At 69.0% G+C, this 113,304-nt stretch carries 103 protein-coding genes and 2 tRNA genes (2 of these 105 only partly in view); 55 read left to right on the top strand and 50 right to left on the bottom strand.

The annotated features are described in order from the left end of the window. A protein-coding gene (locus Q7W82_RS04975) for an XVIPCD domain-containing protein (RefSeq protein WP_242159521.1) crosses the window boundary here: on the top strand, positions 1-1,468 show its 3' portion. 716 nt of this gene lie to the left of the window's left edge; 1,468 of the gene's 2,184 nt are visible here — the last part of the coding sequence; its start codon lies beyond the left edge, outside the window; the stop codon is at positions 1,466-1,468. Between the two features lie 28 nt (positions 1,469-1,496). On the opposite strand, the gene Q7W82_RS04970 is transcribed toward Q7W82_RS04975, so the two are convergent. Further along, positions 1,497-2,096 (bottom strand): hypothetical protein, encoded by a 600-nt coding sequence (locus Q7W82_RS04970; protein WP_242159520.1) that lies wholly within the window; start codon positions 2,094-2,096, stop codon positions 1,497-1,499. Between the two features lie 372 nt (positions 2,097-2,468). Between Q7W82_RS04970 and Q7W82_RS04965 the strand changes: the two genes are divergently transcribed. Together Q7W82_RS04965 and Q7W82_RS04960 are read left to right on the top strand one after the other, a co-directional pair. Next, on the top strand, positions 2,469-2,843 hold the full coding sequence (locus tag Q7W82_RS04965; RefSeq protein WP_242159519.1) for a hypothetical protein: 375 nt from the start codon (positions 2,469-2,471) through the stop codon (positions 2,841-2,843). Between the two features lie 195 nt (positions 2,844-3,038). Beyond that, positions 3,039-3,194, top strand: coding sequence for a hypothetical protein (locus tag Q7W82_RS04960; RefSeq protein ID WP_242159518.1), 156 nt, complete (start codon positions 3,039-3,041; stop codon positions 3,192-3,194). A 7-nt stretch (positions 3,195-3,201) separates the two neighbouring features. On the opposite strand, the gene Q7W82_RS04955 is transcribed toward Q7W82_RS04960, so the two are convergent. The 5 genes from Q7W82_RS04955 to aceE form a co-directional block, all read right to left on the bottom strand. After that, positions 3,202-3,711, bottom strand: coding sequence for a hypothetical protein (locus Q7W82_RS04955; protein WP_242159517.1), 510 nt, complete (start codon positions 3,709-3,711; stop codon positions 3,202-3,204). A 394-nt stretch (positions 3,712-4,105) separates the two neighbouring features. Then, on the bottom strand, positions 4,106-4,618 hold the full coding sequence (locus tag Q7W82_RS04950; RefSeq protein ID WP_353949519.1) for an alpha-ketoglutarate-dependent dioxygenase AlkB: 513 nt from the start codon (positions 4,616-4,618) through the stop codon (positions 4,106-4,108). Between the two features lie 98 nt (positions 4,619-4,716). After that, positions 4,717-5,577 carry a hypothetical protein gene (locus Q7W82_RS04945; RefSeq protein WP_242159516.1) on the bottom strand — a complete coding sequence of 287 codons (861 nt, stop codon included), beginning with the start codon at positions 5,575-5,577 and terminating at the stop codon, positions 4,717-4,719. Positions 5,578-5,716: 139 nt separating this feature from the next. Then, the gene (locus tag Q7W82_RS04940; protein WP_242159515.1) at positions 5,717-7,150 is read right to left on the bottom strand and encodes a PIN-like domain-containing protein; all 1,434 of its coding nucleotides are present in this window, start codon (positions 7,148-7,150) and stop codon (positions 5,717-5,719) included. 630 nt (positions 7,151-7,780) lie between these two features. Continuing rightward, complete coding sequence (aceE, locus tag Q7W82_RS04935) at positions 7,781-10,471, bottom strand: pyruvate dehydrogenase (acetyl-transferring), homodimeric type (RefSeq protein WP_242159511.1); 2,691 nt, start codon at positions 10,469-10,471, stop codon at positions 7,781-7,783. Positions 10,472-10,687: 216 nt separating this feature from the next. Between aceE and Q7W82_RS04930 the strand changes: the two genes are divergently transcribed. Genes Q7W82_RS04930 through Q7W82_RS04920 form a run of 3 tightly spaced genes read left to right on the top strand, consistent with a single transcriptional unit; the run spans position 10,688 to position 13,484 of the window. Further along, positions 10,688-12,664 (top strand): SpoIIE family protein phosphatase, encoded by a 1,977-nt coding sequence (locus Q7W82_RS04930; RefSeq protein ID WP_242159751.1) that lies wholly within the window; start codon positions 10,688-10,690, stop codon positions 12,662-12,664. Next, positions 12,661-13,101: an ATP-binding protein gene (locus Q7W82_RS04925; RefSeq protein WP_242159510.1), complete on the top strand. Its 441-nt coding sequence runs from the start codon at positions 12,661-12,663 to the stop codon at positions 13,099-13,101. Before Q7W82_RS04930 ends, Q7W82_RS04925 begins: the two co-directional genes overlap by 4 nt. After that, complete coding sequence (locus Q7W82_RS04920; protein ID WP_242159509.1) at positions 13,098-13,484, top strand: STAS domain-containing protein; 387 nt, start codon at positions 13,098-13,100, stop codon at positions 13,482-13,484. Before Q7W82_RS04925 ends, Q7W82_RS04920 begins: the two co-directional genes overlap by 4 nt. A 66-nt stretch (positions 13,485-13,550) precedes the next feature. Here Q7W82_RS04920 and Q7W82_RS04915 read toward each other — a convergent pair whose 3' ends face one another. After that, a complete protein-coding gene (locus Q7W82_RS04915; protein ID WP_242161605.1) occupies positions 13,551-14,474 on the bottom strand; it encodes an IS110 family transposase in 924 nt (307 codons plus the stop codon). 556 nt (positions 14,475-15,030) lie between these two features. On the opposite strand from Q7W82_RS04915, the gene Q7W82_RS04910 reads away from it, so the two are divergent. The 6 genes from Q7W82_RS04910 to Q7W82_RS04885 all read left to right on the top strand — a co-directional run bounded on the left by Q7W82_RS04910 (position 15,031) and on the right by Q7W82_RS04885 (position 18,635). After that, on the top strand, positions 15,031-15,576 hold the full coding sequence (locus Q7W82_RS04910; protein WP_242160254.1) for a PadR family transcriptional regulator: 546 nt from the start codon (positions 15,031-15,033) through the stop codon (positions 15,574-15,576). A gap of 85 nt (positions 15,577-15,661) precedes the next feature. Further along, entirely contained in the window at positions 15,662-16,453 is a 792-nt protein-coding gene (locus Q7W82_RS04905; protein WP_242160253.1) for a siderophore-interacting protein, read from the top strand. Positions 16,454-16,620: 167 nt separating this feature from the next. After that, a complete protein-coding gene (locus tag Q7W82_RS04900) occupies positions 16,621-16,890 on the top strand; it encodes a hypothetical protein (protein ID WP_242160252.1) in 270 nt (89 codons plus the stop codon). A gap of 9 nt (positions 16,891-16,899) precedes the next feature. Beyond that, complete coding sequence (locus tag Q7W82_RS04895) at positions 16,900-17,883, top strand: radical SAM protein (protein ID WP_242160251.1); 984 nt, start codon at positions 16,900-16,902, stop codon at positions 17,881-17,883. A gap of 11 nt (positions 17,884-17,894) precedes the next feature. Next, a complete protein-coding gene (locus tag Q7W82_RS04890; protein WP_242160250.1) occupies positions 17,895-18,164 on the top strand; it encodes a hypothetical protein in 270 nt (89 codons plus the stop codon). A 24-nt stretch (positions 18,165-18,188) separates the two neighbouring features. Further along, positions 18,189-18,635 (top strand): hypothetical protein, encoded by a 447-nt coding sequence (locus Q7W82_RS04885; protein WP_242160249.1) that lies wholly within the window; start codon positions 18,189-18,191, stop codon positions 18,633-18,635. A 119-nt stretch (positions 18,636-18,754) separates the two neighbouring features. On the opposite strand, the gene Q7W82_RS04880 is transcribed toward Q7W82_RS04885, so the two are convergent. Next, positions 18,755-19,393: a YceI family protein gene (locus Q7W82_RS04880; protein ID WP_160946182.1), complete on the bottom strand. Its 639-nt coding sequence runs from the start codon at positions 19,391-19,393 to the stop codon at positions 18,755-18,757. A gap of 83 nt (positions 19,394-19,476) precedes the next feature. Continuing rightward, positions 19,477-20,067, bottom strand: coding sequence for a malonic semialdehyde reductase (locus Q7W82_RS04875; protein WP_242160248.1), 591 nt, complete (start codon positions 20,065-20,067; stop codon positions 19,477-19,479). Between the two features lie 127 nt (positions 20,068-20,194). Here Q7W82_RS04875 and Q7W82_RS04870 point away from each other — a divergent pair, with 127 nt between their 5' ends. Next, positions 20,195-21,166, top strand: a complete 972-nt coding sequence (locus tag Q7W82_RS04870) for an ELM1/GtrOC1 family putative glycosyltransferase (RefSeq protein ID WP_242160247.1) — start codon at positions 20,195-20,197, stop codon at positions 21,164-21,166. A gap of 73 nt (positions 21,167-21,239) precedes the next feature. On the opposite strand, the gene Q7W82_RS04865 is transcribed toward Q7W82_RS04870, so the two are convergent. Further along, complete coding sequence (locus tag Q7W82_RS04865; protein ID WP_242160246.1) at positions 21,240-23,114, bottom strand: S53 family peptidase; 1,875 nt, start codon at positions 23,112-23,114, stop codon at positions 21,240-21,242. 879 nt (positions 23,115-23,993) lie between these two features. Here Q7W82_RS04865 and Q7W82_RS04860 point away from each other — a divergent pair. From Q7W82_RS04860 to Q7W82_RS04850, 3 genes are all read left to right on the top strand, one after another. Then, entirely contained in the window at positions 23,994-26,294 is a 2,301-nt protein-coding gene (locus tag Q7W82_RS04860) for a TonB-dependent receptor (RefSeq protein WP_242160245.1), read from the top strand. Positions 26,295-26,374: 80 nt separating this feature from the next. Further along, positions 26,375-27,448 (top strand): glycerophosphodiester phosphodiesterase, encoded by a 1,074-nt coding sequence (locus Q7W82_RS04855; protein WP_242160263.1) that lies wholly within the window; start codon positions 26,375-26,377, stop codon positions 27,446-27,448. 426 nt (positions 27,449-27,874) lie between these two features. Beyond that, complete coding sequence (locus Q7W82_RS04850; protein WP_242160244.1) at positions 27,875-28,432, top strand: queuosine precursor transporter; 558 nt, start codon at positions 27,875-27,877, stop codon at positions 28,430-28,432. A gap of 408 nt (positions 28,433-28,840) precedes the next feature. On the opposite strand, the gene glnE is transcribed toward Q7W82_RS04850, so the two are convergent. Continuing rightward, on the bottom strand, positions 28,841-31,681 hold the full coding sequence (gene glnE, locus Q7W82_RS04845) for a bifunctional [glutamate--ammonia ligase]-adenylyl-L-tyrosine phosphorylase/[glutamate--ammonia-ligase] adenylyltransferase (protein ID WP_242160243.1): 2,841 nt from the start codon (positions 31,679-31,681) through the stop codon (positions 28,841-28,843). Positions 31,682-32,315: 634 nt separating this feature from the next. On the opposite strand from glnE, the gene proP reads away from it, so the two are divergent. Further along, complete coding sequence (gene proP, locus Q7W82_RS04840; protein ID WP_242160242.1) at positions 32,316-33,797, top strand: glycine betaine/L-proline transporter ProP; 1,482 nt, start codon at positions 32,316-32,318, stop codon at positions 33,795-33,797. A 432-nt stretch (positions 33,798-34,229) separates the two neighbouring features. Here proP and Q7W82_RS04835 read toward each other — a convergent pair whose 3' ends face one another. Next, positions 34,230-36,422, bottom strand: coding sequence for an AsmA-like C-terminal region-containing protein (locus Q7W82_RS04835; RefSeq protein WP_242160262.1), 2,193 nt, complete (start codon positions 36,420-36,422; stop codon positions 34,230-34,232). Positions 36,423-36,809: 387 nt separating this feature from the next. Here Q7W82_RS04835 and Q7W82_RS04830 point away from each other — a divergent pair, with 387 nt between their 5' ends. Then, a complete protein-coding gene (locus Q7W82_RS04830; protein ID WP_242160241.1) occupies positions 36,810-38,330 on the top strand; it encodes an acetyl-CoA hydrolase/transferase family protein in 1,521 nt (506 codons plus the stop codon). 746 nt (positions 38,331-39,076) lie between these two features. Here Q7W82_RS04830 and Q7W82_RS04825 read toward each other — a convergent pair. From Q7W82_RS04825 to Q7W82_RS04805, 5 genes are all read right to left on the bottom strand, one after another. Beyond that, the gene (locus Q7W82_RS04825; protein WP_242160240.1) at positions 39,077-39,376 is read right to left on the bottom strand and encodes a GIY-YIG nuclease family protein; all 300 of its coding nucleotides are present in this window, start codon (positions 39,374-39,376) and stop codon (positions 39,077-39,079) included. A 535-nt stretch (positions 39,377-39,911) separates the two neighbouring features. Then, positions 39,912-40,985, bottom strand: coding sequence for a 3-deoxy-7-phosphoheptulonate synthase (locus Q7W82_RS04820; RefSeq protein WP_017911936.1), 1,074 nt, complete (start codon positions 40,983-40,985; stop codon positions 39,912-39,914). A 337-nt stretch (positions 40,986-41,322) separates the two neighbouring features. Beyond that, positions 41,323-44,232, bottom strand: a complete 2,910-nt coding sequence (locus Q7W82_RS04815; protein ID WP_242160261.1) for a TonB-dependent receptor — start codon at positions 44,230-44,232, stop codon at positions 41,323-41,325. 896 nt (positions 44,233-45,128) lie between these two features. After that, complete coding sequence (gene groL / locus Q7W82_RS04810; RefSeq protein ID WP_010340980.1) at positions 45,129-46,775, bottom strand: chaperonin GroEL; 1,647 nt, start codon at positions 46,773-46,775, stop codon at positions 45,129-45,131. 147 nt (positions 46,776-46,922) lie between these two features. Then, positions 46,923-47,210 carry a co-chaperone GroES gene (locus Q7W82_RS04805; RefSeq protein ID WP_010340979.1) on the bottom strand — a complete coding sequence of 96 codons (288 nt, stop codon included), beginning with the start codon at positions 47,208-47,210 and terminating at the stop codon, positions 46,923-46,925. A 280-nt stretch (positions 47,211-47,490) separates the two neighbouring features. On the opposite strand from Q7W82_RS04805, the gene Q7W82_RS04800 reads away from it, so the two are divergent. The 4 genes from Q7W82_RS04800 (at position 47,491) to Q7W82_RS04785 (ending at position 52,642) form a co-directional block, all read left to right on the top strand. Further along, positions 47,491-49,266, top strand: a complete 1,776-nt coding sequence (locus tag Q7W82_RS04800) for an endonuclease (RefSeq protein ID WP_242160239.1) — start codon at positions 47,491-47,493, stop codon at positions 49,264-49,266. 157 nt (positions 49,267-49,423) lie between these two features. Then, entirely contained in the window at positions 49,424-49,756 is a 333-nt protein-coding gene (gene cutA / locus Q7W82_RS04795) for a divalent-cation tolerance protein CutA (RefSeq protein ID WP_242160238.1), read from the top strand. A 4-nt stretch (positions 49,757-49,760) separates the two neighbouring features. Beyond that, on the top strand, positions 49,761-52,055 hold the full coding sequence (locus Q7W82_RS04790) for a protein-disulfide reductase DsbD (RefSeq protein ID WP_242160237.1): 2,295 nt from the start codon (positions 49,761-49,763) through the stop codon (positions 52,053-52,055). Beyond that, positions 52,052-52,642 (top strand): TlpA disulfide reductase family protein, encoded by a 591-nt coding sequence (locus Q7W82_RS04785; RefSeq protein WP_242160236.1) that lies wholly within the window; start codon positions 52,052-52,054, stop codon positions 52,640-52,642. The genes Q7W82_RS04790 and Q7W82_RS04785 overlap by 4 nt, the downstream gene beginning before the upstream one ends. 132 nt (positions 52,643-52,774) lie before the next feature. Here the strand turns inward: Q7W82_RS04785 and Q7W82_RS04780 are convergent, their stop codons facing one another. Both Q7W82_RS04780 and Q7W82_RS04775 read right to left on the bottom strand, forming a co-directional pair. Then, positions 52,775-54,175 (bottom strand): FAD/NAD(P)-binding protein, encoded by a 1,401-nt coding sequence (locus Q7W82_RS04780; RefSeq protein ID WP_242160235.1) that lies wholly within the window; start codon positions 54,173-54,175, stop codon positions 52,775-52,777. A 159-nt stretch (positions 54,176-54,334) separates the two neighbouring features. Continuing rightward, complete coding sequence (locus tag Q7W82_RS04775) at positions 54,335-56,293, bottom strand: beta-N-acetylglucosaminidase domain-containing protein (protein ID WP_242160234.1); 1,959 nt, start codon at positions 56,291-56,293, stop codon at positions 54,335-54,337. A gap of 325 nt (positions 56,294-56,618) precedes the next feature. Between Q7W82_RS04775 and aroQ the strand changes: the two genes are divergently transcribed. From aroQ to accC, 4 genes are all read left to right on the top strand, one after another. Then, positions 56,619-57,065, top strand: a complete 447-nt coding sequence (gene aroQ / locus Q7W82_RS04770; protein WP_242160233.1) for a type II 3-dehydroquinate dehydratase — start codon at positions 56,619-56,621, stop codon at positions 57,063-57,065. A gap of 87 nt (positions 57,066-57,152) precedes the next feature. Continuing rightward, entirely contained in the window at positions 57,153-57,635 is a 483-nt protein-coding gene (gene accB / locus Q7W82_RS04765) for an acetyl-CoA carboxylase biotin carboxyl carrier protein (protein WP_148827977.1), read from the top strand. Positions 57,636-57,652: 17 nt separating this feature from the next. Further along, positions 57,653-58,030, top strand: a complete 378-nt coding sequence (locus Q7W82_RS04760) for a four helix bundle protein (RefSeq protein ID WP_242160232.1) — start codon at positions 57,653-57,655, stop codon at positions 58,028-58,030. Positions 58,031-58,084: 54 nt separating this feature from the next. Next, the gene (gene accC, locus Q7W82_RS04755; RefSeq protein WP_010343850.1) at positions 58,085-59,449 is read left to right on the top strand and encodes an acetyl-CoA carboxylase biotin carboxylase subunit; all 1,365 of its coding nucleotides are present in this window, start codon (positions 58,085-58,087) and stop codon (positions 59,447-59,449) included. Positions 59,450-59,649: 200 nt separating this feature from the next. On the opposite strand, the gene Q7W82_RS04750 is transcribed toward accC, so the two are convergent. Beyond that, positions 59,650-60,543, bottom strand: coding sequence for an AraC family transcriptional regulator (locus tag Q7W82_RS04750; RefSeq protein WP_242160231.1), 894 nt, complete (start codon positions 60,541-60,543; stop codon positions 59,650-59,652). Between the two features lie 95 nt (positions 60,544-60,638). On the opposite strand from Q7W82_RS04750, the gene Q7W82_RS04745 reads away from it, so the two are divergent. Continuing rightward, complete coding sequence (locus tag Q7W82_RS04745) at positions 60,639-61,412, top strand: SDR family oxidoreductase (protein ID WP_242160230.1); 774 nt, start codon at positions 60,639-60,641, stop codon at positions 61,410-61,412. Between the two features lie 76 nt (positions 61,413-61,488). Here the strand turns inward: Q7W82_RS04745 and Q7W82_RS04740 are convergent, their stop codons facing one another. Beyond that, complete coding sequence (locus tag Q7W82_RS04740) at positions 61,489-61,845, bottom strand: hypothetical protein (RefSeq protein ID WP_242084645.1); 357 nt, start codon at positions 61,843-61,845, stop codon at positions 61,489-61,491. Next, positions 61,842-62,768, bottom strand: coding sequence for a hypothetical protein (locus tag Q7W82_RS04735; RefSeq protein WP_242160229.1), 927 nt, complete (start codon positions 62,766-62,768; stop codon positions 61,842-61,844). The genes Q7W82_RS04740 and Q7W82_RS04735 overlap by 4 nt, the downstream gene beginning before the upstream one ends. Before the next feature lie 222 nt (positions 62,769-62,990). Here Q7W82_RS04735 and prmA point away from each other — a divergent pair, with 222 nt between their 5' ends. The 4 genes from prmA to fis all read left to right on the top strand — a co-directional run bounded on the left by prmA (position 62,991) and on the right by fis (position 66,039). Next, complete coding sequence (gene prmA / locus Q7W82_RS04730; RefSeq protein WP_242160228.1) at positions 62,991-63,911, top strand: 50S ribosomal protein L11 methyltransferase; 921 nt, start codon at positions 62,991-62,993, stop codon at positions 63,909-63,911. 188 nt (positions 63,912-64,099) lie between these two features. Further along, positions 64,100-64,480 carry a helix-turn-helix domain-containing protein gene (locus tag Q7W82_RS04725; RefSeq protein ID WP_242160227.1) on the top strand — a complete coding sequence of 127 codons (381 nt, stop codon included), beginning with the start codon at positions 64,100-64,102 and terminating at the stop codon, positions 64,478-64,480. 297 nt (positions 64,481-64,777) lie between these two features. Further along, positions 64,778-65,650, top strand: a complete 873-nt coding sequence (locus Q7W82_RS04720) for a DUF3426 domain-containing protein (RefSeq protein ID WP_311195506.1) — start codon at positions 64,778-64,780, stop codon at positions 65,648-65,650. 116 nt (positions 65,651-65,766) lie between these two features. Continuing rightward, positions 65,767-66,039, top strand: coding sequence for a DNA-binding transcriptional regulator Fis (fis, locus tag Q7W82_RS04715; RefSeq protein ID WP_010343856.1), 273 nt, complete (start codon positions 65,767-65,769; stop codon positions 66,037-66,039). Positions 66,040-66,508: 469 nt separating this feature from the next. Here fis and Q7W82_RS04710 read toward each other — a convergent pair whose 3' ends face one another. The 8 genes from Q7W82_RS04710 to Q7W82_RS04675 form a co-directional block, all read right to left on the bottom strand. After that, positions 66,509-67,483, bottom strand: coding sequence for a phosphatidate cytidylyltransferase (locus Q7W82_RS04710; RefSeq protein WP_242160225.1), 975 nt, complete (start codon positions 67,481-67,483; stop codon positions 66,509-66,511). After that, positions 67,480-68,112, bottom strand: coding sequence for a lysophospholipid acyltransferase family protein (locus Q7W82_RS04705; protein WP_160946160.1), 633 nt, complete (start codon positions 68,110-68,112; stop codon positions 67,480-67,482). The genes Q7W82_RS04710 and Q7W82_RS04705 overlap by 4 nt, the downstream gene beginning before the upstream one ends. Then, positions 68,109-68,762 (bottom strand): CDP-alcohol phosphatidyltransferase family protein, encoded by a 654-nt coding sequence (locus tag Q7W82_RS04700; RefSeq protein WP_242160224.1) that lies wholly within the window; start codon positions 68,760-68,762, stop codon positions 68,109-68,111. Before Q7W82_RS04700 ends, Q7W82_RS04705 begins: the two co-directional genes overlap by 4 nt. Beyond that, on the bottom strand, positions 68,762-70,237 hold the full coding sequence (locus Q7W82_RS04695; RefSeq protein WP_242160223.1) for a TIGR04222 domain-containing membrane protein: 1,476 nt from the start codon (positions 70,235-70,237) through the stop codon (positions 68,762-68,764). The genes Q7W82_RS04700 and Q7W82_RS04695 overlap by 1 nt, the downstream gene beginning before the upstream one ends. Continuing rightward, a complete protein-coding gene (locus Q7W82_RS04690; protein WP_242160222.1) occupies positions 70,234-70,683 on the bottom strand; it encodes a hypothetical protein in 450 nt (149 codons plus the stop codon). Before Q7W82_RS04690 ends, Q7W82_RS04695 begins: the two co-directional genes overlap by 4 nt. After that, positions 70,680-72,017 carry a phosphatase PAP2/dual specificity phosphatase family protein gene (locus tag Q7W82_RS04685; protein WP_242160221.1) on the bottom strand — a complete coding sequence of 446 codons (1,338 nt, stop codon included), beginning with the start codon at positions 72,015-72,017 and terminating at the stop codon, positions 70,680-70,682. The genes Q7W82_RS04690 and Q7W82_RS04685 overlap by 4 nt, the downstream gene beginning before the upstream one ends. Continuing rightward, a complete protein-coding gene (locus tag Q7W82_RS04680) occupies positions 72,014-73,768 on the bottom strand; it encodes a bifunctional alpha/beta hydrolase/class I SAM-dependent methyltransferase (protein WP_242160220.1) in 1,755 nt (584 codons plus the stop codon). Before Q7W82_RS04680 ends, Q7W82_RS04685 begins: the two co-directional genes overlap by 4 nt. Before the next feature lie 64 nt (positions 73,769-73,832). Further along, positions 73,833-74,447 (bottom strand): CDP-alcohol phosphatidyltransferase family protein, encoded by a 615-nt coding sequence (locus Q7W82_RS04675; protein WP_242160219.1) that lies wholly within the window; start codon positions 74,445-74,447, stop codon positions 73,833-73,835. A 337-nt stretch (positions 74,448-74,784) separates the two neighbouring features. Here Q7W82_RS04675 and purH point away from each other — a divergent pair, with 337 nt between their 5' ends. The 6 genes from purH (at position 74,785) to yccS (ending at position 82,066) form a co-directional block, all read left to right on the top strand. Then, positions 74,785-76,368 carry a bifunctional phosphoribosylaminoimidazolecarboxamide formyltransferase/IMP cyclohydrolase gene (purH, locus tag Q7W82_RS04670; protein ID WP_242160218.1) on the top strand — a complete coding sequence of 528 codons (1,584 nt, stop codon included), beginning with the start codon at positions 74,785-74,787 and terminating at the stop codon, positions 76,366-76,368. 17 nt (positions 76,369-76,385) lie between these two features. After that, entirely contained in the window at positions 76,386-77,237 is an 852-nt protein-coding gene (locus tag Q7W82_RS04665) for a hypothetical protein (RefSeq protein ID WP_242160217.1), read from the top strand. A 55-nt stretch (positions 77,238-77,292) separates the two neighbouring features. Next, positions 77,293-78,582, top strand: a complete 1,290-nt coding sequence (gene purD, locus Q7W82_RS04660) for a phosphoribosylamine--glycine ligase (protein ID WP_242160216.1) — start codon at positions 77,293-77,295, stop codon at positions 78,580-78,582. Positions 78,583-78,832: 250 nt separating this feature from the next. After that, positions 78,833-79,363 (top strand): uracil-DNA glycosylase family protein, encoded by a 531-nt coding sequence (locus tag Q7W82_RS04655; protein ID WP_242160215.1) that lies wholly within the window; start codon positions 78,833-78,835, stop codon positions 79,361-79,363. A gap of 212 nt (positions 79,364-79,575) precedes the next feature. Next, positions 79,576-79,776: a hypothetical protein gene (locus tag Q7W82_RS04650; RefSeq protein WP_242160214.1), complete on the top strand. Its 201-nt coding sequence runs from the start codon at positions 79,576-79,578 to the stop codon at positions 79,774-79,776. A gap of 67 nt (positions 79,777-79,843) precedes the next feature. Then, positions 79,844-82,066: a YccS family putative transporter gene (gene yccS / locus Q7W82_RS04645; protein ID WP_242160260.1), complete on the top strand. Its 2,223-nt coding sequence runs from the start codon at positions 79,844-79,846 to the stop codon at positions 82,064-82,066. Here yccS and Q7W82_RS04640 read toward each other — a convergent pair. Next, complete coding sequence (locus Q7W82_RS04640) at positions 82,011-83,222, bottom strand: MFS transporter (RefSeq protein WP_242160213.1); 1,212 nt, start codon at positions 83,220-83,222, stop codon at positions 82,011-82,013. The genes yccS and Q7W82_RS04640 overlap by 56 nt on opposite strands. Before the next feature lie 214 nt (positions 83,223-83,436). Between Q7W82_RS04640 and Q7W82_RS04635 the strand changes: the two genes are divergently transcribed. The 8 genes from Q7W82_RS04635 to Q7W82_RS04600 all read left to right on the top strand — a co-directional run bounded on the left by Q7W82_RS04635 (position 83,437) and on the right by Q7W82_RS04600 (position 89,406). Next, positions 83,437-84,363, top strand: a complete 927-nt coding sequence (locus Q7W82_RS04635; RefSeq protein ID WP_242160212.1) for a hypothetical protein — start codon at positions 83,437-83,439, stop codon at positions 84,361-84,363. Between the two features lie 103 nt (positions 84,364-84,466). After that, positions 84,467-85,411 (top strand): LysR family transcriptional regulator, encoded by a 945-nt coding sequence (locus Q7W82_RS04630; protein ID WP_242160211.1) that lies wholly within the window; start codon positions 84,467-84,469, stop codon positions 85,409-85,411. Between the two features lie 27 nt (positions 85,412-85,438). After that, positions 85,439-87,361, top strand: coding sequence for an MFS transporter (locus Q7W82_RS04625; protein ID WP_242160210.1), 1,923 nt, complete (start codon positions 85,439-85,441; stop codon positions 87,359-87,361). 94 nt (positions 87,362-87,455) lie between these two features. Then, positions 87,456-87,755, top strand: a complete 300-nt coding sequence (locus tag Q7W82_RS04620; protein WP_048489319.1) for a CD225/dispanin family protein — start codon at positions 87,456-87,458, stop codon at positions 87,753-87,755. Positions 87,756-87,801: 46 nt separating this feature from the next. Further along, positions 87,802-88,083 carry a CD225/dispanin family protein gene (locus Q7W82_RS04615; protein WP_242160209.1) on the top strand — a complete coding sequence of 94 codons (282 nt, stop codon included), beginning with the start codon at positions 87,802-87,804 and terminating at the stop codon, positions 88,081-88,083. Between the two features lie 58 nt (positions 88,084-88,141). Then, complete coding sequence (locus tag Q7W82_RS04610) at positions 88,142-88,564, top strand: DUF2752 domain-containing protein (RefSeq protein ID WP_242160208.1); 423 nt, start codon at positions 88,142-88,144, stop codon at positions 88,562-88,564. A 78-nt stretch (positions 88,565-88,642) separates the two neighbouring features. Next, positions 88,643-88,993 carry a CD225/dispanin family protein gene (locus Q7W82_RS04605; protein ID WP_242160207.1) on the top strand — a complete coding sequence of 117 codons (351 nt, stop codon included), beginning with the start codon at positions 88,643-88,645 and terminating at the stop codon, positions 88,991-88,993. 5 nt (positions 88,994-88,998) lie between these two features. Continuing rightward, a complete protein-coding gene (locus Q7W82_RS04600) occupies positions 88,999-89,406 on the top strand; it encodes a DUF2752 domain-containing protein (RefSeq protein WP_019797682.1) in 408 nt (135 codons plus the stop codon). A 277-nt stretch (positions 89,407-89,683) separates the two neighbouring features. Here the strand turns inward: Q7W82_RS04600 and Q7W82_RS04595 are convergent, their stop codons facing one another. The 5 genes from Q7W82_RS04595 to Q7W82_RS04575 are packed head-to-tail and all read right to left on the bottom strand — an operon-like array spanning position 89,684 to position 93,217. After that, complete coding sequence (locus tag Q7W82_RS04595; RefSeq protein WP_242160206.1) at positions 89,684-90,580, bottom strand: hypothetical protein; 897 nt, start codon at positions 90,578-90,580, stop codon at positions 89,684-89,686. 52 nt (positions 90,581-90,632) lie between these two features. Continuing rightward, the gene (gene nudC / locus Q7W82_RS04590; protein ID WP_242160205.1) at positions 90,633-91,559 is read right to left on the bottom strand and encodes an NAD(+) diphosphatase; all 927 of its coding nucleotides are present in this window, start codon (positions 91,557-91,559) and stop codon (positions 90,633-90,635) included. A gap of 48 nt (positions 91,560-91,607) precedes the next feature. Continuing rightward, the gene (gene erpA, locus Q7W82_RS04585) at positions 91,608-91,994 is read right to left on the bottom strand and encodes an iron-sulfur cluster insertion protein ErpA (RefSeq protein ID WP_017908990.1); all 387 of its coding nucleotides are present in this window, start codon (positions 91,992-91,994) and stop codon (positions 91,608-91,610) included. Positions 91,995-92,025: 31 nt separating this feature from the next. After that, positions 92,026-92,475, bottom strand: a complete 450-nt coding sequence (locus tag Q7W82_RS04580) for a polymer-forming cytoskeletal protein (RefSeq protein WP_160946138.1) — start codon at positions 92,473-92,475, stop codon at positions 92,026-92,028. A gap of 7 nt (positions 92,476-92,482) precedes the next feature. Further along, positions 92,483-93,217, bottom strand: coding sequence for a DUF6776 family protein (locus Q7W82_RS04575; protein WP_160946137.1), 735 nt, complete (start codon positions 93,215-93,217; stop codon positions 92,483-92,485). Positions 93,218-93,403: 186 nt separating this feature from the next. Between Q7W82_RS04575 and Q7W82_RS04570 the strand changes: the two genes are divergently transcribed. Genes Q7W82_RS04570 through Q7W82_RS04560 form a run of 3 tightly spaced genes read left to right on the top strand, consistent with a single transcriptional unit; the run spans position 93,404 to position 98,642 of the window. After that, positions 93,404-94,030 (top strand): DUF4126 domain-containing protein, encoded by a 627-nt coding sequence (locus Q7W82_RS04570; protein WP_242084692.1) that lies wholly within the window; start codon positions 93,404-93,406, stop codon positions 94,028-94,030. A gap of 35 nt (positions 94,031-94,065) precedes the next feature. Further along, complete coding sequence (locus tag Q7W82_RS04565) at positions 94,066-95,982, top strand: EAL domain-containing response regulator (protein WP_242160204.1); 1,917 nt, start codon at positions 94,066-94,068, stop codon at positions 95,980-95,982. Between the two features lie 2 nt (positions 95,983-95,984). Beyond that, positions 95,985-98,642: an ATP-binding protein gene (locus Q7W82_RS04560; RefSeq protein ID WP_242160203.1), complete on the top strand. Its 2,658-nt coding sequence runs from the start codon at positions 95,985-95,987 to the stop codon at positions 98,640-98,642. A 788-nt stretch (positions 98,643-99,430) separates the two neighbouring features. Here the strand turns inward: Q7W82_RS04560 and bfr are convergent. The 3 genes from bfr to Q7W82_RS04545 form a co-directional block, all read right to left on the bottom strand. Next, complete coding sequence (gene bfr, locus Q7W82_RS04555; RefSeq protein ID WP_242160202.1) at positions 99,431-99,901, bottom strand: bacterioferritin; 471 nt, start codon at positions 99,899-99,901, stop codon at positions 99,431-99,433. Positions 99,902-100,006: 105 nt separating this feature from the next. Continuing rightward, positions 100,007-100,216 carry a (2Fe-2S)-binding protein gene (locus Q7W82_RS04550; RefSeq protein WP_160946132.1) on the bottom strand — a complete coding sequence of 70 codons (210 nt, stop codon included), beginning with the start codon at positions 100,214-100,216 and terminating at the stop codon, positions 100,007-100,009. A 79-nt stretch (positions 100,217-100,295) separates the two neighbouring features. Then, positions 100,296-100,907 (bottom strand): RNA pyrophosphohydrolase, encoded by a 612-nt coding sequence (locus tag Q7W82_RS04545; RefSeq protein ID WP_010341422.1) that lies wholly within the window; start codon positions 100,905-100,907, stop codon positions 100,296-100,298. Positions 100,908-101,027: 120 nt separating this feature from the next. On the opposite strand from Q7W82_RS04545, the gene Q7W82_RS04540 reads away from it, so the two are divergent. Together Q7W82_RS04540 and Q7W82_RS04535 are read left to right on the top strand one after the other, a co-directional pair. Beyond that, positions 101,028-101,104 (top strand) — tRNA-Met (locus Q7W82_RS04540). A gap of 41 nt (positions 101,105-101,145) precedes the next feature. Continuing rightward, positions 101,146-101,220, top strand: a tRNA-Gln gene (locus Q7W82_RS04535). 497 nt (positions 101,221-101,717) lie between these two features. On the opposite strand, the gene rpsI is transcribed toward Q7W82_RS04535, so the two are convergent. Next, positions 101,718-102,110 (bottom strand): 30S ribosomal protein S9, encoded by a 393-nt coding sequence (gene rpsI / locus Q7W82_RS04530; protein ID WP_019797755.1) that lies wholly within the window; start codon positions 102,108-102,110, stop codon positions 101,718-101,720. 2 nt (positions 102,111-102,112) lie between these two features. Beyond that, positions 102,113-102,541, bottom strand: coding sequence for a 50S ribosomal protein L13 (gene rplM, locus Q7W82_RS04525; RefSeq protein ID WP_010341420.1), 429 nt, complete (start codon positions 102,539-102,541; stop codon positions 102,113-102,115). 247 nt (positions 102,542-102,788) lie between these two features. Between rplM and coq7 the strand changes: the two genes are divergently transcribed. After that, positions 102,789-103,433 carry a 2-polyprenyl-3-methyl-6-methoxy-1,4-benzoquinone monooxygenase gene (gene coq7 / locus Q7W82_RS04520; RefSeq protein ID WP_242160201.1) on the top strand — a complete coding sequence of 215 codons (645 nt, stop codon included), beginning with the start codon at positions 102,789-102,791 and terminating at the stop codon, positions 103,431-103,433. Positions 103,434-103,619: 186 nt separating this feature from the next. Further along, complete coding sequence (locus Q7W82_RS04515) at positions 103,620-104,126, top strand: hypothetical protein (protein ID WP_242160200.1); 507 nt, start codon at positions 103,620-103,622, stop codon at positions 104,124-104,126. Between the two features lie 22 nt (positions 104,127-104,148). Here Q7W82_RS04515 and Q7W82_RS04510 read toward each other — a convergent pair whose 3' ends face one another. Together Q7W82_RS04510 and speD are read right to left on the bottom strand one after the other, a co-directional pair. Then, positions 104,149-104,466: a multidrug efflux SMR transporter gene (locus Q7W82_RS04510; protein ID WP_160946129.1), complete on the bottom strand. Its 318-nt coding sequence runs from the start codon at positions 104,464-104,466 to the stop codon at positions 104,149-104,151. Between the two features lie 115 nt (positions 104,467-104,581). Then, positions 104,582-105,376, bottom strand: coding sequence for an adenosylmethionine decarboxylase (gene speD / locus Q7W82_RS04505; protein ID WP_017910332.1), 795 nt, complete (start codon positions 105,374-105,376; stop codon positions 104,582-104,584). A 142-nt stretch (positions 105,377-105,518) separates the two neighbouring features. Between speD and crp the strand changes: the two genes are divergently transcribed. The 3 genes from crp to Q7W82_RS04490 all read left to right on the top strand — a co-directional run bounded on the left by crp (position 105,519) and on the right by Q7W82_RS04490 (position 108,192). After that, positions 105,519-106,208, top strand: a complete 690-nt coding sequence (crp, locus tag Q7W82_RS04500) for a cAMP-activated global transcriptional regulator CRP (RefSeq protein WP_010341415.1) — start codon at positions 105,519-105,521, stop codon at positions 106,206-106,208. 27 nt (positions 106,209-106,235) lie between these two features. Continuing rightward, positions 106,236-106,994: a sulfite exporter TauE/SafE family protein gene (locus Q7W82_RS04495; RefSeq protein WP_160946128.1), complete on the top strand. Its 759-nt coding sequence runs from the start codon at positions 106,236-106,238 to the stop codon at positions 106,992-106,994. 184 nt (positions 106,995-107,178) lie between these two features. Continuing rightward, complete coding sequence (locus tag Q7W82_RS04490; protein ID WP_242160199.1) at positions 107,179-108,192, top strand: glycoside hydrolase family 5 protein; 1,014 nt, start codon at positions 107,179-107,181, stop codon at positions 108,190-108,192. 87 nt (positions 108,193-108,279) lie between these two features. On the opposite strand, the gene Q7W82_RS04485 is transcribed toward Q7W82_RS04490, so the two are convergent. From Q7W82_RS04485 to Q7W82_RS04455, 7 genes are all read right to left on the bottom strand, one after another. Next, a complete protein-coding gene (locus Q7W82_RS04485) occupies positions 108,280-109,014 on the bottom strand; it encodes a haloacid dehalogenase-like hydrolase (RefSeq protein ID WP_160946126.1) in 735 nt (244 codons plus the stop codon). Next, the gene (gene trpC / locus Q7W82_RS04480) at positions 109,011-109,808 is read right to left on the bottom strand and encodes an indole-3-glycerol phosphate synthase TrpC (protein ID WP_242160198.1); all 798 of its coding nucleotides are present in this window, start codon (positions 109,806-109,808) and stop codon (positions 109,011-109,013) included. Before trpC ends, Q7W82_RS04485 begins: the two co-directional genes overlap by 4 nt. 86 nt (positions 109,809-109,894) lie before the next feature. Beyond that, positions 109,895-110,932 (bottom strand): anthranilate phosphoribosyltransferase, encoded by a 1,038-nt coding sequence (trpD, locus tag Q7W82_RS04475; protein WP_242160197.1) that lies wholly within the window; start codon positions 110,930-110,932, stop codon positions 109,895-109,897. 45 nt (positions 110,933-110,977) lie between these two features. Then, complete coding sequence (locus Q7W82_RS04470) at positions 110,978-111,616, bottom strand: flavin reductase family protein (RefSeq protein WP_242160196.1); 639 nt, start codon at positions 111,614-111,616, stop codon at positions 110,978-110,980. A 49-nt stretch (positions 111,617-111,665) separates the two neighbouring features. Next, positions 111,666-112,244 (bottom strand): aminodeoxychorismate/anthranilate synthase component II, encoded by a 579-nt coding sequence (locus Q7W82_RS04465; RefSeq protein ID WP_017913955.1) that lies wholly within the window; start codon positions 112,242-112,244, stop codon positions 111,666-111,668. Positions 112,245-112,254: 10 nt separating this feature from the next. Next, positions 112,255-113,034, bottom strand: a complete 780-nt coding sequence (locus Q7W82_RS04460; protein ID WP_242160195.1) for an SIMPL domain-containing protein — start codon at positions 113,032-113,034, stop codon at positions 112,255-112,257. 21 nt (positions 113,035-113,055) lie between these two features. Next, positions 113,056-113,304, bottom strand: partial view of an aminotransferase class I/II-fold pyridoxal phosphate-dependent enzyme gene (locus Q7W82_RS04455; protein WP_242160194.1) — the 3' end only. It continues 822 nt past the right edge of the window; only the last 249 of its 1,071 coding nucleotides appear in the window; the start codon falls outside the window, past its right edge; the stop codon is at positions 113,056-113,058.

The following is a 113,304-nucleotide window of genomic DNA, read 5'->3' as shown; positions in this document are numbered from 1 at the left end:
CAGAGCCGCCGTTGGCGCCTGGAACGAGTGGGAAGCCGGATTAGAGAAAGCAACCCGAGAGGGCAAGGAACAGGAGTATCTGGGCGAAGCCAAAGGCGCAGCGGCCGTCGAGATCATCGCCACGTTTGTTCCTGCCACCAAGCTCACGAAGCTGGCCAAGGTCGCCGAGGCCGCCGACATCGCAGACGATTTAGCGCCAGCCGCGGGACGCGTGGCTGGCCGCGTCGAGCGGCACGCAGCAGGAGAGTTGGCGGAGGAACTGATCGAGCTTGCCCGGGACGCCCGTCGCGTCCAGGGGCGCTCGCCACTGGAACAAGGCGGCGCCGATCTGATGTTCAGCGGCCTGGCTGGCATGAAGCGCAGCCAGGGCGAACTACGAGAACTCGTCGAAGGGCTACGCAAGTCCGGCGATCTCAATGGCTTACTGCAAAGCGGCGCACTGGCACCAAAAGAATTGGGATATCTGGCCAGACACGATGTCACCATGTTCGATGGCGGCGTGTCTTTTCATCAAGCCCTTACCAAATCGATCGGCTCACGAGAGCTTTCTTCGCTTGGCACGAAAGAGATAGGTGATATCGGCGAAGCAATCGTGTCCCACGATCTGGCGCGTGGCGGCTACCGTGACCTGGTTCCAATTCAGAACAACTCCGGGCATGGCAACGACATCGCCGCGTTCAACCCAACCAGCGAGCGTTGGGAAATCTTCGAGATCAAAGCCTCGGTCAAAGGCATCGCCAGAGAGCAATTCGGCAATCCAGAACCCTTGATCACCTCTCGTCTCCAGCTAGCCGTCAACGAGCGTGGCCACTGGGCGCCGCAGAACATGTGGGAAGAGCAGGCCAAGGCTACCGCCGAGAGAATCCTGGATGAGCACTTTGACGTCGCTACACAGCGACTCAATGTCGACACCAAGTGGGCGCGCGTCAACATCGAGCGGGACCCCATTTCGGGTGAGTTGAAAGGGACTCCCCAGATCGAGAAGTGGATGACGCCAGCCGAGCGGGCGCAAGAACGCTTGCCAAGCGTGCCCGGCGACCGCGGCGCTCTTTCTCCTGCAATGCCGGTCCATGCGGACTATGCCCTACATGAGCAGATCAAGACCAAGGTTGCAGAGATCGACCAGCGAAACGGCCGAAGCTTCGACGCAACCAGCGAGCGCATGACAGCGAGCCTTCTCACGCTAGCCAAGGACAATGGACTGACCCGCGTTGATCACGTCTTGCTGAGTGAAAAGACTCCCAAACTGCCAGATGCACAGAACCTCATCGTCGTCCAGGGCGACTTGAAAGACCCTGCGAAGTTGTATGCGCACATGCCGACTGTGGAAGCAGCGCAACGGCCTGTGCAAGAGAGCTTCGCTCAACTTGAAGTGGTCAATCAACGTCTGGCACAAGAACACGCGCAGGCGCAGGTTCAAGAGCAGCAACGCGGCCAAGAGCAACATGCTACGGTGCGCCACGCGTAGCGGCCAGCATGACCCCGACCGCGCCGGATCAATGCAGCCGCCCGCCTCCCGCAGGCGGCGCGTTCGGCTCCACCGCATAGACCGCCCGCTCCTCGCGCACACCATTGGGCGTTGGTGCGTGCAGCGGCTGGCGCTCGATCTGCAGCAACAGGGCCTGCATCGCGCTTACTGCATCGCTGAGGGTTTTACCCGCCTCCGGTAATGTCTGGCCGGCGTGCGCGGACGTATCGCCGACCGCCGCCATCCGGGCATTGGCCGAGACGGTCTCAGCCAGTTGCGTGAGCCTGTCGATCTGCTGCTGCGTCACGCGGAACGTGCCGCTGCCAGCATCCGCTGCTGCCTGGACAGTGGCATCGGACCAAGTGCCACGGGTCTTGTCGGTCCGCTGGGCGGGATAGGACAGCGCGTCCAGCACCAGATCCACTTGCTCGGCCAACAGTTCCAGGCAGAGCGCCAGTTCGCCCATGCGCACCTTGGGTTCGGCGGCGCGCTCCTCGGCCTGCGTGCGCGGCTGCGCCAGCCGGACCAGGAAGCGCACGTGATCGCGCAGCTTCGCCAGCCGGAACTGGCGGTCCTCCGGCAGGAAATAGCCGGGCATGTCGTCGTCCTCCAAACGGTCGTGCGCCATCGTTGCCTCCTCGTTCCATGAAGGGGTCCGTCCGCCACGCATGGCGGACGGGAAGTCGGGAGGTTCGAAACCGCTAAGAGCCGGCGGGCGTATTTCCCCGAAGGGTGTTGTATTAGCCGCCCTCCCGACGCAGGCATTGCGTCGGCCTGCGCCCAAGCTTCGGGCACAAAAAACCCACCGGTTTTTCGGAGGTGGGTACCGCTCTTAGAGGAGTTTCGACGCTCCTTGAAGTGGAGATTGCTACTGCACTCCATGCGTGTCAATAGCGATTTGTAGACCTTGCATTGGGCAACCGGATTGCTCTGGCGCGATGCCAGTGGCTGCGGAATACTTGCTGCAGACAGCCTTAGCTGGACGCTCGAAGGTAGAGACATGGCGAACGCAATGGAGGAAGTGCCCGCAGCGCCTGCTAAGCATCCCGAAGACGGTGCGGCAGTCAACGCGCTCAGCTTTACGTGGCTCGCCGCGGTAATGAGCCACTACTCGCAAGTGACCGAGCAGAACCGCGCTGGCCCAGTGGAGCGGTGGAGTTTCGTCATTGGCTTGTTGGGCGCGGGGTTTGGCATGTTGTTCGGCACTGTGCTGGATGGCAAGGCCGGGTTCATCTGTGCGGCAACGGGAGTCACCATCGAGCTCATTGGCTTTGCAATAGCCGCCATTTCGCAGCTCAAGCGTGAGCTGCCTGGCGTTAGGCATCCACATGCCAAGCATGCAGAGCAGATGGAGCAGGAGTTTGTTCAGTACTAGGACATCGTCACGGCACTACGCGCGTTTCCGCTTGAGCATCGCCGTCAACGCGAGACCTTCATGCGCGACCGCCGGACGAACATGCATGAGCGCCTGGGCTTGTTCACCGGCGGAATGGAAAAGCTCGGGATCATGCCAGTGCTGCTTGCCCTCTATCTGCAGTTCAAGGACTGGCACTGAGGTGACTGGAGCATCTTGAGCAAGATCACGATCATGCAAAGCGTTCTCGCGTTCCCGCTGCTGTTCGCTTACGCACTTTCCTGGCACCTGATCCGATTGCGCGTTCGCGTGCAGACATACGAGCAACTGCTTGGTGAAGCGAACCGGCAAGACACTGCCGCAAGTGGTTGAGCACGCGTCACCGCGTCAAGAACCACTCCATGAACTCCTCGGCGACGTCGGACGTGAGCTCAAGGACGGCCTCCGCGACCGCGTACTGCCCCTTCGCCGCGGCGACCGCGGCTAGAGCGCAGGCAAGAAACTCCGGGTCCCAGGCGCGAGAGGACGCAGCCGCAACCAAGGAGGGGAGTTGAGCGAGGGAATGCACGTAGGCGGCCCGAAGATCCTCGGGGATCTCGACCTGGCTTTTCGCGCGGCAGATCTCGACCCAGGCAGGGAACTGGAAGTACCCGTGATCGGCCTTTTCGGGTGCACGTGCCAATGCATGGACGACATGCGGCACGGCGGCGAAGGAAGCCGAATAGACGTCGCCCTGATGCGCAAGCGCGCTCCACAAGGTGAGCCACGGTTCCGATCCATCCTCGGATGAAGGCACCGTCTGTAGCAGCCCCAACAGCGCTGGGATATCGCCTGCTGTGCCATAGGCGTGCTGAAGCTCGGACCAGCGCGGACTTTCTAGACTGAGCACAGTGCTTTCTCCAGTACGCAATTGACTAAGCTGTGAAGGCCAATAGCACTACAGGAAAGCGCACTCTGACCCTTGTTCCCCCTGACCCTTGTTTCCCCGATCAAAGCGTGCTTTCCGTGGGCGAAGAAGCATCGCAACGCTCGGAGTATGGCCGCTGTAGTCCCCTTCTAGCATCAGTGAATTTGAGGATTGTGTATGCCGACCGATCAGGGACTGCTGCAGAATCACACTGTGTCAGAAAGTGCGCGCTGATTCCTGTTCAAGGCCCGCACCCAAGGCAAGCAAGGCCGGCGCGGCCGTTACAACGAACCCTACGCGATCCACCAATTTCTTAAGGTCAAACTTACATAAAGGGAGTGCACTTTCTGGTCTACACTCTTCAAAATAAATCAACTCACCACGGCCTCACCTTCCTAAAAGTTATGTTAATCCGCGGATTTATGAGCTTTGACTCCTTTGGAATTTCGTGCAACCAGTTCTTCTGCGTCTCCCCCTTCATTAGAAGTAGACAACCGTTAGGCAGATCCAGAGAAAAGGCTTTATATATTGAATTCTTATTCTTAGGCAAAAAACGGATTCTTCGTGTTGCCCCCAAGCTTAGGGAAGCAATTATCGGACGGGGCCCGAGTTCAACTTCGTCGTCACTGTGAGCGGCCATTCGATCAAGACCGTTTCGGTATAGATTCAGAAGAGCACTGTTGAAATTTGAGCCAGCTTCGAGCTCAATCTTTGCCTTAACAGACTTAAGGTCTTCAGCCCATGGTTCTGGCCGCAGTAAAAGACCCGAATAAGTATATGAATGATCTCCCATCCAGGCCACTAGGCGGGGTTGTTGATGACTTTTCCCCCAAACAACCACTGATTCTTGCCGCCAATTAGTGCCGGCCAACAGAGTCTCAAAGAGCATACTAGCATCTGTTTCAGTCAAAAAATCCTTTATAAGTAAAATTTCAGCCCCTTCGACCGGCAAGTGAATATTGCCATTCTTGGATTCAAATAGATCACTCATGGCTTATGCAGTATTCGAATGCTAACTATTGATTGCAATTTCGGCTGCTGGCCAAATTTCCCAAGAAATTCTCCTAGATGACCCTTTTCCTCGTCGTATCTTGGAAGCATCCTAACGTTATCGTGGGTGATCACTGGTTGCAGCCCGCTGGCCTTCCAAATATTATCAAAATAATCATTGAAAACATCTGCTCCATTATCGATGTAGCAAAAGAGGGCACCAGACTTCGCATTTGCAAAAACAGTTTTCCAGAAATCCGTTACAGCTCCGGTCTGGTCAAGCGACATGACCTCTGAAACAAAGTAGCTAATAGTAAATATATCTGCGTCTAAGAATTTCCGTTGATCCACCCATGAGCCAGGCTGAGCAACGTCTATTCGCTGAAAATTTGTGCTAAGTCTAAATGGCAGTTCGAAAGCGTCGTCAAGCTCTGTCCAGGTGTCTGCCCAAGCTTGTTCACCATCAATGAGGTAACAAGTAACCTTCTCCACTTCCATTCCACTAGAGTCTGAAAGAAATTTCAGCATCGCAATGAGGTCACTACCAGGACCACCACCAATGCATGTCAATCTCAGGCGATTAGGGAGAAACGGACCACCAGCCCTCTCATGAAGTAACTCGATTGACTGGTACACATAGTCCCCATGCGCTGCCACATACTTATAAACATATGCAAATCGAATCACAGGATCCTGATAGTTGATCGGAACGCGGCTCCGAGATAGAAGATTCGTGTAAGCAGCCGACAATTGCGCCATTGCGTTACTGATTCGAACATCCGTTTCATTTCCATATATTCTTTTTGCCTCACCGTACAGAACGTCTAGCGTTGCCTTAACGAGCTGAAACAGGGTCACAATTTTCTCCTTAAGCTATTTATCTTAATAGAAAAGCTTTTAGGCACCGCTTTAATCTTCGAAAGGGCGCCTACTCAACATCACACGCCAAGAATATAAACCCGCACGGCGCCACCTAATTAATAAAATATAAATTACTTCAAATATTATGTAATGGAGAGGCCGAAGAAGAGACGGGAGCAAGATTGCATACTTGTATAAAATTACCCGAATCTACGTAACCAAAGATAATGCCAACGTGCCTCATCAGCTCACTTAATCTCTTCAAGGGCCTATATATCTCAGTCTGGAAAAACTCATCCACCCCTTCAACCATCTTCATCAGCTCGGAAGCGCCCACAAGAATTAGTGTCACCGACGCGAAGCGGCCTCGTCTAACAGACGTCTCCGCCTCAATAAGCTTGACGTGAAGCCTATTTTGCTTCAATGGGAAGGAGCTAATTCGCATAACTTCAACGCCATATTGACCAGTTGAGTCATGTACTAGCAAATCTGGGAATAGACTTCCGCTAGGAACTGCATCTATTCCTTGAGAAATTAGCCAGTCAAGCACGGCAACTTCTGCAGCAGAATCAAACATACGCCCATATTGATCGCTACGCGCCCCACCAAAGACCTGCCTTTCAATCGGAAGTTGTACGGCGGCTTGACGAACTGCCACTTCATTCACCTCTTCTAATGCACGCGCAGAAAGGGAGGTCTGAAGATAATTTGTAGATTGCTCGAGAAACTTTGGAAGAGTGTACATCCAAAATCGCTCTACTCCTCCAATCCTGCTGATTTCAGCTACCAACTCTGGGTGTGGGCCGATAGTCATACCATCCTTCCTAAGCCACCAATCCTCCTTCACATCCATAGTTACAAAAATCACGTCTTTTGCATCAAGTGCTTTTACGAAGTCTAGTGTTTGAAGCCAAAGCAAAGCGTCGGCATATTGCCGCTGATACTTAATTCCATCAACCAAGTATTCATCGCCTTTTATTTCTATGCTTTTTCCAACATCCTTAAATCCAGGAGGCATTGGCAATTCATAACGCCTCTTGCACCTCTCATACGCGTCATCCAGAGTCTGCTGATCCTTAGGTGCAGACCCCACTGCCCCCTCAAGTACTGCGTCAATCCTAGTTCTGATAGGATCATCATGTGTAACGTTAGGCTGGGAACTTTTTGCTTTATTTAGAGCATCCGCGATGCTCCCTCTCGCAGTCTCAATATCACGATGAAGAGCGCCTACATCCACGCCAATCTCTCGAGCATCAAGATCCAATGACTTCAAGCTTTCGAGTATCTCGCCAAGCGCTGTTTCGCTCGCTTTCAGAGCAGAATCCATCCTTTTCTTTTCAGCTGCAATAACTCCAAGCCTATTAACCTGAAACTCCATAGCAACCTGATATGGCACCCAAATCCTACCCTTAAGTTTCTCAAGAAGTTGAAGCAAGGCTTCTCGTCCTTGGCTTGGAGTTTTGTAGGCATAGAGCAGTACATTTGTATCCAATACTATCTTGGCGTCGCGCCAAAGAGCTTTAAACTCTTCCGGCGTTAACTGGTAATAGCCAGGAAATTGATTTCTCACTACGCCCCCATGAAAAATAATAAAAGAGCAGCTTGTGCCGCCCCTCTTTACCGCTTCGTCTAAAACCCTGGCTTATCCGCTCTCCTCGGAATCAATCTCTTAACACTTGATCAATCTGTCAGCCTCATATCCACATAGGCAACTACATTAGATCGCAACGGATCAACGACTTTCCCACCCACCCAGCCAGCCAGACGCAGCGCAATCGCTTCACCACTCAGACTACCCGCCAGTGGGCGTCTCGCGCGTCGGCGCACACACCGATACTTCACGAGCAGCGCTTCTCACTTTCTAGATACGACGGCTTAATGCATAGCCATTACCTCTTCAGGTCGGCATGCCTGAGGATTATGTGTAGATGGCTTTGACCAGAGTGACGAGAGTCACATCATCGCTCTGCCTGCCGTGCACTGTCACGCAGCCACGGTAGACAAGATGAGGGATTGAAGATTACCGCCACTCGAGCCGGCTTGTTGCCGGCCTCGATCCCTGCAGCACTTGGCGGATTTCGGGGAAATGTCCGCGGTCCTTCAAATGCAAGGCCGCCAGCGGAAGAGCACTCTCTACCGCTGGCGGCCTGACCTCTCGCGTGGCGGGAGGGGTATAGCTCTTACAACCTAACGATTCGGGTTAAACCCCAACCGGATTAGCCTTCTCAGGATCAATCTTGTACTGCTTGATCGCCCTGGCCACATCCTTGCCCGTCATCTTGCCATCCTTCGCCAACGCCGCAATCGCGGCATGCGCGATGTAGTACCGATCGACCTCAAAGAACCGGCGCAGGTTCGCACGCGTGTCCGAACGACCGAAGCCATCCGTACCCAGCACGGTGTAGTGCATCGGCACGAAGGCGCGGATCTGGTCGGCGAAGGCGCGCACGTAGTCGGTGGCGGCGATGGCCGGGCCCTGGCGGCCTTCCAGCAGCTGGGTGACGAACGGCTTGCGCTGTTCGCCTTCCGGGTGCAGGCGGTTCCAGCGCTCGGCGTCGAAGCCGTCGCGGCGCAGTTCGTTGAAGCTGGGGCAGGACCAGATGTCGGCGGTGACGCCGAAGTCCTTGTCCAGCAGTTCCGCCGCGGCGATGGCTTCGCGCAGGATGGTGCCCGAGCCCAGCAGCTGCACGCGCAGTTCGCCCTTCTTGGGCTTGCCGGCGTCCTTGAGCAGGTACATGCCCTTGATGATGCCGTCTTCCGCGCCCGCCGGCATTTCCGGGTGGGCGTAGTTCTCGTTCATCAGGGTGATGTAGTAGTACTCGTCCACCTGCTCCTGCATCATCCGCTGGATGCCGTACTGCATGACCACGGTGACTTCGTAGCCGAAGGTGGGGTCGTAGCTGCGCACGTTCGGGATGGAGCCGGCGATGACCTGGCTGAAGCCGTCTTCGTGCTGCAGGCCTTCACCGTTGAGCGTGGTGCGGCCGGCGGTGCCGCCGAGCAGGAAGCCACGGGTGCGCATGTCTGCCGCCTGCCAGGCGATGTCGCCCACGCGCTGGAAGCCGAACATGGAGTAGTAGATGTAGAACGGCAGCATCGGCACGTTGCTGACCGAGTAGCTGGTGCCGGCGGCCAGCCACGAGGAGATCGCGCCCGGCTCGCTGATGCCCTGCTGCAGCACCTGGCCGGACTGGTCCTCGCGGTAGAACATCAACTGGTCGGCGTCCACCGGCTTGTACTTCTGGCCGAACGGGGCGTAGATGCCGATCTGCCGGAACATGCCTTCCATGCCGAAGGTGCGCGCTTCGTCGGCCACGATCGGCACGATGCGCGGGCCCAGTTCCTTGTCGCGCAGGGCGATGTTGAGGCTCTGCACGAAGGCCATGGTGGTGGAGTAGGTGCGCTCGCCGCTGTCCTTGAGCAGGCGCTCGAACTTGTCCAGGCCCGGGGCCGGGATGGACAGGTCGGCCTTGCGGCGGCGCTGCGGCAGGTAGCCGCCGAGGGAGGCGCGGCGCTCCTGCAGGTACTGCACTTCCGGCGAATCCGGGCCGGGGTGGTAGAACGGCACCTGCTCGGCATCGGCCAGCTGCTTGTCGCTGAGCGGGATGTTGAAGCGGTCGCGGAACGCGCGCACGGCGTCGTCGTCCAGCTTCTTGGTCTGGTGGGTGGGGTTCAGCGCTTCGCCGGCCGAGCCCATGCCGTAACCCTTGACGGTCTTGGCCAGGATCACGGTGGGCATGCCGGTGGTGTTCACCGCCTGGTGGTAGGCGGCATAGACCTTGTGCGGATCGTGGCCGCCGCGGTTCAGGCGCCAGATGTCGTCGTCGGACAGGCCGGCGACCATGGCCGCGGTCTCCGGGTACTTGCCGAAGAAGTTGGCGCGGGTATAGGCGCCGCCGAAGGCCTTGCAGTTCTGGTACTCGCCGTCGACGGTTTCCATCATCAGCTTCTTGAGGACGCCGTTGGTGTCCTTGGCCAGCAGGGCGTCCCAGTAGCCGCCCCACAGCAGCTTGATGACGTTCCAGCCGCCGCCGCGGAACACGCCTTCCAGCTCCTGGATGATCTTGCCGTTGCCGCGCACCGGGCCGTCCAGGCGCTGCAGGTTGCAGTTGACCACGAAGATCAGGTTGTCCAGGCCTTCGCGGCCGGCCAGGGCGATGGCGCCCAGGGTCTCGGGCTCGTCGCTCTCGCCGTCGCCGATGAAGCACCACACCTTGCGGTCGGACTTCTCGATCAGGCCGCGGTGCTCGAGGTACTTCATGAACTGCGCCTGGTAGATGGCGCTGAGCGGGCCCAGGCCCATCGACACGGTGGGGGTCTGCCAGAAGTCCGGCATCAGCCACGGGTGTGGATAGGAGGAGATGCCCTGCCCGTCCACTTCCATGCGGAAGTTGTTGAGCTGGTCTTCGCTGATGCGGCCTTCCAGGAAGGCGCGGGCGTAGATGCCGGGGGAGCTGTGGCCCTGGATGTACAGCAGGTCGCCGGGGTGCTTGTCCGAGGGCGCGCGCCAGAAGTGGTTGAAGCCCACGTCGTACAGGGTGGCGCTGGAGGCGAAGGAGGCGATGTGGCCGCCCAGGTCACCCGGCTTGCGGTTGGCGCGGACCACGGTGGCCATGGCGTTCCAGCGGATGATCGAGCGGATCTTCCACTCGATGGCCGCATCGCCCGGGCTCTTGGCCTCGTTGGCGGGGGCGATGGTGTTGACGTACTCGGTGGTCGGCGAGAACGGCAGGTAGGCGCCGGAACGACGGGTCAGTTCGACCATGTCCTCCAGCAGCTGATGCGCGCGCTCGGGGCCTGCGACATCGATGACGGCCTTGAGCGATTCGATCCACTCCTGGGTCTCAGTGGGGTTCGGATCGTTCTGCAGCACCTCGTTCAACCAGTTCATAACGCTCCCGTAGGTCGCACGCACGCGCGCGATGGCATGTGTTTTCTCGAAGCCTGCAAGTGTAGCGCAACCGCCCCGCAGGACCTCGTACGCCAGCGTATGGAACGAACCGTCACATTGGCCCGGGACACCCCGCGGGACAGCCGCTGCGGCCGCTGTGCCGGGCGGCCGCGGCTGCGCTTATGATCGGGCTCCAGGCCCCCGTGGAGCGCCGCCATCGCCCTTGCCTCGTCAGCGCAGGACGCCTCCGCGGTCGCCTGGCGGCACAGCCTGCGCACCCGGCTGCTGCTGTGGGGCAGCCTGCTGCAGGTGGCGCTGCTGCTGGGCCTGGCCCTGCTGTTCTACCTGGGCGCGCGCGAGGTGATGGTGCGCAACGCCCGCGAGGAGGTGGCCGGGCTGACCCAGCAGACCGCGCGCAGCCTGGATGCCACGCTGGGCTCGGTGCAGGTGAGCGGGCGCACCCTGGCCGCCACCGCGGCGGGCTTGGGCCGGCAACCGTTCAACCTGCGCACCCTGCTGCAGGCCACCCTGCAGGGCGACCCGGACATCGCCGGCGCCTTGCTGGTGATCGAGCCCGGCGCGCTGAAGGACGATGGCCGCGGCTTCGCCTGGCACCTGCGGCGCACCGCCGGCGGCGTGCAGGAGCAATCGGCGGAGGCGATGGGCTTCGACCTGCACAGCATGCCGTGGTACCGGCGTACCCTGGCCGCGCCGGCGCCTTGGTGGTCCGAGCCGTACAGCGACGCCAGCAGCGGCGGCACCTACCTGACCACCTACAACCTGCCGCTGCGCCTGCCCGGCGACGGCCCGCAGGCGCCGGCGATCGGCATGGTGAGCGTGGACGTGCCGCTGCAGCGCCTGCAGGCCATCGTCGCCGAGCTGCCGGCCAGCAGCGGGCTGCAGCCGATGCTGCTGTCGCCGGACGGGCTGTTCGTGCTGCATCCGGACCCGGCGCTGCGCTTCCGCCGCACCCTGGAGGCGCACGTGGCGCGGGCGCGGCCGGACCTGTCGCCGCTGGCGCAGGCGGCCGACACCCACACCGCGGTGCGCTTCGAGCACACCGCGCCGGACGGCACCCGCTACCTCACGCAGAGCGCGGCAGTGGGCGACACCGGCTGGACCTTTGCGCTGAGCGTGTCGGAGGACTACATCCTGGCCGGGCTGGACCGCATCGTGCTGTGGGGCGCGCTGGCCGGCGCCGCCGCGCTGGCGGTTTGGTTGTGGCTGCTGCATCGCTACACCGTGCGGCTGGTGCGGCCGATCGAGGACCTGACCGACTCGGCGCTGCATTTCAGCCAGGGCGCGTTCGACTATCCGCTGCGCCATGTCGAACGCGCGGACGAGGTGGGGGTGATGGCGCGTGCCTTCGACAGCGCGCGCGGCTCGATCAAGCGCCAGCTGGACGAGATCGCCACGCTGGCGCAGGCGCGGCAGCGCATGCAGAGCGAGCTGTCGATCGCGCGCGACATCCAGCAGGCGATGCTGCCGGGCGGGCGCACCTTCGACAGCGCCCACAAGCACCTGGAGACCTATGCCCTGCTGGAACCGGCGGAGATGGTCGGCGGCGATTTCTACCAGTTCTTCGAGACCGAGCCGGGGCTGCTGTGGTTCGTGGTCGGCGATGTGTCGGACAAGGGCGTGCCGGCGGCGCTGTTCATGGCGCGGGCGATGACCGTGCTGGAGATCGCCGCGCGCCGGCACACGCGCCCGGATGCGATCCTGATCGCGGCCTCGCAGCGGCTGGTGGAAGGCAACGAGCCGTGCATGTTCGCCACCGTGCTGTGCGGGCTGATCGACGTGCACAGCGGCGACTACTGGCTGTCCAGCGCCGGCCACGAGCCGCCGTTGCTGCTCGGCGCCGATGGCCACGCGGCACTGCTGCCGCTGGAATCGGGACCGCCGCTGGGGTTGGAGCCGCAGTCGCGCTACCCGGTGGTGCACGGGCGCCTGGCCGCCGGCGCCACCTTGCTGAGCTACACCGACGGCATCACCGAGGCGATGGACGCGCAGGAACAGGCCTACGGCGAGGCGCGGCTGCTGGCGGCGCTGCAGCCCGGCGCCGATGCGCAGGCGCAATGCGCCGCCGTGCTGGCCGACGTGCAGGCGTTCACCGCGCCGGCACCGCAGTCCGACGACATTACCCTGCTGGCGATCCGGCTACGCCAGGATTCGGCAAGGGAGGCGACACGATGATGCTGCGATGGCAGATGGAACCGGCACTGGACGCACTGGCGCAACTGAGCGACAGCGTGGAAGCGGCGCTGCTGCGCCATGGCGTGAGCGGCGAGCAGGTCAGCCGCACCCGGCTGATCGTCGAGGAGCTGGCCTGCAACACCCTGGAGCACGGCCACCTGCGCCGTGCCCCGCGGCCGGTGGACGTGATCGTGCACCTGCAGCCCGACGCGTTGGTGCTGGAGTTCCACGACAGCGGCCCGGCCTTCGACCCACGCAGCGCGCCGGTGCCGGACCTGGACGCGGACATCGCCGAGCGCCCGATCGGCGGCCTCGGCCTGCACCTGGTGCAGCAACTCGCCGATCGCCTGGAATACCGCCACGACGGCGGCCGCAACGTCGTGCGCATCGTCCTGCTGCAGCCCGCCGATCCCTCCCTTCAGGAGTCACCCGCATGACCACGTTGAGCCTGCAGATCGACCCGGCGCAGGACAAGCGCCAACGCCTCACCCTGAGCGGGCGGCTGGACACGCACACCTACCAGGCCCTGGACGAGGCGCTGGCGCCGCTGCTGGCCACGCCGATCACCACCCTGGTGCTGGACCTGTCGCACCTGGACTACATCAGCAGCGCCGGCATCCGCTCGATCTTCAAGGCGCGCAAGGTGTTGGCCGCGCGCGACGGCCGGGTGCTGGTGGTGAACCCGCAACCGCAGATCCGCAAGGTGTTCGACGTGGTCAAGGCGGTGCCGTTGAACGAGATCTTTACCTCGGTCAAGGAACTGGACGAGTACCTGGACGAGATGCAGCGGCGGGTGCTGGAGCAGGAGCGCGGTGGGTGAGGTCAGGCGGCGCCTGTGCGGTACGCCCGCAACCGCTGCCTTGTTGCTCATCGTAGGAGTCAACTGTCATGCAGCCGCGATGGCAGGAGGGGCATACGCTGCCTGATCACGCGCAATCGCGTTGAGCCAGCGCAGGAACTTGTGCATGCAGGCGACGATGGCGACCTTGGCTGGTTTGCCGGCCGCACGCAGGCGGGCATAGGTCTTGGCCAAGGGGGATTTGGCGCGGATGCTGGCCCAGGTGGCCATGTACAGCACGCGTCGGATCTCGGCCCGTCCGCCTTTGATGCGACGCTGGCCCTGCCAGCGGCCGCTGTCGCGATTGAACGGGGCTAGCCCGACCAGAGCAGCGAGCTTGCGCGGCGGTAACGTGCCCAGTTCCGGCAGCCGTGCGGCCAGGACCGCGCGCAGGATCGCGCCAAGTCCGGGCACCTTCGGCAGGGTGGAGCAGGTCGTAGCCTGCTGCTCGATCTGCCGCGTCAACGCCTGGATCTTCTGGTTCAGTAGGGCGATCACCTCTTGGCAGTGGCCTTGCACCTCGGGGCTGGTGATGTGCTCCAGCCGCCGCCGATGGGCATCACGCTGGCCGACCAGAGTGTCGCGTAGGTCCAGCAATTCGCGCAGGGACTGAAGATGCTCGGGTAGTACGGCTGTGGGTGTGGCCGGGATGTGCTGGGCGGCGATGGCCAACAGGCGCGCGTCCAGGGCGTCGGTCTTGGCGTGCAGGCCAAGGGCCTTGGCCAGGTCCCGCGGACGATCGGCGGCCACCCTTGCCGCGGGCAGGTCCGCCTCCCGAAGGACTCGCAGCAGGGCATGTTCATAGCCACCACTGGCTTCCAGCACGATCCGCTCGCAGTCCAGCCCCGTCAGGCGCTGGGCCAGCGCACGCCGCTCCTGTGCGGTATTCGGCTGGGTCCAGGTGTGGCCCTCCGGCAGGACATGAATGACCAGTTCGGCCTTGGCAACATCGATCCCGACAAAGCGTCGCATAGACGTTCTCCGCAGTAGACTCAGGGGTGAGAGCACTCCTGCCGATGCCCATGCTTGTGGAGTTCGAGTTCGCGACTCGGGCAACTGTTCGGGCTTGTGAGGCAGGAGTACGGAGTGCGGCGGCGCTGACTCCTACTCGTGCTTGCTTGGCACTGCGGCTAAACGGCCTGCCGCACTCCGCTCTCACCTATAACGATAGACCCTCATAAGACACAAGCGGCTTCAGCCGCGACAGGCGTCACCGGTAACGCCCGTCGCGGCTGAAGCCGCTCCTACAGGAATGCGCTGGGCATCTTTGTGGGAGGGACTTCAGTCCCGACGACGGAGGGTGTCAGTCGGCGTTCGACTTCACTTGTCGTGGCTGCATGACAGGTGACTCCCCACAAGGGCCACCGCTGGCTGGGGCAACCTGGCGATCCCCACCTGCAGAGATCACACGCGCACGCTGCCGTCCTGACTGAACCAATCCCCCAGCGCGCCAACGCCCGCCCTCCCAGGCGCTTGCCGGCCACCCCACTTCGATATATCGTTTCCGCACCTAATTCGACATATCGAAATGCCACGACCCCATCCCCCTGGCCCGCACCCCGCGCACCGCCTGTTCGAGGACGACCGGGCCAGCCGCGGCCGTGGTGCACGCGGGCCGCGCCCGCTGGGCCACGGCGACCTGCGGCTGTTGCTGCTGGCGATGATCGAGACCCAGCCGCGCCACGGCTACGAGCTGATCCGCGCGGTGGCCGAGCTGTTCCATGGCCTGTACACGCCCAGCGCCGGCACGGTCTACCCGACCCTGGCGCAGTTGGAAGCGCAGGGCCTGGTGCAGGCCGATGCCGACGCCACCCGCAAGCGCTATGCGATCACCGAGGCCGGCCAGGCCTTCGTGCGGGCCGAACGCGCGCAGGTGGACGCGGCGCTGCAGCGCACCCAGCACAGCGCACGCGCCCTGGTGCGTGCCAATGTGCCGGCACCGGTGCGCGAGGCGATGCGCCGCATCAAGCACGGCCTGCTGGCACGGCACGGACGCTGGGACCCGGACGAGATCGAGCGCGTCGCCGCGCTGTTGAATGCCGCTGCCGACGGCATGGATGGCACGCCCCCCTGATTCCCCTTTCAGCCAGCACGCGGACATCAGCGCTTTCGGCGTCCGCGTCGCCCGCCACCCCTCTCCCCCACTTCCGAGGATTCCCATGGCGACTCACGAACACCGCCTGCTGCGCCACCCGCTGCGCCTGCGTCATCTGCAGGTGCTGCGCACGCAACCGCTGACCCCGCACATGCGCCGCATCGTCGTCGGCGGCCCCGAGTTGGACGGCTTCGTCAGCGCCGGGCCGGACGACCACGTCAAGCTGTTCTTCCCCAATCCCGAAGGCGCGTTCGTGCTGCCGACGATGACCGAGCACGGCCCGGTGTATCCGGCCGACGCGCTGCCCTCGCCCGCCCGCGACTACACCCCGCGCCACTACGACGCCGACGCGCAGGAACTGACCCTGGACTTCGTGCTGCATGGCGATGGCCCCGCCTGCCGCTGGGCGGCGCAGGCCGACCCCGGCGATGCGCTGGTGGTAGGCGGACCGCGCGGCTCGTTCGTGGCCGCCGACGATTTCGACGCCTACGTGCTGATCGGCGACGAAACCGCACTGCCGGCGATCGGCCGTTGGCTGGAGACCCTGCCGGCCGACGCGGAGGTGGACGCACTGATCGAGATCCCCGGCTACGCCGACCGGCAGACGCTGGACTGCGACGCCGAGCTGCGCGTCACCTGGCTGGAGCGCAACGGCGTGGACCCGCGCAGCAGCCAGTTGCTGGAAGGCGCGCTGCGCGACTTCGATCCGCCCGATGGCGACGCGTTCTACTGGATCGCCTGCGAATCGGCCCGCGCGCGCATGATGCGCAAGTTCGTCGAAGGCCACCTGGGCGTGCCCAAGGAGTGGATCCGGGCGACCGGATATTGGAAGGCGGGCGGGGACCAGGACGAGTAGCACGCCGGCATGCCGCCAGCCGGCGAAGTGCAATTGCAGGTGGGGCGGGCAGCGCTCATCCGTGCTGTAGACACGCCAAGAAATTGCGAAATAAATCACAATATTTCAGAGACCTGCATTTTACAAAGCCGCCTACCCATCGACGGATCTCGAGAGGCGGCTTGCACATGGACAAGGCATTTCACGCGATCGATCCCCGCGGCATCACGCTGAACCCGGACGGATCGATCAACTTCGCCAACCATCGATTGCGCGCCGCGGCAATCGCTTCAGCGAGTGCGGGGGCGATTCGCCCCATGAGCGAAAATGCCGGAACGTGCACCAACTCCGGCACCTGCTCCTCCACGAATTACACCTGCAACAACACAGGCGACTGCTCCAAAGCCTCCAATGTGGGCTCTTGTCGAACCGGCGGCCAGCCCTCGCCGAACGGTTGAGGCACGCCGATGCTGAGCGAGGCCACCATCGCCGAGGCGCTTTCTCCGCGCATCCTGTCTCTCATCCTTTTGCCGACCGAGAAATGTAATTTCCGCTGCACCTATTGCTACGAAGACTTTGCGATAGGACGCATGCAACCTAGCGTGGTCAGCGGCATCAAGGCATTGATCGCCAATCGCGCGCCCCACCTGGATCGACTCAATATCTCCTGGTTCGGCGGGGAACCCCTCCTGGCGCGCGATGTCGTCCTGGAGATCGGCCAACACGCCAATGCGGTTTGCGCGCAACACGACGTCGCCTTCAGCGCCGGCTTTACCACCAACGGCTATCTGCTGGAGCCCGCCCTGCTCCAACGCTTTACGGAACTCCAGCACCGCGAGTTCCAGATCACGCTGGACGGCGACGCAGAATGGCACGACAGAACACGCATCACCGCCAACAAAGGCGCGACGTTCGAGAAAATCTGGTCCAACCTCATCGCCTATCGCTCACTCGCGGGGCGCTTTTCCATCTCGCTGCGGCTGCATCTGCACCAGGACAACATTGAATCCGTGCGGCGCCTCTACGCAAGCCTGCATCGCGAGTTGCTCGACGATCCACGGTTCTCGGTGTACTTCCACAAAGTCTCGAACTTGAGCGCCGGCAGCACGATAGGGGAAAAGGTGCTGCCGCGAGACCGCTACCTGGACGCCATCGCCTATATCACCGCCGCTACCGATCTTCCCTCCAAGGACGCACGCCCGATTTCGGAAGAGCACCTGGATGGATATATCTGCTATGCGGCAAAACCGAACTCGCTGATGATTCGCGCCAACGGGAAGATCGGCAAATGCACGGTCGCGCTCAACGATGATCGCAACGATCTCGGGCGCCTCCATGCCGACGGCACCATCGACATCGAAAACGACAAGCTGCGTCGTTGGATGAGCGGATTCTCCGATCTCTCCGAGCAAACGCTTGGTTGCCCGCTTTCCACCTTGGCAAGCACCTGAGATGCATCCCGATGCCCATCCGCATAGACCCAGACAAGATATCCCTAGGCAAGAATGCCGAAGTGCTGTTCGACGGCTCGGAAGCGTCCACCGCTGCTGCAGTGGAAGCATTGGCAACGCGGCGCTTCGGCATACGCGCCACCAACGAAGTCTGCAATGGCACCAACCCGGCCTGCACGAATACAAAGGACTACTCGTTAGGGAGCAACACCAACTGCACCAACAAAGGTTCCTGCATCACCCCCACCCCAGGCCCAGGCCCAGGCCCAGGCCAGGGCTGACGTGCAACCACCAGGTGGATCGCCATGACAACGCATACGAACGATAGCCGCCGCAACTTCCTGTTCGGTACCGCTGCGACTGCAATTGCCGCGATGATTCCCGCCGCCGCGGCATCTGCCGCGGCAACCGGTGCCAGCGCTCCACAGACCGCGCCCCCCGTCGGCCGCGCCCTCCCCGAGACGCAGACCTTCGCGGTGCAAGTCCTGGGCGACCTGCGCCAGCCATCGACCGACCTGCAACTGATCCCGGGTCAGCTCTCCGAACCGCTGGCGCTCAAGGGCAACGGCACCTACCGGGTGAAGATCAGCCCCACGGACATCACCACGCGTTTCGGGCCGATCTATCGGCTGACCCTGGCCGATGCGCAGGGAACGCCCCTGGAGGAGATGAACATCGGCAGCGACACCACCGCCACCTTCAGCCGTTATGGCGTGCAGGTCTACGCGCTATCGATCGAACAGGCGATGTAGGTAGTCCACGGCGCGACGCGCAACGCGCGTCCGGAAACGCAAACGCCCGCCGAATGGCGGGCGTTCGCGTTACGGGCGGACGGCAGCGCACGAAGCGCCACCGCCGCGCGCAGACAGGCTTACTTGGCGGCGTTCAAGGTCGCTTCGGTGGTGATGCGGATCTTCACCTCGTCGCTGACGTTGGGCACGTAGGCGCCCAGGCCGAAGTCGCTGCGCTTGATCGTGGTGGTGGCGTCGAAGCCCAGCGCCGGCACCTTCTTCATCGGGTGCGGACCGGCACCGTTGAGGGTCACCGCCAGCACCACCGGCTTGGTCGTGCCCTTGATGGTCAGGTCGCCGGCGACGGTCAGCTTGTTGGCGCCGGCCGAGGTCACCTTGGTGCTCTTGAAGGTGGCGGTCGGGAACTTGGCGGCGTCGAAGAAGTCGGCGCTCTTCAGGTGCTCGTCGAACTTGGCGGTGAAGCTGTTGAGGCCGGACAGCGGCAGGGTCACGTTGACGCTGGACTTGCTCACGTCCTGGGCGTTGTAGACCAGGGTGCCGTCGACGTCGCCGAAGTGCGCGGACGGGTTGGAGAAGCCGAAGTGGCTCCACTGCACCAGCACGTCGGTGTGGGCCGGGTCGAGGGTGTAGGTGCCGGACACGCCCTTGGCGGGGGCAGCGGCGGCGGCCGGCGCGGCGAAGGCGCTGGTGGCGGGCTGGGCGACGACGACGGCCAGGGCCATGGCGAGCGGGAGCAGCAGTTTGCGGGTCTTGGTCATGGTGGAACTCCTTGGAGGGGTGATGGGACGAAACTGCGGCAGGCGCGGGCCTGCGGTGGGACAGGGAAGCGAAACGCGCGCGCTCACTCGATGCGCGCGGCCTCGTCGAAACTCAGCCGCGGCAGGCGCGGGAACAGGCCGCTGGGGTCGCCGTAGCCGAGGTTGACCAGGAAGTTGGATTTGATCGCAGTGCCTGCGAAGAACGCGGCATCGACCTTGGCGTTGTCGAAGCCGGACATGGGACCGGCATCCAGGCCCAGCGCACGCGCGGCCAGGATCAGGTAGGCGCCCTGCAGCGAGCCGTTGCGGAACGCGCCTTCGCTGCGGCCTTCGCGCGGGCCGTCGAACCAGCTCTTGGCGTCGGTGTGCGGGAACAGGTACGGCAGCTTCTCGTGGAAATCTTCGTCGTGGGCGACGATCACCGTGACCGGCGCGGCCAGGGTCTTGGCCAGGTTGCCCTCGGACAGCGCCGGCTTGAGCTTTTCCTTGGCCTCGGGCGAGGTCACGAAGACGAAGCGCGCCGGGCTGCCGTTGGCCGCGGTCGGGCCCCACTTCACCAGGTCGTACAGCGCGCGCAGGGTGTCTTCGCCCACCGGCTTGTCCAGGAATGCGTTCTGGGTGCGCGCGGTGCGGAACAATTGGTCGAGGGCGGCGTCGTGCAAGGCGTCGGACATGCGGGGAAGTTCCTTGATCGAGGGAAGCGCCAGGATGCCGGTGGGGCCGTCCCGATGCGAGGCGGCCAGTGTAGAGTGGCACGATTGTCGCAACACCCGGCCGCGATGCAACGGATTACTACCAAACGTGAAACGATCGGACGCGACCTGGGCGATTAGCGATGGCCGCGCCGGCAACGCCCGCCAGGCCGAGGCGCTGGCCGCCGCGCTGGCGCTTCCGACAACCACACCGATCCAGCCGCAGTTGCTGCAGCCGCACATGCCCTGGCGCTGGCTGGCGCCGCGCATGCTGCCCGGCGCGCAGCATGCCTACGGCGCCGCCTTCGCCGATTCGCTGCAGCAGCCGCCACAACTTGCCGTGGGCTGCGGCCGCCAGGCGGCACTGGCGACGCGGCTGCTGCGCGCGCGCGGCAGCCAGGTGGTGCAGATCCTGGACCCGCGGCTGGATCCGCGGCACTGGGACATGGTGGTGGTGCCGGAACACGACCGCCTGCGCGGCGCCAACGTGCTGACCCTGCTCGGCAGCCTGCATCCGATCGACGATGCCTGGCTGGCCGCCGGGCGCGCGGCGTTTCCTGCACTGGGCGCGCTGCCGTCGCCGCGCGTCGGTCTGTTGGTGGGTGGCCCGTCCGGGCTGGCGCCGTGGAGCGACGCGCAGGCGCAGGACGCCTTCGCCGCCATTGCCGCGCAGTTGCGCACGCACGGCGGCAGCATTCTCGCCAGCGCATCGCGCAGGACCCCGCCCGCGGTGGCCGCGGCCCTGCGTCGCACGTTCGTTGATGTGCCGGGCGTTGTGTGGTGCGGCGCGGACGATGGCGCCAATCCCTACGCCGGCCTGCTCGGCTGGGCCCAGCGCCTGGTGTGTACGCCGGATTCGGTGAACCTGCTGTCGGAAGCCTGCGCCACGCGCGTGCCGGTGCAGGTGCTGCTGCCGGAGACGGCGCGCGGCCGCGCCCTGGATTTCCACCGCGCCCTGCAGGCACGCGGCCGGCTGCTCCCGGCAGAGGATGCCGGCGACGCGCACGCCGCCGACATCGCACCGCTGCGCGAAACCGCGCGCGTGGCCGCGCTGATCCGCGACCGCCTGGCACTGGCCTGATCGGCTGCCGCACCGGCGTCGCTGCCACGACACCGGCACGGCAACCGGGCCCAACGCGTTACATCACGCTGCGTCAGGGGTTGCTCGGCGAGCGCGGCACGCCCGCCGGCGCCGCATCCAGCGCACCGATCAGCAGCCGCACCACCGGCGTCCCAAGACCGACGGTGTAGTTGTACTTGCCCTTGATCGGCTGGTTGTTGTCGACCACGCCGTTGTAGCCGGGGATGCCGCGATGCAGCGCCTCCGGACCATTGGCGGCCAGGCGGTACAGGTAATCGTTGAGATTGCCCTGGCGGCCCTGCTTCTCCACCAGCAGCGCGACCGCGCTGGCGAACTCCGGCGCGGCGACGCTGGTGCCGATCACCGCCTCGATACCACCCTTGAAGTAGGTGGCCACCGAGCTATCGCCCTCCCGGCACGGCTGCGTGGCGGTCGTAGGGCAGCCGCCGACCAGCATGCCGATGTCCGGCAGCGTACGCATGGACGTGCGCGTCCCGCCGAGTGCACGCAACTGATAGGCCGGGCGCTGGAACAGGGTGCTGACGCCGCCGCCGGCGCCCCAGTAGCCGCCGGCCAGGTTGGCGCCGAAGCCGTAGTAGTCGGCGGTCTGCAGCGGATCGCCGTAGGCGCTTTCGCTCTTGTAGCCCGACTCCAGAGTGCCCTTCTTGTAGGCGGTGAGCAGGTTGCCGCCGCCGACGGCGGTCACGTGCGGACTGGCTGCCGGATGCTCCACGCCAGCGACGAAGCGGCCATCCTTGTGGTCGACCGCGTACTGCGTGTCGGCGCAGTCCAGGCCGGCATTGTCGCCGCTGGAGGCGACGAAGGTGATGCCTTGTGCGTTGCCCTGCTTGAACACCGCATCGTAGGGACGCAGCAGCGGGGTGAAGTCCTTGCCGCCGTTGTAGGCCGCCGTGTAGTACAGCTCGCAGACGCCGAACGAGGAGCTGACCACGTCGGCCTGGTTGTCCTGCACGATCTGCCGGTAGCCGGCCAGCACGGAGGCGTCGCTCAGGTCGGGGATCACGTACAGCAGCACGTGCGCGCCGGGCGCGCCGCCGAGCGCCATCTCCACATCGAGTGCGGCCTCGCCTGCCGCGGCGTCGTTGCCGTCCTGCAGGCCCGGCTTGGCGCCGGCCACGTAATGGCGCGCGTACAGGGCCGGAGTGGCGTGGTTGGCGGCGTAGCGGCTGAAATTTTCGTGATCGAACATCGCCTTGATGTCCGAGTCCAGCACGTCGCTGCTGATCAGGATGGCGATGGTGCTGCCGGTGCCGTCGAGCCGGCGCTGCTGCCCGGCCGCACCGGTCGTGGCCTGGTAGGACGGATAGCCGTAGGCCTGCTTGAGGTCGTTGTACCAATACGTGGTGCCGCCGGCGCCGTAGCGGTTGGCGGGATTCTTGACGGCCGAGCGCTGCCAGTTGACGTGCATCGCCGGCGCGCCGCGGGTCAGGCCGGTCACCGTCGCCCCGGTGTCGCGCAGCACCGCCGGCAGTTGCAACGGCGCGGCCGCGGCGAGGCGGGCCTTGCTGCCCTGCTGCACGTCGGCGGTCAGCGGAACCGCGAACAGCCGCTCGACGTTGTCCGCACTCGCGCTGACATGCAGGGTGGCGCCCTGCTCGACGACGTTCATGTGTGCGGCCTGCAACGCGGCGCGCACCTGCGCGATCTGCGCCGGTGTCGGCGCGAAGCGGCTCTGGAATTCGGCCGGGGTCAGCCAGTGGTGGTACTTGGGCGAGAGCGGATCCTGGATGTCGGCCAGCAACGCGTCCAGCCCGGCCTGGTCGCGCACCGGCAGGTGCACGTCGAAAGTGACCGGCGCGGCGCGCAGCGTGGCGGTCATCGCCGCGATGGAGGCGTCGGGCGCGGCACTGGCGGTGCCGAGCGCGCACAGCAGGGAAGCGGACAACACGGCAGCCAGCAAGGGCCGACGGCGGATGCGATCAAGCATGGGCGTCTCTCCGGGGGTAGAGCGGGTGGACGAGGCCGTGGTGGCCTCGCGGTGGGAAATCGATTGCCCCTCTCCCCTCGGGAGAGGGGTTGGGGTGAGGGTGCGGCGCGCGAAGTGCACGCGTGATCCGTTGCTGCGAGGCTGCGCTCGTCCCCTCATCCGCCCCTGCGGGGCACCTTCTCCCGGAGGGAGAAGGGAAGTGCTCAGCCCCTCTCCCACCGGGAGAGGGGTTGGGGTGAGGGTGCGGCGCGCGAAGCCCGCGCGGTGATCCGTTGCTGCGAGGCTGCGCCCGGACCCTCATCCGCCCCTGCGGGGCACCTTCTCCCGAGGGGAGAAGGGAGAAGCCAAAGCCCCTCTCCCACCGGGAGAGGGGTTGGGGTGAGGGGACGGTGCGCGAAGCGCGCACGCAGACCTGCCGATACAAGAACCCAACACCGCGCTCAAACGACGATCCGATCGACACGAAGGCACCGCGCTTCCTGCTCATGTCTGCACGCATCGGCACGTCGTCGTGGCTTGGGCGAGCGGTGATGATTGAAGAGGAGTGCACCACAAAACTTTGACGACCGACTCCGTTTTAGACTTTGGAAACAGCGGTTTTCGCGGGGTTTTCGACACATCCGCCTACATGTGTCCAGCGCCCGTCATGCGTGGCAAATGACGACACTCTGTATCGGATTGATGTCGATGCACGTGGTGCCTCGCCACGTCTTTCTTCCTGGCATCCGATGGCCTGCGTGGCGCCACGCCGCGCCCTGCGGCCGCGACACGCACGCCACGCCGCAGGACCGCTGCATGACAACCGCAACGCGGGTGACGCCAACCTGCAACGTCGCTGTCGCATCGTGTGCGCACTTCCTTTACGAATCCCCCTTGCGCATGCCTCTCCATTCCCTGCTGAGCACGGCGATCCTCGCCGCCCTGTTGTCGCCCTTCGCCGCCACCGCCGCGGAGCCTGCCACCGCCGATGGCGCCGCGTCCGACGTGCAGCAACTCGACGCGGTGTCGGTGATCGGCCAGGGCGAGACCCGCCAGGTGCAGCGCATCACCGCCCAGGACGTGGCGGTGCTGCCGCCGGGCACCAGCATCCAGAAGCTGCTCAACCGCATCCCCGGCGTCAACGTGCAGTCCAACGACGCCTTCGGCGCCAACGAGGAATCGCAGACCATCAGCCTGCGCGGCTTCAACGGCACGCGCCTGGGCTACACCCTGGACGGCCTGCCGCTGGGCGACAACGCCTACGGCAACTACAACGGCCTGAACATCAGCCGCGCGCTGATCGCCGAGAACTTCGGCGGCGTGGAACTGGCCTCGGGCATCGGCAGCCTGGGCACCGCCTCCACCAGCAACCTCGGCGGCACGGTGCAGTACTACTCCGACGATCCGTCCACCGAGGTCGGCGTGCGCCTGGCGCAGACCGTGGGCTCGGACAACAACCGCCGCACCTACCTGCGCCTGGACACCGGCGAGCACAATGGCTTCTCCGCCTACCTGTCCGGCATCTACGCCGACGCCGACATGTGGGCCAAGCCGGAATCGCCGACCCATACCGCGCAGTTCAACGGCAAGGGCGTGTACCAGTTCGAGGGCGGCAAGATCACCGCCTTCGTCGACACCTCGCGCACCTCGCAGGCCGACTACGCCTACCTGTCCAAGAGCGGCCTGCACCGCGGCCTGGGCTGGGACTGGAACCTGTACGCGCCGGACTGGCAGCGCGCGCTGGCCGCGGCGTACTGCGCGCCGGCCACGTTCGATGCCAGCCGCTGCGGCTACAGCGGCGGCGTGGACAACATCAACGACGCCTACTACCAGAGCCGCGCGCTGCGCAACGACGACCTGTACTACCTGGCCGGCGACTTCCAGCCGTCCGACGCGGTCAGCGTGCACACCCAGGTCTACCACCACGAGAACGAAGGCCAGGGCCACTGGTGGTCGCCGGGCCAGCCCTCCTACCCGGGCACGCCGCAGGCGCTGCCGATCTCGATCCGCAGCACCAACTACACCATCAACCGCACCGGCGGCATCGCCTCGCTGGGCTGGGATCTCGGCCCGCACCACCTCGAAGCCGGCGTGTGGTACGAGCGCAACAAGCACCACGTGGAGCGCAACTTCTACTGGATCGACGGCCCGATCGACGACGACGTGTTCCTGAGCAACCCCAACCGCCGGCTGTTCTCGCAGGACTACGTCATCACCACCAAGCAGGCCTACGTGCAGGGCACCTTCAAGCTGCTCGACGAGCGCCTGACCCTGGACATCGGCGCCAAGAGCCCGCACACCACGATGACCGCGCGCGAGACGCCGGGGATCGCGGTGGAATCGCCGGTGGCCAATGGCGAACTCAAGGCCAGCAAGGCGCTGCTGCCGCAGGCCGGCCTGAGCTACCGCCTGGGCGAGGGCCAGGAAGTGTTCGGCTCCTACGCCGAGAACATCGCCGCGTTCCAGGGCGGCGGCGCCGGCGGCCCGCTGCTGGTGACCCAGGCCTCGTTCGACGCCAGCGTCGGCGCGCTGCAGCCGGAGAAGTCCAAGACCTTCGAAGCCGGCTACCGCCTGGTGCGCGACCAGTTCGAAGCCTCGCTGGTCGGCTACGACGTCACCTTCGACAACCGCCTGCTCTCGCTCAACCCCTGCGCGAGCATCCAGCAGGGCACCAGCCCGGCCTGCACGACGCGCTTCTTCAACGTCGGCTCGGTGAGCAGCCGCGGCGGCGAGCTGACCTTCATCTGGAAGCCGAACGCGCACCTGCAGTGGTACAACTCGGCCTCGATCAACCGCTCCACCTACGACGACAACTACGTGCAGAACGGCGCGGTGATCCCCACCGCCGGCAAGTACACCGTGGACACGCCCAAGCGCATGTTCGCCAGCGAGATCAGCTGGACCTGGAACGGCTGGAACGCCAACCTGCGCGGCAAGTACACCGGCCAGCGCTACTACACCTACACCAACGACCAGGGCTTCGGCGGCTACACCTCCTTCGATGCCGGCGCCGGCTACGACTTCGGGGCGGTGTCGTTCCTGCAGGACCTGAAGCTGTCGTTGAACGTCACCAACCTGACCAACAAGCGCTACGCCTCCAACCTCACGTCCTTCAGCAACACCGATCCGAGCGGCCGCGCGCAGGCCTTCCACGCCAGTGCGCCGCGGCAGGCGTTCCTGACCCTGGACGCGCGCTTCTGAGCGCGTCCATCCTGTCCGCCCGCCGCCGAACCGGAACGCATGCGATGATCCGATCCACCTCCTGGTTGTTGGGATGCGCGATGGCCGTGTTGGCGACCACCGCGGCGGCTGCACCGGCCGCCGCCCCGGGCGAAAGCAAGCCGCTGGTGATCGGCCACCGCGGCGCCAGCGCGCTGCGGCCCGAGCACACCCTGGCGTCCTACGCCAAGGCCATCGCCGACGGCGCCGACTTCATCGAGCCGGACCTGGTCTCAACCAAGGACGGCGTGCTGGTAGCCCGCCACGAGAACGAGATCGGCGGCACCACCGACGTGGCCGCACATCCGGAGTTCGCCGCGCGCAAGACCGTCAAGCAGATCGACGGGCAACGGGTGGAAGGCTGGTTCACCGAAGACTTCACCCTGGCCGAACTGAAGAGCCTGCGCGCGCGCGAGCGCCTGCCGCAACTGCGCGGCACCGCCTTCGACGGGCAGTTCCAGGTGCCGACCCTGGACGAGATCATCGACTTCACCGCGGCCGAGTCGGCCACGCGCGGGCGCCCGATCGGGCTGATTCCCGAGATCAAGCACGGCACCTACTTCCACGGGCTCGGCCTGGCGATGGAAGACAAGCTGGTCGCCACGCTCGATGCACACGCCTATACGCGCAAGGCGCCGGTGGTGATCCAGTCGTTCGAGATCGGCAACCTGGAATATCTGCACGGCAAGCTCGGCAGCACCCATCCGAACGTGCGCCTGGTGCAGTTGCTGGGCGATCCCAAGGACCGCCCGGGCGATCAGTTGCGCGACGGCCCGACCTACGCGCAGATGGGCAGCGCGCAGGGCCTGCGCGCGATCGCGAAGTACGCGCAGCTGGTCAGCCCGAACCTGCGCGCGATCGTGCCGGTGACCGCCGACGGCGCCCTGGCCACGCCCACCTCCTTCGTGGCCGACGCGCATGCGGCCGGCCTGCAGGTGATTCCGTACACGTTCCGGCCCGAGAACTACTTCCTGCCCAAGCAGTTGCAGGACGCGCGCGGCCCGGCCGCGGTGAACGCCGCCGGCAGCATCACCGAGATGCGCGCGCTGCTCGATGCCGGCATCAATGGCTTCTTCACCGACGACCCGGCGGTGGGCCGCGCGGCGGTGGATGGGACGCCGCCGCCGGCGCGATGAGGCCGGGAATGGAGATTGGGGAATGGGGAATCGCAAAAGCGGTTCCCAGCGCGGAGTTCAACCTGTAGGAGCGGCTTCAGCCGCGACGCGTGCAGCTCGGGAAAGCACAGTGTGAAGCGGACGCTTCATCGGGTCGGGACTGAAGTCCCTCCCACAATGCAGCTTCCGACAAGGCCGGTGCCGCAAGAGTGGGAGCCGCCTCAGCCGAAATGGAGCCGGGATTGGGGATTAGGGAATCGGGATTCGCAACAGCGGTTCCCATCGCGGGATTCCTCTTGTAGGAGCGGCTTCAGCCGCGACGCTTTTGCCCGGAACGCCGCGTCGCGGCTGAAGCCGCTCCTACGAACATCGCAGCCGCGCCCCGGCATTGGCCATGGCGCGACGGGGCCGCGATAATGCGCGCCCGCCGTCCCTGCCCCGATCGCCGTGCCTTCCGTCGTCGCCCCCTCGCCTACCTTTGCCGCGCTGACCCCGCGCGCGCTGCTGCTGTCCGTGCTGGCGATGGGCGCGGTGGTGCTGCTGTCGAACGTGCTGGTGCAGTTCCCGATCAACGACTGGCTGACCTGGGGCGCCTTCAGCTATCCGGTCGCGTTCCTGGTCAGCAACCTGATCAATCGCCGCTTCGGCCCGCGCGCGGCGCGGCGTGTGGCTTGGTGCGGCTTCGCGCTGGCGGTGCTGTTGTCCATCTGGATCGCCACCCCGCGCATCGCCGCGGCCTCGTGCCTGGCCTTCATCGCCGCGCAGCTGCTGGACATCACCGTGTTCGACCGGCTGCGCCGCGGGCGCTGGTGGCGCGCGCCGATCGTCGCCACCACCTGCAGCGCGACGCTGGACACCACGATCTTCTGGTCGATCGCCTTCGCCGGCTCGGCGCTGCCGTGGCTGAGCTGGGCTGCCGGCGACCTGGCGGTGAAGCTGGGCATCGGCGTGTGCCTGCTGGCGCCGTTCCGCGCGCTGCTGTGGCGGATGGCGCCGACACGCTAGCTGGGTCGCCTCATCGCCACATGCAGCACTCTCCTGCTCCAGCGCGTCGCGGCTGAAGCCGCTCCTACAACGGCAGCGTCGGCACTGCCGGGCACTGCATTGTGGGAGGGACTTCAGTCCCGACGCGCCGAATCGGGAAGCACTCTTCCGCCTTCGCGCGTCGCGGCTGAAGCCGCTCCTACAACGGCAGCATCAGCACTGTCAGGCACTGCAGTGTGGGAGGGACTTCAGTCCCGACGCGCGATGTCCAACGCGATCCCTTGCGTGGCGCCGATCGCAGCGTATGCCCCCATGCGGTGCAGAGCGGCGTCTCCACCTGCTGTCGCGATCCCGGCCATGGCTTCCCGCACATGCCATGCACCGCACAGCATCGACAGCACGCTCCCGACCCCGCGCTCCCGCCGCGCGTCAGTGCACCGCCTCATCGCCCGCACGCCCTTCCACGAACACCAGGTCCAGGGCGGCCGCGGCGGCACGAATCGCCGCACGCGCCGCGGCGATCTCGGCCGTGGGCGCGGTCAGGCGCGGACGCCGGTCCAGCGTGCAGGTCAGGCCGGCCTCCACCAGCGTGGCGTGGGCGGCATGCAGGCTCGCCGCGATGGAGAGCGACAGCCAGCCGCTGTGCGCCAGCGCATCGAGCAGCGCCGGCGTGTCACGCGGCGCCAGCAGCGCCGGCTGCTGCGCGGCGCCGAGCAGGACGCCGGCCTGCACCAGGAACTCCAGGTCGACCAGGCCACCGGCGCCCTGCTTGAGGTCGAAGCGCGCGGCATCGCTGCGGTCCAGTTCGGCACGCATGCGCGCGCGCATCTTGCGCACTTCCTCACGCAGGGACGCGGCCTCGCGCGGACGCGCCAGGGTCTGCGCGCGCACCTGCTCGAACTGCAGCAGCAGCGGCGCATCGCCGGCCACGCCGCGCGCGCGCACCAGCGCCTGGTGCTCCCAGGTCCAGGCGCGGTCGCGCTGATACTCGCGGTAGCTGGCCAGCGAGGACACCAGCGCGCCCTTGCCGCCGTCCGGGCGCAAGCGCACGTCGATGTCGTACAGGCGGCCACCGCCGGTGACCGCGCCAAGCAGGGCGATCACCTTCTGCGCCAGCCGCGCGAACCAGCGCCCGCTCTCCAGCGGCCGCGGCCCGGCCGAGGTCTCCACGCCCGCCGGATGGTCGTACAGGAACACCAGATCCAGGTCCGAGCCGATGCCCAGTTCCACCCCGCCCAGGCTGCCGTAGCCGACGATGGCGAAACTGCCGCCGGGCACCTCGCCGTGGGCGGCGACCAGCTCGGCGCGGGCCAGGCGCAGCACGGTCAGCACCACCGCCTCGGCCAGTTGCGCGAGCTGGCGGGCGCTGGCCAGGGCCGGCTGGCGCCGGTCCAGCGTGGCCAGGGCGATGCGAAAACTCAGCGCCTGGCGCGCTTCGTTGAGGCCGCGCAAGGCCGCTTCCGGATCGTCGCCGGCGGCGGCGACCGCGGCATCGCACAGCCGCTGCATCGCCGCCAGGTCCGGCATCGGGCCATCCACGCGGCTGTCGAGCAGTTCGTCCAGCAACAGCGGGTGCGCAGACAGCCGTTCGGACAGGAACGCGCTGCGCGCCAGCACGTCGACCAGCCGCGCCAGCGCGCTGGGCTGTTCGTCGAGCAGGGCCAGATAGCTGGCGCGGCGCAGGATCGCCTGCAGCAGGCCGAGCACGCGGTGCAAGGCGGCATCGGCCTGCGCCGAGCGCGCCGCCGCATGCAACAGCGCCGGCAACACCCGATCCAGGCGCGCGCGTGCGGCATCGGACAGGCTGCGCACGCCCAGCGATTGCACGAAGCCGCGCAAGGCCTGGTCGGCGCCGTCAGGGTCTGCGAAACCAGCCTCGCGCAGCACCTGCGCCTGGCCGCCGTCGGGCAGGCCGCGCCAATAGTCGGCCAGCGCATCGGGCGCCAACACGCGCTCGCGTGGCGCCAGCAGTTCGGCGAACTCGGCGGCGACGCGGTCGCGCTGCACCTGCAGCGCCGCGTGCAGCGCCGCCCAGTCGGGATAACCGAGGCCGAAGGCGATGCGCGCACGGTCCAGCGGATCCTCCGGCAGCGCATGGGTCTGCGCGTCGCGCAGCATCTGCAGGCGGTTCTCCACCTGGCGCAGGAAGCGATAGGCATACGCCAGCGCCGCGCCATCCTCGGCCGCGACCTGGCCCGCCGCAACGAGCGCGCGCAGCGCCGGCAACAGGCGGCGCTCGCGCAAGGCCGCTTCGCGGCCGCCGCGGATCAATTGCAGCGACTGCACCAGGAACTCGATCTCGCGGATGCCGCCGGCACCGCGCTTGATGTCGTCCAGGCGGTCGTGGCGCGCGACTTCGGCGGTGATCGCCGCCTTCATCTCGCGCAGGCCGTCCAGCGCGGTGTAGTCGAGATAGCGCCGGTACACGAACGGACGCAGCGCCTGCAGCCACTCCTCGCCGGCGGCGATGTCGCCGGCCACCGCGCGCGCCTTCAGCCAGGCGTAGCGCTCCCAGTCGCGGCCTTCGCGCTGGAAATACTGGTCCATGCCGGCGAACGACAACGCCACCCGGCCGGCCGTGCCGAACGGGCGCAGGCGCAGATCCACGCGGTGCACGAAGCCGTCGGCGGTGGTCTCGTCGAGCAGCCGCGCCAGGCGCTGGCCGAGCCGCGCGAAGTATTCCTCGGCGGCCAGCGCGCGCGCGCCGTCGGACTCGCCGCCCTGCGGATAGGCGTAGACCAGGTCCACGTCGGAGGAAAAATTCAGTTCGCCGCCACCGAGCTTGCCCAGGCCGAACACCACCAGCCGCTGCACGCTGCCGTCGGCGGCGCGGATCACGCCATGGCGCGTGGCGAACTCGCCCTCCAGCGCCTGCAACGCCAGCGCCAGGCAGTCCTCGGCCAAGCGCGTGCTGCCGGCCAGCGTCGCATCGACCTCGTCCAGGCCCAGCACGTCGCGCCACACCAGGCGCGCCGAGGCGGCCACGCGGTAGCGGCGCAACTGCGCCGGCCACGCCGCCGGCTGCGCGGGATCCAGTTGCGGCAACGGCAGGGGCGGCGGGTCCGGCTGCGCCAGGTGCGCGAGCAGCGACGGCTGCCGGCACAGCGTGTCGAGCAGGAAATCGCTGGCGAGCAACGCGCGCGCCAGCGCGGCGTCGAAGCCGGGAGAAGACGGCCACGGCTGCGCGGCCACGGCCTGGCGCAGGCGCGCCAGGCCGCGCTCGAGCGTGGGCTGCAGGGCATCGGGAACGGCGGCGATCGCGTTGTACATCGGGCGATTCTGGCATCCCGGGCGTTCAGGCACATCCAACAGCGCATGCTTTTCGCGGCTCGTCAGAAGCGCCGTTGCGTTGTAGGAGCGGCTTCAGCCGCGACGGACATTCCCGGGACAGCCCGTCGCGGCTGAAGCCACTCCTAGGGGGAGCTCCTGCCTTTCGCCATGCAAACGCTCGGCCTCGCTCCCCATTGCAACTGCGATCCGGCAAAAGCCACACATCGCCATCTGCGCGCACGCAGACCCACGCGCCAGGCGCGTCTGCGGGCAATGTCCGCCGCGTGCGGGCCGCGCGCAGTTGAGACGTCGCAAACACCACGCCGCATCCGCCACGCATCCCTGCACATCGCCGCAATACGCAGCGTTTCACATCACGTTCGCCGCGTTTCGCGGACCATGCCGGCCGGCCGAATCGGGCGATGGTGTATCATGTGCCCCTCGACGGAGCCCCCGCGCCATGACGCGCCGCCCGCTCCGTCTCTTCGATCCCGCGGCGTCGTGGTGTTGACGCGGCCATCCGGGATCGTGCCCCCGCAGACCAGTGCGGCGCCTGCGCGCCATTCCGTCTTGCTTTGCCCTGCGATGTGCGGGCCGGGGGTCATGACCTCACCGTTCCAGGACAGGAGAAAACATGTCGGAGTTCCACGCCCATTTCGGATGGTTCAAGCGCCGCCGCCAACTGCGGGTGGAAGAAGTCACCGTCGTCGACAAACCGATGCTCAAGCGGGCGGTCGGCGCGGCGGCGCTGGGCAACGCGATGGAATGGTTCGACTTCGGCGTGTACGGCTACCTCGCCGTGACCCTGGGCCATGTGTTCTTCCCCAGCACCAACCCGACCGCGCAGCTGATCGCCACGTTTGCGACCTTCACCGTGGCCTTCCTGGTTCGCCCGCTGGGCGGGCTGGTGTTCGGCCCGCTGGGCGACCGCTACGGCCGCCAGAAAGTGCTGGCTGCGACCATGATCCTGATGGCGCTGGGTACGTTCTCGATCGGCCTGATTCCCTCCTACGAGCGCATCGGCATCTGGGCACCGATCCTGCTGCTGGTGGCGCGGCTGGTGCAGGGCTTTTCCACCGGTGGCGAATACGGCGGCGCGGCCACCTTCATCGCCGAGTACTCCACCGACCGCAACCGCGGCTTCATGAGCAGCTGGCTGGAGTTCGGCACGCTGGGCGGCTACATCGCCGGCGCGGCCACGGTGACCGCGCTGCACTTCGCGTTGAGCGATGCGCAGATGCTCGACTGGGGCTGGCGCGTGCCGTTCCTGGTCGCCGGCCCGCTGGGCCTGCTCGGCCTGTACATGCGCATGAAGCTGGAGGAAACCCCGGCGTTCCAGGCCTATGCCGAAGAAGCGGAGAAGCGCGAGCACGACGCACCGGGTCTGGGCGCGCTGTTCCGCATCCACTGGCCGCAGTTGCTCAAGTGCGTTGGCCTGGTGCTGGTGTTCAACGTCACCGACTACATGCTGCTGACCTACATGCCCAGCTATCTCAGCGTCACCATGGGCTACGCCGAGAGCAAGGGCTTGCTGCTGATCATCATCGTGATGCTGGTGATGATGCCGCTCAACGTGCTCGGCGGATTGTTCAGCGATCGCCTGGGCCGCCGGCCGATGGTGATCGGCGCGTGCATCGCGCTGCTGGTGCTGGCGGTACCGTGCCTGCTGCTGGTCGGCACCGGCAACGACTGGCTGATCTTCCTCGGCCTGATGCTGCTGGGCGTGGCCCTGGTGTGCTTCACCAGCTCGATGCCGTCGACCTTGCCGGCGCTGTTCTACACCCCGGTGCGCTACAGCGCGCTGTCGATCGCCTTCAACGTCTCGGTATCGCTGTTCGGCGGCACCACGCCACTGGTCACCGCTTGGCTGGTGGAGCGCACCGGCGATCCGCTGGTGCCGGCGTACTACCTGATGGGTGCGGCGGTGGTGGGCATCGCGACCATGGTCTTCGTGCGCGAAACCGCCGGCCTGCCGCTGCGCGGCTCGCCGCCGGCGGTGGCCAGCGAAGCCGAGGCGCATGCGCTGCTGCGCAGCGACGAGCCATTGACCGTGGATCCGACCCGACCGGAACTGCCGCCGTCGCCGGAACCGCCGTCGCAGGCCATGCCGACCTGACGCGAGCGCGAGAGCTGCACGCTGGCCGTCCCCACGGTACGGCCAGCGTCGGTACCTCCTGAACGCGGCGCATCGGTGCCACTGCGCCCGATGATGGGATCGGCATCCCACACTCGCCCTCGCACCGTGTCCCACGCTCACCCAGGACCAGGAAACAGGCAATAAAAAAGCCCGCTTGCAGCGAACTGCCAGCGGGCTTTGCTCCCTCCCCCACGTCGGGATGCAGGGCGATCTTGGGCGCTTTTTTGAGACATTGCACGCTGCAGTGCAAAACGATACTGGGCAGTACATTCTGCGGCGTTGGGGGAATGGGGAATGGGGAATGGGGAATGGGGAATGGGGAATGGGGAAACGGGAATCGGGAAAAGCGGACGGATGTGCGCCTTACGCCTACGCACGAACACGGCGCATGCCGAGACGCGTTCGCTGGCGTCAGGGCGATGCCGCCGGCGCCGGTGCTTCCGGCAGCCACGCCGGTTGCCGGTCGTACCACTCGCGCGCGCCCAGCAGATGCCATTGCCGTTGCTCGCCGCGCAAGGCCACGCCCACGCCGAGCACGCCCCAGCGCGCGTACAGATCGCCCTGGGTGCCGGCGTCGCCGACGCGCAGGCGCGCGCGCAAGGCCACCCGTTCGTTCTCGGCGGCGACCCGGTCCAGCCATAGCGCATCCTTGCGCCAGCGCAGCTGTCCGCTGGCCTGCAGTTGCCCGGCGTCGGCCAGCTTCAGCAACCACGCCGGCGCATCGCTGTGCTGCGCGAACACCGCCAGCACCGGGCCGGCGTCGCGCATCTGCATTTGTACCTGCGCGTCGGCCTGCACCGGCGCCGCCGCGGCGATGCGGCCCTGTGGAATGCGCAGCGTCGCCCACCAGTCGCCCTGCTTGGGCTGGGTGCCGTAGCGCACGCCCTGCAGGCGCAGCGTGCTGCCGCTCAGGTTGAAGCGCTTGTCCTGCAGTTCGGCGCGGCGCAGCCGCGCGTCCAGGTCGAGATTGCCGGCCAGTTCCAGGCCTGCGGTCTGCAGCCGCGCCTGACGGCCGAGCACGCGCAACGTTCCTTGGCCGACCTGGCCGGACGCGTCCAGTTGCAGGTCGCCGCTGAGCCGGCCATCGCCGCCGAGCACGCGCACCTGCGCCGCCGGCAGGTAGCGGTTGTAGGCGCGCAGATCCGGCACGCGCGCGTCGGCGAAGCGCAACCGCGCCTGCAACGAATCGCGCAGGGTGGCCAGCGCGCCATCGCCCTGCAAGTCCAGTTGCAGGTTCTCGCCTTCGACGAAGCTGGCCTTGGGATCGTCCAGCGGCGCCAGCGCGAAACGGCGCATGCGCACGTCCAGTTGCGTGCGTGGCTGTTCGGCAGTGCCGACGATGCGGCCGACCGCCTGCGCCTTGCCGCTCAGGCGCACGCGCATGATCTCCGCCACCGCCTGCACGTCGGGCACGTCGAGACGGCTGCCCGGCTGCAGCGCGCCCTGCCGCAGTTGCAGATCGGCGGCGACGTCGCCGCCGCCGTCGAGTTGGAACCAGGGCTTGCGCACCAGCAGATCGCTGATCCAGTTCAACGATTCGAAATGCCAGCGCCCCTGCACGCGGCCGGAGGTACGCGGCAGCAGCGCCGCCAGGTCGGCGAACGGTATCTGGCGCCCGGCGATGCGCAGGTCGGCATCGAGCATGCTGCGCGGATCGACCTGGCCGGGCAGGCGCGCGCGGGCGCGGAGGGTGTCGCCCTCCACGTCCAGCAGCAGTGCCAGCACGCCGCGATCGGTGGCGCCGACGCCGGCATGCAGCGGCACCCGCCAGTTGAGCGTGCTGCCCGGCTGCAGCGCACCACGCAGCAGGTGCAGGTCGGCCTGGATGTGACCCAGCCCGGGTTCGGTGCTCAGCTTGGTGGTGTCGCCGGCTGTGTCGATGCGCAGGGCCACGCTGCGCCCGTGCACGCGCAGCGCCAGGTCGGTGATGTCCAGCTTGCGCAACCCCGGCGCCTGCGCGCGGTAGTGGCGCGGGAACGAGAAGCGCGCATCCAGCGTGGCCTGGTCGGCGATCTGGCGCTTGCCGTAGCGCACACTGGCGTCCTCGAACACGATCTGCGAGCGGAACAGTTCCGACGGGCCGCCGCGCAACTGCTTGAGGAAGCCGACGGTGCCGTGGCCCTTGCCCTCGATCGCCAGCTCGCCGAAGCGTGCGCGGCGCAGCGTGCCGCTGTGGATCGCATCGAAGCGCAGCGTCCAGCCCTGGTCGCTGGGCGGCGGTGGCGGGATCATCTCGTCGACGCGGTCCATCTCGCCGACCACGTTCACCGCCTCCATCCACGGCAGGCGCACCTCGCGATGCAGCAGCGGCAGCAGCGCGATGCGCGCGCTGGCGCGGTCGGCACGCACCTGCCAGACGTTGCGCTGCACGTGGCCGCGCATGCGCACGTTCCAGGCGGTGATGAAGCCGGGCAGCACGGTGACTGCCGGCCCGGTGTGCATGCGGAACTTCTCCGGCTTGCGGTTGGTGGCCAGGTCGAACAGCGGCGTGTTGAGGAACACGTTGCCGGCCAGCAGGTACAGCAGGTAGGCGATCAGCAGGCCGCGCAGGAGCAGGCGCCAGCCGCGCGGCAGACGCCGGTAGCGTGCTTGGACAGCCGTCAGGGGGCGGGCGAGGAGCGGCACCGCCGCACTATCGCCGCGGCGTGGCGTGGAAGGCGTGAAAGCCGCCGTGGCACGTACCCAGCGTTGTGTGGCACTGCACGCTGGCCGCCAGATCGCCGCCGTTGCGCCGGCTGCATGCGCGCTGCATCCCGCCGTCCTGACAGGAGAAGGGAGAAGCCAGAACCCCTCTCCCACCGGGAGACGGGTTGGGGTGAGGTTCCGGCGCGCGAAGCGCCGTAACCATCGCGCAGACCGCGGCATGCGTGCGTTGCGTGGCGCCCGCCTGCATGGCCGTGCGACAGGCGCAGAAAGTGGGGACGCACTCCAGCGCGAGCATCGGCCCGATCCGCGATAATTGCCGTCCCCTTCCCACGCCATGGTCGCCGCATGTCCGCCGAACGCATCCTCCATCCCCGCCTGCGCGAACGCATCGTCAGCGCCGAGGCCGCGGCGGCGTTGATCCAGCCCGGCGAGACGGTGGCGATGAGCGGCTTCACCGGCTCGGGCTATCCCAAGGCGGTGCCGATGGCGCTGGCGCAGCGCATCGAGGCGGCGCACCTGCAGGGCCAATCCTTCAAGATCCAGCTGATGACCGGCGCCTCCACCGCGCCGGAGCTGGACGGTGCGCTGGCCAAGGCCGATGGCATCGCCCTGCGCATGCCGTTCCAGTCCGATCCGGACGCGCGCCAGCGCATCAACGCCGGCAGCCTGGACTACATCGACATCCACCTCAGCCACGTCGCCCAGCACGTGTGGTTCGGTTTCTACGGCGAGATCGACACCGCGGTGGTGGAAGTGTCCGGCATCCGCGAAGACGGCAGCCTGATCCCGTCGACCTCGGTCGGCAACAACAAGACCTGGCTGGACCTGGCGAAGAAGGTGATCGTCGAGGTCAACGACTGGCAGCCGGCCGGCATCGACGGCATGCACGACGTGTACTACGGCACCGCGCTGCCACCACAGCGCAAGCCGATCCCGCTGCTGCATGCCGACGACCGCATCGGCGAGCCATCGCTGCGCTGCGACCCGGACAAGATCGTGGCGGTGGTGCGCACCCACGGCCCCGACCGCAACAGCCCGTTCACCCCGGCCGACGCCACCAGCCAGCGCATCGCCGAACACCTGATCGCGTTCTTCCAGCACGAGGTCGGCAAGGGCCGGCTGCCGCCGAACCTGTTGCCGCTGCAGTCGGGCGTGGGCAACATCCCCAACGCGGTGCTGGCGGGGCTGGCCAAGAGCGGCTTCCGCGATCTCAGCGCGTTCACCGAAGTGATCCAGGACGGCATGCTCGACCTGCTGCGCAGCGGCGTGCTCAAGGTCGCCTCGTGCACCGGCTTCGCACTGAGTCCGGAGGCCAACGAGGAATTCAAGCGCAACATCGACTTCTATCGCGAGCGCATCATCCTGCGCACGCAGGAGATCTCCAACCATCCGGAGCTGGTGCGGCGGCTGGGCTGCATCGGCATGAACGGCATGATCGAGGCCGACCTGTACGGCAACGTCAACTCCACCCACGTGATGGGCAGCCGCATCATGAACGGCATCGGCGGCTCCGGCGACTTCGCGCGCAACGGCTTCCTGTCGATCTTCCTCAGCCCGAGTACCGCGAAGAACGGCAGCATCTCCTCGATCGTGCCGATGGTCAGCCACGTCGACCACACCGAGCACGACGTGTCCATCATCGTCACCGAGCACGGCCTGGCCGACCTGCGCGGCCTGCCGCCGCGGCAGCGCGCGCAGCAGCTGCTCGCGCACTGCGTGGACCCGAGCTACCGCGCGCAGCTGCAGGACTATTTCGACCGCGCCCTGCACGCCAGCTACGGCAAGCACACCCCGCACCTGCTGCCCGAGGCGCTGTCCTGGCACCAGCGCTGGCTGGACACCGGCACGATGCACACCGGCGGCTGAGCGGCGGGCCGGTGAAAGCGCTCCTACAACCTTTGGAGGCTCAATGAGTAACTGCAGGACCGCGCGTCGGGACTGAAGTCCCTCCCACAGTGCGGCCCTCTTTCATCCGACATCTGCACCGATGTCGGCGCCGTCGTAGGAGCGGCTTCAGCCGCGACACGTCTGCCCGGGGTCGCGCTTGAAAGCGCTCCTACAACTGTTGGCGATGGTTCTGCCGGAGGCTCGGTGAGCAACTGCAGGACCGCGGGTCGGGACTGAAGTCCCTCCCACAATGCAGCCCTCTTTTCATCCGACATCTGCGCCGATGTCGGCGCCGTCGTAGGAGCGGCTTCAGCCGCGACACGTCTGTCCCGGGGTCGCGCTTGAAAGCGCTCCTACAACTGTTGGCGATTGTTCTGTCGGAGGCTCAATGAGTAACTGCAGGACCGCGCGTCGGGACTGAAGTCCCTTCCACAGGGCGGCCCTCTTCATCCGACATCTGCACCGATGTCGGCGCCGTCGTAGGAGCGGCTTCAGCCGCGACACGTCTGTCCCGGGGGCGTGCTTGAAAGCGCTCCTACAATTGTTGGCGATGGTTCTGCTGGAGGTGCAGTGAGCAACTGCAGGACCGCGCGTCGGGACTGAAGTCCCTCCCACAGTGCAGCCCTCTTTTCATCCGACATCTGCACCGATGTCGGCGCCGTCGTAGGAGCGGCTTCAGCCGCGAGAGGCGCTACCGGTCAAGCCTGTCGCGGCTGAAGCCGCTCCTACATCGCTGCGGATTCGGCTACCGGTTGCAGCGGCGTGGGTTCCGGCGACGCCAGGAACGCCAGCTTGCGGCCGCGTGGCAGCTGCTTGAGCGCGTATTCGGCGCGCGAGGCAGCGGCACGGTCCGGGTAGGCACGGCTGGCCAGCAGGCGCACCGGCGGGTTGGCGCGGGTGTACTTGGCGCCGGTGCCGCGCAGGTGCGCCTGGAAGCGGGCCTGCAGGTCCGGGGTGATGCCCGCGTAGTAGCTGCCGTTGCGGCATTCGAGCAGGTACAGGAACCAGGGCGAGTCGGCGGCCATGCAGGCATTATCGACACGGTGGCCGGTTTCGCCAGCAGCGCCGTCCGCACATGCGTGCATGCCACCTTGGGCATCACCTATTGGTCAGACCGAAATGTCGGCCAGCGCTGCGCTGGCGGCATCGGCCAGCTGCCGGCCGTCGGCCGTCGGCCGTCGGCCGTCGGCGGTCAGCTTGATCCCACGCGCATGGCGCTGGAAGCGTGGCGCCGCGCAGGGCCTGGCGCGGCCGGCAGGTGATCGCCGCTGCCCACCCATCCATTCGCAGCGTGCACATCCCAGCGCGCCGTTTCCGCGCCGTCGCGCTGAACCGGCGACAACAGGCTTTAACGCGCTGCGAACACCTTGCCAGCCGCTGCCACACACCGGCATACCGCCGCCACCGGACAGGCGGATAACGTCATCACCGGCACGCAGCCGTCGACACCGAAGCTCTCTCCCTTCGCATTCGGCGGCGCGTCCGGCCCCTCTTCGGGGCGTTCCTCGCCCTCCACGCACGCAGCCGGTCAGGCTGCGTGCGCTTCCCCAACCACCGCCCTCACGCCGCCTGCGCCACGCGCGCCTGGCGCCGCGCGCGCACCGCCTGCGCCAGCCGCTCCAGCACCTGCACCGAGCTGTCCCAGTCGATGCAGCCGTCGGTGATGCTCTGGCCGTAGACCAGCGGCTGGCCGGCCACCAGGTCCTGGCGGCCGCCGCGCAGGTGGCTCTCCACCATCGCGCCGACGATGCGGGTCTGCCCGGCCTCGAGCTGGCGGGCGATGTCCTCGATCACCTTGGGTTGGTTGTCCGGGTTCTTGCCGCTGTTGGCGTGGCTGGCGTCGACCATCAGCCGCGCCGGCAGGCCGGCCTTCTCCAGCACCTGCGCCGCCGCGGCCACGCTGTCGGCGTCGTAGTTGGGCTGGGTGCCGCCGCGCAGGATCACGTGGCAGTCGGGATTGCCGGCGGTCGCTGCGACTGCGGTCTGCCCGTCCTTGGTCACCGCCAGGAAATGGTGCGGGTGCGAGGCCGCGCCGACCGCGTCGACCGCGATCTTGACGTCGCCGCTGGTGCCGTTCTTGAAGCCCACCGGGCACGACAGGCCCGAGGCCATCTCGCGGTGCACCTGGCTCTCGGTGGTGCGCGCGCCGATCGCGCCCCAGGCCACCAGGTCGGCGATGTACTGCGGCGAGATGATGTCGAGGAACTCCACGCCGGCCGGCAGGCCGAGGCGGTTGATGTCGCGCAGCAGGCCGCGGGCCAGGCGCAGGCCCTTGTTGATGTCGAAGCTGCCATCGAGGTTGGGATCGTTGATCAGGCCCTTCCAGCCCACCGTGGTGCGCGGCTTCTCGAAGTACACCCGCATCACGATCTCCAGCGCGTCGCCGTAGGTCTCGCGCAGCGGGCGCAGGCGCTGCGCGTATTCCATCGCCGCGACCGGGTCGTGGATCGAGCAGGGGCCGATCACCACCGCCAGGCGGTCGTCGCGGCCGTGCAGGATTTCGTGCAGCGCCGCGCGCGCGGCAGTGACGGTCTGCGAGGCCTCTTCGTCGCAGGGCAGCAGCGCCTGCAGTTGGGAGGGCGGGGTCAGCGGTTCGATCTTGCGGATGCGCAGATCGTCGGTGTGGGGGGCCATGTGCGTGTCTCGTCGGGGGGCTGGGTGGGGGCCAGATCCGGCGGCATGAAAAAAGCCGCCAGGTTCGCTGGCGGCTTTCGGGATTGCGGCTGAAGTTTCCTTCAGGGTGAACGCGATCCTTCCTCCGCCAGCGGCATCGGAAAACCGTAGTACCAAAAGTAAAAGCTGCGGCAGGAAGCGTTCATGGGACGTAGTGATAACACAGGGTTTGCGGCGGCGCCACAGTTGCATCAGCAACTTGTGGAGCCGGGAAAGGGGAACCGGGAATGGGGAATCGGAAAAGCAGCACCGTCGCCCGCTCTCGATTCCCTATTCCCGACTCCCCATTCCCCGCCCCTCAGAAATCCAGCACATACTCCGCCGCCACCTCGCGGCCGATCGCGTCGTACAGGGTGGTGTTGTAGAACTGGTAGCCGTAGTAGCGCTCCTTGTTGTCGTAGCCGACGGTATTGAGCACGTTGTTGATGTACAGGTTGACCTTCATCTTCGGGGCGATGCGGTAGCCGGCGGTGAGGTTCCAGTACAGCGCCGGGCCGACGCGGCCGAAATAGCGGGTGGTGCTCTCGCCGAAGTGGCGGTTGCCGCTGTCGGTGACGCGGCAGGCGTCGGAGGGACTGGGCTGGTAGCCGTCGTCGAAGCGGGTGCAGGTGCCCCAGTTCACCGCCTGGGTGGAGCCGAAGCGCTTGGCGTACACGGTCAGGTCCAGCGGGCCGCCGTTCTCCCAATGCACGCTGCCGCGCAGCTTGCTGCGGATCTTCTGGTCGCGCAGGTTCTTGTCGTCGTCGGTGCGGTAGGTCTGCTCGTGGTAGCCGATCAGGTTGTTGTAATCCAGGGCGAAACTGAAGTTGCCCCAGCGCGCGGTGTTGAGGCGGTACTTCAGCGAGGCGTCGACGCCGGACACGTGCATCTGCGCGATGTTGATCGGCCCCTGCTCGATGCCGGTGACGCGGCCGGCGGCATCGCGCGCGACGCGCGAGAGGATGCGCGCGCAGTACTCGGCGCCACCGGGATTGACCCACACGCCGCCGGCGGTGGTCAGGCCGGTGCGGCAGCCGGCTTCGGCGCTGAGCACCTCGTCGCGGTTGAGGTCCTTGATCATGTCCTGCAGCCGGATCCGGTAGTAATCCGCGGTCAACGACAGGCCCTCGGCGATGTCCCAGACGAAGCCGGCGGTGACCGAGCGGCCGTGCTCCGATTCCAGGTCGGGCGTGCCGCGGCGGTTGACCTGCATCAGGTAGAACACGTCGCTGTTCTCGGCGCTGCAGCCGCCGGTGAGGTAGTAGCCCTTCTGGATGCAGCGGTACTGGTCGATCACGGTCTGCTGGGTGGAGCTGGGTTCGCCGAGCACGTAGTGCATGTCCGGGGCGCGGAAGCTGGTGGCGACACTGCCGCGCAGCAGCAGCGTGCTCAGCGGCCGCCACTCCAGGCCGGCGCTCCAAGTGGTGTCGCGCTGGGTGCCGATCGCCGCGCCCAGGTCGCTGCCGTAGGCGCGGTAGTCGCCGTAGCGGTCGTGGCGCGCGGCCAGGCTGGCGTTGAGCTTGGACAGCAGCGGCACGTCGAACTCGATGCCGCCGGAATAGCGCAGGCGCTCGCCGCCGCCGTAGTCGACCACGTCCAGCGGATAGCAGGTGTTGGCGCACGGGTCCGGCGCCAGCCGGTAGCCCTGCTTGGCCACTTCGCCGACGGCGGCGAACTTGATCGGCCCGGCCCAGCCCTGCAGCAGCTCGCCGGTGATGTTGGCGCTGGCCTGGTTGACCCAGGAATCGGCGCGGTTGTGTGCCTTCACCGCCAGGTCGTCGTACTGCGCGCCGGTCAGCGGCTGGTACCAACGTTCCTCGTTGAGATCGTAGATCGGCGTGCCGTCGGCGGTGCTGCCCAGCTGCGGGCCGAGGAAGTAGGCGGTGGCCTTCTGCGTGTCCACGGTACGCACGTATTCGTCGACGGTGTAGCGCGCGCGGCCCACCGCCACTTCCCAGTCGAAGCGATCGGCAAGGCGGCCCTTGAGGCCGGCGCTCAGGTCCCAGGACAGTTCCTTGGTGGTGTTGGCCAGGTTCTTCCAGCCGCCGGACTCGAAGCGGGTCAGCTGGCGGATCGCATACAGGTCGCGGTCGCTGCCGGTGTCGTGGAACGGGCCGAGATAGACGTAGGGCGGATCGTAGGTCCAGTAGCCGAGGCTCTTGGTCGTGGACAGCGTGCTCCAGGCCTGCACGCCGTTGTCGAAGTCGAAGGTGCCGTACAGATAGGCCGAGCCGCTGTCGCCGCCGCTGGCGGCCAGCCAGTCGGCGTAGTCGTGGGCCATGCCGCAGTAGCCGCCGAGGTTGCGCACGGTGTCGCTGTTGTAGTCGTAGCTCAGCCGCTGCGCGTCGATGAACTGGCCGCCGAAGCGTGCGCAGGTACCGCTGGGCGGCGCCAGGCGCGTGTTGTCGCCGGCGTCGACCAGGCTCAGGCCGGTGAACGGATTGAAGCCGTACTTGCGCGCCTGCGCGGTCCAGTTGCTGTAGGACTCGTCGTCCTGGTCGTCCATCTTCGGCCGCTCGCCGACCGAGAGCGGATCGCGCCGGGTCCACTGCAGCGCGTAGGTCAGGTTCCACTTGCCGCCGCTGCGGCCGCCGACCCAGGACAGGTCGACCACGTCGCGCCCGCCGGCGGTGGCGGTGCCGCCGCGCAGGCGCACCTGGTTGCCTTCGTAGCCCTGCTTGAGGATCACGTTGATGACGCCGGCGACCGCGTCCGAGCCGTAGATCGCCGAGGCGCCGCCGGTGAGGATCTCGATGCGCTCCACCGCGGCGGAGGGAATGTTGGCGTAGTTGGCGAAGTTGCTCTCGCCGGCGTAGGGCTGCGGGTAGTCGGCGACGCGGTGGCCGTTGACCAGCAGCAGCGTGCGCCCGGGGCCGAGGTCGCGCAGGCTCACCGGCGAAGCGTTGGGCGTGTGCGAGCCGTACTTGGTGTCGGCCTCGACGCTGCCCTGCTGGTTGAGCGTGCTGAGCACGTCGTAGACGGTGAGGAAACCTTCCTGCTGGATCTGCTGCGCGCTGATCGTCAACACCGGCTCGGCGCCCTCCACTTCCGAGCGCTTGATCCGCGAGCCGGTCACCACGACCTGGCCCAGGTCGGTAGCGGCGGCCTTGGGCGCGGCGGTGTCGGCGTCCTGCGCGCGCGCCTCGGCGGCGCCGTACAGCGCCAGCACGATGCCGAACGCAAGCGTGGTGGATGAGCGAAGTGGCATGCGATGTCCCCGGCGGCGGATGGAAGCAGCGCCGTGCGAACACGAGCTGCGGCGTCCTCTTCGCTGCGCCGCGCCCATGGCCGTGCCACGCATGCCGCGGGCACGCGCCACCCTGCGCCGGCCGCGGCGCACAGAAGAAGACGAACATGCGGGCATGCAGATCCCCCTGGACGCCCGTACGCCCTAACCTGCATGGCGCTGAAAACGCTGTCAACACGCGGCCGCACCACGCGTGTAGACGATTGCGTGTTGTGCGCGATTCGCCGCGCAGCGCGCCGATTCCCGCCGCATCGCGATCGCAGGCAGTGCCAGCCGCAACGCTGGCGGAGACGCTGCTGGGCAACGATGGGCTGCACGCGCATCGCGATCGCGTGCCCCTCTCCCGTTGGGAGAGGGGTTGGGGTGAGGGTCCGGCGCGCAGCGTCTCGCGGTGTTTGGGCGCATGGCGGGACGCCTGCATTCTCATCCCGCCTGTCGTGGCACTGCCGCCTGCAGCGCCTGTGCCGCACCTCGGTCGGAAGATCGCACAAGCCCGGCGCAGGCAGCTTCCAGAATGCGCTTCGCCGCTTTCCGCAGCTCGGCGAGACACGCCGTTGCCCTCGCAGGAGCGGCTTCAGCCGCGACGGGCAATGCCGGTAACGCTTCGTCGCGGCTGAAGCCGCTCCTACCACATGGTTCCCTCGTCTTTTCCGAAGTGCGCTACACACGCTCGCCAAGCAGGTTCTGCGGCGTCACGGCAAGCGGATGCGCCGCGGCGTTGCCCCAGGCGCGCGAACCCGCGGGCGAGCGCATCGGCATGCCATCGCGATGACCGTCACGCGGTGCGGCCGCCACCGGCGCGCGCACAAAAAAAGAGCCCCGCATCGCTGCGGGGCTCCTTTCGATTGCGTGGAACAGGTCGGCCGAAACCGGCTGGATCAGAAATCCATGCCGCCCATGCCGCCCATGCCGCCACCCATGCCGCCCGGCGCGGCCGGCTCTTCCTTCTTCGGGGCCTCGGCCACCATCGCTTCGGTGGTGATCATCAGGCCGGCGATCGAGGCGGCGTTCTGCAGCGCCGAACGGGTCACCTTGGTCGGGTCCAGGATGCCGAACTCGACCATGTCGCCGAACTCGCCGTTGGCGGCGTTGTAGCCGAAGTTGCCGCTGCCTTCCTTGACCTTGTTGAGGATCACGGACGGCTCTTCGCCGGCGTTGGTGACGATCTCGCGCAGCGGCGCTTCCATCGCGCGCAGCGCGATCTGGATGCCGTGGGTCTGATCTTCATTGGCGCCCTTCAGCTCGCCGATCGCGCTCAGCGCGCGCACCAGCGCCACGCCGCCGCCCGGGACCACGCCTTCTTCCACCGCCGCACGGGTCGCGTGCAGGGCGTCTTCGACGCGCGCCTTCTTTTCCTTCATCTCGATCTCGGTCGAGGCACCGACCTTGATCACCGCCACGCCGCCGGCCAGCTTGGCCACGCGCTCCTGCAGCTTCTCGCGGTCGTAGTCCGAAGAGGTCTCTTCGATCTGCGCCTTGATCTGCTTGATGCGCGACTCGATCGCCGAGGTGTCGCCGGCGCCGTCGATGATGGTGGTGTTCTCCTTGGAGACCTGCACCTTCTTGGCGCGGCCCAGGTCCTTGATGGTCGCCTTTTCCAGCGCCAGGCCCACTTCCTCGGAGATCACGGTGCCGCCGGTCAGCACGGCCATGTCTTCCAGCATCGCCTTGCGACGGTCGCCGAAGCCCGGGGCCTTGACCGCCACGACCTTGACGATGCCGCGGATGGTGTTGACCACCAGGGTCGCCAACGCCTCGCCTTCCACTTCCTCGGCGACGATCAGCAGCGGCTTGCCGGCCTTGGCCACGCCTTCCAGCACCGGCAGCAGGTCACGCACGTTGGAGATCTTCTTGTCGTGCAGCAGCACGAACGGGTCGTCCAGGTCGGCCTGCTGGCTCTGCTGGTTGTTGATGAAGTACGGCGACAGGTAGCCGCGGTCGAACTGCATGCCCTCGACCACGTCCAGCTCGTTCTCCAGGCCCGAGCCTTCCTCGACCGTGATCACGCCTTCCTTGCCGACCTTCTTCATCGCGTCGGCGATGATGTTGCCGATCGACTCGTCGGAGTTGGCGGAGATGGTGCCGACCTGGGCGATGGCCTTGTCGTCGGCGGTGGGCTTGCTGATCTTCTTCAGCTCGGCCACGGCGGCCACGACGGCCTTGTCGATGCCGCGCTTGAGGTCCATCGGGTTCATGCCGGCGGCGACCGCCTTGGAACCTTCGCGGATCAGCGCCTGCGCCAGCACGGTGGCGGTGGTGGTGCCGTCGCCGGCGTTGTCGGAGGTCTTGGACGCGACTTCCTTCACCATCTGCGCGCCCATGTTCTCGAACTTGTCGGCCAGTTCGATTTCCTTGGCGACGGAGACGCCGTCCTTGGTGATGGTCGGGGCGCCGAAGCTCTTCTCGAGCACGACGTTGCGGCCCTTCGGGCCCAGGGTGGCCTTGACGGCATTGGCGAGGATGTTGACGCCGCGCACCATGCGCGAACGGGCGTCTTCACCGAAACGGATATCTTTGGCAGCCATGTTGAGTTACCTCGGGAATAGGGAATGGAGAACAGGGAATAGGCAGATCAAGAGCGGGCGGTCGGGACGAGAAGGAAATCGCGGGCGAAGAAGGCGCCTGACCGATTCCCGATTCACCATTCCCGATTCCCGCGATCGGCGGCGCTGTTAGCCGACGATCGCCAGCACGTCGTCTTCGCGCAGCACCTTGTACTCGACGCCTTCGGCCTTGTAGCTGGAACCGGCGTACTGGCCGTAGATGACCTTGTCGCCGACCTTGAGCGCCGGGGCGCGCACGCTGCCGTTGTCCAGCGGCTTGCCGGCGCCGACGGCCACGACTTCGCCCTTGGTGGACTTTTCCTTGGCCGAATCCGGGATCACGATGCCGCCGGCGGAGATTTCGTCGGCTTCGATCGGCTTGACTACGACGCGGTCGTGAAGCGGCTTGATGCTCATTGAGAGAGACCTCTTAAGTGATTGATTGGTCTAGGAAAGGCCGGCGATGTTAGCACTCGCCCATGACGACTGCCAGCAACGCTCGCGAAAAAACCCGGTAGCGCCGGGATGCGCCTGATGTAGTGCCGTGGCCGGCGCTTTCAAGGGCTGCGGGCAAAAAATTTTTGCCGAAGACGTGCCTTGCGTGCCAAGCAGTGACCGAATCCCGTCACAGTGTCACAGAGGCAGGCTAGGCTGAGCCCGGACCCAGGGGGGGATCCGTCACCAAAAGGAGTTGTCGATGAAGCCATCCGCCGTTGCGCTGCCGCTGGCCTGCCTGCTCGCCCTTGCCGGGCCGGCCCAGGCCGCCGTATTCATCAATGAATTGCATTATGACGATGCCACCGCCGCCGGCGACACCGGCGAAGGCGTGGAGATCGTCGCCACCGCCGGGGAGAGCCTGAGCGGCTACCGCGTCTATCTGTACAACGGCAGCAACCCGAGCTCGGCCACCGCCTACGCCAACAGCGCGGTGCCGGCCGGCAACCTGGTCAGCTGCGGCGGGCAGGTGCGCATCGCCACGGTCAGCTATGCCAGCAACGGCATCCAGAACGGGCCCAACGATGGCCTGGCGCTGGTCGACGGCAACGGCAAGGTGGTGCAGTTCCTCAGCTACGAGGGCAGCATCACCGGCGGCGGCGGCCCCGCCGCGGGCATGACCAGCCAGAACCTGCCGGTCAGCGAGAGCAACAGCACCCCGGCCGGCACCTCGCTGCAGCTGCGCGGCAACGGCAGCGCCGCGGCCGATTTCAGCTGGAGCGAGAGCGCCACCAGCACCTTCGGCGCCTGCAACAACGGCCAGACCTTCGCCGGCGGCAGCAGCAATGCCGCGCCGACCGTGACCGCCACCACCCCGACCCAGGGCGCCACCGACTTCCCCGCCGCCGGCGACCTGGCGGTGACCTTCAGCGAGGCGGTGAGCCTGGCCAGCGGCGCGTTCGGCCTGAGTTGCCAGCAGTCCGGCAGCGTGGCGCTGACCTACCCCAGCAGCGGCACCCAGTTCGCCCTGTCCACCAACACCGCACTGAAGGCCGGCGAGAGCTGCACCCTGAGCATCGTCGCCGCACGCGTGAGCGATGCCGACGGCGCGCATCCGGCGCAGGACCGCAGCGTCGCCTTCAACGTCGCCAACGGTTCCGGCGGCGGCGGCAGCGGCGCCGGCACCTACTATTCGCAAGTCAACACCTCCAGCCCCAGCCAGCTGCGCTGCTCGCTGCACGAGACGATCAAGGGCCACACCGTCTACCCGTACAGCAGCAGCTCCGGCACCGATACCTGGGCCATCCTGGAGATCGCCGACGAGGATCCGAACAACAGCCAGCGCGTCCTCGACGCCTACCGCAACCGCAGCTACGCCAAGGGCACCGACCGTGCCGGCAGCGGCAGCGGCCTGAAGTACAACCGCGAGCACAGCTGGCCGAACTCGCTGGGCTTCGGCACCTCCACCGGCGACAAGGGCCTGCCCTACGCGCCGTACACCGACACCCACATGCTGTACCTGACCGACGCCACCTGGAACGCCGACCGCGGCAACAAGCCCTACGCCAAGTGCGACAGCAACTGCGGCGAGCGTGCCACCGAGGCCAACGCCGGCTTCGGCGGCGGCAGCGGCCGCTACCCGGGCAATTCCAACTGGGTGCGCACCCCGGACGGCAACAGCGGCACCTTCGAGGTGTGGGACCACCGCAAGGGCGACATGGCGCGTGCGGTGATGTACATGGCGATCCGCTATGAAGGCGGGGTCGACGCCAAGACCGGGCAGTCCGAGCCGGACCTGGAGCTGACCGACGACCGCAGCAAGATCGTCAAGACCTCGTCCTCGCCGGCCTACATGGGCCTGCTGTCGACCCTGATCGCGTGGAGCCAGCAGGACCCGCCGGACGACGCCGAGCGCGCCCGCAACGAGGTGATCTACAGCTTCCAGGGCAACCGCAACCCGTTCATCGACCACCCCGAGTGGGCGACCTCGTCGCTGTTCACTTCCGCCAAGCCCGCCAGTTGCCAGTTGGTCAACTGAGGCGTGATGCCTCGCCCGCTGCATTTGCAGCGGGCGGGGATGATCAGCCATTCGGCTGCTGAAAAGCCCGGGATTCGGGATTCGGGATTCAGAGCGGCGCCGGCTTTCCCCACGGGCGCCGCCAAAGCGGGGCCGGCATCCCTATACTGTCGGCCGCATGTCCGCGCCCGCCCTCCGCTTGCTGCTCAGCACCTGCCCCGATGCGGCCAGCGCCGCGCGGGTCGCCCAGGCGCTGGTCGACGAGCGCCTGGCCGCCTGCGTCAGCCGCCTGCCCGGCGTGCAGTCCACCTACCGCTGGCAAGGCGCGGTGGAACAGGGCGAGGAAGTGCTGCTGCTGATCAAGACCGCCGCCGACCGCCTGCCTGCCCTGCGGCAGCGGCTGTGCGCGTTGCACCCCTACGAGGTCCCCGAACTGGTCGAACTCGAGGTCGCCGGCGGCCTGCTGGCCTACCTGCAGTGGGTGCATGCCGAAACCCGTGAGGAACCGTAAGCCGATGACCCTGCTGCACCGCCTCGCCGCCCTGTGCCTGCTGGCCGTGGCCGCCTTCCCCGCCCTGGCGATCAGCGAAAAGGACTTGCTGCCGGTGGACCAGGCCTTCGCGCTCAGCGCGCAGGCGCCCGAACGCGGCCGCATCGCACTGCACTGGGACATCGCCAAGGGCTATTACCTGTACCGGCACCGCATCGCGGTCAAGGTGATCGGCGGCTTCAAGCCCAACCCGACCCTGCAGCTGCCGGCCGGCCACAAGAAGACCGACCCGTACTTCGGCGAGGTGGAGACCTACCGCGACGCGCTGAACGCGGTGCAGAGCGGCATCGCCGACCCCGGCACCGACCGCGTACAGGTCGAGGTGCGCTACCAGGGCTGCGCCGATGCAGGCGTGTGCTACCCGCCGCAGAAGCGCCTGCTCGAGGTGACCCTGCCGGCCGCCACCGCCACCGCCACCGCCGCTGCCGATCCCACGCCGGCGCCGGCCGCGCTGGGCGGGCTGCCGGGCAGTGGCCTGGGCGCGAGCACTGGCGCCAAGCCGCTGTTCGGCGCCGGCGCCGGCGCGGTGCAGGGCCTGCCCCTGCCCTCGGACCAGGCCTTCCACTTCGAAGCCATCGTCGGCGACGGCAATACCCTGCTGCTGCGCTTCACCCCGGCGCCCGGCTACTACCTGTACCGCGACCGCACCGCGCTGGCGCTGGAAGGCGCGCCCGGCATCCGCACCGGCATGCCGCGCTGGCCCAAGGGCAGCTCGCACCAGGACGAGCACTTCGGCAAGGTGGTGGTGTACTTCGACCAGACCGAGGTCACCGTGCCGCTGCAGCGCCAGCGCGCCGACGCCACCGAAGCGACCCTGGTGGCGACCTTCCAGGGCTGCCAGACCGACGGCATCTGCTACCCGCCGATGACCCGGCGGGTGAAGCTGGCGCTGCCCAAGGGCAGCATCACCCCGGCCGACCAGGCCGAGGTCAGCCCGCTGCTGGTGACCCCGCTGGACAGCCGCCAGGCCGACGCCAACGACGCGGCCGCCGCCACCGCCGCCGACGCCCTGCCGGCGACGCCGGACGCCTCGGCGCACAACGCCGCGCGCAGCGCCGCACCGCCGCCGGCCACGCAGAACCTGCTGTGGATCCTGCTGCTGGCGCTCGGCGGCGGCCTGCTGCTGAACCTGCTGCCGTGCGTGCTGCCGATCCTGTCGCTGAAGGTGCTGGGCCTGGCGCAGAGCGGCGAGAGCCGCGGCCGCGCCCGCAGCCATGCGCTGTGGTACACGCTGGGTGTGCTCGCCTCCTTCGCCGTGGTCGGCGGCATCGCCGTGGCCGCGCGCCTGCTGTGGGGCTTCCAGCTGCAGCGCCCGGGCTTCGTCGCGGTGCTGGTGTACCTGATGTTCGTGGTCGGGCTGAGCCTGTCGGGCGTGTTCACCCTCAGCGCCAACCTCGGTGGCGTCGGCCAGTCGCTGTCCACGCGCAGCGGCCCGGTCGGCGACTTCTTCACCGGCGTGCTGGCCTGCGTGGTGTCCAGCGCCTGCATCGGCCCGTTCATGGGCCCGGCGCTGGGCTATGCGCTGACCGCGCCGCCGGCGATGGCGATGCTGGTGTTCCTGACCCTGGGCCTGGGCCTGGCGCTGCCGTTCCTGCTGATCGGCTTCGTGCCGTCGCTGGCCAAGCGCCTGCCCAAGCCGGGCGCCTGGATGGAGACGCTCAAGCAGGTGCTGGCGTTCCCGATGTACCTGAGCGCGATCTGGCTGCTGTGGGTGCTGGGCAAGCAGCGCGGCGTGGACGCGGTGGCGCTGCTGCTGATCGGCGCCACCCTGCTGGCGCTGGGCCTGTGGTGGTTCGAGCGCGCGCGCTGGCGCGGGCATGCGCTGGGCACCCGCATGGCCAGCGTGTTGCTGCTGCTGGCGCTGCTGCCGGCCTGGGGCGTGACCCGGCTGCCGCCGCCCAGCGCCAGCGTCGAGCGCAACACCGTGGCCTATTCGCCACAGATGCTCGACCGCCTGCGCACCGACAACCGCGTGGTGTTCGTCAACATGACCGCCGACTGGTGCGTCACCTGCAAGGCCAACGAGCGCAACGTGTTCGACAGCGACGCGTTCCGCGACACCATCAAGCGGGTGGACGCGGTGTACATGAAGGGCGACTGGACCAACGAGGATCCGCGCATCAGCGCCTTCCTCGCCGAGCACAAGGCGGTGGGCGTGCCGCTGTACGTGGTGTACGGCCCCGGCGCGCCGCCGACGGTGCTGCCGCCGGTGCTGAGCCAGGCGGTGGTCGAGGACGCCCTGCTGCGCGCGGCGCGATGACCCCCGCCAGCGCGCGCCTGCTGGCGGTCGCCGCGGTGGCGGCAGTGCTCGGCGTGGCGGCGGCGCACTGGTGGGAACGACAGACGCCGGCCATGCCCCCGGCCGCGCCCGCCACGGCCAGCGGCCATGCGGCGCCGCCGGTCGCCGCGGCGCGCCCGGGCGATCCCGCCCCGGCGCTGCGCCTGCCCACGCTCGATGGCGGCCACCTGACCCTGGCGCAGTTCCGCAGCCGGCCGCTGCTGGTCAACGTGTGGGCGAGCTGGTGCGAGCCCTGCGTGCGCGAGATGCCGGAACTGGACCGGCTGGCCCGCGCGCAACCGGCCGACGGCCTGCAGGTGCTCGGTATCGCCCTGGACCGCGTCGAGGACGTGCGCGCCTTCCTGCAGCGGGTGCCGATCGGCTACCCGATCGCCCTGGAGATCCCCGGCCCGGCCGACGCCAGCGTGCGCCTGGGCGACACCCAGGGCCTGCTGCCGTACAGCGTGCTGATCGACGCCGACGGCCGCATCGTCAGGCAGAAGCTCGGCCCGTTCGCGCCGGGCGAAATCGAGGGCTGGGTGGGCGGTGGCGCCCAGCCGCCACGCTAGCCGGCAGAGCGCTGAACGCGCTCGCGTAGGAGCGGCTTCAGCCGCGACCAGGCATTACCGGCAAAGCCCGGTCGCGGCTGAAGCCGCTCCTACGCCAGCAGCGGGGGGCAACGCGCGCGCGCGGATCCGGGACTAGAACGCCAGCCGCTGCGGTGCATCGCCACTGGCATCACCATCGGCGGTTCGCGCCTGCGCCAGCGTCGCCAGCTCCTCGGCTAGGCGCTGCGCGGCGGCGCGCAGTTCCGGCACCGCGGTGATCTCCCATAGCCCGCCGCGCAACAGCGGTCCCAGGCAATACAGGCCGGCGACCGGCTGGCCGCCGGCGTCGCGCACTCGCAGCCGCGGATCGACCACCACCCCCAGGCCCAGCGGATCGGCCTGCAGCAGGCCGGCCTCGCGCAGTGCCGCGACCAGCGGATGGCTGGTGCGGGCGACGTCGGTATCCAGCCCGGTGGCGCGGATCAGCACGTCGAACTGCTCGGTGCGCGCGCCGCGGTCGGCGCGGTCGCGGATCACCGCTTCCACGGCGTCCTCGCCCAGGCGCGCACGCAGCAGGCGCCCGGCGCGGATCCGCAACTGCCCCTGCTGCTGCATCTGCGCCAGCGCGGTGGCCGCGGCCGGCGCCAGGCGGTGCCGCGCCACCTCCCAGTACGGCCGCAGGTGGCGCAGGAAACGGGCGCGCGCCGCCGGCGCCAGGCCGCTCCAGAACGGCTGCAGGTGCGGACGCAGCGCATCCACTACGCAGCGCCAGTCCTCCACCACCGTGGTCAGCTGGCGCAGGCTGCGCACCAGGCCGCGTAGGTCGTGACTGCGCAGCGCCTGTACGACGCTGGGCGGCAGGCTCACCGGCGCGCCCGGCTGCGGCAGGTGCGCCTGCGGCGCCAGGCCGCGCCGCGACAAGGCGGTGATCGCGCCGCGGTGGCCGCGCCGGCGCAGGGTCAGGGCCACGTCGGCCATGGTCAGGCCGGTGCCGACCAGCAGCAGCCGCGCCTGCGGCGGCACCGTGTCGAGCACGCCGTCCTGCCACGGCCAGCCGATGTAGCGCCGGTGCACCGCCAGGCGCGGGCCGACGCCCGGCAATGCCGCCGGCGGCAGCGCGCCGATCGCCAGCACCACCACGTCGCTGACGAAATCCTCGCCATTGGCCAGGAACACGCGGAAGCCCTGCGGATCGCGCTCCAATGCCACCGCCTCCTGCGCCAGCGGCACCACCTCGGTGGCCGGCTCCGCCAGGGCGGCCGCCAGGTGCTGCTCCAGGTACTGGCCGTACTGCAGCCGCGGCAGGAAGGCCACGCCCTGCGCGGCATCCAGCTGCAGCGCCGCGGCGAACCCGCCCGGATCCTGCGGATCCACGCCCAGGTCCTTGGCGCGCACGTTCAACAAATGCTCCGGCCGCGCCGCGCCATAGGCGACGCCGCGGCCGAAGGTGTCGGCCATGCCGACCAGGGTGATGCGGCTGGCGGTCCCCTGCCGGGCCAGCGCCGCAGCCAGCACGTTGCCGCAGAATCCTGCGCCGATGATCGCAATTCGCATGGCACGCACCTTGGCCGCTCGGGGCATCCTTTGTGCCCTGGATGCGGCGCGCGGGTGTAAATCGCCGGTTAATGCGTGCGCTGCGCGGCATGGCGATCGGGCATCAGCACATGGGCGATGCCCATGAGCAGGTCTTCGGCGCCGAGCGCCCGCCGCCCACTAGCGCGCTGGCGGGCGCTCCACCAGCCCGGGCGCATCGGCGATGAAGGTATCCAGCACGCCGTCGGCGACCTTGACCGGGCCGCCGAAGCGGGTCGCACCAGGGATGGAGGGAATCGCCGCCGCCTGCGCGGCGAGCTGCCTGGCCGTGGCGAAGGCCTGCCCGGCTGCCGGATCGCCGGCCAACGTCTGGTTCAGCCCGTCCACGCTCAGGCGCAGCGCGCGGCCCCATAGCGCGGTCGCGTCCAGCCACGGCGCCGCCTCGGCCACGAACGCGCCGGTCGCGGTGCCGGCGCGGATGCGCTGCGGTGCCGCCGCCAGGTCGTCGGCGGCGCGGCCCAGCGCGGCCAGCGCCGCGGTGCGGGCGGTCGGATCGCCGTCGGCCAGCGCGTCGCGGGCGGCGTCGATCAGCGCCTTGAGTCGCGGCGCCTGCGGCTGCCAGGGCAGATGGCCGAAGGTCGGCGCCAGGTGCTGGGTGTCGAAGAAGGTGAGCAGTGCGTCGGCCACCTGCGCATCGCCGCCGGCCAGGTCGCGCGCGGCCGCGCGCCAGGTCCGCGGCGCGTCGTAGCCGCGGTCGTTCCAGGCGAAGGCGAGCAGCCCGGCTACCGCCGGTCGGCTGGCCACTTCCTGGTTCATCGGGTTGGCCACGATGCCGCTCAATTCCGCCGACAGCCCGGCCTGGCGGCGATCGTACGGCGCCAGCAGCAGCCGCCCGGCGGTCTCGGCGAAATCGTTGACCGGGTAGTTGTCCCACAGCAGCGTCTTGCGTCCGAACGCCTTGGTCGCGTTCTTCGCATCGCTGACCGAGATCGACGCCGGGACCACGTCGGTGCCGGTCCACTGCACCACCACGCGCGGATCCAGCGCCTGCCGCAGCGTTGCCTTGTATGGGGACTCGGTGACGTTGAAGTACTCGGTCGGCACCATGATCAGCGCGCCGTGGCCGGCCGCGGCGATGTCCGCCTGCACCGCGTTGAGCAACTGCGCCTGCGCGGTGGCCGCGGCCTGTTCGCCGGCGGGGCCGAACGCGGCGGCGTCGCCGGGGCAGTTCCACTTGGTGTATTCGATGTCGTCGAAGGCGATGTAGAAGCTGCGCACGCCACGCGCGCGCAGCGCGGCGAACTTGCGCCGGATCGCCTGCAGGTCGGCCGCGTCGCTGTAGCAGATCGACGGCCCCGGCGAGAGCGCGTAGACGAAGTTGATGTGCTCGCGGTTGGCGACCGCGGCCAGCGTGCCCAGCGCCGCCAGCGTCGCCGCCGGGTATGGCGCGCGCCAGCGGTCGCGCGCGAAGGCGTCGTCCTTGGGGCTGTAGATGTAGGTGTTGGCCTTGAAGCGCGCCAGGAACGCCAGGTGCGCGGCACGCTCGGCCATGCTCCAGGGCTTGCCGTAGAAACCCTCGATCGTGCCGCGCACCGGCATCGCCGGCGCGTCGGTCACCGCCACCGAGGCGATGCGCCCGTGTGCGACCAGCTGCCGGAAGGTCTGCGCCGCGTGGTACAGGCCGTCGCCGTCGCGGCCGGCCAGCACGATCAGCGCGCCGCGGCCGCGGGCCACGCTGCCCAGCGCATAGCCCTCCGCGCGCTCCGGCACGTCCAGGTCGACGACGGCCAGCGCATCGCGCACCGGTGCCGCGTCGACCGTGCCGAGCACCACCGCCACCGCGTGCGGGTCGCGCGGCAGCGCGCTGGCGCGGCGGATGCGGGAGACCCCGGCCTCGCGCAGCACCGCACGCAACAGCGCGTCGGTGGCCGGATCGGGCGTGCCGGCCTGCACCAGCACCACCGACGGCCCCAGCGGCAGTTCCGGCCCGAGCAGACGCAGCGCGGTGGGTGCCGGGTACACCGCCGGCAGCGTCGCCGGCGCCGCCGCCAGCGCGGGCGTGGCGATCGCGCCGGCCAGCAGCGCCAGCGCCAGGATGGAGCGGCCAAGGCCGCCACGGCCAATTCGGTCGGTTCGCATGCGTCCACCCCTTGACTGGTATTTCAGTGATTTTGAAATGGTATATACCACCTCTCCGGGCGTGGCCGGGCATGGCCTCGGTGCCGCTATGTCCCTGCCCCATGCTGCGGCGACACTTGCATGGTCCGGCGCAAGATGCGACATAACCGCAGGCCGCGGCGCAGCGCGCGGTCCCACGCCGTCGAGGCCGGGCACATGCCCCCGCACGCCCGCTGCGGCCTGGCGGAAAAATCAAACGATTGTTTAAAACGCCCGCAACTTCGCCGAACTGGACAGCAATGCCGGCTTCGCGCAGACTGCCGCCCTTTCGGCTGCTTTGTTCCCGATGGCGCGACTGCTGCTGCTGCATGGCCCCAACCTCAACCTGCTCGGCACCCGCGAGCCGGGCGTGTACGGCCATGCCACCCTGGCGCAGATCGATGGCGCACTGCAGGCCCAGGCCAGCGCCGCCGGCCACCAGCTGGAGAGCCTGCAGTCCAACGCCGAGCACGTGCTGGTGGACCGGGTGCAGGCCGCGCGCGGCGACGGCACCGCCTTCATCCTGATCAACCCGGCCGCGTTCACCCATACCTCGGTGGCGCTGCGCGACGCGCTGGCGGCGGTGGCGATCCCGTTCATCGAGATCCACCTGTCCAACCCGCACGCCCGCGAACCGTTCCGCCACCACAGCTATTTCAGCGACCACGCGGTCGGCGTGGTCTGCGGCTTCGGCGCCGACAGCTACCGCTATGCGATGGACGCGGCGCTGACCCGGCTGGGAGCGGCCGCATGAGCCGCGCCCGACCGGTGCCCCGTACCCCCGTCTGAGTCCCCGGGCCGCGCGCCCGGTCTTTTTCAAAAGTCACCTCACGAGGCCGTTATGGATCTCCGCAAAATCAAGAAACTGATCGACCTGCTGGAAGAATCGAATCTCGCCGAGATCGAGATCAAGGAAGGCGAGGAAAGCGTGCGCCTGGCGCGCACCCCCAAGGGCATGACCGCCAGCGCGCCGCAGTACGTGGCCGCCGCCCCCGCGGCCGCGCCGGCCGCCGCCGCGCCGATGCCGATGAGCTCGCCCACCGAGGCCTCCACCGGCGGCAGCGCCAAGCCCGGCAACGCCCTGCCCGAGGGCCACGTGCTGCGCGCACCGATGGTCGGCACCTTCTACACCTCGCCGGCGCCGGACAAGCCGGCCTTCGTCAGCGTCGGCCAGGCGGTCAAGGCCGGCGAGACCCTGGCGATCATCGAAGCGATGAAGATGTTCAACCCGATCGAAGCCGACGTCTCCGGCACCATCGTCGCGATCCTGGGGGAAAGCGGCCAGCCGGTGGAGTTCGACCAGCCGTTGTTTGTGATTGGCTGAGACGCCGGGAATCGGGAGTGGAGAATGGGGAATCGTCGAAGCGGCCGCACGAGCGGCTCGACGTCTGGCGTGACTCCATGGATCTGGTGGAAATGATCTACCGCCTCTCCGAGACGTTTCCGGCGACGGAACGTTTCGGGCTGACGGCGCAATTGCGCCGCGCAGCGGTCAGCATCCCCGCCAACATCGCCGAAGGCGCTGCACGCCGTTCCACTCCCGAATACCTGCGTTTTCTGTCGATCGCACGTGGCTCGCTGTCCGAGGCCAGCACGCATCTGCAGATCGCGCGCCGGCTCGACTACATCTCCGACATCGCGGCACTCGACGGATTGATCGATACGATCTTCGCCAAACTGACCGCATTGATGAATGTTCTGAGCAAGCGCGGAGACTGACGATGCACGCCGTCCTCCATTCCCGATTCTCCATTCCCAATTCCCGGCCATCCCATGCTCGATAAAGTCGTCATCGCCAATCGCGGCGAAATCGCGCTGCGCATCCTGCGCGCGTGCCATACGCTCGGCATCCGCACGGTCGCGGTGCATTCCACCGTGGACCGCAACCTCAAGCACGTGGCCATGGCCGACGAGTCGGTGTGCATCGGCCCGGCGCCTTCGTCCGAGAGCTACCTCAACATCCCGGCGCTGATCGCCGCGGCCGAGGTCACCGACGCCCAGGCCATCCACCCCGGCTACGGCTTCCTGTCGGAGAACGCCGACTTCGCCGAGCGCGTGGAGCAGTCCGGCTTCATCTTCATCGGGCCCAAGGCCGACACCATCCGCCTGATGGGCGACAAGGTCGAGGCGATCCGCGCGATGAAGGCCGCCGGCGTGCCGTGCGTGCCTGGCTCGGGCGGCCCGCTGGGCGAGGATATCGTCGCCAACACCAAGATCGCCCGCGAGATCGGCTACCCGGTGATCATCAAGGCCGCCGGCGGCGGCGGTGGCCGCGGCATGCGCGTGGTGCATTCGGAGGCCGCGCTGAAGGCCGCGATCGAGACCACCAAGTCCGAGGCCAAGGCCGCCTTCAGCAACGACCAGGTGTACATGGAGAAGTTCCTGGAGAATCCGCGCCACGTGGAGATCCAGGTGCTGGCCGACGGCCAGGGCGGCGCCATCCACCTGGGCGAGCGCGACTGCTCGATGCAGCGCCGCCACCAGAAGGTGGTGGAGGAAGCGCCTGCGCCGGGCATCACCGAGGAACTGCGCAACGAGATCGGCAAGGTCTGCGTGGACGCCTGCATCCGCATCGGCTACCGCGGCGCCGGCACCTTCGAGTTCCTGTTCGAGAACGGGCGCTTCTACTTCATCGAAATGAACACGCGCATCCAGGTGGAGCACCCGGTCACCGAGCGCATCACCGGCATCGACCTGGTCTGCGAGCAGTTGCGCATCGCCGCCGGACACAAGCTCAGCATCAAGCAGAAGGACATCGTCCTGCGCGGCCATGCGATCGAGTGCCGCATCAACGCCGAAGACCCGGAAACCTTCATGCCCAACCCGGGCCTGATCACCGGCTTCCACCCGCCCGGCGGCCCCGGCGTGCGCGTGGACACGCACATCTACAGCGGCTACAAGGTGCCGCCGAACTACGACTCGATGATCGGCAAGCTGATCGTGCACGGCCCCGACCGCGAGACCGCGATCGCGCGCATGCGCGTGGCGCTGAGCGAGATGGTGGTGGACGGCATCAAGACCAACATCCCGCTGCAGCAGCGGATCATGCGCGACAAGGGCTTCCAGGCCGGCGGCCAGAACATCCACTACCTGGAAAAGCGCCTGGCCGAACGCAAGAACAAGTCGATCGCGCTGTAGGAACGACCGGGATTCGGGCTTCGCAAGGCGGAGCCCGGGTCCTGCTCCCTGCCTGGCTCCGGCCGCGAACGCGGCCGGAGCACCGTCAATCGGTCGCCGATGCGCGTCGACGGGATCCCTGCGGAGATCGCACCTCACCTGCGCGCGTCGTCCCAGGCGCTTCGCCACCCACGACGCACGCGTCGCCGCGGCCTCTGGCCTCAGCGCCTGGCATAGCGGCTGGGCGGTTCGCCGACCTGGCGGCTGAAGGCCACACTGAAGCTGCTGGTGGAGCCGTAGCCGACGCGTTGCGCCACCTCGGCCACGGTCATTGCGTCGCGCCGCAGCAGGTCCTTGGCCAGTTGCATGCGCCAGGCCAGCACGTACTCCATCGGCGCCACGCCGACGGTGCGGGTGAAGCGCTCGAAGAAGGTCGAGCGCGACAGCGCCGCCACCCGGGCCAGTTCGGTGACGGTCCAGGCATGGTCGACGCGGGCATGGATCTGCTTGAGCGCCATCGCCAGCCGCTCGTCGCCCAGCCCGCGCAGCAGGCCTGGCGGCGCCGTGCCCACGCTGGTCCAGCGCATGGCCTCGACCAGCAGCATCTCCACCAGCCGCGACAGCATGTAGTCGCTGCCCGGTTTCCGGTCGTGGTACTCCTCGCCCACCATCTGCACCAGCTGCATCAGGCGACCCGCCCCCCGCACGTGGACCACCGTCGGCAACAGCGCGGCCAGCAGTCCGGCATTGGCGCTGTCGAACAGGAAGGCACCGCCCAAGGCCAGCATGTCCGGCGCACCGCCCTGCTCGCCGTGGCGGAGCTCGCCCTGCCCGCCCGGGACGACCTGCGGATCGATGAACACCGGCGGCGCCGGCAGGACGCCGGAGAGGGTGAACGCCGGCGTGGTCGGCAACAGCACGAAATCGCCTGCCGCGATCGCGATGGGCGGGTGTCCGTCCACCGCCAGCACCGCACTGCCTTCCAGGACGATGCAGAACCCCGGTTGCCCGTACGCCGCATAGCGCACCGCCCAGCGGCCCTTGCCGCTGATCAGGTTGGCGAACACCGCCTGTGGGTGGAGCAAGCGCACGACATCGGAAAGCGGATCGGACATTCGGACGATCGCGAAACAAAAAAGGATTCTGCATTATCGATCATCCGGATCGCCCAGCCTATCGTGTCCTTCCGAGTCCACTCCTGGAGAACCCCATGAAGACCGTCCTGATCACAGGCTGCTCCTCCGGCTACGGCCTGGAGACCGCGCGCCATTTCCTGGCGCAAGGCTGGAACGTCGTCGCCAGCATGCGCCAGCCGCAGCCGGATCTGCTGCCGGCATCGCCGCAGTTGCGGCTGCTGGCGCTGGATGTGACCGACGCCGGCAGCATCGCGCGGGCGCTGGCGGCCGCCGGTCCGATCGACGCGCTGGTCAACAACGCCGGAATCGGCCTGTTCGGTGCGTTCGAAGCCACCCCGATGGCCACCGTGCGCGAGGTGTTCGAGACCAATACCTTCGGCACGATGGCGCTGTGCCAGGCGGTGATTCCGCAGTTCCGCCAGCGCCGCGCCGGCGTCATCGTCAACGTGACCTCCAGCGCCACGCTGGCGCCCTTCCCGCTGGTGGCGGCGTACACGGCCAGCAAGACCGCGATTGCGGGCTTCACCGCGTCGCTGGCGCACGAACTCGAGGCGTTCGATCTCCGGGTCAAGCTGGTGGAACCCGGCTACGGCCCGTCCACCCGATTCGCCGCCAATGGCCAGCAGCGCATGCAGGGGCTGATCCCGGATGCCTACGCGCCCTTCGCCAGCGAGGTGTTTGCCCGCCTGGGCCAACCGGCGGCGGTGACCATGCCCGGCGACGTCGCCCAGGCGATCTGGGACGCCGCCAACGACGCCAGCGACCGCCTGCACTACCCCGCCGGCGCCGATGCCCTGGCACTGTCCGCGCGGCCCCACCCCCAGCCGGCGCCCGCCACGGAGCGCTGATCTCCCAACCGCGAAGACCTCACAGGACCCGGGAATCCGCTCTTGCGACTCCCCATTCCCGATTTCCCACTCCCGGCTACTTCCCCTGCTGCGTCCCCACCACCGGCTCCACGCCCAGGCTCGAGGTCGGGCTGACGATCATCACCGTCTCGGTGGAGCCGTCCGGCCAGACGATCTGGAAGGTGCTGCCCGGGGCCAGGGTGGAGAACGGCATGCCGCTGTTGGCGCGGTAGATCGCCGCCACCTGCGCGGCGCCGGCGCGGCGCACGTCCGGCGTGGAGTGCGCCGTGGTCAGTTCGACCTTGGACAGGCCGCGGTAGCGCTGCTCGGCGGTGTCGATCAACAACAGGCCCGCCGCCGCCGCCGAATAGGCGACGAAGGCCAGGACCCAGAACCAGAATTTGGCGCCGTGCAGCCATCGCCGGTAATTCATGAGCCTGCTCCCGTGCTGTCCACCAGTCGGTTGACCATGTCGTTCATCGTGTCCGTGCCTTGCCGCGGGACCGCGGCGTCGTAAACAAAGCTGCTGAAATCCTGGGTGGGATCGCGCGAGCAGATCCCGCCGTTGGCGCAATAGCGGGTCATCAACTCGCTGTCCGGGCCGCAATCCAACCCCAGCCTGCAGGCGGCCAACTGCCAGGCCAATTCGGAAAACTGGGTGCCGGCCACGCGGCCGTCCAGGCCGTCGTCGCCGCTGGCGGCCAGGCCCATCGCCGGGGCCAGCGCCACGTAGGCATCGGGATCGCCGGAGGCCCGCACCCGCGCCACCAGATCGCGCTTGTACTCGGCGCCGGCGTGCAATGGCTGGCCCAACGCCAGCAGCGCCGCTTCGGCGGCCAGGTTGCCGCCGCGCGCGGCCTGCACGCGCTGGGCGACAATGGTCTGCCGGGTCAGGCCGTCGCCGGGCACGAACCCGGCGCAGCGGCGGCCGACGCGGGCACGCGCCTGCACCATCTGCGCCGAGGTCGGCAGGCGCGCGTCGGCAATCGCGCGGGTGTCGGCGCCATAGCCGATCGGGTCCATCGCATAGCCGGCGCAATAGTCGTAGATGCGGCTGAGCCGCCAGGACGCCTCGGGGTCGCCGTGCGCGGCGGCGATCGACAGCTGCTGCGCGGCACGGTAGAGATCGGCGCCGCGTTCGCCCTCGGTCTCGCCACGTAGGCGCGCCGGCGTCGACGCCGGCAGCGGCGCGCTGGCCGGCGCGGCGGGCGCAGGAGCGGCACCGGCCGCCACCGCGGTCGTCGGCACGGCCGCGGCCGGCGCCACCGGCAAGGACAGCGCGCGATACGCGACCACGCCCAGCAACAGCGCGGCGGGCGCCAGCAACAGCCAGGTTGGACGGGACACGACGGGCATGCGCGAGAGAGCCGAACGACGGGCAGAAGCGCAGCCGGACCCCCTGTCGCCCGGCCGCTGCGAGCCGGCAGTCTACCCCAGGCCGCGGCCACGGCATGCGCCAAATACCTGTGGCGGCGGCGGCGCCCGGACGAACGGCACGCTGCGCCGGCAAGGCGGCCTCCAGCGCGAGGTCCGCCGCCCGTCTAAGATGCGCGCTTCCCCTCCTTGCCCCACCGACCGATGCCGTTCCTCGAACTGACCCTGCGCTGCACCGACGCCACCCAGCCCCGCTACGAAACTGCGCTGGAGGACGTCGGCGCGCTGGCGGTGACCCTGCTCGATGCCGATGCCGACACCAGCAACGAACGCGCGATCCTGGAACCGGGCGTGGGCGAGACCCCGCTGTGGGGCACGCTGGTGCTGAGCGCGCTGTTCCCCGAGGACCAGGACGCGCTGGTGCTGCTGGCCGCGCTGGAGGCGTTCGACCCCGGGCTGGACTGGGCCCAGGTCACTTTCCGCAAGGTCGACGACCAGGACTGGGAACGGGCCTGGCTGGACCAGTTCCAGCCGATGCGCTTCGGTGCGCGCACCTTCATCGTGCCGTGGAACCACGACCTGCCGGAGGACGCCAGCGGCGCCGACGCCGCGGTGGTGCGCCTGGATCCGGGCCTGGCGTTCGGCTCCGGCACCCACCCGACCACCGCGCTGTGCCTGCGCTGGCTGGACGCGCTGGCCACCGAGGGCGTCCTGACGCAGGCGCGCGTGCTCGATTTCGGCTGCGGTTCGGGGATCCTGGCACTGGCCGCGCTGAAGCTGGGCGCCGCCGCCGCGGTGGGCGTGGACAACGACCCGCAGGCGCTGCTGGCCAGCCACGACAATGCCGAGCGCAATGCGGTCGGCGAGCGCCTGGCGGTGTACCTGCCCGCCGACGAACCGGCCGCCACCTATCCGGTGGTGGTGGCCAACATCCTGGCCTCGGCGCTGGATGCGCTGGCGCCGACCCTGGCCGCGCGCGTGGCCCCGGGCGGCCGCATCGCCCTGTCCGGCATCCTGCACGGCCAGGAACAGGAACTGCTGCAGCGCTACGCGCCGTGGTTCACGCAACTGCGCACCGAACAGGACGGCGACTGGATGCGCATCGACGGCGTGCGCCGCGACTGAACCGCGGGCGCGACCACGCCCGGCAGCACCGGGTGCGGCATTCGCCAAGCCAGAGCGCGGCCCGCGCTGAAGCGGGCCCACCGCAGTGAAGCAAAGACAGTATCGCTAACATTTCACCGCCGGACAGCGCTACGAACTAACCGTGGCGGCCGGCGCGGCTATATCTCGCCTCCCCTGCGGAGGTGCGTGTGAACAGCAAGCTGTACGAACGGGTGCGCGAAGCGCGCAAGCTCACCGGCCTCACCCAGGAGGCCCTGGCGCTGGACCTGGGCGTGACCCGCAGCGCCGTGGCGCAGTGGGAAATGGCCGAGGGCACCGCGCCGGCCGTGGAGCACCTGATCGCCCTGGCCCGCCGCAGCGGGCTGAGCTTCGAGTACCTGGCCACCGGCCGCGGCGAGCGCGTGTTCGGCGAACCGATCGCGGTGGACGCCGCCGCCATCGGCGAACTGCGCAACCAATACCAGTTCACCGACCAGCACCTGCGCCTGCTGGAACGCTTCGAAAGTCTGAGTCCGCGCCAGCGCGCCGGCCTGCTGGACCTGCTCGATCCCCGCAAGCCGCAGCGCTGAGCACGCCGCGGCGGATCGCCAAGCCGGCCGCGTCAGCAGGCCCGGGCGATGGCGGCGCGGATCTTCTGCGCATGCCCCGGCTGGAGGCGGTGTCTCCCCATGGCGCGTTTGGCCATGCGCTCCGACAAACGACAAGTGCTGTGGCGTGCTAGCGCATGGGCATGGAGGCTCGTCGACCCTCGTGACGGCTCTTGCTCCGGCCCTGTCCCGTCCTGGAAGGCCACAGCCCGTCCGCCGTGCGCTGCAGATCCCGCCGGCGCATGCTTGAATACGGCTCTCCCGTCGCCGCCGTCGCGCATGCCCGATCGCACTCCGCCCCGCCCCAGCCTCGCCACCTTGCTGCGTCAGCCCGATCCGTCCGCCACACAGGACGAGACGCCGGTCGCGCCGGCGGCGGGCGACGCTGCGTCGGCACCCGTGGCGCCGCTGACCGACACCGCAGCGCCGCCCGTGGCGCCGAGCGTCTCGCCCGCGTCTGCGAACGCGACGCCGGTCGAGACCGAGCGCGCCATCGACACGCACCACGCCACGCCTGACACGGACGACCTGGAGGCGCGGATGCCAGCGCCCGCGCCGGCGACGGACCCCACGCCGGCACCGGTCCCCGCCACGACCGCGGCCACCGCGACCGCCAGCCCCGCTGCCGCACCCGTTGCCGCACCGAGCTTCCTGCACGGCCCGCGCGGGCGGCGCCCGGTGCTGCGCGCTGCACCGTGGCAGTGGATCGCGCTGGTCGGGCTGGGCCTGTTGCTGGCGTTGCAGATCCTCATCGCCGATCGCCAGCGCCTGGGCGCCGACCCGCGCTGGCGGCCATGGGTGGCCGGGGTCTGCCAGGTCCTGCGCTGCAGCGTGCCGGCCTGGCGCGAGCCGGCCGCCTTCACCATGCTCAGCCGCGAAGTGCGGCCGCTGCCCGGCCAGGCCGGCACCCTGCAGGTGCAGGCGACCTTCCGCAACGACGCACGCTGGGCGCAGGCCTGGCCGCTGCTGCAGTTGTCGCTGGCCGACGCCGACGGCCGCACCATCGGCAGCCGCGTGCTGCGCCCGCAGGAGTACCTGGGCCGCGCGCGTCCGGACAGCGCCACCCTGGCGCCGGGACAGAGCGCACAGATCGCGTTCCAGGTGCGCGAACCGGCGGCCGAGACTGCGGCATTCAGTTTCGATTTCCACTGAGAACGCTGCGTTCGGGCACTCCGCCATGGCAGCGGCGCAGGCCACGCGCTAGACTCGTCCCCCCGCGCCGGCCCTCCTGCCGTCCGGTGCCGCTGTCATCCGGGGATCCGTCGAACTTGAACGCCGCCACCACTCGTCCTGACTCCAGTCGCGGCGCGCCGAAGCCGCCGCTGCGCGAACACGTGGCGCAATCGGTCCGCCGCTACCTGCGCGACCTCGACGGCTGCGACGCCGACGACGTGTACGAGATCGTGCTGCGCGAGATGGAGATCCCGTTGTTCGTGGAAGTGCTCAACCATTGCGAAGGCAACCAGAGCCGCGCCGCCGCGCTGCTGGGCATCCACCGCGCCACCCTGCGCAAGAAGCTCAAGGAATACGGGCTGGCCTGAGTGAGGCCGGGATTGGGGATTCGGGATTCGGGAATCGGGAATCGGGAATCGGGAATCGGGAATCGGGAATCGGGAATCGGGAATCGGGAATCGGGAATCGGGATCGCATCGTGCTGTCCTGCATGACGTGACTGTCAAGCAATCCGATACGGAGCGTGTAGCGCCTGCACATCGCCCGCGTAGGAGCGGCTTCAGCCGCGACGCCTGAAACCTACCCAGGCGATCGAACGCACTACCGCAGCGAAGAAAACACCGAACGCCGAAACGCGCGCCTCGCGACTGTGGGAGGGGCTTCAGCCCCGACGCGACATCGTCTAAAGATGCGGGTGCGGAAGCCATGCTGTCCTCCTGCGCGATCAGCCGCGATGCGCTCTCGGCAAAGCATCGCGCCTGAAACCGCTCCTACGCCCGCACAGGCGCACACGCGCACCGCGCGCCGCTCCAACCAATCCCCACCACTCCCCGTCCCTCACACCCATCCATAGCGGATCAGGTGGAAGAACACCGGTGCCGCAAAACACACCGAATCCAGTCGATCGAGCACGCCGCCGTGGCCTTCGATCATGTGGCCCCAGTCCTTGATGCCGCGGTCGCGCTTGATCGCCGACATCACCAGGCCGCCGAAGAAACCCATCAGGTTGGCCACCAGCGCCAGCGCGAACGCCTGCAGCGGCGAGAACGGGGTGATCCACCACAGCGCCGCACCGAGCAGGCTGGCCGAGAGGATGCCGCCGACGAAGCCTTCCACGGTCTTGGACGGCGACAGCTTGGGCGCGATCAGATGCCGGCCCAGCAGCTTGCCCCAGACGTACTGCAGCACGTCCGAGGACTGCACCACGATCACCAGGAACGCGAACAGCAGCAGGTTGCGGTCCTCGTAGCCGGGGATGCGCAGGTTCAGCAGCGCGGGCACGTGCGAGATGCAGAACACGCAGATCATCAGCCCCCACTGCACCTTGGCCGTGCGCTCCAGGTAGCGCGTGGTATCGCCACCGATCGTTGCCAGGATCGGCAGCACCAGGAACGCGTAGACCGGGATCAGCAGCGTGTACAGGCCGTACCAGTCGCTCCACACCAGCCAGTACTGCCACGGCAGCACCACGTAGAACGCGGCCAGCAGCGCGTAGTAGTCGCCGCGCCGGGTCGGGGTGAGGGTGATGAACTCGCGCAGCGCGAACAGCGACACCAGCGCGAACAGCACGATCACGCCGAGCCGGCCGAAGGCGAACGCCAGCGCCACCACCCCGGCCATCACCCACCAGGCGCGGATCCGCGCCACCAGGTTGTCCAGCACCGCGCTGGGCCGCCCGCGTGCGCGCCAGCGCAAGGTCTCGGCGATCAGCGTGGCCACGATCAGCACCGTGGGGATGCCCAGGAACAGCCACACCGTCTGTTGTCGCAGCGAGGATTGCTGCAGGTGGTCGCTCAGCGCGATCGGATTCATCGGGCCGCCTCCGCCTGCTCCGGCGCCAACGCCAACAAGGCGGCACGCGCGCGATCGAGGAAGGCCTGCTTGTCCTCGCCGGCGCCCAGCCGCAGCGGTTCGCCGAAGGTGGTGGTGCACAGCAGCGGCAGCGGCAGCCACATGCCCTTGGGCATCACCCGCTTGAGGTTGTCGATCCACACCGGCACGAACTCCAGTTCCGGACGCTGCCGCGCCAGGTGATAGAGCCCACTCTTGAACGGCAGCAGGCCGTCCTCGGTGTTGCGCGTGCCTTCCGGGAACAGGATCAGCGAGCCGCCGGCGTCCACCGCCTCGCACAGGCAGTCGATCGGATCGCGCGTGCGCTGCGCGGCCTCGCGCTCGATCAGCACGCCGTTGAATACGGCGTGGATCAGGTAGCGGCGCAGCGCGTCGCGCTGCCAATAGTCGGCCGCCGCCACCGGCCGCACCTCGCGCCGCAGCGGCGCTGGCAGCGACGACCAGATCAGCACGAAATCGCCGTGGCTGGCATGGTTGCCGTAGTACACGCGGCGTTCGCTGGACGGCATGCAGCCGCGCCACAGCGCACGTGCGCCGGTGAGCAGGCGGATCGCGGCGCTGCAGCCGCGGGCGATCAGGCGGGCGATCATTTCCACTCCAGTTCGCGCACGATGGCGCGCACGCGGATCACGATGGTGAGGGCGGCAGCGGCGATCAGCAGCGCCAGCGCCACGGCAAGGAGCATGCGGGCCAGCGTGGCGTGCTGCAGCAGCAACGACGCGGCCGCCAACAGCGCGGCCAACGACAGCCAATGCATGCGCTGCACGCGCGCCATCGGCCCCTGCAGCGGTTCGCGCACCGCGCAGGCCAGGCCGAGCATGCGTACGTAGGCAGTGCCCACGCACAGCAAGGCGGCGGCCCAGCCCAGTTCCGCGCCGATGCCCAGCACCGGCTGCAGGCCGTAGCCCACGCCCAGGCACACCGCCACGTCCGACAAGCGGTCCGGCGCCTCGTTGTACACCACACCGGCACGGCCGATCATCTGCGCCTGCTGCGCCAGCAACCCGTCCAGGCGGTTGCACAGCAGCCGCGCCTGCAGCGCCAGCGCCGCCAGCACCAGCAGCGCGGCGGCGTTGGCCGGCGGCTCGCGCCAGGCCAGGGCGAACATCAGCGCAGCCAGCACCGCGCACGCCAGCCCGCTCCAGGACACACCGTTGGGCGTGGCCCCGCGCGCGTGCAACGCCAGCGCCAGCCGCGTTCGCCACTGCGCGCGCCGCACCTGCCAGCTCGAACCGGCCATCAGTCGCCGCCTCCACACCCGCCGCAGCCACCGCCGCCGCAACTGCTGCCGCCCCCATCGCTGCTGCCAGCGCCACAGCTACTGCAGCTCGTCGTTGAACAACGGCCGCCACGGCCGTTGGCCCCCGGTGCGCGCAAGGCGTGGTAGTCGGCCCAGGGCGTGGTCATCAGCACGCTGGTGCCGGCCAGGGCCAGCGGCAACGCCAGGTGCGAACCGGGCGCCAGCGAGGGCGCGGCGACGCCGTCGCGCCAGGCCGCATCGCGGTTGGCCAACAGGGCGTCACCGGCGACGCTGCGCCGCGGCGGCGTGAGCAGGAAGCCGAGCGCAACGACCGCGACCACCACCATCGCTGCCACCAGGAAGCCGATCGGGCGCTGCAGTTGCAGGCCGATACGCAGCTTCAGCAGGCCCATCGTCCACAGCGCCAGCAACGGTGCGGCGCCGAACAGGCGCGCGCACAACGCCTGCCCCTGGCCAAGCCACAGCCCCTTGTCGACCAGCGCCCGGCGCAGCGGCGCGGCGTCGCGCTGCAACGCGGCCAGTGCCGGCTGCAGGTACGGATGCGCGTGCACGATCGCCAGCGCGCGCTGCAACGATGGTGTTGCCGCGACACCGGTGAGCCGCAGCCGCGCGTGGCGGCGCACATGCGGTTCGGCCTGCAGGCGCACCGCACCGGCCGCCAGCAGCAAGGCCAGTTGTTGATCGGCGACGCGCTCGCTGCCACCGGCCAGGTAGGCCAGTTCGGTGGCGTCCAGTGGCGTATCGAGCGCCGCGCCTGGCAGTGCGCGCACCGCCAGGCGCAGACGCGCGCCCAGACTCCAGGCCAGGCCGATGCCGGCCAGGAACAGCAGCAGGAACGGCGGTCCCGGCCAGTGCAGCGGCGAAAGCGGGCCGTGGCGCTGCCATAGCACCGCGAACAACAGCGCCACGCCCAGCATCCAGCCCCACAGGGCGATGCCGCCGCGCGCGGTCGCGGTGTCGCGCGTGCTTGCCTGGCGCATTGCCGGCGCGAGCGGCGGCGCGCCGGCCGGTGCCGGCCAGCACGCCGCCGGCGGTTCGCCGAAGTAGTGCCGGTAGTGCGACAGGGTGGCCGCGTACTGGGCCTGGAAGCGCGCGGCGTCGGCCGGGTCGCCGCGCCCGGGATGGTGGTGCAGCGTACGGCGCAGGACCTGTGGACAGAACCGCTGCCAGTACTCGCGGGTATCGGTGAGATGGGCATGCCAGGCCTGGTCGACCAGCGGACTTGGCGTGATCTCCTCGCCGGCGACGCAGGCCAGGAAGCAGAAGCGCCGGTACTCCTCGACCAGGTGCGCGGCCAGCGCCAGCGACACGCCGGCCTCCTCGGCGACGCGGCGCTCGAACGCCGGCAACGCCGTCTCGCCCTCGCCGAAACCATCGGCCTGCAGACGCTGCCACAGCGCCGCGTGATCGGGATCGACCGCGGCCGGCCGCAGCGGCGTGGGCGTTCGCGTCATCGCATCGCCCCCCAGCCGGCCGGCGCCATGCACAGCGCCAACACCAAGGCGAGCGCCTGCAAGGCGAAGCACAGCACCTGCCGCCGCAACAGGCGGCGCATGCCCTGCCAGCGCGCCAGCCAGTCGCGCGGCGGCGGCAGCGTGCGCAGCAGGCCCAACCGCTGCAGCGCCGCGTCCAGGTCGGCACCGGCGCGCGCTGGGTCGGCCTCGGCCAGCACCGCCTCGAGCAGATCCGCATCCAACCCGACCCGTGCCGCCCAGTAGCGCTGCAGCAGGCCGGCCAACACCGAGCCTCCGCACAACGCCGCGGCGAGCATGGCGCCGGTGCCGGCATACCAGGCGCCCAGCAGCAGGGCCGTCGCCAGCAACACCCGCGACAGCCGATCCAGCGGCGCGCCCTGGCGCAGCACCGCCGCCATCGTGCGCAATTCCAGCGGCGTGCTCATGCCGGCAGTTCCTGCGCCTGCAGCGACGCCGGCGGCGCGGTGCAGGCGGCGGCGATGGCGGCACGCTGCGCCGGTCCCAGCACGATCCGCGGCGCGCGCGCACGGAGCAGCGCCAGCGCGTCGTCCACGTTGGCGGCACGGCCGCTGCGCAGCAGCCAGGTGGCGACCGCGGCCGCGCTGCGCGAATAGCCCAGCGCGCAGCAGGCCAGTACCTGGCCGTGCGCGCGCGCCGCTTCGATCGCGTCGGCGGCCATGCGCAAGGCTGCGGCCGGCGGCGCCACCAGGTCCAGCATCGGCACCACGCGGTCGTGCGCCTGCGCCTCGCGCAACGACAGTTCCGCACTGACATCGACCACCACGGCGAAGCGTGCGCGCTCGCCACGGCCGGGTAGGCGCCCGAGCCAGACGCCGTCGGCGATCGCGCGCGGCGCCGGATCGCGCCAGGTCCAGGCGCGCGAGTTGAGCCAGGCAGCGGCCAGGTACGGCGCGTACAGCCAGCGCGCGGCCAGGCTCAGCTGGCCGTCGGCGCGCTTCTGCAGGCCGAGCGGGCCGAGCAGTGCATAGCTGAGCGCGACCAGCAGCAACGATAGCGCCGGCCACAGCAGCCACCAGCCGGCGCCCCCGAGCGCGCGTGCGGCGGCCGCGCAGGCCGCGCTGCCGAGCAGGTACAGCGCGGCCAGGCGCCAGCGCCGCGGATCGCGCGCCGGCGCCGCGGCCCGCCACGGCGCGGCGATGCGCTCCGGCCACAGCCACACGCACAGCCAGCCGGCGGCCAGGCCGGTGGGCACGTCGAGGAAATGGTGCTGGTAGGTGGTCAGCACCGACAGCCCGATCAGCGCGAACCAGCCGTGCAGGACCCACCGCGCCAGCCCGTGCAGGTGTTGCGCGTAGCGCACCCACAGCACCACCAGCAGCACGATGTGCAGCGACGGCGCCTGGTTGAACGGCTTGTCGAAGCCGAGCAGCACTGCGAACAGCCAGCCGAACACGCCCTCGGTCGGCGGCCGCTCGAAGCTGAAGCGCAGCGGCCACAGCAGGAAGCAGGCCACCGCCAGCAGCTGCGCGGTGAGCAGGCGCCGTGCATGCGTGTCCAGTTCGGCGCGCGTGCGGCAGACGAAGAACGAGGCCGCGTAGAACAGGTCGATCGACCAGTACGGGACGATGCTCCACGGCCAGAACGGGATGTGGGTTTCCCAGGCGAACGGCAGCGCCGGCACGTCGGCGCGGCGCGCGGCCAGGGTGTTGGCCAGGCCGTAGCTGAGGAAGAAGAACGGCCCCAGCAGCGCCAGCCAGGCCAGCGCACGCCGCCACGGCCGCGTGGCCGCAACGCTCATGGCGCGATCCGCTGCGCCAGCGACACGGTGAAGATGCCCCAGTCGTCGATGCGCTGCTCCAGCTTGCGGAAGCCGGCCACCCGCACCAGTTCGTCCATCTCCTGCTGGGTGCGCCGGCGCATCACCCAGGCCGCGCCGCCGCGGTGGCTGGTCAGCGCGCGGGCGATGAACTCCAACTGCGGATGCCAGGGCTGGCCGGTGTAGGCCAGGTAACCGCCCGGCGCCACCGCCGCGGCCACGCCGTGCAGCGATCGCAGCACCTGGTCGTTGTCCGGGAACAGCTCGTACAGGCCCGACACCACCGCCAGCGTCGGCCGCGGCTGCAACGCCGCCAACGCGTCGCGGTCGAAGGCGTCGCCCTGCTCGAAGCGGGCGATGTCGGCGGCGCCGAGCGCGGCAATCAGCGCGCGGCCCTGCTCCACGTTCAACGGGCTGAAATCGCGCAACAGGATCGCGTCGGCGCGCTGGCTGCCGCCGGCCAGCGCTTCCAGCACGTAGCGGCCGTGGCCGGCGGCGATGTCCAGCGCGCGCACCGGCAGGCCGGCGGCGCGCAGCCGCTGCATCGCCAGGCCCAGTAGTTCGTGCAGATGTTGGCGGCGCACGCGGATGCCGCGCCAGCCGATCGCATCCAGGTAGTTGCGGTCGATCATCCGCCCCAGCGGGCCGCGCCCGGCGGCCTGGTCGCGGTAGATGTAGTCCAGCGTGCTGCCGGAATCGAAGCCGGTCTGCAGGCCCAGGGCGATGCCCTCGGACAGCCGCCCGCCCAGGCGCAGCCCGGCGCGCACGCCGCGCCAGCGCAGGTCCTGCAGGCTGTAGCGCTGCGGCGGCCAGGCCAGGCGCTCGGCTTCCTCGAAGGTCGGCCCGCGCCGGTGCGCCTGACGCAGGCTGGGCAGCGCCGGCGCCTCGGCGAAGCGCGCGCGCACGAAGCGGCGGATCTGCGCCAGCGCCGGCGCGCGGTCGCGCTCGCCCAGGGTGTCGTGGAAGAAGCCGGGCAGCAGGTGACGCTCCTTCACCGGCGAGGACAAACGCTCGTAGAAGCGATCCTGCGGCCCGCGGTGCACCACGAAATCGCTGCCGGACACCAGCAGTTGCACCGGTACGGTAATCGCCTGCGCATCGTCGACCACGCGGTCCGCCGCCGCATACAGGCCCAGCAACACCCGCACCGAGATCGGCCGGGTGATCAGCGGATCGGTGCGGTAACTCTCGACCCGCGCCGGGTCGTGGGTCAGCCACTGCGGCTTGACGTAGCTGTTGACGAAAAAGTTGCCGCGCAGCTTCCGCAGCAAGGCCAGCCCGTGCCGTGCGAACGGCACGTACAGCTTGACCTTGAACGCCGGCGAGGCCAGCACCAGCGCGCGCAGCGGCGGCGCGTAGTCGTGCACCCAGGCGCTGGCGATCACCGCGCCCACGCTCTGCGCCACCACCACAATGTCCTGCACGGCGATGCCGTGGACCTCGCCGATGTGCGCGACGAAGCGGTCCAGGTCGCGCACCAGCGCCGGGAAGCCGGGCGCGTCGCCGCGCGCACCGGGCGAGCGACCATTGCCGCGCGCATCCCACGCGAACAGCGCGCAGTCGTCCAGGCCCAGTTCCTCGGCCAGGTGCATGACCCGCCCGGAATGTTCGTGGCCGCGGTGCAGCAGCAGCACCGCCCGCGGCGGCGCCGCCGGCGCGGTGGCCGGCCAGTGCCGGTAGAACAGCCGTGTGCCGTCGAAACTGGCGAATTCGCTTTCGTTGACCTGCCGCATCCGTTGCCGATGTCCTGTCTGCCGTGAATCCCTGTGCCCTGCAGCCGCGCCGGCCGCCCCCCACTCACGCGCGCGTGGCCGCCTCGCGCAATCCGGCGGCGACCCGACGCACCACGGTCGCCAAGCACAATAGCGCCGTGGCCATGGCGACCCCAGTCACCGTCGCCGCCCCGATCCAGCCGCCGGCCAGCAGCAGCCCCAGCAGGCCGACGACGAAGGCACGATCGCTCTTGCCCATCGGCCCATCGTAGCGGCGACTGGCGCCGACCATCAGCCCGAGCACGCCGGCATATTCGGTCATCGCGGCAGTCAGCGCCATCAGCCACAGCCAGCCGGCGCCAACGCCGGGCACGCCGAGCAGGCTCAGGTACAGTGCCGCATCGGCGACCACGTCGCTCAGTTCGTTGAGGTAGGCGCCCAGCCGCGACTGCTGGCCGAACTCGCGCGCCAGCATGCCGTCCACCGCGTTCAAGGCCATCCGCAGCAGCATCCACAGCGGCAGCAACGCGTACCACAGCGGCTGCGTGGCGCCTTGCGCGTAGACCACCGCGGCGACCAGCAACGACAGCAGCGCCGCGGCCACGGTCACCTGGTTGGCGGTGACGCCGCGCCGGTACAACACGCGCACGCCCGGCCGCAGCAGATCCTGGAAACGTCCTTTGAGGGCATAGATCGACACGCGCGTGGTCCTGACGGCGAGGGCGGGGCGGCGACAGCCTAATGCATCGCCGCGGCAGCGCGCGCGATGGCGCGCGTGCAGCCCGGCAACCCGCTGACCCACACGGGCGTCGCCAGCGACGGCCCACCCCGTGCGCCGCATCGACACGCGGCAGGGTGCCGCGCAGCACGGCCCGCGCTGCGGATCGGCACATGCGCACGACCACCGCATCCCGGCGCGATCGCCTGGAGCGCGCTGCCGCAGGCACGATCGGCGGGCCGGGCGCGCGCCCCGGCCGGGCGTCGGCGGGCCTCAGCGCCTACAATGGCGGCCCGTTCCGCTGCCCCCGCCCTGCCCCATGTCCTCCGATTTCCTGCCCGTGCGCCGGGCGCTGCTGTCCGTTTCCGACAAGACCGGCCTGATCGACCTGGCCCGCGCGCTGGCCGCGCGCAACGTCGAGCTGCTGTCCACCGGCGGCACCGCCAAGGCGCTGCGCGAGGCCGGGCTGGCGGTGAAGGACGTGTCCGAGCTGACCGGCTTCCCGGAGATGATGGACGGCCGGGTCAAGACCCTGCACCCGCTGGTGCACGGCGGCCTGCTCGGCCGCGCCGGCACCGATGATGCGGTGATGGCCGAGCACGGCATCGCCGCGATCGACCTGCTGGTGCTCAACCTGTATCCGTTCGAGCGGGTCACCGCCGATGCCAACTGCACGCTTGACGTGGCGGTCGAGAACATCGACATCGGCGGCCCGGCGATGCTGCGCTCGGCGGCCAAGAACTTCGCGCGCGTGGCGGTGGCCACCGATCCGGCGCAGTACGCCGAGCTGCTGGCCGAGCTGGAGGCCAACGACGGCCGGCTGTCGGCGGGCAAGCGCTTCGCCCTGGCCGTGGCCGCGTTCAACCGCGTCGCCCAGTACGACGCGGCGATCAGCAACTACCTGTCCGCGGTCACCGCCAGCGACGCCGCGGTGCCGGTGCGCAGCCCGTTCCCGGCGCAGATGAACTCCAGCTTCGTCAAGGTGATGGAACTGCGCTACGGCGAGAACCCGCACCAGCAGGCCGCGTTCTACCGCGACCTCTTCCCCACCCCGGGCACCCTGGCCACCTTCACCCAGTTGCAGGGCAAGGAGCTGTCCTACAACAACATCGCCGACAGCGATGCGGCCTGGGAGTGCGTGCGCCAGTTCGACGCGCCGGCCTGCGTCATCGTCAAGCACGCCAACCCGTGCGGCGTGGCGGTCGGCGCCGGCTGCGGCGACGCCTACGAACTGGCCTACGCCACCGACCCGACCAGCGCCTTCGGCGGCATCATCGCCTTCAACCGCACGCTGGATGCGGCCACCGCCAAGGTCATCCTGGACCGCCAGTTCGTGGAGGTGCTGATCGCCCCCGACTACGATGACGCCGCGCTGGAGTACGCCAAGAAGAAGGCCAACGTGCGCGTGCTGCGCATCCCCGCCGGCGACGGCGCCTACGGCATCGACAGCAAGCGCGTCGGCTCCGGCATCCTGCTGCAGACCAGCGACGCCCACGTGGTCCCGCGCGATGCGCTGAAGGTGGTGACCCGCCTGGCGCCGACCGAGGCGCAGTTCGCCGACTTGCTGTTCGCGTGGAAGGTGGCCAAGTACGTCAAGTCCAACGCCATCGTCTACGCCAAGGACCACCGCACCATCGGCGTGGGCGCCGGGCAGATGAGCCGGGTGTATTCGGCGCGCATCGCCGGGATCAAGGCCACCGATGCCGGCCTGGCCGTGGAAGGCTCGGTGATGGCCTCCGATGCGTTCTTCCCGTTCCGCGACGGCATCGACGCCGCCGCCGCGGCCGGCATCAAGGCGGTGATCCAGCCCGGCGGTTCGATGCGCGACGCCGAGGTCATCGCCGCGGCCGACGAGCACGGCATCGCCATGGTGTTCACCGGCGTGCGCCACTTCCGTCACTGAGTCCCGGAGCGCTGCGCATGTCGGCTGTCGCGCCCCGTCCGCTCGCCGTGCTGGCCCTGGCCGGCGTGCTCGTGCTCGGCGGCTGCACGCCGGCCGCGACGCCCGCACCCAGCGCGGCACCTGCGTCCGCCAGCGCCGCAGCGCCGGCCCACGTCAGCCGCACCGCGCGGCTGCAGGCGTTCCTGCAGCAACGCTACGGCAGCGCTGCCATGCTCGCCGGGCACTGGCCGGGGCAGTGGACCCAGGATGGCGCGAGCCATGCGGTGGATTGGCAGGTCTGCGCCGAACAGCCGGTGGTCATCGGCGACGGCTGGCAGCAGTTGCTGGCGGTGTGCGGCACGCTGCGCGATGCCGGCCATCCGGAGCCGGGCACCATCGACTTCTACGTGCTGCGCCCCGAGGGCCAGGGCTTCGCCGTCGCCGCCGAGCGCACCGGCGGCACCTACGGCAGCAACGGCCAGCCGGGCGAGGTCGGCATCGTCCGCGCCGGCAGCGACTTCTACGGGTTCCGCGTGGAGGACGGCTGGTTCGGCCAGGGCTACGCGCTGCAATCGCAAACGCTGATCCTGCCCGGCCCCAAGGGCCTGGTCGATGCCGGCAGCCTGCGCAGCCACATCGACAACGGCGCCGCCGCCGACTGCGACGCCGCCGATGCGGCAGCGGACTGCAAGGCCGGCCAGTTCGACCTCGACTTCGCCCTGCGCTTCGACGACCGCGACCACGCCGCCCGCGTGTGGCCGCTGCTGATCGAGGAAACCGGCGTGGATTGCGGCCAGCGTCAGGTCCAGCGCGAACACCGCTTCGTGCTGGACACCAAGACCTGGACCTACCATTTCCCCGAAGCGCTGCAGCGCGAAGGCTGCGCATGAGGCACGCGCACCCGGTGCAGCCGCTCCCCTTTCCCCTGCAATCTGGAATTCCGCGATGAAACTGCTCGTCATCGGCTCCGGCGGCCGCGAACACGCCCTGGCCTGGAAGCTGGCCCAGTCCCCCCGTGTCGATGAAGTGCTGGTGGCGCCCGGCAATGCCGGCACCGCCAGCGAGGCCAAGTGCCGCAACGTGCCGGTCAAGGTGAACGACCTCGACGGCCTGCTCGCGCTGGCCCAGGACGAAGGCGTGGCGCTGACCGTGGTCGGCCCGGAAGTGCCGCTGGTGCTGGGCGTGGTCGACCGCTTCCGCGCCGCCGGGCTGCGCATCTTCGGCCCCACCGCCGCCGCCGCGCAGTTGGAAGGCAGCAAGGCCTACGCCAAGGACTTCCTGCAGCGCCACGGCATTCCCACCGCGTTCTACGCCGTGCACACCGAGGTCGAGGCCGCGCTGGCCTATGTCCGCGACAAGGGCGCGCCGATCGTGATCAAGGCCGACGGCCTGGCCGCCGGCAAGGGCGTGATCGTGGCGATGTCGCTGGCAGAGGCCGAGGCCGCGGTGCGCGACATGCTCTCCGGCAACGCCTTCGGCGACGCCGGCGCGCGCGTGGTGATCGAGGAATTCCTCGACGGCGAGGAAGCCAGCTTCATCTCCATGGTCGACGGCCACACCGCGTTGCCGATGGCCACCAGCCAGGACCACAAGCGCGTCGGCGATGGCGACACCGGCCCCAACACCGGCGGCATGGGCGCGTACTCGCCCGCACCGGTGGTGACGCCCGAGGTGCACGCGCGGGTGATGCGCGAGGTGGTCGAGCCGACCGTGCGCGGCATGCGCGACGACGGCGTGCCGTTCACCGGCTTCCTCTACGCCGGACTGATGATCGACGCCAGCGGCGCGCCCAAGGTGATCGAGTTCAACGTGCGCTTCGGCGACCCGGAAACGCAGCCGGTGATGCTGCGCCTGCAGTCGGACCTGCTCGACCTGCTCGAGGCCGCGCTCGACGAACGCCTGCACGCGACCGAGGCGCAATGGGATCCGCGCCCGTCGCTGGGCGTGGTGCTGGCGGCGGCGCCGTATCCGGAGACGCCTGTCACTGGTGAAGCGATCACCGGCCTGGACGCGGTGCCGGCCAACGCCAAGGTGTTCCATGCCGGCACCACGCTGGACGCGCAGGGCCGCGTGCTCAGCGCCGGCGGCCGCGTGCTGTGCGTGGCGGCGCTGGGCGACAGCGTGGCGGAGGCGCAGCGGCATGCGTACGCCGGCGTGGAGCAGATTCATTGGGCCAGCGAATTCCACCGCCATGACATCGGCTGGCGCGCGATCGCGCGCGAGCAGGGGGCGTAGCACGTCGCCACGTGGAGGAGCGGCTTCAGCCGCGACGAGCGAAGCCCAAAGCACAGCTGACAACTTCGCTCGTCGGGACTGAAGTCCCTCCCACAACAGAGCCGGACCGTGCATCTGTAGGAGCGGCTTCAGCCGCGACACGTGCATGACCGGGAACGCCGGTCGCGGCTGAAGCCGCTCCTACGGAGGTCCGCACGCGGCCACCATCGCCCTTGCGCTAGCCTGAAACCTCCCGGTTCGCGCAAACCCCATGCCCCTCTCCCCGACCCTCCGCAGCCGCTTCCGCGCGCTCGCCGCGCAGACCGACGGCATCGACACCGCGGTCTACGCCGCCTGCGGCAAGGATCCGCTCGATCCCATCATCGGCCTCGGCCGCCGCGATGCACGCCTCTGCATCCTCGGCCGCGACCCGGGCCGCAGCGAGGTGGAGCACGGCGAGCCCTTCGTCGGCAGCGGCGGCCAGCTGGTGCGCAAGGCGCTGTACCGGCACCTGCACGAGGGGGCGGAGATGCCGGATTTCGCCGCCGGGCTCGAGGCCGGCCGCGTCGCGTTCTGGCTCAACACCGTGCCGTACAAGCCGGTGGGCAACAAGGCCTGGTCCATGCCGGTGAAGCGGCGCTTCCATCCGCTGATGCGGCGCCTGCTGCTCGAGCAGTGGCGCGGCGACGCCATCCTCACCCTAGGGCGCGTCATCCGTTCCCGAGCATGCCGCGCCGTGATTGCGCGTGCCTGTGGCAAGGAAAAGGGAGGAAGTGGACGTCCGTCCACGCCCGAGCGATGACGCGGTCACGGGCGCGCGCAATCACGGCCCTTCGGGTTGGGCCTGGCAGGCGCGCGGCCGGCGCCGCGCGGCTTGACCTGACGGCCAGTCAGGCGCTGCGCCACGCAACGCCGGCCGCGCGCCTGCCAGACCCAACGCGGCATCCTCGGGAATGGACGACACGCCCTAGCCGCGAGGCCTTCCTGTGGTTCGGCATCGACCAGCCGCGCGAGGTGCGCGCGGCGCTGGACGCGTTCTGGGCACGCGAGGATCGCTTCCAGGCGCAGACCGAGGTGGAGCTGCGCAGCGAGGACGGCCGCCGCACCCGTCGCGTGACGCTGTACCCGCTGCCGCATCCCTCGCCGCTCAACCAGGCTTGGTACAAGCGCTTCCCGGCGCTGCTGGACGCCCGCCTGCGACAACTGGACGTCTGAGCGCACTCGCGTAGACGGGCCCGCTCGAGGGGGATCGCATACAGCGACGGTGCGCTATCGTGTCGCGGTGCCGAGCCCCTCGATCGAAACCCGCCTGAGCCGCCTGTGGGCCCATGAAAAGGCCAGCTACGGGCTGCGCGTGTTCATCGCGCTGGCGGTGGCGATGGGCGTGTGCTGGCATCAACAGCAACTGGAGGCGGTGCCGGCGATCTTCCTGGGCACCATCGCCAGTGCCATCGCCGAGACCGACGACAACTGGCTGGGCCGGATCAAGTCGGTGCTGCTGTCGCTGCTGTGCTTTGCCGCCGCCGCGGCCGCGGTGGTGCTGCTGTTCCCGTATCCGTGGCCGTTCGCGGCCGGCCTGGCGCTGTCCACCTTCGCCCTGACCCTGCTCGGCGCGCTCGGCGAACGCTACGCCTCGATCGCCCAGGCCACGGTGGCGCTGGCGATCTACGCGATGATCGGCCTGGACCACGGCAACCAGAACGGCCATGTCGGCGGCAACGCCTGGCACGGCGTGGCCTTGTTGCTGCTCGGCGCCAGCTGGTATGGCGTGCTGTCGGTGCTGTGGACGGTGCTGTTCGCCAACCGGCCGGTGCGCGAACGGCTGTCGCGGCTGTACCTGGAGCTGGGCCGCTACCTGCGGCTCAAGGCGGCCCTGTTCGAGCCGGTGCGGCAGAGCGACCTGCATACGCGGCGGCTGGCGCTGGCCGAGCAGAACGCGCGGGTGGTGGCGGCGCTGAACGCGGCCAAGACCGCGATCATCAGCCGCTTCGGCCGCTCCGGCCGGCCCGGCGTGCAGTCGGGCCTGTACTTCCGCCTGTACTACATGGCGCAGGATTTCCACGAGCGCGCCAGTTCCTCGCACTACCCGTACGAGGCGCTGACCGACGCGTTCTTCCACAGCGACGTGCTGTACCGCTGCCAGCGCCTGCTGGCCCTGCAGGGCAAGGCCTGCGCGGCGCTGGGCGAGGCGATCCGGCTGCGCCAGCCGTTCGACTACGGCGAGCAGACCCAGCAGGCCACCACCGACCTGCGGCAGTCGCTGGATTTCCTGCACGCGCGCGCCGATCCACGGCAGGCGCGGCTGCTCGGTTCGCTGGAACTGCTGGTCACCAACCTGCACAGCATCGAGCGGCGCCTGGCCGAGGCCGCGCAATCGGACACCACCAGCGACACTCTCGACACCCGCCTGCGCGACTCCTCGCCGCACACCCTGCGCGAGATGCTGCGGCGCCTCGGCCAGCAGCTCACGCCCGGCTCGGTGCTGTTCCGGCATGGCCTGCGCATGGCCATCGCGCTGGTGGTGGGCTACGCCATCATGCAGTCGATCCACGCCAGCAACGGCTACTGGATCCTGCTGACCACCGCCTTCGTGTGCCGGCCCAACTACGGCGCCACCCGCCTGCGCCTGGCCCAGCGCATCGCCGGCACCCTGATCGGCCTGGGCGCGGCCTGGGCGCTGATGCAGCTGTTCCCCGGCACCGAGCTGCAGTTGCTGTTCGCATTGCTCGGCACCCTGGTGTTCTTCGTCACCCGCACCGACCGCTACATGCTCGCCACGGCGGCGATCACGGTGATGGCGCTGTTCTGCTTCAACCTGATCGGCGACGGCTTCATGCTGATCTGGCCGCGCCTGCTCGACACCCTGATCGGCTGCGCGATCGCCGCCGCCGCCTCGTTCCTGATCCTGCCGGACTGGCAGGGTCGGCGCCTCAACCAGGTGCTGGCGACGGTGCTGTCCAGCAGCGCGCGCTACCTGGCGCAGGTGCTGGAGCAATACCGCAGCGGCATGCGCGACGACCTGCCCTACCGCATCGCCCGCCGCGACATGCACAACGCCGACGCCGCGCTGTCGGTGGCGCTGTCGAACATGTTGCGCGAGCCCGGGCGCTACCGCCGCAACCTGGACGCCGGCTTCCGCTTCCTGGCCCTGTCCAACACCTTGCTCGGCTATCTGTCGGCGCTGGGCGCGCACCGCGCCGCGCTGGCCGGCGAGACCGATCCGGACATCGCCCGCGCCGGCGACTACCTGCCGCAGGCGCTGGGCGCGTTGGCCGACGCACTGAGCGAGCGACGCGCGCTGCCGGCTGCCGACGAATCCGCCGAGATCGCGCTGGCCGAGGCGCTGGAGCGCGAGGAGGGCATCGACGAGGCCAAGCGCCGGCTGGTGCGCAACCAGCTCGCCCTGACCCTGCGCCTGCTGCCCAAGCTGCGCGCCGCCGCGCAGGCCGTCAGCGCCGCGCCGGTGCCGCCGGCGCCGACGCTGGCTGCGCCGGCCGCACGCTGATGCCCATCCACAGCAACGCCGCCACCGCCAGCGCCGCACCGCCGATCGCTACCCCGCGCCAGCCGGCGTAGGCGTAGGCCGCGGTGCCGAGGCTGGATCCGATCGCACCGCCGATGAAGTAGCAGGTGACGTAGGCCGAGGTGATGCGGTTGCGCGCGGCCGGATCCAGTTGGTAGATCACGCTCTGGTTGCCGATGTGCACGCCCTGCACCGCCACGTCCAGCAGCACCACCCCGGCCAGCAGCAGCCACAGCGAGTGCGGCGCGCCGAGCAGCAACAGCCACGACAGCAGCAGCATGACCAGGCCGCCCCAGCCGACCCAGTGGCCGGCGCCGCGGTCGGAGAGCTTGCCGGACAGGTTGGCGGCGAACGCGCCGGCCGCGCCGATCAGCCCGAACAGGCCGATGGTCGCGGTGCCGTAGCGGTAGTCCGGGCCGGACAGCAGGAACGCCAGTGTGGTCCAGAACATGCTGAAGCCGGCGAAGATCAGCCCGCCCAGCACCGCCCGCGCGCGCAGCACCGGCTCGTCGCGCAGCAGCGCCAGTACCGAGCCGATCAGGTGCGGATAGGACAGGCGTGGGTTGCCCGGGTGCCGCGGCAGGCCGCGCCACAGCAGCCCCGACACCAGCAGGATCAGCGCCGCGGCCACCCAATACACGGTGTGCCAGCCGCCGATCCCGGCCAGCAGGCCGGACACCGTGCGCGCCAGCAGGATGCCCAGCAGCAGCCCGCTCATCACCGTGCCGATGACCCGGCCGCGCTCGTGCGGCGCGGCCAGGGTGGCGGCGAACGGCACCAGGATCTGCGCCGCCACCGAGCTCAGCCCGGTGATCAGCGTGCCGAGCAGCAGCAGCGCGAAGCTGTGCGCCATCGCGCTGACCAGCAGGCCGACCGCGCTGAGCGCATACAGACCGACGATCAGGCTGCGGCGCTCGAAGCGGTCGCCCAGCGGCACCAGGAACAGCAGGCCGGCGGCATAGGCCAGCTGCGCGGTGGTGACCACCATGCCGGCGCGGCGCACGTCGATGGCGAAGGTCTGCGCCAGCACTTCCAGCAGCGGCTGTGCGTAGTAGTTGCTGGCCACCGCCAGGCCGGTGGCGATGGCCATCAGCAGCACCAAGCCGCGGCGTATCGGCGGATGTGAGGTCGTGTCCATGGACGGGAACCGGATCGAAGAGAGGGCGCAGTCTGTGGCGGCAGGATCGATCTTTCAAACGCATTTTTTTCACCACTGCCATCTGCTTTTGAGATAGCGTGAGCGTGGCTGCCGACAGCCCGGCCGCGTCGGCGGATCGGCGCTCCGGACGCACGCCATGTCCGGACTCGGACGCTGCCACCCCGACCACCATCGCCTTGAAGGAATGCGCTCCATGCCCAGCACCGACATCGCCGAGGCGCTGCACCAGCACGGCTACGCGGTGATCCGCGGCTTCCTGGGCGAGGGCGACATTCCGGGCGGCCTGCTGCGCTTCCTGGAAGGCGCCGAGAAGTTCCACGATGGCGTGATCGGCGAGCTGCCGGCAGCGGACATGCAGCGGATCCAGGCGCGCATTGCCGCGACCGTGCCGCCGGTGGCCGCGGCCATGGGCCTGGCGATCGCCGCCGACCGCTTCGGCTACTGCGCCATCCGCATCCGCGAGAGCCATGCCGCGCCGAGCCTGCGCCTGCCGTTCGACCAGCACCGCGATCCGAAAACCGCGCCGGGCGGCGCGCTCAACTGGCACCTGGACCACTTCAGCTATTTCCTGCATGGCGACCACCGCAACTACCTGATCTGCTACATGCCGGTGCTCAAGCCCGACGCCGGCCTGGCCAACGTGGCGATCGTCGCCGACGACGTGGTCGCGCGCCTGGACCCGCGGTTGCATGAGCGCATCCAGGGCCGCGGCGCGCTGCGCTTCCGCTGCGTGGAGGCCGACACGCTGGACTGGTTCCGGCTGCGTTTTCCCGGCGAGGCCATCGCCATCGGCGACTGGTATGCGATCGAGGACCTGCACGACGCCAGCCCCGGCTGGAAGATCGGCTTCGACCTGGAAGCGCACAAGGTGGTGCCGCAACTTGCGGTCGGCGACCTGCTGATCATGCGTGCCGACGTCATCCACCGCACCCACGACGCCGGCTGCGACCGCATCTCGGTGCGCTGCGACGCCCTGCCCGTGCATGCGCCGCGGCTGGACACGCTGCGCGGCCTGCTCGGCATTACCCTGCGCTACCCGTTCATGAGCCGCAAGCGCCGCTACAACATCCGCCTGTGGCTGCGCCAGCAATGGCGCAAGCGACTCGGGCGGCCGGCATGAGCCTGGCCTTGCAACAGACCGCGCTGCAACGGACGGCACGGCACACACGCGGCAGCACCGCGAATCGGCAGCGCCGCCACCGCGACGCGCGCCGGGCCACGCCATGCTGACCCTGCGCCAGCTCGAATTCGCCGTCGCCGTCGCCGAAGAAGGCAGCTTCACCGCCGCCGCGCGCCGCTGCCACACCGTGCAGTCGGCGCTGAGTCACCAGATCGCCAAGATCGAGCAGGCGCTGGGCGCGCGGCTGTTCGAGCGCGGCGCGCGGCAGGTGCGCGCCACCGCCGCCGGCGAGGTATTCCTGCACAACGCGCGCGCCACCCTGCGCGCGGCCGAGCGCCTGCACGAGGAAATGGCGCAGACCCTGGGCACGGTGCGCGGCCGCCTGCAGATCGGCCAGATCTCCTCGTTGAACGCAGTGCAGGTGCCGGCGGCGCTGCGCCAGTTCCGCGAGGCGCACAGCGCGGTGGACGTGCACCTGCGCACCGGCATGAGCGATGCGCTGCTGCTGGACCTGGGCGAAGGCCGGCTCGACGTGGCCCTGGTCGGGGTCGGCCCGCACGTGGCGCTGCCGCCGCAGCACCTGCTGCTGCACGAGGAGCCGCTGGCGTTGATCGCCGCGCCGGGCAACCGCTTCGCCACGCGGCGCGAGGTCTCGCTGCGCGAACTGGAGGACGCGCCGATGGCCGGGCTGATCCCCGGTGCCGGCGTGCGCGGCATCATCGACCGCGCCTTCGCCGCCGCCGGCCTGCGCCAGCGCCTGCAGTACGAGGTCACCCACGCCGACCTGCAGCGGCAACTGGTGGCCGAGGACCTGGGCCTGGCGGTGGTGCCGCAGACCATGGCCACCGGCATGCACGGCGTGGCCACGGTGGCGCTGCGCGAGCGCTTCCGCTTCCTCACCTACGCCGTGTGGCGGCCGGACCCGACCCCGGCCGCGCGCGCCTTCATCGCCCTGCTGCGCGCGCGACGCGACGCCCTGCAGGCCGCGCCGGACAACCCCGGAGCGGGCCGTCGCGCGCCACGCCTGCGCGCGCGGCGAACCTGCTAGGCTGCGCGCGTTCGCAAAGGAGCCTGCATGTCCGCCCACAGCCAGTTCGCCCTGCTGCGGCAACGCCGCTTTCTGCCGTTCTTCGTGGTCCAGGCGCTGGGCGCCTTCAACGACAACGTGTACCGGCAGGCGATCATCGGCCTGCTGTTCTATCTGGGCGTGACGCCGGAGCAGCGCACGCTGTACACCAACCTGGCACCGGCGCTGTTCATCCTGCCGTACTTCCTGTTCTCCTCGCTGGCCGGGCAGATCGCCGAGAAGCTGGAGAAATCGCGGCTGGTGGTCATCACCACCACGATGGAGATCGGCATCATGTCGCTGGCCGCGGTCGGCTTCCTGACCGAGAACATGGCGGTGCTGCTGGTGGCGCTGTTCTGCACCGGCCTGCAATCGACCCTGTTCGGGCCGGTGAAGTATTCGATCCTGCCGTCGGTGCTCAAGCCGGAGGAACTGACCGGCGGCAACGGCCTGGTCGAGATGGGCACCTCGATCTCGATCCTGTGCGGCATGATCCTGGGCGGGCTGATCTTCCAGATCGCCGGCGACCACGGGCCGGTGGCCGCGGCCACCGCGGTGGTGGCGCTGGCGGTCACCGGCAATCTGGTGGCGCGCTGCATCCCCAGGGTCGACGCCGGCGCGCCCGAGCTGAAGATCAACTGGAACCCGCTGCCGGAATCGCTGGCGATCATGCGCCTGACCCGGCGCCAGCTGGCGGTGCGCAACGCCGTGCTCGGCGTGTCCTGGTTCTGGTTCGTCGGCACCGTGCTCACCGCGCAGTTGCCGACCTACGCCGAACTCAACCTGGGCGGCGCGCAGGACCTGTACATCTTCGCCCTGGCGCTGTTCTCGATCGGCACCGGCACCGGCTCGCTGCTGTGCGAGAAGCTGTCCGGGCGCACCGTGGAAATCGGCCTGGTGCCGCTGGGCGCGTTCGGCATCAGCGCCTTCATGCTCGACCTGTATTTCGCCCGGCCCGGCGCCGCGCTGCAGACCGGCCTGGGCATCGGCCAGTTCGTGCACCAGGCCGGCAGCTGGCGGATCATGCTCGACCTGGTCGGCATCGGCCTGTGCACCGGCCTGTTCGTGGTGCCGCTGTTCGCGCTGATCCAGAGCCGCACGCCGAAGGCGGAGCTGTCGCGCGTCATCGGCGGGCTCAACATCCAGAACTCGCTGTTCATCGTGCTGGCGGCGATGATCGGCATCGCCCTGCAGATGCAGCAGCTGCAGCTGTTCGGCACGCGCATCCCGATGCCCGGGCTGAGCATCCCGCAGGTGTTCCTGGCGCTGGCCATCGCCAACGCGATGGTGGCGATCTGGATCTTCAGCATCGTCCCCGAATTCCTGATGCGCTTCCTCAGCTGGGTGATGGTGCGCACGCTGTACCGGCTGCGCCTGCACGGTGTCGAACGTCACGTGCCCGAGGAAGGGGCCGCGCTGATCGTGTGCAACCACGTCAGCTACATGGACGCACTGGTGCTGGCGGCGGCGATCCCGCGGCCGGTGCGCTTCGTCATGTACTACCGCATCTTCAACATTCCGGTGATGCGCTGGATCTTCCGCACCGCCAAGGCGATCCCGATCGCCGGCGCGCGCGAAGATCCCGAGCTGATGCAGCGCGCGTTCGACGCCATCGACGCCGCGCTGGCCGAAGGCGAACTGGTGTGCATCTTCCCCGAGGGCGCGCTGACCAAGGACGGCGAGATCGCCGCGTTCAAGTCCGGCGTGGAGAAGATCCTGGCGCGCCGCGCGGTGCCGGTGGTGCCGATGGCGTTGCGCAACATGTGGACCAGCATGTGGAGCAAGCGCGATTCGCGGTTGCGGCGCATGCGCGTGCCGCGGCGCTTCCGCGCGCATGTCGAGGTGATCGCCGATGCGCCGGTGGCCGGCGCGCAGGCCACCGCCGAGACCCTGGAAGCCCACGTGCGGCGGCTGCGCGGCGACGCCGCCTGAGCGCGGCGCAGGTGCCGCGGGCGCGCGCTTCGGGTAAATTACCCGGAGGGGAGACGCCACAAGCAGCGGCGTCCATTGCGAAGGACCGAGGACAGTGAATCAGGTCGTACCACCACCAGCGCCCAACGCGACGGGCGTCTATGTGCCCAACAATCTCGTCTGGGCCATCCTCTCCACGCTGTTTTGCTGCCTGCCGCTGGGCATCGTCTCCATCGTCTACGCCTCGCAGGTGGATGGCCGCCGCGCCGCTGGCGACATCGCCGGCGCACGCGAGGCCTCGCGCAAGGCCGGCCTGTGGGCGATGTGGTCCGCGTTCGCGCTGCCGATCCTGATGGCGTTGTGGTTCCTGCTGTTCGGCGGCCTGGCCTTCCTCGGCAGCCTGACCAGCCACTGACCCTGGGCGTTTCCCGTTTCACCACCCAACCACCGGAGCAACACGGATGAATACCACCGCACCGCAAGTGTCCAACAACCTCGTCTGGGCGATCCTGACCACGCTGTTCTGCTGCCTGCCGCTGGGCATCGTGTCCATCGTCTACGCCTCGCAGGTCAACACCAAGCTCGCCGCGGGCGACGTGACCGGCGCGCGCGAGTCGGCGGACAAGGCCAAGAAGTGGGCGATCTACTCGGCGATCACCTCGGTGGTGCTGATCGTGCTGTACATGATCTTCATCTTCGCCCTCGGCGGCCTGGGCATGATGCAGCAGGCCTCGGCGTCCTGAGCACCGCGGCCGCCGTCGCCTGCGACGGCGGCCGGCCACACGCGAGCGCCTTCCTGCCATGTCCCTGCCGCGCCTGCAGTCCCTGCCCCGCTGGCTGCCGCTGGCCGCATTGAGCGGCGCCGCGGTGGTCGCCACCGTGGTGTTGCGTCGGGTCGATCCCAACGTCCCCGGCAATCCGCTGCCGGGCTGCCCGTTCCGCGCCCTCACCGGCCTGTATTGCCCCGGCTGCGGCAGCACCCGCTGCCTGCACGCGCTGGTGCATCTGGACCTGGCTCACGCCTGGACCAGCAATCCCCTGCTGGTGGTGGCACTGCCGCTGCTGGCGATCATGGCGCTCAACGCCGCCGGCCTGCGCCTGCGCCCGCTGGCGCCGCTGCTGAAGATCCTCGCCGACCCGCGGCTGTGGCTGTGGGTGCTGCTCGGCTACGCGCTGCTGCGCAACCTGCCCTGGTCTCCCTTCACCCTGCTCGCGCCGCACTGACGGCCTGCCACACCCGCACACCGCAGCGACTCGTCTAGACTCAGCAACTGCCGTGCACCACCCATCAAGGAGATCCACATGAGTACCGTCAGCCCCGTCGCGCCCCCGCCGCCTCCCGCCTCCGGCGTCCCCGGTCCGGTCCCCAATCACCTGGCCTGGGCGATCATCTCGACGGTGCTCGGTTTCTGCCTGTGCTGCCCGGCGCTGATCACCGGCATCGTCGCCATCGTGTTCTCCAGCAAGGTCAACGGCCTGCTCAACCAGGGCGACCTGGAGGGCGCGCGCCGCGCCTCCAACACTGCCAAGACCTGGTGCTGGGTGACCACCGCGCTGGCCATCATCGGCCTGCTGATCAACGTGGTCATGCTCGCCACCGGCGGCATGCAGAGCTACATGGACTACATGCAGCAGATCCAGCACGCGAGCTGATCGGCATGCGCGCCTGGCAACAACGGGCGTGCCTGGGCGCCGCCGCCGCACTCGCGGCCGGCGGCGCCACGTTGTTGTACCGCTTCGACCCCAATGCCGCGAACAACCCGTTCGCGCCGTGCATGTTCCATGCGCTCACCGGCTACTACTGCCCGGGCTGCGGCATGACCCGCGCCCTGCATGCGCTGGTGCACCTGGACCCGGTCGGGGCGTTTGCGATGAATCCCGGCGCGATGCTCGGCCTGGCGCTGCTGCCCGGCCTGATCGCCTGGAAGGCCGGCTGGCGTGCGGCCTGGTTCGCGCCAGTGATCAACGTGGTCTCGCGCCCGAACTTCTGGCTGGTCGCGCTGCCCGGCTACTGGATCGCACGCAACCTGCCGTGGTTCCCCTTCACCCTGCTGGCGCCGCACTAGCCGGCCTGCCGTATCCGCCTCGTCGGGTCGGGTCGGGTCGGCTCGGGTCGGGTCGGGTCGGCTCGGGTCGGCTCGGGTCGAGTCGGGTCGGCTCGGCTCGGGTAACAGACTCGCACCTGCCAGCCCGGTTGATGGGCACCCCTCATCACCTCGGCACGCGTCCCGTACCGCGACGGGCATTCCCGACAACTCCGTCGTGGCTGAAGCCGCTCCTACGCGACACCGTCATGCGTGGCAGAAGCCGGTTGTTGGAGGTGCCCTGATGTCGGGAGCGGCCTCAGCTGACCCAGCCGGCGATCACCAGCAGCGCCAGCAGCACCAGCCACAGCAGCAGCACCCGCCAGACCTGGCTCATCGCATCGCGCAGTTCGGGCAGGCGCCGCAGCGCCGGCACCACCATGCCCGCGTCGCTGTAGTCGTGCGCCTCGGCATCGAGTTCGCCGCGCACGCTGGCGCAGGCCACCGGCCCGAGAAAGCCGGTGTCCAGCTGCCAGCGCTTGCTGCCGGCGGCGCGCCAGGCACCGAACACCGCCTCGAAATTGCCGACCAGGGCCAGCGAAAACGTCATCAGGTGCGCCACCGGCCATTCCAGCGCCGTCAGCAGCGCCCGCGCGCCGGCGGCGGTGGCCGGCGGCAGCCGTGACGCATACGGGCCGACCGCGGCCAGCGCCAACAACCGGTAGCCCAGCGCGCCGAACGGCCCCAGCAGCAGGAACCAGAACAACACCGCGAACCAGCGCCGCAGCGCGCTGACCGCCACCGCCTCGACCAGCCCGGCCGGATCGGCGCGCAGCGGCCCGCCATCGACCTGCAACTGCGCCACCGCCAGCTGCCGCGCCGCGGCATCGTCGGCGTCGATGATCGCTTCCACGTCGGTATCCAGGTCGCGCGGCCCCCAACTGAAGGCCAGGACCGCGATCCCGAACAACAGCGTCAGCAGGCCCAGATGCGGCGCCGCCAGCAGCCACTGCAGCAGGCCGACCAGCAGCAGCGGCGGCAGCAATGCCAGCGCGATGCCATAGCGGCCGCGCCAGGTGCTGCCCTCGCCGGCATGCGTGTCCAGCCAGCTCAGCCAGTCGCCGAAGGCGTCGAAGCGGCGCAACGAGGCCACCATGCCGGGCGCGACATGGCCCAGCACCAGGGCGACGATCACAGCGACGAGGGTCGTGAACATGCAGGTCCTCCGGGACCGTTCTGAAACGGATGCGCGCAGCGCGCCGGCGTGGTCAGGCCGGCGCGCCGTGCCGGTACCAGTCCTCGATCAGCGCACGGGCGATGGAAATGCGCGGCGGCAGGCGCAGGCCGTGGCCGTCGTCGGCGCTGTCGCCTTGCGCCGCCAGGCGCGCCAGCGCGGCGCCGACCTCTTCGCGCTCGAACCAGCGCGCGTCTTCCAGCTCGCCGTCCACCTGCGGCGTGTCCGCCTCCGCCTGCGCGGTGAAGCCGAGCATCAGCGCGCCCGGAAACGGCCACGGCTGCGCACCGTAGTAGCGGCAACTGCCGGGCCGCACCCGCACCTGGGTCTCCTCGGCCACCTCGCGCACCACCGTCTGCTCCAGCGATTCGCCCGGCTCGACGAAGCCGGCGATCACCGAGTAGCGCCGCGCCGGCCAGCTCGCCTGGCGCCCCAGCAGCAGGCGCCGGCCATCGCTGACCGCCACGATCACCGCCGGATCCACCCGGGGGTAGTGTTCGCTGGCGCACTGCGTGCAGACGCCGAGGAAGCCGCCGCGCTGCAGCGCGATGGCACCGCCGCACACGCCGCAGAAGCGGGTGCGCGCCTGCCAGTGCAGCATCGCGCGGGCGTAGGCGAACAGGCCAGCCTCCAGCGCCGGCCACTCGGCGGCGGCGCGACGCAGGTCGATGCGCTGCGGCGGCGGCGCCCGCTGCGGCACCGCCTCGGCGGCCAGCGCGAACCAGGCCTGGCCGTGGTCCAGGCCGAGGAAGAGCGCCTGCTCCGCCGGCGCGCCCAGCGCAGCGGCGCTGGCGATCAGCGGGCGTCCGTCGGTCTCGGCATGCGCATGGCCATCGGCGTCCAGCAGCAGCACCCGTGCCTGCTCCCAGGCCTGGCGCAGCGCGGCCGGATCGTTGCGCACGGTATCGGCACGGTCGATCGCGGGACCGGCGAAGGCGAAGGAGTCAGTCGGATCGGACATGCGCCGCAGGGTGCAGGCAAACCGCGCGTCCCGCAAGCCGCAGCGTGTCTACACGCTGAAGCTGCTGCCGCACCCGCAGGTGGTCTTGGCGTTGGGATTGCGGATCACGAACTGCGCCCCGTGCAGGCCCTCGCTGTAGTCCACTTCCGCGCCCATCAGGTACTGCAGGCTGAGCGGGTCGACCAGCAGGGTGACCTGGTCGGTCTGCACCGCCAGGTCGTCCTCGGCGCGGTTCTCGTCGAACTCGAAGCCGTACTGGAAGCCGGAACAGCCACCGCCCTGGATGTACACACGCAGCGCCAGCGCGTCGTTGCCTTCCTCGCGGATCAGCTCGCGCACCTTGGCCGCGGCGGCCGCGGTGAAGTTCAACGGCCGATCCAGCGACTGGTAGTCGGGCGTGGGCGCGGCGCCCGGCAGGGAAACGAGAGTGCTCATGGCGCCAGGATGGGGACGGCCGCCGCCCGAATCAAGCCTCGGCGGTCAGCGCGCGCGGCGGCTCGGCGTCGCCGGCGGCCTCGCGATGCGCTTCCGGCGGCGCCAGCGCGGCGAGGCTGCCAGCGTGGATCAGGCGCCCGGTCAGCTGCGCGCCGGCGTTCATCTCCACCACCTGGTAGTGCACGTTGCCCTGTACGCGCGCCTTCGACGCCAGTTCCACGCGCTCGGCAGCGTGCACGTCGCCGATCAGCTGGCCGTTGATGATCACCACCGGCGCGCGCACCTCGCCCTCGATGCTGCCGTGCTCGGACAGGGTCAGCGTGGCCGGTGCGCCGTCCTCGGCCACGACCTTGCCGAGGATGCGCCCTTCCACATAAAGCCCGCCGCTGAACACCAGGTCGCCGCGGATCACCACCTGCGCCCCGATCAGCGTATCGACCACGGTCTGGCCGCTGCTGCGGCTGTTCTTGTTCCCAAACATAGGCTGATTATTCCCCTTTGCCGTTACCGGCCAATGTCCAATCGAAGGTCTGGCTGACCGGCGCCCCGCCGCCGCTCAATACCACCCGCACCCGTTGCGGAGTGAAGCCCTTGGGCAGGATCACGCTGCCATCCAGTTGCTGGAAGTAGCGGAACGAGTAGTCCTGCCCGGGCACACCGGTCTTCTGGTGCAATTCGTCCCAGCCCACGCTGGTCAGCTTGCCGCCGCGCACGCCTTCCACAGTCAGGCGCAGCTGGCCCTGGCTGATCGCGCCGCGGTTGAGGTTCTGGGTCAGCACCACGTTGTAGCGCCAGGTGCCGCCGGCCTCGGCGGAAAATTCCACCGAATGCACGCTCAGGCCCTTGCGCTGGCTGGTAGCGCCGACCAGGCGCTCGTAGAAGGCCACGTCGGCACGCAGCCCGGCGATCTCCTCGTCGCGCTCGGCCAGCGAACTCTGCACCTCGTTGTTGGCGGCGCGGCTGATCTGGTCGGAGCGGGCCAGGGTGGCCTGGCGCTGGTTGAGCGTCTCGATCTGCCGCTGCTGCGCCTGCAGGTTGCGCTCGGCCTCGCGCAACTGCGCGCTGACCGCACTCAGCCGCGGTGCGGCCTGGCGGCTCGCCAGCCACCAGGTCAGCGCCAGCGACAGCAGCCACAGTCCGGCCAGCAGCAGCCACAGCCCGCGGCCGCGGCGGGGCGCGGCGCCGTTGGGCACGATCTGGAAACGGGGAACGGGTCGGTTCATGCGCGCTGCCGCGCCACCGAGGCGGCGCCGGCGTCGATCCTCGCGGGTCGGCCTGCTGGGCCACCTAGTGTAAGCCACCCTCCTGAGCGGCGCCGGACTGCGCGGCCGGCCGGCGCCGCGGGCTGGCCTTCGTGGCGGGCTTGGCCGATAGTGGCCGGCATCCGTGCAGTTGCAGGAGCGCCTGCCATGACCGACGCCCATCTTTTCGTAATCGGCATCCTGCTGGCCTGGCTGGCGGGGATCCGCGTCTACCTGACCGTGTTCGGTGTCGGCCTGGCCGGCCTGCTCGGCTGGCTGGACCTGCCGCCGGCGCTGCAGGCGACCCAGTCGTGGTGGGTGCTGGGTACCTCCGGCGCGCTGGCGCTGGCCGAGTTCTTCGCCGACAAGATCCCCGGCGTGGATTCGGTGTGGGACCTGCTGCAGACCCTGACCCGGATTCCGGCCGGCGCCTTCCTCGCCGCGGCCACGCTCTCGCCCGACGGCCAGCTCGGCGCCGGCGCGCTGGCCACCGGCGCCGGCGTGGCCCTGACCAGCCACGCGCTCAAGGCCGGCACCCGTGCCCTGCTCAACACCTCGCCGGAGCCGGCCAGCAACTGGATCGCCTCGCTGGCCGAGGATTCGGTGGTGATCGCCGCCCTGGCCCTGGCTCTGGCGCACCCGTGGCTGGCGTTGGCCGTGGTGCTGGCGGCAAGCGTGCTCGGCGCGCTGCTGGTGTGGTGGACGTGGCGCCTGCTGTGGCGGGGCATGCGCCGCCTGCTGGCGCCGGCGGCGCCGTCTGCCGCGCCGCAAGGCACGCAGCCTTCGCGAACTTGATCGCATAATTGGACGCGCACCAGGAACCAGACGCGATGCCCGCCAACGACGCCGCTCCGCTTTCCCATCGCGAGGACCGCGCGCGCCATGTCCGCGCCGAGACCCCGCCGCCGCACTACTGGCGCCGCTGGGTCGGCGACGCGCAGACCACGGCGCCCGCCGACCTCGCCGCCGATGATCGCGCCGCCGACTCCGCGGCGGCCGCCATGCCGCTGGCCAGCAGCGAGCATGACGATGGCCCGGCCGACGCCAGCGCGGCCGCCTTCGTCGTCGCCGACACCGCCTCCGATTCCGCCGCACAGGATGCGGCCGCACCCTACCGCGTGCTGATCGTCGAGGACGACCGCGCGCAGGCGCTGTTCGCGCAGAGCGTGCTGCACGGTGCCGGCATGCATGCGCAGGTGCAGATGCAGGCCGAAGACGTGCAGCAGGCCATCGTCGACTACCGCCCCGACCTGATCCTGATGGACCTGCACATGCCGGGCCTGGACGGCATGCGCCTGACCGCGCTGATCCGCCAGCAGCCGCAGCACCAGCTGCTGCCGATCGTGTTCCTGTCCGGCGATGCGGATCCGGAGCTGGAGTACGAAGTGCTCGACAGCGGCGCCGACGACTTCCTGACCAAGCCGATCCGGCCGCGACACCTGATCGCCGCGGTCTCCAACCGCATCCGCCGCGCGCGCCAGCAGGCGCAGCAGGACCACGCCGAGGCGGTGCCGCTGAACAATCCGGAGACCGGCCTGCCGACCCGCGCGCATCTGCTGCAGCTGCTGGACACGACGCTGCGCGCGCGCCGCCCCGGCAGCCTGTACTTCATCGAGATCGCCAGCGCGCTCGGCCTGCGCGAACGCTACGGCTACGCCGCATTCGAGCGGCTGATGGCGCAGGCCGGGCGCCGTCTGGCCGGCGTCACCGCGCCGCAGCCGCTGGCGCGGCTCAACGACAACAGTTTCCTGCTGCTGAGCGAGGACGCCGATGCCGACGCGCAGCGGCAGCGCGCGCACGGCCTGCGCGACACCTTGTCCGGCCACGCCTTCCCGCTGCGCGAGGACGAGGCGCTGCACCTGCGCTGCGCGATCGGCTATGCCGACTTCGGCCATGGCTTCGAGGACGCCGGCAGCGCGCTGGAGGCGGTGGAACGCACCGCCCTGCAGGCACGGCTGCAGCCGCAGGGCATCGCCGCCTACGTGCCGCCGCGCGCGGACGAGGACCTGCAACGCATCGCCATGCTGGAAGGGCAACTGGAACCGGCCTACCAGCCGATCGTCGCCGTCGCCGGCGGCGACATTGCCCAGTACCAGGTGCTGCTGCGCCTGCGCCAGCGCGACGGCAGCCTGCTCTCGGCCGGCCAGGTGCTGCCGGCCGCCGAAGCCGGCGGCCGCATCGCCGACCTCGACCAGCAGGTGCTGGACCACGCGCTGGGCCTGCTGCATCTGTACCAGCACGCCACCCCGCCGCTGCGCCTGTTCGTGTCGCAATCCTCGCGCACGCTGGCGCGCACCGCCTTCGCCGAATGGCTGATCGACACCATCGGCCGCCGCGGCGTCACCGGCACCTCGCTGGTGATCGACCTGCGCCTGGACGATGCGCTGGTCCATACCGCCACGCTGCAGCAGTTCTGCGCGCGGCTGATGCCGCTGGGCGTGCAGTTCTGCATCAGCCAGTTCGAGCCGGGCGCCGAAGCCGAAGCCCTGCTCGCGCACCTGCCGCTGGGCTATCTGCGCCTGTCGGCGCGCTTCGCCGGTGCGCATGCCGATCCGGATCTGCGCGACCAGCTGCGCGCCACCATCGACCTGGCGCACCGCGCCGGCCTGCTGATCATCGGCCAGCAGATCGAGCAGGCGCAGGCGGCGGCGGCGATGTGGATGGGCGGGGTCGACTTCATCCAGGGCAACCTGGTGCAGTCGGTCGGCGACCAGCTCAACTTCGACTTCCAGAACGCGGTGCTGTAGCCATGACTGCCCGTCGACGCCGGCCGGTTCCGCGGCCGGCGGCCTTCGCCGCGGCGCTCGCCGTCGCCGGCACCCTGCTGGCGCTACCGCCGCTGGCACTGCCGTTGCCGGCGCCATGGCACTGGCTGGCACCGCTGTGCATGGCCGCCGCTGCGGCGCTGGCCACCGCCGCCGGCTGCCGCGCGCGGCAGCAGATCGAACGCCTGGATGCGGCACTGGCGCGCGCCGCGCTGGCCGAATCCGAACGCAACGCGCTGCAGCACGACGTGCACGCGCGCGAGCGGCTGGAACAGGAACTGCTGCAGGCCAAGCAGGCCGCCGAAGCCGCGGTGCTGGCCAAGGGCGAGTTCCTGGCGACGATGAGCCACGAGATCCGCACCCCGCTCAACGGCATCATCCCGATGCTGGAGCTGATCGGGCGCGGCCCGCTCGGCCTGGACCAGCGCGAGATGCTGCGCGCGGCCAACACGTCCTCGCTGCAGTTGCTGCGCATCGTCGACGACATCCTGGATTACTCCAAGCTGGAAGCGAACCGGCTGGAGCTGGAGATCACCACCTTCAACCTGCGCGAACTGCTCGACGGCGTGCTGGAGCTGATGCAGCGCGCGGCCGAGGCCAAGGGCCTGCGCATGGCGCTGCAACTGGACCCGGCGGTGCGCCTGCCGGTGCGCGGCGATCCGGTGCGCCTGCGCCAGGTGCTGAGCAACCTGCTCGGCAACGCGGTCAAGTTCACCGCGCGCGGCGGCATCGACCTGGGCGTGCGCCGGCTCGGCGAGACCCCGGCGCAGCACCTGCTGCGCTTCGAGGTCCGCGACACCGGCATCGGCATCAGCGCCGAGCGCCAGGAGCACCTGTTCCAGGCCTTCACCCAGGCCGATGCCTCCACCACCCGCCTGTACGGCGGCACCGGGCTGGGCCTGACCATCTGCAAGCGCATCGTCGAACTGATGGGCGGGCGCATCGGCGTGGCGTCGCGGCAGGGCCAGGGCGCCACGTTCTGGTTCGAGATCCCGCTGCTGAAGGTGATCGGCGACCTGTCGCGGAACCCGGGCGGCCTGCCGCGGCTGCACGCGCTGCTGGTCGGCGCCGACGCACGCCTGCAGCAGCGCCTGAGCGTGCTGCTGCCGAACTGGGGCGTGCAGGTCAGCAAGGTCGATTCGACCCAGGAGGCGCTGGAGCGGCTGCGCGGCAACGGCAGCGGTGCGCGCCCGGCCTACGATCTGGTGATCGGCGACCTGGACGGCCTGCGGCAGAGCGCGCGCGCCTTGCAGCGTGCCGTGGCGCGGCTGCCGGCGCCGCAGACCACGCGGCTGATCTGGCTGTACGGCGAGGCCGACATTCCCGAGGAAATTCGCGCGCACGGCGCGCTGCTGTCGCGGCAGGCCGCCGATATCGACCTGCGCAGCATGCTGGCGCTGGCGCCGGCGACACCGAGCCTGGCCAGCGAGACCGCCGCCAGCGACGACGCCGCGGATACGTTCTACCACGACGCCTTCGCGCAGGACGCCAAGGACAGCCCCACACCAAGCCGCGCCGCGGCCGCGGCAACCGCTGCGGCAGAGACCGATGCGCCGCCACCGCACAGCGGCTACCGGCTGCTGCTGGTCGAGGACAATCCGGTCAACCTGATGGTGGCGCGGCGCCTGCTGGAGTCGCTCGGCCACCACGCCGACAGCGTCGAGGACGGCGCTGCCGCGCTGGCGCAGTTGGCGCGGCAGCCGTACGACCTGGTGCTGATGGACTGCCAGATGCCGGTGCTGGACGGCTACGCCGCCACCCGCCAGTGGCGCCAGCGCGAGACCGAGGCGGCACGCCCGCGCCTGCCGATCGTGGCGATGACCGCCAACGCGATGGCCGGCGACCGCCAGCGCTGCCTCGAGGCCGGCATGGACGATTACCTGTCCAAGCCGATCGACCGCGCGCGGCTGCAGGCCTGCCTGCAGCGCTGGCTGCCGACGCAGCCGGCGGCCATGCCGGCGCGCGAGACAGTCGCGCCCGAGGCGGATGCAGCCCCGGCGACGGACGCGACCGTCCCCAGCGGACCAGCGGATGCACTCGCCGACGCGATGCACGTCGAAGCGCAGGACACCCGCCACGCCGACATGCACCCGGCGGACGCTGCCATCGCGTCCACCCCCACCGCAACGTCGACCGCCCCGATGCCATCGCCCGATCACGCCACACGCGACGTCCCTCCGACAGCGCCTGCGCTGGAACAGCACGAGGCGTCGCCGTCGCCGCTCGCCTCGCCGGAGACAGACGAGCTTGAGCCGCCATCGGCGGTGCCGGCGCCGGTCCTGGACATCGCGGTGCTGGACGAATTGCGCGAGGTCATCGGCTCGGCCAGCGTGGCGCAGATCGTCGAGCTGTTCCTGGCCGATGCGCCGCTGCTGATCCAGCGCCTGGAGCAGGCCGCGGCGACAGCGGAGAGCGATGCGCTGCGCGAGGCGGCGCACACGCTGAAATCCTCGGCCGCCAACCTCGGCGCACTGGCGCTGTCGGCCGCGGCACTGCGCATCGAGTCGGGCGTGCGCACCGGCACGCTGGATCGCCCCGTGGTCGCGGTTGCCCTGGTGATCGCCGAGTTCGCGCGCGCGCGCCTGGCGCTGAGCGGCTACCGCGCCAGCGTCCGCGATGCCGCCGAACCCGCCGCGCCGTAACGCGGCATCGCGCGGATGTGGCGTCGCCCCGCGCCTGCAGGCGGCGCGATCGCCTGCCAGATCTGCCACCGAGCATCGAAGGCGCAGACGCACCGCCTGCTGTTTTTCTCGTAGGAGCGGCTTCAGCCGCGACAGGCGTTGCCGGTAACGCCCGTCGCGGCTGAAGCCGCTCCTACAGTAAGAGGGCGCGGTGCGTGCATGGGCGTCGCGATGCACCGCCATGACCTTCGCCGTGTCGCATGCTCCGCCTGCGATCACGCAGAGGATGTCGCGAGCGTCAGATGCGCAGTGTTGCGGTTGATCCGCACAGGAAACTCTCGCCGCGCGCGGTGCGGCCGCAGTCGCAGTCGCCGCCGGCTCGGTGCGTGCAGGAGCAGGTTCCGCTGCAACCGATCACCACCAAGGCGTCGCGGCTGAAGCCGCTCCCACAGAACGCGGAGGTCGTGCGTTGCCGATGCCATGTCGTCCACATGGATGCGCGCAGGAACGGCGTGTGCCGCTGTTCGGGATCAGCGGCGACTTTCGGCCCGCGACGCGCCGGCGGAAGCCGTTCCAACAAAGGGCCACGCCACACGATGCGGATGCGATGCCGTCACCATGGATTCGGGCAGGAGCGGCATGTGTCGCTGCTCGGGATCAGCGCCAACCTCCCGCCAACCACGCGTCGCGGCTGAAGCCGCTGCTGCACGTGCGTGGCTGAGCCGATCCACGTGCCGGAGTGCAGCGCCCGGACACTCTCCAACGCGGCGCGGACGCAGGCCGGCGCCGCGGCGTCATGCGCCGACGATTCAATCGTCGAGCTTGGTCAGCAGGTAGTTCGGCTCGCCGATGCGCTCGATCAGGTCGAGCTGGGTTTCCAGCCAGTCGATGTGCTCTTCTTCCGACTCCAGGATGTCGGCCAGCAGCTGGCGGCTGACGTAGTCCTGGATCGACTCGGCGTAGGCGATGCCATCGCGCAGGGTGACGGTGCCTTCGCGCTCCAGCGCCAGGTCGCACTCGAGGATTTCCCTGGGGTTCTCGCCGATGCGCAGCTTGCCCAGCGCCTGGAAGTTGGGGAGCCCCTCGAGGAACAGGATGCGGTCCGCCAGCTTGTCGGCGTGCTTCATCTCGTCGATGGACTCCTTGTACTCGTGCTCGGCCAGTTCCTTCAGGCCCCAGTTCTTCAGCATCTTGGCGTGCAGGAAGTACTGGTTGATCGCGGTCAGCTCGTTGTAGAGGACCTTGTTGAGGAACTCGATGACTTTGCTGTCGCCCTTCATGATGTCGCTCGCGTAAATCCGGAAAGCGCAGACTCTAGCGAATCGCGCCGCGACGTGAAGGAACGCGAATCGTGATCATCCCGCGCCGCAGCGCGGCGGACGGACTCAGGCGGCGCGGGCCAGGCCGCCCAGCACCGGCAACGGCAGCTCGCGGCTCAGCGCGCGCTCCAGCACCTCGCCGGCCATGTCCAGGCAGGAGCCGCAGGTGGCACCGCAGCCCGTGCGCATGGTCAGTTCGGACACGCTGCGGCAGCCGGCTTCGGCGGCTTCGCGGATCTGGCGATCGGTGACCCCATTGCAGATGCAGACGTACACGGCAGGCTTGGCGGCGGACGGCGCGGACTGCGCCTGCCGCCATTCAAACCAAAGTGAGAATGGTTGTCAATTCCGCCCGTTAATCGTTATTAATACGGGCCGCCCAGGGCCCGCCACGCTTGCGCGGACGCTTGCGCGGGCGCTCGTGGCCCGCGGTATTGCCCGGTAGCCAGGCCTCCTGGGCCAGGGTCGGCATGGCGCGGATGCCGGCGCCGGCGATGGTCTGCGCCAACGGCGCCAGGTGGCGCAGCGCCCGCGCGTAGACGCCGCGCTTGAACAGCACCACGTGCTCCACCGGGTACCAGAAATCGACCCAGCGCCAGTGGTCGAACTCCGGCGTCTCGGTCAGTTCCAGGTTCAGCTGGCTCTCGTCGCACTGCATCCGCAGCAGGAACCACACCTGCTTCTGGCCGATGCAGACTTGGCGCTCGTTGCGGCGGATGGCCCGGCTGGGCAGGCGATAGCGCAGCCAACCGGGGGTGGCGCCGAGCACTTCCACATGCTCGGGCAACAGCCCGGTTTCTTCGCGCAACTCGCGGTACATGGCCTCCACCGGGGTCTCGTCGGTGTTCATGCCGCCCTGCGGGAACTGCCAGCCATCCCGGCGCACACGGCGTGCCCAGAACACCTGACCATCCGGCCGCATCAGCACGATGCCTACGTTCGGTCGATAGCCGTCCGGATCGATCACGATGCGGACTCCTGAAAAATCTACTGGCTCCGACTCTGCCATGGCTGCGGCCGGGCCACAAGCAGCGCAGAAACCCGTTGACAGCCGCCCGCTTCTCCATAAGAATTGTCGGTTCACCAGGGCTATGTAGCTCAGCCGGTTAGAGCACAGCACTCATAATGCTGGGGTCGGTGGTTCGAGTCCACCCATAGCCACCATGGTGTGTACGCCCAAGGCGTGCGATACTTGCAGTCCACATTGCCCCGTCGCCAAGCGGTAAGGCACCTGACTCTGACTCAGGCATTCGGTGGTTCGAATCCATCCGGGGCAGCCAAACACACAAAAAAGGCCGATCGTAAGATCGGCCTTTTTTGTGTGTTTGGCTGCGGGTTTGCGCAGGCGCGCAGCGCCTGCGCCCCACACCTTGCTGCGCAAGGTGCGGGCCCTGGCCTTCCGCCTCCACATCCCCGCGCCTGCCGGCGCGCCCCTTGGACGCCAAGGGGGCTACTCCACCAGATGGAATTCGATCCACCGAAGCGGGCGCTGACGAGAGAACGAACTCATTCGACCCATGTCGACGGGACGCCCGCGCCCCTGACCCTGCAGACATGCGACTCCGCAGGCATGAGCCTCTTGCGGCGACACCGGGTCTTCGGGCCAGACGGGCAATCACCCGAATGCCATGCGCAAATCCAGCGCGCCAAACCGGCGACGGCACACACGTGCTTCCAGCCCAAGCCCGCGGACCCAGAACGACAAAAGCCCGGCCAAAGCCGGGCTTTTGCTTGGTCCCAGCGGGCTCCCGAAGGAGCCCACGCCAGGCGCGATGGATCAGCGCTTGGAGAACTGGGTGGCGCGACGGGCCTTGTGCAGACCGACCTTCTTACGCTCGACTTCGCGGGCGTCGCGGGTCATGAAGCCGGCCTTGCGCAGCTCGCTCTTCAGGGTTTCGTCGTACTCGACCAGCGCACGGGCGATGCCCAGACGGATCGCACCGGCCTGGCCGGTGGTGCCGCCGCCGGTGGCGGTGACGACGATGTCGAAGCTCTCGGTGTTCTTGGTCAGCTCCAGCGGCTGGCGCACGATCATGCGCGCGGTCTCGCGGCCAAAGAACTCGTCCAGCGGACGGCCGTTGACGGAGATGTTGCCGGTGCCCTTGCGCAGGAACACGCGGGCAGTGGAGGACTTGCGGCGGCCAGTGCCGTAGTTTTGCGAAATCGCCATGATTAGATATCCAGAACCTGCGGCTGCTGAGCGGCGTGCGGATGCTCCGCACCGGAATAGACCTTGAGCTTGCGGTACATCGCGCGGCCCAGCGGGCCCTTGGGCAGCATGCCCTTGACCGCGATTTCGATCACGCGCTCCGGGTGGCGCTCCAGCGCCTGCTCCAGGCTCTCGGTCTTCAGGTTGCCGATGTAGCCGGTGAAGCGGTGGTACTTCTTGTCCTTGAGCTTGTTGCCGGTGACGACGATCTTCTCGGCATTGATCACCACCAGGTAATCGCCGGTATCGACGTGCGGGGTGTAGACCGGCTTGTGCTTGCCGCGCAGGCGGCGGGCCAGTTCGGTGGAAAGCCGGCCCAGCGTTTTGCCGGCGGCGTCGACGAGATACCAGTCGCGCTGGACGGTCTCGGACTTAGCAGTGAAGGTGCTCATTATAAGACTCGGTTGGTCGGGCGGATTCCTGCAGCGAACGGCCGGAACTTTGCCACGCGTTGTGAATTGCAAAAACGCAAGAGGCGAAATTCTACGTGGCCCGGCCGCGGCGCGCAAGTCCACCCATGGCTGGCCCCACGGGGCCGCCACGGGGCCGCCACGGGGCCGCCACGGGGCCGGCAGCGCGCTTGGCAGTGCGCCGGTCGGGGGCGAAAATCGAGGCCCCCACCGCTTCCGGGCTTTCCCCATGATCGCCAATCGCCAGCATTCCCCGCTCGATCGCGCCCTGGTCGAGGCCCAGCGCGCGCTGGAGACCGTGTTCGGCGACCCGCCGGCGCAGCGTCCCTACCCCGCCGCGGCCACCGCCGACGTGGTGCTGGCGCCGGACGAGCGCCGCCACGCCGCCGGCCTGATGCGCATCAACCACGTCGGCGAGGTCTGCGCGCAGGGCCTGTACTTCGGCCAGGCCGCGGTCGCGCGCGATCCGGCCACCCGCGCGCACCTGCTGGAGGCGGCGCAGGAGGAGACCGACCACCTGGCCTGGTGCGCGGCGCGGCTGCGCGAGCTCGACAGCCGCCCCAGCCTGTTCAATCCGCTGTGGTACGCCGGCAGCTACGCGATCGGCACCCTGGCCGGGCTACGCGGCGATGGCTGGAACCTGGGCTTCGTGGTCGAGACCGAGCGCCAGGTCGAGGCACACCTGGACGAACACCTGCAGACCCTGCCGCCGGCCGACCTGCGCAGCCGCGACGTACTGAACGTGATGAAGGCCGACGAGGCCCGCCACGCCGAGCATGCCGAACAGGCCGGCGCACGGCGCCTGCCGCCGCCGATCCCCACGGTGATGGCCGCCGCCTCGCGGCTGATGAAGGCCGTCGCCTATCGGCTGTAGCCGCCCGCCGGTCGGGCTGGCGCCACCCCGGCTGGCATTACCCGCCCGATCGCGTTAAAGTGAACGAACGCTGACTGATTCCACGTCGGCGCACGCCGTTCGAGCCGTGGTACGTCCCTCGTGCCATCCGCTCTCCGAAGTACCCGCGCCGAGTCACGCCCGCGTGCGCTCTGCCTGCCGATCGCCATGCCTGCATCTTCGCTCCATCTACCGTCGCCCCGCACCCGCTGGTTGTCGCGCCTGCTGTTCGCGACCCTGTTCGCGCTCGGCGGCGGCGCCCTGCTGCATCACCTGCTCGGCGACTATCGCCAGGCCAGCGCGATCCTGCGCGACCACTCGGTGGCCACCGTGCCGGTGATCGCCGACGGCGCCTTCGGCATGCAGACCCAGCCGCTGGTGCGCTACCGCTTCCATTACGTGTTCGAGAGCAAGGGCCGCCTGCACAGCGGCGCCTTCGAAGCCAGCGGCGCCGAAGCCGCGCCGCTGCTGCTGGACGGCGCCACCGTCGAGATCGCCTACGCCAATGCCGATCCCTCGCGCTTCGGGCGCCTGGACCAGCTGCAGCACGCCGGCAATCTCGGCAGCGTGTTCACCCGCGCGATGATCGCGCTGTCGATCGCCGCGCTGCTGGCGGTGGTCGCGCACCGGATGCTGATCGGCCGGGTCCTGACCCGGCGCCGCATCGCCGCCTGAGTCCCGCGCTCGCGCGCCGCGCTCAGTGGCCGACCAGCTTCAGGCCGATCACCCCGACCACGATCAGGCCGATGCAGGCCAGCCGCGCCGGCGAGGCGCTGTCGCCGAACAGGACGACGCCGAGCACGGCCGTGCCCAGCGCGCCGATCCCGGTCCAGATCGCATAGGCGGTGCCCAGCGGGATGTGCTTGAGCGCCTGGGTCAGCAGCCACAGGCTGAGGCCGGCACCAGCCAGGGTGGCCACGGTCGGCCAGGGCCGGGTAAAGCCTTCGCTGTACTTGAGGCCGAGGGCGAAGCCGATCTCGAACAGGCCGGCCAGCAACAGGTAGATCCAGGGCATTGTCTTTCTCCGTAGACAAATAAAACGAAAACGGCCCGATGTCTGCACATCGGGCCGCCGTCGCAGGGGTCGCAGCGCAGGCTGCGGGCGGGTCGTCCCGCCGTGTGGAGGCTGCTTACTCGGACAGGTTGCGCCCGTGGAACAGTTCCTCGATCTCGCGCTTGAGCAGCGCCTCGATGCGCATGCGCTCCTTGAACGAGAGGTTCTTGGCCTTCTCCTCGAACAGGTACTGGTCCAGGTCGAAGTCCTTCAGGTGCATCTTGGTATGGAAGATGTTCTCCTGGTAGACGTTGACGTCGAACATCTCGTAGCGCGACTTGACGTTCTTGGCCAGGAAGTTCTGGATCGAGTTGATCTTGTGGTCGATGTAGTGCTTCTTGCCCTTCACGTCGCGGGTGAAGCCGCGCACGCGGTAGTCCATGATCACGATGTCCGATTCCAGGCTCTCGATCAGGTAATTGAGGGCCTTCAGCGGCGAAATCACGCCGCAGGTGGCGACGTCGATGTCGGCGCGGAACGTGGCGATACCGTGCTGCGGATGGGTTTCCGGGTAGGTATGGACGGTGATGTGGCTCTTGTCCATGTGCGCGACCACGGCGTCGGAAATGATCTCCTTGCCCGCCGCCTTCTTGTCGATGACCGGCTCCTCGGAGATCAGGATCGTCACCGAGGCGCCCTGCGGATCGTAGTCCTGGCGCGCGATGTTGAGGATGTTGGCGCCGATGATCTCGGCCACATCGGTGAGGATCTGGGTCAGGCGATCGGCGTCGTACTGCTCGTCGATGTACTCGATGTAGCGCTGGCGCTCCTCTTCGGAAATCGCGTAGCAGACGTCGTAGATGTTGAAGCTCAACGCCTTGGTGAGGTTGTTGAAACCTTGCAGCCTCAGGCGAGGCAACGGCTTGACCACGGCGTGGATCCTCTGGAAGTGGGGGGAAAGACACTCAATTATGAGCCAAATGGCCCGGCTGCGAAACGTGGCGTCCGTCTCTTGTTTGCCGCCGCGAACGCGTCCCGTTAAGCTTCAGGAATTACGCAGTAGCGAAGCCGCCATGAGCCCCGGAAACACATCGACTGCAGCACCTGTGCGCATCGCTCCAAGTCCTCTGACGTTGGACACCGCCACCATCGACCGCTTCCTGGCCCACAGCCACCGTCGCCGCTATCCGGCGCGGACGGACGTGTTCAGGCCAGGCGATCCGGCCGGCACCCTCTACTACGTCGTCAGCGGCTCGGTCAGCATCATCGCCGAGGAAGATGACGACCGCGAGTTGGTGCTGGGCTACTTCGGCAGCGGCGAGTTCGTCGGCGAGATGGGCCTGTTCATCGAATCCGACCAGCGCGAGGTGATCCTGCGCACCCGAACGCCCTGCGAACTGGCCGAGATCAGCTACGAGCGCCTGCACCAGCTGTTCCTGGGCTCGCTGTCGTCCGATGCGCCGCGGGTGCTGTACGCGATCGGCGTGCAGCTGTCCAAGCGCCTGCTGGACACCTCGCGCAAGGCCAGCCGCCTGGCGTTCCTGGACGTGACCGACCGCATCGTGCGCACCCTGCACGACCTGGCCCAGGAGCCGGAGGCGATGAGCCACCCACAGGGCATGCAGTTGCGCGTGTCGCGGCAGGAGCTGGCGCGGCTGGTCGGCTGCTCGCGCGAGATGGCCGGCCGGGTGCTGAAGAAGCTGCAGGTCGACGGCATCCTGCATGCCCGCGGCAAGACCGTGGTGCTGTACGGCGCGCGCTGACCGCCATGGGTCGCTAGGCCCGGCGCGATGCTGCTGAGCGAGACCTTCTACTGGTTCGTGCTGGTCGGCCTGGCCGCGCAACTGGTGGACGGCGCGCTGGGCATGGCCTTCGGCCTAGTCTCCTCCTCGGTGCTGCTGAGCCTGGGCCTGCCGCCGGCGGTGGTCAGCGCCAGCGTGCACAGCGCCGAGGTCTTCACCACTGGCGCCTCCGGGCTGTCGCATCTGGCCCTGGGCAACGTCGACAAGCGCCTGTTCCTGCGCCTGGCCCTGCCGGGCATGGTCGGCGGCATCGCCGGCGCCTATGTGCTGACGCAGCTGCCGGGCGAGTTGATCCGCCCCTTCGTCTATCTGTACCTGCTCGCCCTGGCGGTGCTGATCCTGCTGCGCGCGGCCGGCCGTGCGCTGCCGCGCCGCGAGGTGCAGCGGGTGCCGCTGCTGGGCTTCGTCGCCGGCCTGCTGGACGCCAGCGGCGGCGGCGGCTGGGGACCGGTGGCGACATCGACCCTGCTCGCCCGCGGCGGCCAGGCCCGCACCACCATCGGCACGGTCAACGCCGCCGAGTTCCTGGTGACGCTATCGATCTCGCTGACCTTCCTGCTGACGATGGGCCTGCAGCACCTGGACATCGTGCTCGGCCTGCTGGTCGGCGGCATGCTCGCCGCGCCGCTGGCGGCGCTGTTGGTCAAGCGCGTGCGCGAGCGCTGGGTGCTGGTGGCGGTCGGCCTGCTGGTGCTGGGCATCAGCCTGTATCAGGTGGGCGGGGCGCTGTATCGCTGGCTGGGCTGACGCCCGGGAGTCGGGATTGGGGATTCGCAGGAGCGGCGTCGGCGGCACCTGACGCGGCGCTGGCCACGCATCAGGCGGTCAGGCCGCGTTCGCTTTTCCCTGGGCGGGCCGCGCGATGATCGCGGCCGGGATGCCGCCGCCGATGGCTGTGCGTCTCACCACTCCCCTGCCCCGCGAGACCGCCATGCGTGCCATCCCGTTGCTCCTGGCCCTGTTGTGTCTGGCGCTGCCGGCGCCGCGCGCGCAGGCCGACGACGCCTTCGCCCGGCTCGGGCGCGGGGTCAACATCCTCGGCTACGACCCGCTGTGGAACGACCCGGCGAAGGCGCGCTTCCGTCCGCCGCTGTACCGCACGATCCGCGACGGCGGCTTCCGCACGGTCCGGGTCAACCTGCAGGCCTTCGCGCACATGGACGCCGCCAACCGGCTCGACCCGACCTGGCTGAAGACACTGGACACGGTGGTCGACCAGGCCACCGCCGCGGGCCTGAACGTGATCCTGGACGAACACGACTTCCACCCCTGCGCCGCCGATGCGGCGGTGTGCCGGACCAAGCTGCTGGCGTTCTGGAGCCAGGTCGCCCCGCGCTACCGCCACGCACCGGCGTCGGTGCTGTTCGAGATCCTCAACGAGCCCAACGGCCAGATGACCAGCGCGGCGTGGAACGACCTGCTGCGCGATGCGCTGCAGGTCATCCGCCGCGACAACCCGACCCGCACGGTGGTGGTGGGCCCGGCCAGCAGCAATTCCTTCACCGCGCTCGACAGCCTGCGCCTGCCCGACGACGATGCGCACCTGCTGGTCACCGTGCACTACTACAACCCGTTCCGCTTCACCCACCAGGGTGCGCCGTGGGCGCCTGCGGACATCCGCGACCACACCGGCGTGGCCTGGGGCAGCGCGGCCGACCGGACCAAGCTGTACGGCGAGTTCGACCGCATCGCGGCCTGGGCCACGGCGCACCATCGGCAGGTACTGCTGGGCGAGTTCGGCGCCTACGAGCAGGCGCCGCCGGCCGATCGCCTGGCCTGGACGGTGGCGGTGGTCAACGCTGCGGAGAAGCGCCATTTCGCCTGGGCCTACTGGGAGTTCGAAGGCAGCTTCGGCGCCTACGACATCGACCGTGGCCAGTGGGTCGCGCCGCTGCACCATGCCTTGGTGGGCAGCGACAGCGCTTACGCCAGGTCCGGCGGCTGATCGCCGCAGCGAGTGCACGCAGGGCCATGCGGACGACGTTGGCCGTGACGAGCGCTGCGCGGTCGCGGCGCCCGACGGCAGCCGCGGTCAGCGGCCGGCGCCCTCGCCACCGCGGTCGCGGCAACCCCAGTTGAGGATCGGCGTGCCGGACGGCAGCAGCCGGCGGAACACCGCCACCGCACTGTGCTTGGGATTGACCACCACCGGCGTGGCCGCGGCCTGCAGCAGCGGCAGATCGGCGGTGCTGTCGGAATAGGCCATGGCGATCTCGCCGTAGCCCAGCTCGCGCAGCATGCGCATCTTTTCCTCGTTGTGGCAGTGGCGCGTGGCGGTGACCGCGCCCAGGCGCGGGCCGATCAGGCTGCCGACCACCGGCACGTCCTGGTGCGCGACGAAGCCGAGGATGGCGCGGGCGAGTTCCGGCGGCGCGCCGGTGGCGACCACCACCCGATCGCCGGCGGCGCGGTGCCGGGCGAACACCTCCAGCGCCTGCGGCAGTAGCCGCTGGCGGATCTGCGCCTGATGCTGCAGCACGTACTGGTCGATGATGCGATTGAACTCGCGGGCGCGGCGCAGGCCGAAACTGGCGATCCAGACGTAGCCGGAGATGCCGGTGCGCCGGGTCGGCAGCATCGCCACCAGCGGTCCCAGCAACGGCGTGGCCAGCACCGCGGCGGCCAGGCGCAGCGGATTGCGCTTGATCAGCCAGGCGAACAGGTGGCTGCCGGAGTCGCCGTCGTACAGGGTGTGGTCGAAATCGAACACCACCAGCGGCGCATCGGCGCGCGGCAACGGGTACGGACTCGGCGCCTGCCCGCTCATGCCGCGAAGAACAGCTGCCGCAGCGCCTCGCCCGGCTCCTCGGCGCGCATGAATGCCTCGCCGACCAGGAACGCGTGCACGCCGGCGCCGCGCATCAGCGCCACGTCGTCCGGGCCGAGGATGCCGCTTTCGGTGACCAGCAGGCGGTCGCGCGGCACTGCGTCCTGCATCGACAAGGTGGTCTGCAGCGACACCTCGAAGGTGCGCAGGTTGCGGTTGTTGATGCCGATCAGCGGCGCCGGCACCTGCAGCGCGCGCTCCAGTTCGTCGATGTCGTGCACTTCCACCAGCACGTCCATGCCCAGTTGCAGCGCCAGCGACGACAGCTCGGCCAGTTGCAGGTCGTCCAGCGCCGCCACGATCAGCAGGATGCAGTCGGCGCCGAGCGTGCGCGCCTCGTACACCTGGTACGGATCGATGGTGAAGTCCTTGCGCAGCACCGGCAGCGTGCAGGCGTCGCGCGCCTGCTGCAGATAGCGGTCGTGGCCCTGGAAGAAGTCCTCGTCGGTCAGCACCGACAGGCAGGCGGCGCCGCCGAATTCGTAGCTGACCGCGATGTCGGCCGGATGGAAGTCCGGCCGGATCACGCCCTTGGATGGGCTGGCCTTCTTGACCTCGGCGATCACCGCCGGGTCGCCGTTGGCGATGGCGGCCTGCAGCGCGCGGGCGAACCCGCGGGTGGGCGGCATGGCCTCGGCGCGGGCGACCAGCTCGGCCAGCGGCACGCGCGCGCGGCGCGCGGCGATCTCGTCGGCCTTGCGCGCGAGGATGGTGCGGAGAATGTCGCTGCTCATGCGGTGGGGATCCTGGGGGATGGCCGGATTATCGGCGATGCGGGGTGTCGGGGGTGAGAACCGGGATCGGGCGCTGGCGCAGGCGCTCAGTCCAGCCCGGCGAGGCCGCGCGTGCAGGCCACGTACGCCTCCAGCTTGGCCCGCGCACGCCCATCGGCGATGGCTGCGCGCGCCAGGGCGATGCCGGCGCCGATGTCGTCGGCCAGGCCGGCCACGTACAGCGCCGCGCCGGCATTGAAGGCGACGATGTCCAGGGCCGGGCCCGGCACGTTGTCGAGCACGGCGCGCAGCATCGCCATCGATTCGGCGGCGTCGGCGACCTTGAGGTTGCGGCTGGCCGACATGGCGATGCCGAAATCCTCCGGATGCACCTCGTACTCGCGGACCTGGCCGTCGCGCAGCTCGCCGACCAGGGTGCCGGCGCCGAGCGAGAGCTCGTCCATGTCGTCGCGGCCCCACACCACCAGCGCGCGCTCGGCGCCCAGTTCCTGCAGCACGCGCGCCTGGATGCCGACCAGGTCGGGGTGGAACACGCCCATCAGGATGTTCGGCGCGCCGGCCGGGTTGGTCAGCGGGCCGAGGATGTTGAAGATGGTGCGCACGCCCATCTCGCGCCGCACCGGCGCCACCACCTTCATCGCCGGATGGTGCACGGGCGCGAACATGAAGCCGATGCCGGTGGCCGCCAGCGCCTGCGCCACCTGTTCGGGCTGCAGCTCGATCGCCGCGCCCAGCGCCTCCAGCGCGTCGGCGCTGCCGGACTTGGAGGAGACGCTGCGGTTGCCGTGCTTGGCCACCTTGGCGCCGGCGGCCGCGGCCACGAACATCGCGCAGGTGGAGATGTTGAAGGTATGCGAGCCGTCGCCGCCGGTGCCGACGATGTCGACCATGTGGGTACGGTCGGCGACCGGCACGGTGCGCGAGAACTCGCGCATCACCACCGCCGCGCCGGCGATCTCGCCGACCGTCTCCTTCTTGACCCGCAAGCCGGTGAGGATGGCCGCGGTCATCATCGGCGACACCTCCCCGCGCATGATCTGCCGCATCAGCCCGACCATCTCGTCGTGGAAGATCTCGCGGTGCTCGATGGTGCGCTGCAGGGCTTGCTGGGGGGTGATGGTCATGGCGAAGACGGTCGGTTAGGCGTGTAAGGAAGGAGGCAGCGCGGGTCAGCGCGCCTGCGTCGGCCGCGGCATGCGCAGGCGCCCTTGCGCCAGCACCTCGAAGTAGTCGGCCGGGCCGCCGGCGCGCAGCAGGGTGGCGACCGCGGCCGGGTCGTAGATGCCGTCCTGCAGGGCGTGCTCGGCGATGTGCACGCCGACCACCTCGCCGAGCACCAGCCAGGTCTGGATCGGCTCGCCGCGCGCGCTCTGCAGCGGCAGCAGCTGGCTGAGCCGGCACTCGAAGCTCACCGGGCTGGCCGCCACCCGCGGCGCGCCGATCAGGCGCGACGGCGCGGCGGTCAGGCCAGCCAGGGCGAACTCGTCGACCTCCGGCGCCACCGCGGCGGAACTGGCGTTCATCGCCTCGGCCAGCGGCCGCGTGGCCAGGTTCCAGGTGAACTCGCCCGTGGCCTCGATGTTGCGCACGCTGTCCTTCCAGCCGATGCTGGCGAAGCCGACGATCGGTGGGACGTAGTTGAAGGCGTTGAAGAAGCTGTAGGGCGCCAGGTTGGCGACGCCGTCGGCGCTGCGCGAGCCGATCCAGCCGATCGGCCGCGGCCCGACGATGGCGTTGAACGGGTCGTGCGGCAAGCCGTGGCCGTGGGCCGGTTCGTAGAAGTGGAAGGCGTCGGTGCGATCGTGCATCGGCAGGCTCCGGCAGTGACGGAAGGCGGGTGGCGCCGTCGCGGCGCGCTCAGCGCTCCAGGAAGTTCTTCAGCAAGGCGTGGCCGTGCTCGGTGAGGATGGACTCGGGATGGAACTGCACGCCCTCGACCGGGAACTGGCGATGGCGCAGGCCCATGATCTCCTCCACCGTGCCGTCGTCGTGTTCGGTCCAGGCCGTCACTTCCAGGCAGTCGGGCAGCGTGGTCTTCTCCACTACCAGCGAGTGGTAGCGGGTGGCCTCGTAGCGGTCCGGCAGGCCGGCGAACACGCCGCGGCCTTCGTGGCGGATGCGCGAGGTCTTGCCGTGCATGATGGTGCCGGCACGCACCACCTGCCCGCCGTAGACCTGGCCGATGCTCTGGTGGCCCAGGCACACACCCAGGATCGGCGTGCGCTGCCCCAGCCGCTCGATCAGCTGCAGCGACACCCCCGCCTCGTTCGGCGTGCACGGCCCCGGCGAGATGACGATGCGCTCGGGCGCCAGGCGCTCGATCTCGTCCACGCTGAGCGCGTCGTTGCGCACCACCTTGACCTCGGCACCGAGCGCCTGCAGGTACTGCACGAGGTTGTAGGTAAAGCTGTCGTAGTTATCCAGCATCAGCAGCATGGCGAAGGACTCATTGCGCGATCAGGAAGACCGCATAGACGTTTTCGGAAAGGGTGAGGGTGCCGGCTTCGAGGGATTCGGCCAACGGCGCCGCGGCCGCGCGGTTGCCCGTCACCTGGATGGCGTCCAAGCTGTATCCGTAGCCGTCACCAACCTGGCTTCGGCCTCCTTGCCAGGTGCCTGCCTGAATTCCATAGGCGAAGTTGGGGGCGACCGTGGAAATCGTGTACAGCCCACCCAGCGCTACCCCGTAAGCGCGTGCCAGTTCTTGCGCCGAGACGCGCGTCTGCTCAACTGCCTGGCGCTTGAGTTCGGCGCGCACCTCCGCTTCCTTGCTGTAGGCGGGAGTGATCGCAGAGACCTGCAGAGACTGGCTGGTCTTCAACCCGGCCAGGAACTGGCGCACATCGTCGAGTGTGGAAAAGTCGGCGGACAAGGTGCGTTGCACCTTGGTTCCCTTGAACACCTGGCGGTCGTTCTCGTAGCGCCGTTCCGGCGCGATCGACAAGGTGGACGCCTGTACGCTGTTGCTCAGGGCATGGTGTTGCTTGAAGGCGGCTAGGACACTGGTCGCATCCTCCTGTACCCGCGCACGCGCCGCTTCTGGCGCGACATCGACGGCTTCCAACGTCAATTTGATGTTGAACCGATCAGGAATCACCTCGCGCTCGGCCTCACCCTTCACCAACAAGTGCGGCTGCGACGGCAGGCTGTTGACCTGCGCGCTGGCGACGGCCGGCAAGGCCAGCACCGCGGCAAGGGCCCAGGCACCAAACGTGCGAATGTTCATCTTCCTCTCCCTGGCGGAATGTCAGCCGGCCGCACGCTGCGTGCCGGACCGGGTCAGCGCAGCGAAATCCGCGATCAACGTATCGACCGCCGCGTCCTGCGTGGCCCACGAGGTCACGAAGCGGATCACCCAGCGACCGTCGCCCAGCCGTTGCCAGCGCTCGAAGTCGTAGCGCTGCGCCAGCAGGTCGACCGCGGCGGCCGGCAGGATCACGAACAGCTGATTGGTCGGCGAGTCCGAGGCGAACTGCGCGCCGGCCGCGGCGAGCCC

The sequence above is a fragment of the Xanthomonas indica genome (assembly GCF_040529045.1).
Taxonomy (GTDB): Bacteria; Pseudomonadota; Gammaproteobacteria; order Xanthomonadales; family Xanthomonadaceae; genus Xanthomonas_A; species Xanthomonas_A indica.
This window is presented reverse-complemented; position numbering and strand designations above follow the sequence as displayed.

Excerpts from the sequence above, each read along its gene's own strand:
- purD (WP_242160216.1), top strand. The coding sequence starts at position 77,293 with ATGAAACTGCTCGTCATCGGCTCCGGCGGCCGCGAACACGCCCTGGCC.
- Q7W82_RS04775 (WP_242160234.1), bottom strand. The coding sequence starts at position 56,293 with ATGCGAACCGACCGAATTGGCCGTGGCGGCCTTGGCCGCTCCATCCTG.
- Q7W82_RS04800 (WP_242160239.1), top strand. The coding sequence starts at position 47,491 with ATGAAGCCATCCGCCGTTGCGCTGCCGCTGGCCTGCCTGCTCGCCCTT.
- Q7W82_RS04805 (WP_010340979.1), bottom strand. The coding sequence starts at position 47,210 with ATGAGCATCAAGCCGCTTCACGACCGCGTCGTAGTCAAGCCGATCGAA.
- Q7W82_RS04655 (WP_242160215.1), top strand. The coding sequence starts at position 78,833 with ATGCCCCTCTCCCCGACCCTCCGCAGCCGCTTCCGCGCGCTCGCCGCG.
- Q7W82_RS04745 (WP_242160230.1), top strand. The coding sequence starts at position 60,639 with ATGAAGACCGTCCTGATCACAGGCTGCTCCTCCGGCTACGGCCTGGAG.
- Q7W82_RS04920 (WP_242159509.1), top strand. The coding sequence starts at position 13,098 with ATGACCACGTTGAGCCTGCAGATCGACCCGGCGCAGGACAAGCGCCAA.
- Q7W82_RS04580 (WP_160946138.1), bottom strand. The coding sequence starts at position 92,475 with ATGTTTGGGAACAAGAACAGCCGCAGCAGCGGCCAGACCGTGGTCGAT.
- Q7W82_RS04610 (WP_242160208.1), top strand. The coding sequence starts at position 88,142 with ATGTCCCTGCCGCGCCTGCAGTCCCTGCCCCGCTGGCTGCCGCTGGCC.
- Q7W82_RS04890 (WP_242160250.1), top strand. The coding sequence starts at position 17,895 with ATGCCCATCCGCATAGACCCAGACAAGATATCCCTAGGCAAGAATGCC.
- Q7W82_RS04735 (WP_242160229.1), bottom strand. The coding sequence starts at position 62,768 with ATGCCCGTCGTGTCCCGTCCAACCTGGCTGTTGCTGGCGCCCGCCGCG.
- Q7W82_RS04560 (WP_242160203.1), top strand. The coding sequence starts at position 95,985 with ATGACTGCCCGTCGACGCCGGCCGGTTCCGCGGCCGGCGGCCTTCGCC.
- Q7W82_RS04900 (WP_242160252.1), top strand. The coding sequence starts at position 16,621 with ATGGACAAGGCATTTCACGCGATCGATCCCCGCGGCATCACGCTGAAC.
- Q7W82_RS04710 (WP_242160225.1), bottom strand. The coding sequence starts at position 67,483 with ATGAATCCGATCGCGCTGAGCGACCACCTGCAGCAATCCTCGCTGCGA.
- erpA (WP_017908990.1), bottom strand. The coding sequence starts at position 91,994 with ATGAGCACTCTCGTTTCCCTGCCGGGCGCCGCGCCCACGCCCGACTAC.
- accC (WP_010343850.1), top strand. The coding sequence starts at position 58,085 with ATGCTCGATAAAGTCGTCATCGCCAATCGCGGCGAAATCGCGCTGCGC.
- Q7W82_RS04630 (WP_242160211.1), top strand. The coding sequence starts at position 84,467 with ATGCTGACCCTGCGCCAGCTCGAATTCGCCGTCGCCGTCGCCGAAGAA.
- Q7W82_RS04705 (WP_160946160.1), bottom strand. The coding sequence starts at position 68,112 with ATGATCGCCCGCCTGATCGCCCGCGGCTGCAGCGCCGCGATCCGCCTG.
- Q7W82_RS04685 (WP_242160221.1), bottom strand. The coding sequence starts at position 72,017 with ATGAGCGTTGCGGCCACGCGGCCGTGGCGGCGTGCGCTGGCCTGGCTG.
- Q7W82_RS04485 (WP_160946126.1), bottom strand. The coding sequence starts at position 109,014 with ATGAGCGGGCAGGCGCCGAGTCCGTACCCGTTGCCGCGCGCCGATGCG.
- Q7W82_RS04665 (WP_242160217.1), top strand. The coding sequence starts at position 76,386 with ATGTCGGCTGTCGCGCCCCGTCCGCTCGCCGTGCTGGCCCTGGCCGGC.
- Q7W82_RS04640 (WP_242160213.1), bottom strand. The coding sequence starts at position 83,222 with ATGGACACGACCTCACATCCGCCGATACGCCGCGGCTTGGTGCTGCTG.
- Q7W82_RS04915 (WP_242161605.1), bottom strand. The coding sequence starts at position 14,474 with ATGCGACGCTTTGTCGGGATCGATGTTGCCAAGGCCGAACTGGTCATT.
- Q7W82_RS04695 (WP_242160223.1), bottom strand. The coding sequence starts at position 70,237 with ATGACGCGAACGCCCACGCCGCTGCGGCCGGCCGCGGTCGATCCCGAT.
- aroQ (WP_242160233.1), top strand. The coding sequence starts at position 56,619 with ATGGCGCGACTGCTGCTGCTGCATGGCCCCAACCTCAACCTGCTCGGC.
- aceE (WP_242159511.1), bottom strand. The coding sequence starts at position 10,471 with ATGAACTGGTTGAACGAGGTGCTGCAGAACGATCCGAACCCCACTGAG.
- Q7W82_RS04905 (WP_242160253.1), top strand. The coding sequence starts at position 15,662 with ATGGCGACTCACGAACACCGCCTGCTGCGCCACCCGCTGCGCCTGCGT.
- groL (WP_010340980.1), bottom strand. The coding sequence starts at position 46,775 with ATGGCTGCCAAAGATATCCGTTTCGGTGAAGACGCCCGTTCGCGCATG.
- Q7W82_RS04625 (WP_242160210.1), top strand. The coding sequence starts at position 85,439 with ATGTCCGCCCACAGCCAGTTCGCCCTGCTGCGGCAACGCCGCTTTCTG.
- rplM (WP_010341420.1), bottom strand. The coding sequence starts at position 102,541 with ATGAGCACCTTCACTGCTAAGTCCGAGACCGTCCAGCGCGACTGGTAT.
- Q7W82_RS04925 (WP_242159510.1), top strand. The coding sequence starts at position 12,661 with ATGATGCTGCGATGGCAGATGGAACCGGCACTGGACGCACTGGCGCAA.
- Q7W82_RS04570 (WP_242084692.1), top strand. The coding sequence starts at position 93,404 with ATGACCGACGCCCATCTTTTCGTAATCGGCATCCTGCTGGCCTGGCTG.
- Q7W82_RS04565 (WP_242160204.1), top strand. The coding sequence starts at position 94,066 with ATGCCCGCCAACGACGCCGCTCCGCTTTCCCATCGCGAGGACCGCGCG.
- Q7W82_RS04860 (WP_242160245.1), top strand. The coding sequence starts at position 23,994 with ATGCCTCTCCATTCCCTGCTGAGCACGGCGATCCTCGCCGCCCTGTTG.
- Q7W82_RS04515 (WP_242160200.1), top strand. The coding sequence starts at position 103,620 with ATGCCTGCATCTTCGCTCCATCTACCGTCGCCCCGCACCCGCTGGTTG.
- Q7W82_RS04880 (WP_160946182.1), bottom strand. The coding sequence starts at position 19,393 with ATGACCAAGACCCGCAAACTGCTGCTCCCGCTCGCCATGGCCCTGGCC.
- cutA (WP_242160238.1), top strand. The coding sequence starts at position 49,424 with ATGTCCGCGCCCGCCCTCCGCTTGCTGCTCAGCACCTGCCCCGATGCG.
- Q7W82_RS04495 (WP_160946128.1), top strand. The coding sequence starts at position 106,236 with ATGCTGCTGAGCGAGACCTTCTACTGGTTCGTGCTGGTCGGCCTGGCC.
- Q7W82_RS04615 (WP_242160209.1), top strand. The coding sequence starts at position 87,802 with ATGAATACCACCGCACCGCAAGTGTCCAACAACCTCGTCTGGGCGATC.
- Q7W82_RS04690 (WP_242160222.1), bottom strand. The coding sequence starts at position 70,683 with ATGAGCACGCCGCTGGAATTGCGCACGATGGCGGCGGTGCTGCGCCAG.
- rpsI (WP_019797755.1), bottom strand. The coding sequence starts at position 102,110 with ATGGCGATTTCGCAAAACTACGGCACTGGCCGCCGCAAGTCCTCCACT.
- Q7W82_RS04600 (WP_019797682.1), top strand. The coding sequence starts at position 88,999 with ATGCGCGCCTGGCAACAACGGGCGTGCCTGGGCGCCGCCGCCGCACTC.
- Q7W82_RS04490 (WP_242160199.1), top strand. The coding sequence starts at position 107,179 with ATGCGTGCCATCCCGTTGCTCCTGGCCCTGTTGTGTCTGGCGCTGCCG.
- Q7W82_RS04750 (WP_242160231.1), bottom strand. The coding sequence starts at position 60,543 with ATGTCCGATCCGCTTTCCGATGTCGTGCGCTTGCTCCACCCACAGGCG.
- Q7W82_RS04700 (WP_242160224.1), bottom strand. The coding sequence starts at position 68,762 with ATGGCCGGTTCGAGCTGGCAGGTGCGGCGCGCGCAGTGGCGAACGCGG.
- proP (WP_242160242.1), top strand. The coding sequence starts at position 32,316 with ATGTCGGAGTTCCACGCCCATTTCGGATGGTTCAAGCGCCGCCGCCAA.
- trpD (WP_242160197.1), bottom strand. The coding sequence starts at position 110,932 with ATGACCATCACCCCCCAGCAAGCCCTGCAGCGCACCATCGAGCACCGC.
- accB (WP_148827977.1), top strand. The coding sequence starts at position 57,153 with ATGGATCTCCGCAAAATCAAGAAACTGATCGACCTGCTGGAAGAATCG.
- Q7W82_RS04855 (WP_242160263.1), top strand. The coding sequence starts at position 26,375 with ATGGCCGTGTTGGCGACCACCGCGGCGGCTGCACCGGCCGCCGCCCCG.
- Q7W82_RS04465 (WP_017913955.1), bottom strand. The coding sequence starts at position 112,244 with ATGCTGCTGATGCTGGATAACTACGACAGCTTTACCTACAACCTCGTG.
- trpC (WP_242160198.1), bottom strand. The coding sequence starts at position 109,808 with ATGAGCAGCGACATTCTCCGCACCATCCTCGCGCGCAAGGCCGACGAG.
- Q7W82_RS04575 (WP_160946137.1), bottom strand. The coding sequence starts at position 93,217 with ATGAACCGACCCGTTCCCCGTTTCCAGATCGTGCCCAACGGCGCCGCG.
- Q7W82_RS04820 (WP_017911936.1), bottom strand. The coding sequence starts at position 40,985 with ATGGCCCCCCACACCGACGATCTGCGCATCCGCAAGATCGAACCGCTG.
- glnE (WP_242160243.1), bottom strand. The coding sequence starts at position 31,681 with ATGTACAACGCGATCGCCGCCGTTCCCGATGCCCTGCAGCCCACGCTC.
- Q7W82_RS04470 (WP_242160196.1), bottom strand. The coding sequence starts at position 111,616 with ATGCACGATCGCACCGACGCCTTCCACTTCTACGAACCGGCCCACGGC.
- purH (WP_242160218.1), top strand. The coding sequence starts at position 74,785 with ATGTCCTCCGATTTCCTGCCCGTGCGCCGGGCGCTGCTGTCCGTTTCC.
- Q7W82_RS04785 (WP_242160236.1), top strand. The coding sequence starts at position 52,052 with ATGACCCCCGCCAGCGCGCGCCTGCTGGCGGTCGCCGCGGTGGCGGCA.
- Q7W82_RS04865 (WP_242160246.1), bottom strand. The coding sequence starts at position 23,114 with ATGCTTGATCGCATCCGCCGTCGGCCCTTGCTGGCTGCCGTGTTGTCC.
- Q7W82_RS04460 (WP_242160195.1), bottom strand. The coding sequence starts at position 113,034 with ATGAACATTCGCACGTTTGGTGCCTGGGCCCTTGCCGCGGTGCTGGCC.
- Q7W82_RS04740 (WP_242084645.1), bottom strand. The coding sequence starts at position 61,845 with ATGAATTACCGGCGATGGCTGCACGGCGCCAAATTCTGGTTCTGGGTC.
- Q7W82_RS04965 (WP_242159519.1), top strand. The coding sequence starts at position 2,469 with ATGGCGAACGCAATGGAGGAAGTGCCCGCAGCGCCTGCTAAGCATCCC.
- Q7W82_RS04910 (WP_242160254.1), top strand. The coding sequence starts at position 15,031 with ATGCCACGACCCCATCCCCCTGGCCCGCACCCCGCGCACCGCCTGTTC.
- Q7W82_RS04885 (WP_242160249.1), top strand. The coding sequence starts at position 18,189 with ATGACAACGCATACGAACGATAGCCGCCGCAACTTCCTGTTCGGTACC.
- nudC (WP_242160205.1), bottom strand. The coding sequence starts at position 91,559 with ATGTCCGATCCGACTGACTCCTTCGCCTTCGCCGGTCCCGCGATCGAC.
- prmA (WP_242160228.1), top strand. The coding sequence starts at position 62,991 with ATGCCGTTCCTCGAACTGACCCTGCGCTGCACCGACGCCACCCAGCCC.
- Q7W82_RS04635 (WP_242160212.1), top strand. The coding sequence starts at position 83,437 with ATGCCCAGCACCGACATCGCCGAGGCGCTGCACCAGCACGGCTACGCG.
- Q7W82_RS04780 (WP_242160235.1), bottom strand. The coding sequence starts at position 54,175 with ATGCGAATTGCGATCATCGGCGCAGGATTCTGCGGCAACGTGCTGGCT.
- Q7W82_RS04895 (WP_242160251.1), top strand. The coding sequence starts at position 16,900 with ATGCTGAGCGAGGCCACCATCGCCGAGGCGCTTTCTCCGCGCATCCTG.
- Q7W82_RS04970 (WP_242159520.1), bottom strand. The coding sequence starts at position 2,096 with ATGGCGCACGACCGTTTGGAGGACGACGACATGCCCGGCTATTTCCTG.
- crp (WP_010341415.1), top strand. The coding sequence starts at position 105,519 with ATGAGCCCCGGAAACACATCGACTGCAGCACCTGTGCGCATCGCTCCA.
- Q7W82_RS04950 (WP_353949519.1), bottom strand. The coding sequence starts at position 4,618 with ATGCTCTTTGAGACTCTGTTGGCCGGCACTAATTGGCGGCAAGAATCA.
- Q7W82_RS04595 (WP_242160206.1), bottom strand. The coding sequence starts at position 90,580 with ATGTTCACGACCCTCGTCGCTGTGATCGTCGCCCTGGTGCTGGGCCAT.
- Q7W82_RS04510 (WP_160946129.1), bottom strand. The coding sequence starts at position 104,466 with ATGCCCTGGATCTACCTGTTGCTGGCCGGCCTGTTCGAGATCGGCTTC.
- Q7W82_RS04830 (WP_242160241.1), top strand. The coding sequence starts at position 36,810 with ATGTCCGCCGAACGCATCCTCCATCCCCGCCTGCGCGAACGCATCGTC.
- Q7W82_RS04605 (WP_242160207.1), top strand. The coding sequence starts at position 88,643 with ATGAGTACCGTCAGCCCCGTCGCGCCCCCGCCGCCTCCCGCCTCCGGC.
- Q7W82_RS04790 (WP_242160237.1), top strand. The coding sequence starts at position 49,761 with ATGACCCTGCTGCACCGCCTCGCCGCCCTGTGCCTGCTGGCCGTGGCC.
- Q7W82_RS04875 (WP_242160248.1), bottom strand. The coding sequence starts at position 20,067 with ATGTCCGACGCCTTGCACGACGCCGCCCTCGACCAATTGTTCCGCACC.
- Q7W82_RS04720 (WP_311195506.1), top strand. The coding sequence starts at position 64,778 with ATGCCCGATCGCACTCCGCCCCGCCCCAGCCTCGCCACCTTGCTGCGT.
- coq7 (WP_242160201.1), top strand. The coding sequence starts at position 102,789 with ATGATCGCCAATCGCCAGCATTCCCCGCTCGATCGCGCCCTGGTCGAG.
- Q7W82_RS04825 (WP_242160240.1), bottom strand. The coding sequence starts at position 39,376 with ATGGCCGCCGACTCGCCCTGGTTCCTGTACCTGCTCGAATGCCGCAAC.
- Q7W82_RS04680 (WP_242160220.1), bottom strand. The coding sequence starts at position 73,768 with ATGCGGCAGGTCAACGAAAGCGAATTCGCCAGTTTCGACGGCACACGG.
- bfr (WP_242160202.1), bottom strand. The coding sequence starts at position 99,901 with ATGAAGGGCGACAGCAAAGTCATCGAGTTCCTCAACAAGGTCCTCTAC.